The organism is Vreelandella zhanjiangensis DSM 21076 (genome assembly GCF_000377665.1).
GTDB classification, from domain to species: domain Bacteria; phylum Pseudomonadota; class Gammaproteobacteria; order Pseudomonadales; family Halomonadaceae; genus Vreelandella; species Vreelandella zhanjiangensis.
On record NZ_KB898656.1, the window covers coordinates 1 to 98,442 of the forward strand.

At 53.3% G+C, this 98,442-nt stretch carries 85 protein-coding genes; 14 read left to right on the forward strand and 71 right to left on the reverse strand.

What is annotated here, in order from left to right:
• The coding region (locus tag D467_RS20025; protein ID WP_040460649.1) for a hypothetical protein at positions 1-322 on the forward strand (322 nt) is incomplete at its 5' end.
• A gap of 7 nt (positions 323-329) precedes the next feature.
• On the opposite strand, the gene pssA is transcribed toward D467_RS20025, so the two are convergent.
• Positions 330-1,187: a CDP-diacylglycerol--serine O-phosphatidyltransferase gene (gene pssA, locus D467_RS0117945; RefSeq protein WP_018918922.1), complete on the reverse strand. Its 858-nt coding sequence runs from the start codon at positions 1,185-1,187 to the stop codon at positions 330-332.
• A 340-nt stretch (positions 1,188-1,527) separates the two neighbouring features.
• Here pssA and ilvY point away from each other — a divergent pair, with 340 nt between their 5' ends.
• Entirely contained in the window at positions 1,528-2,412 is an 885-nt protein-coding gene (gene ilvY, locus D467_RS0117950) for an HTH-type transcriptional activator IlvY (RefSeq protein ID WP_026285837.1), read from the forward strand.
• A 71-nt stretch (positions 2,413-2,483) separates the two neighbouring features.
• Here the strand turns inward: ilvY and ilvN are convergent, their stop codons facing one another.
• The 5 genes from ilvN to rluD form a co-directional block, all read right to left on the reverse strand.
• Entirely contained in the window at positions 2,484-2,975 is a 492-nt protein-coding gene (ilvN, locus tag D467_RS0117955) for an acetolactate synthase small subunit (RefSeq protein ID WP_018918924.1), read from the reverse strand.
• Positions 2,975-4,699: an acetolactate synthase 3 large subunit gene (locus D467_RS0117960; RefSeq protein WP_018918925.1), complete on the reverse strand. Its 1,725-nt coding sequence runs from the start codon at positions 4,697-4,699 to the stop codon at positions 2,975-2,977. Before D467_RS0117960 ends, ilvN begins: the two co-directional genes overlap by 1 nt.
• Before the next feature lie 454 nt (positions 4,700-5,153).
• Positions 5,154-7,751: an ATP-dependent chaperone ClpB gene (clpB, locus tag D467_RS0117970; protein ID WP_018918927.1), complete on the reverse strand. Its 2,598-nt coding sequence runs from the start codon at positions 7,749-7,751 to the stop codon at positions 5,154-5,156.
• A 142-nt stretch (positions 7,752-7,893) separates the two neighbouring features.
• Complete coding sequence (gene pgeF, locus D467_RS0117975) at positions 7,894-8,652, reverse strand: peptidoglycan editing factor PgeF (protein WP_018918928.1); 759 nt, start codon at positions 8,650-8,652, stop codon at positions 7,894-7,896.
• Positions 8,649-9,608: a 23S rRNA pseudouridine(1911/1915/1917) synthase RluD gene (gene rluD, locus D467_RS0117980; protein WP_018918929.1), complete on the reverse strand. Its 960-nt coding sequence runs from the start codon at positions 9,606-9,608 to the stop codon at positions 8,649-8,651. Before rluD ends, pgeF begins: the two co-directional genes overlap by 4 nt.
• A 148-nt stretch (positions 9,609-9,756) precedes the next feature.
• Here rluD and D467_RS0117985 point away from each other — a divergent pair, with 148 nt between their 5' ends.
• Positions 9,757-10,566 carry an outer membrane protein assembly factor BamD gene (locus D467_RS0117985; RefSeq protein WP_018918930.1) on the forward strand — a complete coding sequence of 270 codons (810 nt, stop codon included), beginning with the start codon at positions 9,757-9,759 and terminating at the stop codon, positions 10,564-10,566.
• A gap of 204 nt (positions 10,567-10,770) precedes the next feature.
• Positions 10,771-12,474, forward strand: a complete 1,704-nt coding sequence (locus tag D467_RS0117990) for a methyl-accepting chemotaxis protein (protein WP_018918931.1) — start codon at positions 10,771-10,773, stop codon at positions 12,472-12,474.
• 79 nt (positions 12,475-12,553) lie between these two features.
• Here the strand turns inward: D467_RS0117990 and D467_RS0117995 are convergent, their stop codons facing one another.
• Positions 12,554-14,188: an NAD+ synthase gene (locus D467_RS0117995; protein WP_018918932.1), complete on the reverse strand. Its 1,635-nt coding sequence runs from the start codon at positions 14,186-14,188 to the stop codon at positions 12,554-12,556.
• Positions 14,189-14,316: 128 nt separating this feature from the next.
• Between D467_RS0117995 and D467_RS0118000 the strand changes: the two genes are divergently transcribed.
• Positions 14,317-14,589, forward strand: coding sequence for a PP0621 family protein (locus tag D467_RS0118000; protein ID WP_018918933.1), 273 nt, complete (start codon positions 14,317-14,319; stop codon positions 14,587-14,589).
• Here the strand turns inward: D467_RS0118000 and thiO are convergent.
• On the reverse strand, positions 14,586-15,686 hold the full coding sequence (thiO, locus tag D467_RS0118005; RefSeq protein WP_018918934.1) for a glycine oxidase ThiO: 1,101 nt from the start codon (positions 15,684-15,686) through the stop codon (positions 14,586-14,588). The genes D467_RS0118000 and thiO overlap by 4 nt on opposite strands.
• A gap of 101 nt (positions 15,687-15,787) precedes the next feature.
• Between thiO and D467_RS0118010 the strand changes: the two genes are divergently transcribed.
• Positions 15,788-16,318, forward strand: coding sequence for a GspH/FimT family pseudopilin (locus D467_RS0118010; RefSeq protein ID WP_018918935.1), 531 nt, complete (start codon positions 15,788-15,790; stop codon positions 16,316-16,318).
• 6 nt (positions 16,319-16,324) lie between these two features.
• On the opposite strand, the gene trxB is transcribed toward D467_RS0118010, so the two are convergent.
• Complete coding sequence (gene trxB, locus D467_RS0118015; RefSeq protein WP_018918936.1) at positions 16,325-17,275, reverse strand: thioredoxin-disulfide reductase; 951 nt, start codon at positions 17,273-17,275, stop codon at positions 16,325-16,327.
• A 224-nt stretch (positions 17,276-17,499) separates the two neighbouring features.
• Between trxB and acnA the strand changes: the two genes are divergently transcribed.
• Positions 17,500-20,247 (forward strand): aconitate hydratase AcnA, encoded by a 2,748-nt coding sequence (gene acnA / locus D467_RS0118020; RefSeq protein WP_018918937.1) that lies wholly within the window; start codon positions 17,500-17,502, stop codon positions 20,245-20,247.
• Positions 20,248-20,307: 60 nt separating this feature from the next.
• On the opposite strand, the gene D467_RS0118025 is transcribed toward acnA, so the two are convergent.
• From D467_RS0118025 to tssB, 21 genes are all read right to left on the reverse strand, one after another.
• A complete protein-coding gene (locus tag D467_RS0118025) occupies positions 20,308-21,987 on the reverse strand; it encodes an NAD-dependent malic enzyme (RefSeq protein WP_018918938.1) in 1,680 nt (559 codons plus the stop codon).
• A 235-nt stretch (positions 21,988-22,222) separates the two neighbouring features.
• Positions 22,223-23,434, reverse strand: coding sequence for a YeeE/YedE family protein (locus D467_RS0118030; protein ID WP_018918939.1), 1,212 nt, complete (start codon positions 23,432-23,434; stop codon positions 22,223-22,225).
• Positions 23,435-23,538: 104 nt separating this feature from the next.
• Complete coding sequence (locus D467_RS0118035) at positions 23,539-24,537, reverse strand: phosphotransferase enzyme family protein (RefSeq protein ID WP_018918940.1); 999 nt, start codon at positions 24,535-24,537, stop codon at positions 23,539-23,541.
• A gap of 54 nt (positions 24,538-24,591) precedes the next feature.
• Complete coding sequence (locus tag D467_RS0118040; RefSeq protein ID WP_018918941.1) at positions 24,592-25,605, reverse strand: AI-2E family transporter; 1,014 nt, start codon at positions 25,603-25,605, stop codon at positions 24,592-24,594.
• Between the two features lie 373 nt (positions 25,606-25,978).
• Positions 25,979-26,125 (reverse strand): PAAR domain-containing protein, encoded by a 147-nt coding sequence (locus tag D467_RS20125; protein ID WP_340139697.1) that lies wholly within the window; start codon positions 26,123-26,125, stop codon positions 25,979-25,981.
• A 6-nt stretch (positions 26,126-26,131) separates the two neighbouring features.
• Positions 26,132-26,266, reverse strand: a complete 135-nt coding sequence (locus tag D467_RS20165) for a PAAR domain-containing protein (RefSeq protein ID WP_279614497.1) — start codon at positions 26,264-26,266, stop codon at positions 26,132-26,134.
• 45 nt (positions 26,267-26,311) lie between these two features.
• Entirely contained in the window at positions 26,312-26,896 is a 585-nt protein-coding gene (locus D467_RS0118055) for a hypothetical protein (RefSeq protein ID WP_018918943.1), read from the reverse strand.
• Complete coding sequence (gene tssM / locus D467_RS0118060; RefSeq protein WP_026285838.1) at positions 26,880-30,530, reverse strand: type VI secretion system membrane subunit TssM; 3,651 nt, start codon at positions 30,528-30,530, stop codon at positions 26,880-26,882. Before tssM ends, D467_RS0118055 begins: the two co-directional genes overlap by 17 nt.
• Before the next feature lie 41 nt (positions 30,531-30,571).
• A complete protein-coding gene (gene tssA, locus D467_RS0118065; protein ID WP_244147850.1) occupies positions 30,572-32,041 on the reverse strand; it encodes a type VI secretion system protein TssA in 1,470 nt (489 codons plus the stop codon).
• On the reverse strand, positions 32,022-32,675 hold the full coding sequence (gene vasI / locus D467_RS0118070; RefSeq protein ID WP_018918946.1) for a type VI secretion system-associated protein VasI: 654 nt from the start codon (positions 32,673-32,675) through the stop codon (positions 32,022-32,024). The genes tssA and vasI overlap by 20 nt, the downstream gene beginning before the upstream one ends.
• Positions 32,672-34,273, reverse strand: a complete 1,602-nt coding sequence (locus tag D467_RS0118075) for a sigma-54 interaction domain-containing protein (protein ID WP_018918947.1) — start codon at positions 34,271-34,273, stop codon at positions 32,672-32,674. Before D467_RS0118075 ends, vasI begins: the two co-directional genes overlap by 4 nt.
• Before the next feature lie 4 nt (positions 34,274-34,277).
• Positions 34,278-36,926: a type VI secretion system ATPase TssH gene (gene tssH, locus D467_RS0118080; protein WP_018918948.1), complete on the reverse strand. Its 2,649-nt coding sequence runs from the start codon at positions 36,924-36,926 to the stop codon at positions 34,278-34,280.
• Between the two features lie 8 nt (positions 36,927-36,934).
• Complete coding sequence (gene icmH, locus D467_RS0118085; RefSeq protein WP_018918949.1) at positions 36,935-37,789, reverse strand: type IVB secretion system protein IcmH/DotU; 855 nt, start codon at positions 37,787-37,789, stop codon at positions 36,935-36,937.
• 3 nt (positions 37,790-37,792) lie between these two features.
• Positions 37,793-39,127 carry a type VI secretion system baseplate subunit TssK gene (gene tssK, locus D467_RS0118090; protein ID WP_018918950.1) on the reverse strand — a complete coding sequence of 445 codons (1,335 nt, stop codon included), beginning with the start codon at positions 39,125-39,127 and terminating at the stop codon, positions 37,793-37,795.
• The gene (gene tssJ / locus D467_RS0118095; protein WP_018918951.1) at positions 39,127-39,666 is read right to left on the reverse strand and encodes a type VI secretion system lipoprotein TssJ; all 540 of its coding nucleotides are present in this window, start codon (positions 39,664-39,666) and stop codon (positions 39,127-39,129) included. Before tssJ ends, tssK begins: the two co-directional genes overlap by 1 nt.
• Positions 39,663-41,054, reverse strand: a complete 1,392-nt coding sequence (tagH, locus tag D467_RS0118100) for a type VI secretion system-associated FHA domain protein TagH (RefSeq protein ID WP_018918952.1) — start codon at positions 41,052-41,054, stop codon at positions 39,663-39,665. Before tagH ends, tssJ begins: the two co-directional genes overlap by 4 nt.
• A 4-nt stretch (positions 41,055-41,058) precedes the next feature.
• Positions 41,059-42,081 (reverse strand): type VI secretion system baseplate subunit TssG, encoded by a 1,023-nt coding sequence (tssG, locus tag D467_RS0118105; RefSeq protein ID WP_018918953.1) that lies wholly within the window; start codon positions 42,079-42,081, stop codon positions 41,059-41,061.
• Complete coding sequence (tssF, locus tag D467_RS0118110) at positions 42,045-43,808, reverse strand: type VI secretion system baseplate subunit TssF (RefSeq protein WP_018918954.1); 1,764 nt, start codon at positions 43,806-43,808, stop codon at positions 42,045-42,047. The genes tssG and tssF overlap by 37 nt, the downstream gene beginning before the upstream one ends.
• A gap of 18 nt (positions 43,809-43,826) precedes the next feature.
• The gene (gene tssE, locus D467_RS0118115) at positions 43,827-44,258 is read right to left on the reverse strand and encodes a type VI secretion system baseplate subunit TssE (RefSeq protein ID WP_018918955.1); all 432 of its coding nucleotides are present in this window, start codon (positions 44,256-44,258) and stop codon (positions 43,827-43,829) included.
• A 15-nt stretch (positions 44,259-44,273) separates the two neighbouring features.
• Complete coding sequence (gene tssC / locus D467_RS0118120) at positions 44,274-45,755, reverse strand: type VI secretion system contractile sheath large subunit (RefSeq protein ID WP_018918956.1); 1,482 nt, start codon at positions 45,753-45,755, stop codon at positions 44,274-44,276.
• 58 nt (positions 45,756-45,813) lie between these two features.
• Positions 45,814-46,320 (reverse strand): type VI secretion system contractile sheath small subunit, encoded by a 507-nt coding sequence (gene tssB / locus D467_RS0118125; RefSeq protein WP_018918957.1) that lies wholly within the window; start codon positions 46,318-46,320, stop codon positions 45,814-45,816.
• A 641-nt stretch (positions 46,321-46,961) separates the two neighbouring features.
• On the opposite strand from tssB, the gene D467_RS0118130 reads away from it, so the two are divergent.
• Positions 46,962-47,480, forward strand: a complete 519-nt coding sequence (locus D467_RS0118130; protein WP_018918958.1) for an Hcp family type VI secretion system effector — start codon at positions 46,962-46,964, stop codon at positions 47,478-47,480.
• 76 nt (positions 47,481-47,556) lie between these two features.
• On the opposite strand, the gene D467_RS0118135 is transcribed toward D467_RS0118130, so the two are convergent.
• The 16 genes from D467_RS0118135 to D467_RS19610 form a co-directional block, all read right to left on the reverse strand.
• Positions 47,557-48,579 carry a tryptophan--tRNA ligase gene (locus tag D467_RS0118135; protein WP_018918959.1) on the reverse strand — a complete coding sequence of 341 codons (1,023 nt, stop codon included), beginning with the start codon at positions 48,577-48,579 and terminating at the stop codon, positions 47,557-47,559.
• Positions 48,580-48,643: 64 nt separating this feature from the next.
• The gene (locus tag D467_RS19450; protein ID WP_018918960.1) at positions 48,644-49,165 is read right to left on the reverse strand and encodes a PilX N-terminal domain-containing pilus assembly protein; all 522 of its coding nucleotides are present in this window, start codon (positions 49,163-49,165) and stop codon (positions 48,644-48,646) included.
• Positions 49,162-49,620, reverse strand: a complete 459-nt coding sequence (locus tag D467_RS19455) for a PilW family protein (RefSeq protein ID WP_018918961.1) — start codon at positions 49,618-49,620, stop codon at positions 49,162-49,164. Before D467_RS19455 ends, D467_RS19450 begins: the two co-directional genes overlap by 4 nt.
• The gene (locus tag D467_RS0118150) at positions 49,620-50,039 is read right to left on the reverse strand and encodes a type IV pilus modification PilV family protein (RefSeq protein WP_018918962.1); all 420 of its coding nucleotides are present in this window, start codon (positions 50,037-50,039) and stop codon (positions 49,620-49,622) included. Before D467_RS0118150 ends, D467_RS19455 begins: the two co-directional genes overlap by 1 nt.
• A complete protein-coding gene (locus D467_RS0118155) occupies positions 50,040-50,438 on the reverse strand; it encodes a type IV pilin protein (RefSeq protein ID WP_018918963.1) in 399 nt (132 codons plus the stop codon).
• 63 nt (positions 50,439-50,501) lie between these two features.
• Positions 50,502-51,479: a 4-hydroxy-3-methylbut-2-enyl diphosphate reductase gene (gene ispH / locus D467_RS0118160; RefSeq protein WP_018918964.1), complete on the reverse strand. Its 978-nt coding sequence runs from the start codon at positions 51,477-51,479 to the stop codon at positions 50,502-50,504.
• 43 nt (positions 51,480-51,522) lie between these two features.
• Complete coding sequence (fkpB, locus tag D467_RS0118165; protein WP_018918965.1) at positions 51,523-51,969, reverse strand: FKBP-type peptidyl-prolyl cis-trans isomerase; 447 nt, start codon at positions 51,967-51,969, stop codon at positions 51,523-51,525.
• Positions 51,970-52,047: 78 nt separating this feature from the next.
• Positions 52,048-52,590: a signal peptidase II gene (lspA, locus tag D467_RS0118170; protein ID WP_018918966.1), complete on the reverse strand. Its 543-nt coding sequence runs from the start codon at positions 52,588-52,590 to the stop codon at positions 52,048-52,050.
• Complete coding sequence (ileS, locus tag D467_RS0118175; RefSeq protein ID WP_018918967.1) at positions 52,583-55,414, reverse strand: isoleucine--tRNA ligase; 2,832 nt, start codon at positions 55,412-55,414, stop codon at positions 52,583-52,585. The genes lspA and ileS overlap by 8 nt, the downstream gene beginning before the upstream one ends.
• 7 nt (positions 55,415-55,421) lie before the next feature.
• A complete protein-coding gene (ribF, locus tag D467_RS0118180) occupies positions 55,422-56,504 on the reverse strand; it encodes a bifunctional riboflavin kinase/FAD synthetase (RefSeq protein WP_018918968.1) in 1,083 nt (360 codons plus the stop codon).
• 126 nt (positions 56,505-56,630) lie between these two features.
• Entirely contained in the window at positions 56,631-58,220 is a 1,590-nt protein-coding gene (gene murJ / locus D467_RS0118185; protein WP_018918969.1) for a murein biosynthesis integral membrane protein MurJ, read from the reverse strand.
• A gap of 107 nt (positions 58,221-58,327) precedes the next feature.
• Positions 58,328-58,594 carry a 30S ribosomal protein S20 gene (gene rpsT / locus D467_RS0118190; RefSeq protein ID WP_018918970.1) on the reverse strand — a complete coding sequence of 89 codons (267 nt, stop codon included), beginning with the start codon at positions 58,592-58,594 and terminating at the stop codon, positions 58,328-58,330.
• 265 nt (positions 58,595-58,859) lie between these two features.
• Positions 58,860-59,615 (reverse strand): amino acid ABC transporter ATP-binding protein, encoded by a 756-nt coding sequence (locus D467_RS0118195; RefSeq protein ID WP_018918971.1) that lies wholly within the window; start codon positions 59,613-59,615, stop codon positions 58,860-58,862.
• Complete coding sequence (locus D467_RS0118200) at positions 59,612-60,280, reverse strand: amino acid ABC transporter permease (RefSeq protein WP_018918972.1); 669 nt, start codon at positions 60,278-60,280, stop codon at positions 59,612-59,614. The genes D467_RS0118195 and D467_RS0118200 overlap by 4 nt, the downstream gene beginning before the upstream one ends.
• Positions 60,281-60,345: 65 nt before the next feature.
• Complete coding sequence (locus D467_RS0118205; protein WP_018918973.1) at positions 60,346-61,122, reverse strand: amino acid ABC transporter substrate-binding protein; 777 nt, start codon at positions 61,120-61,122, stop codon at positions 60,346-60,348.
• Between the two features lie 256 nt (positions 61,123-61,378).
• Positions 61,379-62,068, reverse strand: a complete 690-nt coding sequence (locus D467_RS19610) for a hypothetical protein (protein ID WP_018918974.1) — start codon at positions 62,066-62,068, stop codon at positions 61,379-61,381.
• 276 nt (positions 62,069-62,344) lie between these two features.
• Here D467_RS19610 and D467_RS0118215 point away from each other — a divergent pair, with 276 nt between their 5' ends.
• Positions 62,345-62,899, forward strand: coding sequence for a TFIIB-type zinc ribbon-containing protein (locus D467_RS0118215; protein ID WP_018918975.1), 555 nt, complete (start codon positions 62,345-62,347; stop codon positions 62,897-62,899).
• A gap of 162 nt (positions 62,900-63,061) precedes the next feature.
• Here D467_RS0118215 and D467_RS19465 read toward each other — a convergent pair whose 3' ends face one another.
• From D467_RS19465 to D467_RS0118260, 9 genes are all read right to left on the reverse strand, one after another.
• Entirely contained in the window at positions 63,062-64,150 is a 1,089-nt protein-coding gene (locus D467_RS19465; protein WP_051081757.1) for a type VI immunity family protein, read from the reverse strand.
• Positions 64,150-64,428 (reverse strand): PAAR domain-containing protein, encoded by a 279-nt coding sequence (locus D467_RS19470; RefSeq protein ID WP_018918977.1) that lies wholly within the window; start codon positions 64,426-64,428, stop codon positions 64,150-64,152. Before D467_RS19470 ends, D467_RS19465 begins: the two co-directional genes overlap by 1 nt.
• A 62-nt stretch (positions 64,429-64,490) precedes the next feature.
• Positions 64,491-69,425 (reverse strand): DNA repair ATPase, encoded by a 4,935-nt coding sequence (locus D467_RS19475; protein ID WP_244147851.1) that lies wholly within the window; start codon positions 69,423-69,425, stop codon positions 64,491-64,493.
• Positions 69,426-69,562: 137 nt separating this feature from the next.
• A complete protein-coding gene (locus tag D467_RS0118235) occupies positions 69,563-71,494 on the reverse strand; it encodes an SPFH domain-containing protein (RefSeq protein ID WP_018918980.1) in 1,932 nt (643 codons plus the stop codon).
• A 23-nt stretch (positions 71,495-71,517) separates the two neighbouring features.
• Positions 71,518-72,150, reverse strand: a complete 633-nt coding sequence (locus D467_RS0118240; RefSeq protein ID WP_018918981.1) for a hypothetical protein — start codon at positions 72,148-72,150, stop codon at positions 71,518-71,520.
• Positions 72,151-72,459: 309 nt separating this feature from the next.
• Positions 72,460-72,708: a hypothetical protein gene (locus tag D467_RS19480; protein ID WP_018918982.1), complete on the reverse strand. Its 249-nt coding sequence runs from the start codon at positions 72,706-72,708 to the stop codon at positions 72,460-72,462.
• A 174-nt stretch (positions 72,709-72,882) separates the two neighbouring features.
• The gene (locus D467_RS0118250; protein WP_018918983.1) at positions 72,883-73,455 is read right to left on the reverse strand and encodes a PIN domain-containing protein; all 573 of its coding nucleotides are present in this window, start codon (positions 73,453-73,455) and stop codon (positions 72,883-72,885) included.
• Positions 73,455-73,910 carry a helix-turn-helix domain-containing protein gene (locus D467_RS0118255; RefSeq protein WP_018918984.1) on the reverse strand — a complete coding sequence of 152 codons (456 nt, stop codon included), beginning with the start codon at positions 73,908-73,910 and terminating at the stop codon, positions 73,455-73,457. Before D467_RS0118255 ends, D467_RS0118250 begins: the two co-directional genes overlap by 1 nt.
• 369 nt (positions 73,911-74,279) lie before the next feature.
• Positions 74,280-74,993 carry a hypothetical protein gene (locus tag D467_RS0118260; RefSeq protein WP_018918985.1) on the reverse strand — a complete coding sequence of 238 codons (714 nt, stop codon included), beginning with the start codon at positions 74,991-74,993 and terminating at the stop codon, positions 74,280-74,282.
• Positions 74,994-75,402: 409 nt separating this feature from the next.
• Here D467_RS0118260 and D467_RS0118270 point away from each other — a divergent pair, with 409 nt between their 5' ends.
• Together D467_RS0118270 and D467_RS0118275 are read left to right on the forward strand one after the other, a co-directional pair.
• Positions 75,403-75,618, forward strand: a complete 216-nt coding sequence (locus D467_RS0118270; protein WP_018918987.1) for a hypothetical protein — start codon at positions 75,403-75,405, stop codon at positions 75,616-75,618.
• On the forward strand, positions 75,618-76,370 hold the full coding sequence (locus D467_RS0118275) for an ATPase (protein ID WP_018918988.1): 753 nt from the start codon (positions 75,618-75,620) through the stop codon (positions 76,368-76,370). The genes D467_RS0118270 and D467_RS0118275 overlap by 1 nt, the downstream gene beginning before the upstream one ends.
• Positions 76,371-76,678: 308 nt before the next feature.
• Here the strand turns inward: D467_RS0118275 and D467_RS19485 are convergent, their stop codons facing one another.
• Both D467_RS19485 and D467_RS0118285 read right to left on the reverse strand, forming a co-directional pair.
• Positions 76,679-80,989: an O-linked N-acetylglucosamine transferase family protein gene (locus tag D467_RS19485; protein WP_018918989.1), complete on the reverse strand. Its 4,311-nt coding sequence runs from the start codon at positions 80,987-80,989 to the stop codon at positions 76,679-76,681.
• A 116-nt stretch (positions 80,990-81,105) separates the two neighbouring features.
• Positions 81,106-81,999, reverse strand: coding sequence for a flagellin N-terminal helical domain-containing protein (locus tag D467_RS0118285; RefSeq protein WP_018918990.1), 894 nt, complete (start codon positions 81,997-81,999; stop codon positions 81,106-81,108).
• A 224-nt stretch (positions 82,000-82,223) separates the two neighbouring features.
• Here D467_RS0118285 and D467_RS0118290 point away from each other — a divergent pair, with 224 nt between their 5' ends.
• Positions 82,224-83,699, forward strand: coding sequence for a flagellin N-terminal helical domain-containing protein (locus D467_RS0118290; RefSeq protein WP_018918991.1), 1,476 nt, complete (start codon positions 82,224-82,226; stop codon positions 83,697-83,699).
• Between the two features lie 87 nt (positions 83,700-83,786).
• Here the strand turns inward: D467_RS0118290 and fliD are convergent, their stop codons facing one another.
• Positions 83,787-85,190, reverse strand: a complete 1,404-nt coding sequence (gene fliD, locus D467_RS0118295) for a flagellar filament capping protein FliD (RefSeq protein WP_018918992.1) — start codon at positions 85,188-85,190, stop codon at positions 83,787-83,789.
• Between the two features lie 148 nt (positions 85,191-85,338).
• Positions 85,339-85,608 carry a hypothetical protein gene (locus D467_RS0118300; protein ID WP_018918993.1) on the reverse strand — a complete coding sequence of 90 codons (270 nt, stop codon included), beginning with the start codon at positions 85,606-85,608 and terminating at the stop codon, positions 85,339-85,341.
• A gap of 1,044 nt (positions 85,609-86,652) precedes the next feature.
• Between D467_RS0118300 and D467_RS0118305 the strand changes: the two genes are divergently transcribed.
• A complete protein-coding gene (locus D467_RS0118305) occupies positions 86,653-86,976 on the forward strand; it encodes a hypothetical protein (protein WP_018918994.1) in 324 nt (107 codons plus the stop codon).
• A 325-nt stretch (positions 86,977-87,301) separates the two neighbouring features.
• Here the strand turns inward: D467_RS0118305 and D467_RS0118310 are convergent, their stop codons facing one another.
• Together D467_RS0118310 and D467_RS0118315 are read right to left on the reverse strand one after the other, a co-directional pair.
• Positions 87,302-88,540: a type II toxin-antitoxin system HipA family toxin gene (locus D467_RS0118310; protein ID WP_018918995.1), complete on the reverse strand. Its 1,239-nt coding sequence runs from the start codon at positions 88,538-88,540 to the stop codon at positions 87,302-87,304.
• Positions 88,537-88,833 carry a helix-turn-helix domain-containing protein gene (locus tag D467_RS0118315; protein ID WP_018918996.1) on the reverse strand — a complete coding sequence of 99 codons (297 nt, stop codon included), beginning with the start codon at positions 88,831-88,833 and terminating at the stop codon, positions 88,537-88,539. The genes D467_RS0118310 and D467_RS0118315 overlap by 4 nt, the downstream gene beginning before the upstream one ends.
• Positions 88,834-89,029: 196 nt before the next feature.
• Between D467_RS0118315 and D467_RS0118320 the strand changes: the two genes are divergently transcribed.
• Positions 89,030-90,040 carry a serine hydrolase domain-containing protein gene (locus tag D467_RS0118320; RefSeq protein ID WP_018918997.1) on the forward strand — a complete coding sequence of 337 codons (1,011 nt, stop codon included), beginning with the start codon at positions 89,030-89,032 and terminating at the stop codon, positions 90,038-90,040.
• Positions 90,041-90,043: 3 nt separating this feature from the next.
• Here D467_RS0118320 and D467_RS0118325 read toward each other — a convergent pair whose 3' ends face one another.
• From D467_RS0118325 to D467_RS0118370, 10 genes are all read right to left on the reverse strand, one after another.
• A complete protein-coding gene (locus D467_RS0118325) occupies positions 90,044-90,637 on the reverse strand; it encodes an exopolysaccharide biosynthesis protein (protein WP_018918998.1) in 594 nt (197 codons plus the stop codon).
• Positions 90,630-91,094 (reverse strand): tellurite resistance TerB family protein, encoded by a 465-nt coding sequence (locus D467_RS0118330; protein ID WP_018918999.1) that lies wholly within the window; start codon positions 91,092-91,094, stop codon positions 90,630-90,632. The genes D467_RS0118325 and D467_RS0118330 overlap by 8 nt, the downstream gene beginning before the upstream one ends.
• Positions 91,095-91,212: 118 nt before the next feature.
• Positions 91,213-92,220: a nucleoid-associated protein YejK gene (yejK, locus tag D467_RS0118335; RefSeq protein WP_018919000.1), complete on the reverse strand. Its 1,008-nt coding sequence runs from the start codon at positions 92,218-92,220 to the stop codon at positions 91,213-91,215.
• Between the two features lie 47 nt (positions 92,221-92,267).
• Positions 92,268-93,029 carry an ABC transporter permease gene (locus D467_RS0118340; RefSeq protein WP_018919001.1) on the reverse strand — a complete coding sequence of 254 codons (762 nt, stop codon included), beginning with the start codon at positions 93,027-93,029 and terminating at the stop codon, positions 92,268-92,270.
• Complete coding sequence (locus tag D467_RS0118345) at positions 93,026-93,961, reverse strand: ABC transporter ATP-binding protein (protein ID WP_018919002.1); 936 nt, start codon at positions 93,959-93,961, stop codon at positions 93,026-93,028. Before D467_RS0118345 ends, D467_RS0118340 begins: the two co-directional genes overlap by 4 nt.
• 135 nt (positions 93,962-94,096) lie before the next feature.
• A complete protein-coding gene (locus tag D467_RS0118350) occupies positions 94,097-94,375 on the reverse strand; it encodes a peptidylprolyl isomerase (RefSeq protein ID WP_018919003.1) in 279 nt (92 codons plus the stop codon).
• 78 nt (positions 94,376-94,453) lie between these two features.
• Positions 94,454-95,563, reverse strand: coding sequence for a serine hydrolase (locus D467_RS0118355; protein WP_018919004.1), 1,110 nt, complete (start codon positions 95,561-95,563; stop codon positions 94,454-94,456).
• Positions 95,564-95,576: 13 nt separating this feature from the next.
• Positions 95,577-96,683, reverse strand: coding sequence for a heparan-alpha-glucosaminide N-acetyltransferase domain-containing protein (locus D467_RS0118360; RefSeq protein WP_018919005.1), 1,107 nt, complete (start codon positions 96,681-96,683; stop codon positions 95,577-95,579).
• Between the two features lie 179 nt (positions 96,684-96,862).
• Positions 96,863-97,147, reverse strand: coding sequence for a hypothetical protein (locus tag D467_RS0118365; protein ID WP_018919006.1), 285 nt, complete (start codon positions 97,145-97,147; stop codon positions 96,863-96,865).
• Between the two features lie 449 nt (positions 97,148-97,596).
• Positions 97,597-98,442, reverse strand: an 846-nt coding sequence (locus D467_RS0118370) for a dihydroxy-acid dehydratase domain-containing protein (protein ID WP_018919007.1), incomplete at its 5' end; no start/stop codon positions are given.

Genomic DNA, 98,442 nt, shown 5'->3' on the forward strand with positions numbered 1-98,442 from the left:
CACCCTCATCGGCAAACGCCCACATGAATTACCTGATCAAATTGTTAAAGAGCTGTTTCGCTTGAGGTTAATGTTGCCAACAATTGACTCGATGACCGGAGTCGCTTGCCTCAGCGAGGAAGGCGTATTCTACGCATTTCCTGGTGTTTGTCAACCGCTGTTTTCAGCGGGTGAAGTGAGCGATGTAAATCTCGCTAACCTCCTGACAAACCGAAGGTTTTCACCTTCATTCACCGCTGGTAACGCTTGGCGTCCCCGGCAGCGGATGCGTACTTTACGGATTCACTGCCGGATTGGCAAGGGCTTTTTTAAAGAAGTGTGAAAAACTTTCAGCTTTTCGGTTTGGCCTTGCGCATTACCGCATAAACCGGGCCTGAGAGCACATAGGCACCAAACAGTAGAAGCAACATGACAGAAGGTTCAACCGAGATCATGACAAACCCGAGCACAACGGCCAGCAGTACCACGAAGGGCACAGGCTTTTTAAAGTCGAGATCCTTGAAGCTGTAGTAGCGAATATTGCTGACCATCAGAATGCCAGCGGCGGCCACTACTACCAACATCAGCAGTTTGAAACCAAACGCATCGGCGTCAAAGCTATGGAAGGTCCAAACGCTCGCGGCTACTAGCGCTGCCGCTGATGGACTGGGCAGGCCGATGAACCACTTCTTATCGACACTGCCAATTTGCACATTAAAGCGCGCCAAGCGAAGTGCCGCACAAGCCACATACAAAAACGCGACTACCCAGCCAGTTTTACCGATATCCTGCAAAATCCAGGTGAAGGCTACTAATGCTGGTGCCATACCAAACGAAATCATATCGGCAAGGCTGTCGTATTCGGCGCCAAAAGCACTTTGGGTGTTGGTCATGCGCGCAACGCGCCCATCCAGCCCATCCAGCACCATGGCGATAAAAATAGCGACGGCGGCAGACGTAAATTCACCGTTAATCCCGGCCACAACGGCAAAAAAACCTGAAAATAGCGCCGAGGTGGTAAACAGATTAGGCAGCAGGTAAATCCCTTTACGCCGAATCTTCTTCCCATCTTCCAGGGCCTCTTCGACGACTTCTGTATCACGTAAGAAAGCGGCAGCAAGATCCTCATTACCGACCGTATGATGATCGTCGTGGGTTTCCGGCAAGGAAGTCGAAGCTTGCTCTTGATCGCGAGCGTCCTGAGTCATAGATGTCATCCGTTTAATATAGAGTCACAAATAGTGAACACTTTCATTCTACACGGTGAGTATTGCTCAGCCAGTCAATTGCATCAGGAAGCGTAAATTGAATAACGCTTACAGCGCACAAACAAAACGGGGCGCGCCAAAGCGCACCCCGTCAAGCTACAAAGATGGTTTTATCATTATCGAGTTGAATCGTTGTCAAAGCGTGTCAGCGCTGATGGCCACCTGCACCGTCTTGTGCAGCGCTAGGTAAGGCGTAAAATCACTTTACGCCAGTCGCCACTTTGCGTAAAACGCCATATTTGCAATACACTATTTCATCACTTGAAACGACGGCGCTTGTATGGATTTCCGACTACTTAGACATTTTGTAGTGCTTTCCGACACGCTGCACTTTGGCCGCGCCAGCGAGCTTTGCCACGTCAGCCCTTCGACCCTAAGTCGTTCGATTCAGCAACTGGAAAGTGAACTTTCCACGCTGTTGTTCGAACGCGACAACCGTCACGTCACGCTGACTGCACATGGCCTGGACTTTCAGCATTATGCCCGTGAGACGCTGGAACAGTGGGAGATGACTAAACGCCGCCTGGCTAATACCGCGCAGCTTAGCGGCGAGATCAGTATCTACTGCTCGGTAACGGCAAGCTATAGCTTCCTTTACGAGCTGTTAAGCGATGTGCGTACTCGCCACCCCGGTATCGAACTGAAACTGCATACGGGCGACCCAGCCGACGCCATGCAAAGAGTGATGGAGGGCGACGATGACATGGCCATCACGCCGCGCCCACGCATTCCTCCCAACACCCTGGCGTTCAAATCGCTCACCCGCTCGCCGCTGGTGTTCATCGCCCCCACGGCGCCCTGCGAATGGCTACCTGCCGCTCCCGAAAGCTCGACCGCCGAACAGTGGCAACAGGTGCCCATGATTCTTTCTGAAGCAGGGCTATCGCGGGAACATGCCAACACCTGGTTCAAGGCGATGGGCGTAAGCCCACGCATCTACGCCCAGGTGGCAGGGCATGAGGCTATTGTAAGCATGGTGGGGTTGAGCTTTGGCGTGGGCGTAGTACCCAAAATCGTGTTGGATAACAGCCCGCTCGCCAATCGGGTCAGAGTATTGAGCGTGAAGCCCGAACTCCCTCACTACGATGTCGGTCTGTGCGTTCTCAACCGGCGTTTGAAAAACCCGATTATCGACGCGCTGTGGGCCGCGATTAGTGAGCGTTGATAACTAAAAAAGCACCGTCTTTAATAAGACGGTGCCTTAAGGTCTAACCAGCAGTAACGCTACTCAATGCTTTAAAGCGAAAGCACCTTGTCGCCGCGTGCAATACCGGAAACCCCGGTACGCGCGACTTCAAGAATACCCACGGGCGCCATGGCCTGCAGGAAAGCATCCAGCTTGGCAGCGTCGCCGGTAATCTGAACGGTATAAAGGCTCGGCGTCACGTCGACGATCTGCGCGCGGAAGATATCCACGGTGCGTTTTACTTCATCGCGGGCAGCGCCCAGTGCCTTGACCTTTACCAGCATCAGCTCACGCTCGATGTGGTTGCCTTCAGTCAGATCGACAAGCTTCACTACATCGATCAGCTTATTAAGATGCTTGGTGATCTGTTCGATCACTCGGTCATCCCCTACCGTGGTTACCGTCAAGCGCGAAAGAGACGGGTCTTCGGTCGGCGCTACGTTAAGCGTTTCAATGTTGAAATTGCGCTGAGAAAACAGGCCGACCACACGTGACAGCGCACCCGGTTCGTTTTCCAACAGAATCGAGATGATATGTCGCATCAGGTACGCTCCGTTTTAGACAGCAGCATGTCGCGCATGGAGCCTAACGGCACCTGCATCGGATAGACGTGCTCAAAAGGGTCCACCTTCACGTCAAGAAATACCAGTTCGTGCTTGTTGGCAAACGCACGCTCAAGCGCCGGCTCAAGCTCGTCTTGGGTAGTGACGGTAATCGCGGTAAACCCATAAGCCTCAATCAACATATGAAAGTCAGGCAGCGACTCCATATAAGAGTGCGCATGGCGTGACTTGTAGTTCAAGTCCTGCCATTGGCGCACCATGCCTAGCGAGGCATTGTTCAAATTGAGGATTTTGACGCCCACGCCGTACTGCTTACAGGTGGAGAGTTCCTGCATCATCATCTGGAAGCTGCCTTCACCGGTAACGCAGACTACATCATCATCCGGGAAGTTTTGTTTGATACCCATCGCCGCCGGGAAGCCAAAGCCCATGGTGCCAAGCCCGCCCGAGGTGATAAGCCGGTTAGGCTTCTCAAACTTGTAATACTGAGCTGCGAACATCTGATGCTGGCCCACATCGGTCGTCACGTAAGCCTCACCACGCGTCACGCGGCATAAGGCCTCAACCACTTCTTGAGACTTCAACATCTCGCCCGGCTTGGACGGCTCATAAAGCTTGCCGTGACGATCAGCGCGCCAGCCATCAATCTTCTCCCACCATTCCGCAAGCGCTTCGGGATGCGCAATAGGATGGCCCTGAACCAGGCTAATCATCTCACTGATAACGCTGTCGGCAGGCCCTACGATCGGCACATCGGCACGCACGGTTTTGGAGATCGAGCTGGGATCAACGTCGACATGAATAATTTTCGCCGTGGGGCAAAACTTAGACGTGTTGTTGGTGACCCGGTCATCAAAGCGGGCGCCAATGGCAATAATCAAATCAGCGTGGTGCATGGCCATGTTGGACTCATAAGAGCCATGCATGCCTAGCCAGCCAAGGCTTTGACGATCGCTTTGCGGATACGCGCCAATGCCCATCAGCGTGGTGGTAATCGGGAAGCCCAGCCGCTTAACCAGATCCGTTAAACCTTCGCTGGCCTTGCCGGTCACCACACCACCACCGGTATAAAATACCGGGCGCTTGGCTTTGAGCATTAACTCAACAGCCTTTTTGATCTGCCCGGTATGGCCACGTGTCACCGGGTTATACGAGCGAAGCTTGACCTTTTTCGGATAGACGTACTCGTAGCGCTCAGTGGGCGCGGTCATATCCTTGGGAATATCCACCACCACCGGACCAGGGCGCCCCGTCGAGGCAAGGTAAAACGCCTTTTTAAGCACTTCCGGGATTTCAGACGGGTGGCGAATCGAGAAGCTATGCTTCACGATCGGGCGAGTAACGCCCACGATATCAGTTTCCTGGAAGGCGTCTTCACCGATCAGATGGCTCGCTACCTGGCCACACAACACCACCATGGGAATCGAATCCATGTACGCGGTGGCAATACCGGTAACGGCATTCGTAGCGCCGGGTCCGGAGGTAACCAGCACCACGCCGGGCTTACCCGAAGCACGGGCGTAACCATCGGCTGCGTGAGTGGCAGCCTGCTCGTGACGCACAAGAATGTGCTTCACGCTGTCTTGGCGGAACAGCGCATCATAAATATGCAGCGCCGCACCGCCGGGATAACCATAAATGTACTCAACGCCCTCATCTTTCAAGAAGCGGGCGATCATATCTGCGCCGGAAAGCAGTTCCACTGTATTTCTCCCCTAGAGGTCTCGAGTGCGATCCGCAGGACATCCTGCGGTGTCGAGTGCGGCGGTATGCCGCTGCCGGCCCATGCCGGCACCTGATGCCAAACCCTGGCATACGGCCCGGTTAGGGCCTGCACTCTCTGAGAGCACCGATTTATGACGATATAAATCAGCCACTCCCTTATCACGGCGGATTGCCGCGTCGGGGCGTTGGCCAGGTCGAGCGGTTGGCTCAAACCCGGAAGTCCTTCGGCGGGTAAAGGCATTTGCCTACCCTTCGCGCGGGAAAAAGGGGTTACCCGTCAGGTCCGCGCCCGCAAATCAGGAACTGATAAGATTCCATTAGCCTCCTAGCATGTCAACCATCAATGCCCGATGAATGTGCAAAGGGGCGATTTGAGACAAAAAAGCCCCGCTGGCAAGGCCGAACGGGGCATATGGTTATAACCAGGGCTGTTTAGATATTGAACGCAAGCTTACCCTCGACAGCACTCACCCGAATGGTATCTCCCGGTGAGAACTTGCCGGCCAGCAGGTCTTGCGCCAGCGGGTTTTCAAGACGGCTTTGAATGGCGCGTTTAAGTGGCCGCGCGCCATAAACGGGGTCAAACCCCACCACGGCCAGCTGTGCCATGGCGTCATCGCTTACCTCAAGGCCTAAATCGTGCTCAGCCAAACGGGCTCGCAAGCGTTCCAGCTGAATACCAGCAATTGCCTGGATTTGCTCTTGGCCCAAGGCATGGAAGACCACCACTTCGTCAATGCGGTTGATCAGCTCCGGGCGGAAGTGATTACCCACCACCTCCATGACCATGTTTTTCATGTTTTCATAGTCACGGTCTTTATCAGCACTGACGTCACCACCCATGCGCTGAATGATGTCCGAGCCCATGTTGGAGGTCATCACGATTACGGTGTTGCGGAAATCCACCGTGCGCCCCTGGCCATCGGTTAACCGGCCATCTTCCAATACCTGAAGCAGGATATTGAACACATCCGGATGAGCCTTTTCCACCTCATCCAGCAAAAGCACCGAGTAAGGCTTACGGCGCACCGCTTCAGTCAGGTAACCGCCCTCTTCGTAACCTACATAGCCCGGAGGCGCACCGATCAAACGGGCCACGGAGTGCTTCTCCATGAACTCCGACATATCGATACGCACCATGGCCTCCTCGGTGTCGAACAGGAAATTGGCCAATGACTTACACAGCTCGGTTTTACCGACCCCGGTGGGCCCCAAGAACAGGAACGACCCGTTAGGCCGGTTGGGATCCGACAAGCCCGCCCGAGAACGGCGCACGGCGTTAGCCACCGCTTCAACCGCTTCGTTTTGGCCGATCACCCGCTCATGCAGGGCGTCTTCCATGCGCAGTAGCTTATCGCGCTCGCCTTCCAGCATTTTGGAAACCGGAATGCCGGTCCAGCGTGAAACCACCTCGGCGATTTCCTCTTCAGTGACGTTGGAGCGCAGCAGCTGGTGGCTTGCGGTATCCGCTTCGCCTTCACCACTTTCGGCAATTTTCTTTTCCAGTTCCGGAATCTTGCCGTACTGGATTTCCGACATACGCCCTAAATCGCCCTGCCGACGGGCCTGCTCCAGGTCAAGACGCGCCTGTTCCAAATCAGCTTTGAACTGCGCCGAGCCTTGGATGCTGGCTTTTTCAGCCTTCCAAATTTCATCCAGGTCAGCGTATTCACGCTCGAACTCATGAATCTGGTTGTTGAGGGCTTCCAGACGCTTCTTGGTGGCTTCGTCGGTTTCCTTCTTAAGCGCCTCGCGCTCCATCTTGAGCTGGATTAAACGCCGATCCAGGCGGTCCATCGCTTCAGGCTTGGAATCAAGCTCCATACGAATCCGCGAGGCGGCCTCATCGATCAGGTCGATGGCCTTATCGGGCAACTGCCGGTCAGTGATATAGCGGGTAGACAGCTTCGCCGCGGCAATAATCGCCGAGTCAGTGATATCCACGCCGTGATGCACTTCATAGCGCTCTTTTAAGCCACGCAGAATTGCCACGGTATCTTCTTCTGTCGGTTCATCGACCAACACTTTCTGGAAGCGACGCTCAAGAGCCGCATCTTTTTCGATATATTTGCGATACTCATCCAGCGTAGTGGCGCCGACGCAGTGCAGCTCGCCGCGGGCAAGCGCAGGTTTGAGCATATTGCCCGCGTCCATGGCGCCTTCCGCCTTACCGGCCCCCACCATGGTGTGCAGCTCATCGATAAACAGAATGACCCGGCCTTCTTCCTGAGAAAGCTCTTTAAGCACCGCTTTCAGGCGCTCCTCGAACTCACCGCGGAACTTGGCGCCCGCCAATAGCGAACCCATATCCAGCGACAGCACCCGCTTGTCTTTTAAGCCTTCGGGCACTTCGCCGTTGACGATACGCTGCGCCAAACCCTCAACAATAGCGGTTTTACCCACCCCAGGTTCGCCAATCAAGACAGGGTTATTCTTGGTGCGCCGCTGAAGCACCTGGATAGTGCGGCGAATCTCTTCGTCACGACCAATCACCGGATCGAGTTTGCCGTCCAAAGCGCGCTGGGTAAGATCAAGGGTGTACTTATTGAGCGCCTCACGCTGATCTTCCGCATTGGGGTCATCGACACTGGCACCGCCGCGCAAGCTATTGATCGCCGCTTCAAGTGACTTACGGTTAAGCCCCGCGTCTTTCATCAGCTTGGTAAGCGGGCCGTTCATTTCTAACCCAGCCAGCAGCACCAATTCACTGGCAATGAACTGATCGCCACGCTTTTGCGCTTCACGGTCGGTTAGATTGAATAGCTTGATAAAGTCTCGCGAAGGCTGCACTTCACCATCGAACTGACCCACCTTGGGCAAGTTATCCAACTGCTGCACTAGCCCGTCGCGCAGGCGGGAGCTTGAGCCCTCGGCCTTTTCGATCAGAGCTTTAATGCCCGTGTCTTTGGTATCCAGCAGAGCGAGGAGAAGATGAGAGGGATCTAGTTGATTATGACCGCGACCCACGGCCAGTGATTGCGCTTCGGCAATGGCAGCCTGAAGCTTGGCAGTAAACTTATCAAAACGCATAGCGAGCCTCCTGGGGTAGCCCTGCGTTCGGACGCACGGCGTGGCCCAATAACGTGTCAGTTAACGTGCTAATCACGATTAGCTTGACAAGTTAAATGGCGTCATTTCTGGCGTTTTCAAGAGCAGATAATACTCAGCAAGCTTATTTGTTGATCCAGATCACGCTCGCCATACGCCCCGTGGTACCGCCATCGCGCCGGTAGGAGTAAAAGCGCGACTCGCACGCCGTGCAGAAGTGCCCGCCGCTGATATGCTCGATCCCGAGCGCTTCCAGGCGAAACCGCGCCAGCCGGTACAAATCGGCCATATAGTGGCCCATCCGGTAAGGACTATGGTCAAACGCCTCGGCGGTGTCAGGGTGAACAGCCACAAACGCGCCGTATACTTCAGGCCCCACTTCAAACTGGGCATTGGAAATCGCCGGCCCCAGCCAGACGAGGATATCGTCGGGCTCGGTGTTCATGGCCGCGACCGTGGCTTCCAAAACGCCTCCCGCCAAGCCCCGCCAACCGGCGTGGGCCACCGCCACCTGGGTTCCAGCACGATTGCAGAACATGACCGGCAGGCAGTCTGCTGTGAGTACCACGCAAGCATACTCATCGGAGGTGGCAACGGCCGCATCCGCCTCTGGCGTATCGGCCTGATAACCCTGCTGCACACGTGCGCCGTGGGTTTGATTCAGCCATAACAGCGGGCGCTCATCGCCAATCTCTTTTTGCATCAGCCGTCGGCAAAGGGTGACATGCTCAGCATTATCGCCAACGTGGGCGGCCGGATTAAACGCCGCAAAATCATTCTGGCTGGGGCCTGTTTCCCGCGTGGTAACAAAGGCCCGCACGCTTGCGGGCGCAGGCCAGTCAGGAATCAGCAATGTGGGTCGTAAATCGATGGCATCACTCATCGCATGGTCTCACTGTCTTCGCGCAGGTAGTCCAACAACATTAGTAGATCATCGGGCAGGTCGGCATGAAAAGTGAGCGTTTCACCACTGACCGGATGCACAAAGCTTAACTTGCGGGCATGCAGCGCCTGGCGAGGGAATTCCCGCAGGATTTCCTTGAGCGGCCCGGCCGCACCTGGCGGCAGTCTGGCGCGGCCACTGTAAAGCGGGTCGCCAATCAACGGGTAACGGGCGTGGGCCATATGCACGCGAATCTGGTGCGTACGCCCGGTTTCCAGCTGGCAGCGCACATGAGTATGGGCGCGAAACCGCTCGACCACGCGAAAGTGAGTCATGGCGGGCTTGCCCGATTTGGTGACTGCCTGACGTTTGCGATCTTTCGGATGCCGACCAATAGGTGCATTGATGGTGCTGCCCGCCACGGGCTTACCAATCACCACCGCGTCGTACTGGCGCGATACGCTGCGCGCCTGAAGCTGTTCGACCAGCACGGTTTGCGCCTGAATGGTTTTAGCCACCATCATCAAGCCAGTGGTGTCTTTATCCAGACGGTGAACAATCCCGGCGCGCGGCACCTCGGCAAGCGTAGAGTGATGGTAAAGCAGCGCGTTGAGCAAGGTGCCGTCCGGGTTACCGGCCGCGGGATGCACAACCATATTGGCAGGCTTGTTGATAACCATCACCGCATCATCTTCATAAACGATATCCAGCGGGATATCCTGCGCTTCAAAGCGCCGATCTTCTTCGATGGTCGCTTTCAACAACAGCACTTCATGGCCGTGCAGCTTCGCTTTCGGTTTGGTTTGTACGCCGTCCACGGTCAGCTCACCCGCGTTGATCCATGCTTTTAATCGCTCGCGAGAGTAATCACTGAACAACTCCGACGCCGCTTGGTCAAAACGTGTACCTGCGAGCGTCGCAGGTACACGTTGCATGGCTTCAACTATCCGGGGCATGACGTTACTTCCTTTAACAACACCCGACAATACGCTGCTAAGCCTGCGTTTTGCGTCGAGGTGATTTATAGTGGGCTTACTGTGACCTATTCTATCATGGCCATCGTCGCTTTTCGGTGATTGAGGCTTGTTTGCAACGAGGATGATGATGCGCGTTTTTTCTGCTGCCAACCGCTTTGGTGCCCTAGCTTTAAGCCTTGCCCTTCTGGCAGGCTGCGCCAGTAACGATACGACACCTGATGAAGAGCAAGATGAATTTGCCGGGGTGCAAGAGCGCGAGCTTTACGAGCTGGCGCGCACGGCGCTGGATAGCAACCGTTACCCAATTGCGATCGAGCGGCTGGAAGCACTGGATACCCGCTATCCTTTCGGCCCTCATGCCGAGCAGGCTCAGCTAGAGCTGGTCTACGCCTACTATGAAAACAGCGACTGGGAAGAAGCCCGGGCGGCGGCAAGCCGTTTCATTCGCCTGCATCCTGATCACCCCCAAGCGGATTATGCCTACTACCTGCGCGGGCTTTCTGCCTGGCAGGCAGGTCGTTTCAGCCTGGAACGCTTACGCCTGATCGATATTTCCAAGCGTGATCTGGGCGCCTCACGTGATGCGTACAACGATTTCCGCGAGCTGATCCAGCGCTTCCCGCAAAGCGAATACGCGCCGGATGCTCAGCAGCGCATCGTCTATTTGCGCGAGCTACTAGCCAACCATGAGCTGCATGTGGCTGACTACTACCTGCGGCGTGGCGCCTATCTGGCGGCGGTTGAACGTGGCCGCTGGGTGGTCGAGCATTACCCTGAGTCCAACGCCACCCGCGATGCACTGGCCACCATGGTTGAAGGCTACCAAGGCCTCGGCATGAACGACCGAGCCGGTGAAGTACTTGCCGTACTACGCGAAAACGCGCCAGACCACGAGCAGCTTCAGGGCGGCCGCTTTGTACCCAAACATCTTGACTGACACCTTCAGCGCGGCTTGAGAGCAACGCTCAGCCCTGTCCAATAGCCCTGTCATTCTGAATAAAACCACGCTTCGGCGTGGTTTTTTTGTTTATAGCCAGTTCCGAACCAATAATTAATCAATAGTTGTACAAAAGACAAATAGCGTACTAGTATCATCGCGCCCCGAATAAAAAGCGTCCTCCCAGCATTCAAGGAACTGATCATGCTCACGTCAAACGCCCGTTTTGCAGGCGCTAAGATAAGTACGCGCCTAATACTGGCCTTTTCCACCATACTGGCACTGCTGATAGCACTGACGGCTACCGGTATCTATCAGGTCAATCAGATCAATCACGGGCTTACCGCCATCAACGATATCAATGGCACCAAGCAGCGATTTGCCGTGGACATGCGCGGCAGCGTGCATGATCGCGCCATTGCTCTGCGCGATATTGTCATGACGACGGACAATGGCCGCCAAAGCGCCCTACGCGCCGAGCTTCAAAGCCTGCAAAATGATTACCGAACCGCCACGGCTGGCATGCAGCAGATCATCAACCAATACTCGACCACGCCCGAGCAGGTGAATCTGCTTGATATGATTGAACGCCAGGCCGTGATTACCCGCGGCCTGACCCAGCAGGTCATTGACGTCCACGATGCAGGCACTGATGAGGCCGAACGAACGCTAATGCTTGACCAGGCAGGACCTGCCTATAGCGAGTGGTTAAACCGTATCAATCAGTTTATCGACATGCAGACCCGGATCAACGATGTCAGCACGTCAGAGGCACGTGCAACCGCGTCGGGCTTTCAAATGCTGATGCTGGGTTTGACGCTGTTTGCGCTGCTGGTGGGTGGCTTGATTGCAATGTTTCTCTCCCGTCAATTGCTGCGCGAGCTGGGCGCCGAGCCGCATGAAGTCAAAGCCTTTGCCGAAGCTATCGGACGGGGTGAGCTAACCACCAAAGGGCAGCTCAAAAAAGGCGACACGCGCAGTATCATGGCTTCTCAGGTGGCCATGGCCCAGCAGCTACAAACCATTGTTACCCAGGTGCGCGCCTCGGCGGAAGCAGTGGCATCCAACAGCGAACAGATCGCGGAAGGCAACAACGACCTGTCATCACGCACCGAGCAGCAGGCTAGCGCCCTGGCCGAAACGGCTTCCGCCATGGAGCAGCTCAACAGCACGGTAAAACTCAACGCAGAAAATTCCGAACAGGCAAGCCAGGAAGCGCAAAGCGCTTCACAGCTCGCTACCAAAGGCGGTGATGCGGTACATCAGGTAGTGGATACCATGAACGAGCTGAACCAGAGCTCTCAGGAAATCGCCGGTATTACCTCGACCATTGATTCCATCGCCTTCCAGACCAACATACTGGCGCTCAATGCCTCCGTTGAGGCGGCCCGCGCCGGCGAGCATGGCCGAGGCTTCGCCGTGGTGGCTGAAGAGGTGCGCAATCTTGCCCAGCGCAGCGCGGAAGCCGCTCGCGAAATCAATCAACTGATCGCCAGCAATCTAGACCGCGTCAAGCACGGCAACCAGCGCGCCGAAGAAGCAAGCAAATCTACAGAAGAGATCGTGGCGGCGATTGATCGCGTGACCACCATCATGCAGGAGATCAGTAACGCAAGCGCCGAACAGAGCGCCGGCGTACAGGAAGTCGGCCAGGCCGTTACCGAGATGGATCAAGTGACTCAGCAGAACGCAGCACTGGTGGATCAAAGCGCCAAGTCCGCCTCCAACCTGCGCCAGAATGCCCGCCAGCTGCTGCAAATGATGGAAGCTTTCAAACTTCCTCAAGCTGCCCCAAAAACTACTCAACCGGCTGGTCAACATCTAGCGCCGGCTACCTCACCGGTGGTGCGCCAGCCGGCCCTGAGCCCTGCCCAGCGGCAGCCAGAACCTGAGTGGGAAAGCTTCTAACCCGTGACCGCGACAATAAAAAAGGTCCCTGCTATAAAGCATTACGCAGGAGCCTTTTGCGTTGGGTCTGGCGCTATGCTTAGTCGCCCGGCTGCCAGCCGTTAACAATCGGGTAGCGGCGGTCGCGTCCAAAGCCGCGCGATGTTACCCGCACGCCAACCGGGGCCTGCCGACGCTTGTACTCGCAACGGTCTACCAGTTTGACCACCTGATAAACGTCTTCAGCGTCAAAACCGGCGGCAATAATCGCTTCAGCGCTCATATCGCCTTCGATATAGCTCAACAGGATGGCGTCGAGCACGTCGTAATCAGGCAATGAGTCGCTATCCTGCTGACCGGGCGCCAATTCTGCGCTGGGTGGCCGCTCAATAACGCGCTCAGGGATCGCCGGAGACTGGGTGTTACGCCAGCTCGCCAAACGGTAGACCCAGGTTTTATAGACATCCTTGAGCGCATTGTAGCCACCCACCATATCGCCGTAGAGCGTAGCGTAGCCCACCGCCATTTCGCTCTTGTTGCCGGTGGTCAGTACCATCAGGCCCTTCTTGTTGGACAGCGCCATCAGCAATACACCCCGGCAACGCGACTGAAGGTTCTCTTCCGTGGTATCGCGCTCGGTGCCGGCGAAGCTTTCCGAAAGCGTCGCCATAAAGGCATCGACCATGGGCTCGATGGGCATCACCTCGTAATGCACGCCAAGTATTTCCGCCTGTTGGGCGGCGTCCTGCTTCGAGATATCTGCGGTGTAGTGATACGGCATCATCACCGCCTGCACCCGCTGCGGCCCTAAAGCATCTACAGCAATTGCCAAAGACAGCGCTGAGTCGATACCACCGGAAAGTCCCAACACCACGCCTTCAAAGCCACTTTTATTGACGTAATCGCGAAGCCCGGTTACCAGCGCGCAGTAAAGGCTCTCTTCCGGCTCTACATCCGGCTCGATTTCACCGGGCTGTGGCTCCCAGGTAGACGCGCTGGTCTGCAGCAGTTGCACCGGCATCAGGCCTGCCTGCCAATACGGGGCGAGAACCTTTAGCTCGCCATTGGCATCCACGCACTTGGAGCCGCCGTCAAATACCAGCTCATCCTGGCCGCCAATCGTGTTGACATAAATAATTGGCCGGTTGACGTCCTGGGCACGCAGCTCCAGCAGGCGTAGGCGCTCACCCGGCTTGTCCTGGTGGTAAGGGGAAGCGTTCAGGCTGATAAGTACTTCCGCCCCCGCGGCCGTTGCGGAGCGTACCGGCTCGCTTTCCCACAGGTCTTCGCAAATCAGCAGCCCGAGCTTGACGCCTTTATGCTCATACACCAGCGGCTCAGTGCCCGGCGTAAAATAGCGCTGCTCATCGAATACCTGATAGTTGGGCAGCGCCTGCTTGGCATATTCGGCTTCCCACTGGCCGTTATACAGCACGCCCGCCAGGTTATAGCGTTTGCCTTCACGCACGCCGGGATAGCCAATGATGACCAATACGTCGCGAGCGACTTTTTCAGCCATTTTAGCCCGCGCTTCGCGCAGCCGGGTCTCCATGGAGGGGCGTAGTAGTAAATCTTCCGGCGGGTAGCCAGATAAAAAAAGCTCAGGGAAGATAACGATATCCGCCCCATGCTCAATGCGCGCTTCGCGCACAGCTTCAATAGCACGCGCCGCATTGCCGGGAATATCCCCGACAAGCGGATCGAGTTGGGCCATTACCAGCGTTAAGTCTTGCATGGGCGTTAAAATCTCTTGAGAATCTTTGAAACATTGTCAGGTCAATGCATTGTCCCGCAAGGACCGCCTGCTGGCAAAGCCCGCACCGGCATTGATCACTTCATCTCCGCTTAGGAGGGCCTATAAGGATGAACCTTTTGATCATTCGCTTAATTATTTTCGCCGTACTGTTCTATGTCGGCCTGAAGCTTTACGGCATGTATCGCCAGCATAAGCTTGCCCGTGATGAGCAGCATGGCGCTTTAAAACGTCACGAGGGCGGCCAGATGGTGCGCTGCCGCTGGTGTGATGTTCATGTACCGGAAACCGAGGCGCTGCGCGACCACGAGCAGTGGTTCTGCTCAAGCGCCCATCGCGACCGCTACCTTCAGGAGCAGCAGGATAAAGACGGCGGCGCTTAGCCTCCCAAGTGCGCCCGGGTCGGTAGGAAAGGCGTCGGGTCAATTAACGGCTCCCGGCCAAGCAGTTGATCGGCCAGCAAATGGGTAGAGGCTGGCGCCAGCACTAGCCCATTACGGTAATGCCCGGCGTTAACAAACACATTGGGCTGCTCTGGGATTGCGCCGATAAATGGAACGCCGTCAGGTGAGCCGGGGCGCAGGCCTGCCCAGTGGTAGGCAACCGGGCAGTTTGCCAGAGCCGGCACGATACGCTCGGCGCTTTGCTTTAATGAAGCCAGCGCCTCTGCGTCGGTAGTTTTATCAAACCCCGCCTCTTCCAGCGTAGAGCCGACCAACAGCAGGCCATCGTTACGCGGGATCACATAGCGGCCGTCTTTCAGCACCACACGCTGCACAAGCCCTGGGGGCGCCTGGTAGGCAATCATCTGACCTTTCACTGGGCGTACCGGCAGGTGCACGTCAAGCGTTGCCAGTAGCTTCGCGCTCCACGCGCCACCGCATACCACCAGCCGCGCGGCTTCAAAGGCTCCTTGCGAGGTGTTAACGCCGACCACTACTCCATCACGGCGTAGAAAGTCGTGCATCTCGCAGTGTTCCTGTAGCGTTACCCTCGGCATGCCGAGTAATTTGGCGCGTAGCGCCTGGCCAAGCCTTGGGTTCCGCACGCTGCCCAAGGTGGGCATCCACAGCGCATTTTCATGAGTAATGGCAACGTCAGGCTCTTTTTGATGCACAAAATCGGCATCTACCTGCACCAGTGGTTTACCCAGCTGGCGCGCCCAGCCTAGCGCGCGCTCCTCATCATCGACATTTAAATAGAGCAAACCTTTTTGGCGGTACTCAGGGTCAATGCCGGTCTCTTCAAGTAAACGCAGTGCCAGGGTCGGGTAGGCTCCTTCTGACCAGCGTGAAAGCTGCGAGATGGGCGGCGCATAACGCCACGGATAGAGCGGTGATACAATCCCGCCACCCGCCCAGGAGGCTTCTTTGCCACAGGTGCCACGCTCAATAATCGTGACGTGCTGCCCGGCATCGGCTAACTGCAGCGCGGTCAGCATGCCGATAACACCGCCGCCAATAATTAGAAAATCGCTCACTCACGTTGCCTGCTTTGGCTTGCTTAATGGCCGACACACAGGCCGGATAGGACGATGAGCATAGCGAGGAGATTGGACAGGTCAAGCGACAGGGAGAGTACATGACGCATCGCCATACCCAATATTCACTCAGAGCGAGCGGATTTACCCTTATCGAGCTGCTGGTTGTGCTGGTATTGGTAGGTGCAGTGGCAGTTTGGGGTGTGCCACGTTTTCAGTCATTAGGCGAGCGCACGGCGGTCACGAGTGAAGTAAACCGGCTGCAAAGCGCGCTTTCACTGGCCCGCAGTACGGCAATTACTCAGCAAGGCGATATAACGCTGTGCCCGGCCAGTACCAATTACAACACTTGTCTAAGCGACTGGAGCGGCGAGCTGATGATCGTCAATGGCGATAAGACGCGAGATATCAGTCAGGACGAGATCGTGCGACTGTTTCCGCCCACCAGCGGTGTGGATGTGAGCAAAAACGGCCATGCGCGGATTAAATACACGTCGCTTGGGCATGCCACGGGATTTAACAGTACGTTTTCGATCTGCCCCCGGCACGCAGCCGGGCGCACGCAAGGGGCAGATTTGGTACTCAGCGTATTAGGCCGGGCCAGGGTGGTCGAAGCGCCTATCGACTGCTAAGACAGCCTAGGCAATGCCATCCAGATAACGCTCGGCATCCAGCGCAGCCATACAGCCGCTACCCGCAGAGGTAATCGCTTGGCGATAGATATGATCCATGACATCGCCACAGGCAAACACGCCGGGCACGCTGGTTGCAGTGGCATTACCTTCAAGCCCTGAATTCACCTTGATATAGCCACCGTTCATTACCAGCTGGCCTTCGAAAATACCGGTATTGGGATGGTGACCAATGGCGATAAAGAGCCCTGGGGCCTGAATTTCTTTGAGCGTGCCGTCCAGCGTTGATTTCAGGCGTACGCCGGTAACGCCTGTGTTATCGCCCAGCACCTCATCAATCTCCTGGAACCACTCAAGCGCAATGGTGCCCGCTTCGACTTTTTCGAACAGCTTATCCTGCAGGATCTTTTCGGCACGCAGCGAATCGCGACGGTGTACCAGAGTAACTTTCGAGGCGATATTGGAAAGATACAGCGCCTCTTCCACCGCCGTATTGCCGCCGCCAACCACAATGACTTCCTGGTTACGGTAGAAAAAACCGTCGCAAGTAGCACACGCCGAAACGCCCTGGCCCATGAACTGCTGTTCAGACGGCAGGCCGATATAACGCGCGCTGGCGCCGGTTGCCACAATCAACGCGTCACAGGTGTAGATGCCGCTGTCGCCCTTGAGGGTAAACGGCTTCTCATCCAGGCTGACTTCATTGATATGATCGAACAGCACTTCGGTATTAAAGCGCTCGGCGTGCGCTTTCATCCGCTCCATTAGCTCAGGGCCTTGTACCCCTTGGTCATCGCCTGGCCAATTATCAACGTCTGTCGTGGTGGTTAACTGGCCACCCGCCTGCATTCCGGTAATCAGCAGCGGCTTTAAATTAGCTCGTGCTGCATACACGGCCGCTGTGTATCCCGCCGGGCCGGAACCAAGAATAATCAAACGTTCATGACGCGTTTCCATGACACCACCTTGTAAAATCTAGCTGATAAAGTCGCAGAGAGTTTGCCTGAAATGGCGCCAAGTACAAGCGATTGCAAGGTTAAGCGTTGGCTATTAGGCGAAGACACCTTGAATCAGCCTTTATAAACACCCATGTCCTACTACTATGTAAGCCATACTAAAAAGGAAGACAGTGACCGTCGCGCTAAGCGAAATGCCGCGCAACGCAATAAGAGGAGAAAGGCATGAGTAATACACCCGATACACTGCAAACGCTGGATGTGGGTAGCCAGCAGTACCGCTACTATAGCCTTCCCAAAGCCGCCGACGCGCTTGGCAACATTGACCGGCTCCCCAAAACACTAAAAATTCTACTCGAAAACCAGCTGCGTTTTGCCGATGATGAAAGCGTTGACCAGGAAGATATGCAGGCGCTGGTCGACTGGCAGAAAGAGGGTAAATCCAGCCGTGAAATCGGCTACCGCCCGGCTCGCGTATTAATGCAGGATTTTACCGGCGTACCTGGCGTGGTCGACTTAGCCTCCATGCGCGCAGCGGTAGAAAAGCTCGGCGAAGACCCCGCTCGCATCAATCCTCTTTCTCCGGTTGATCTGGTAATCGACCACTCTGTCATGGTCGACAAGTTTGGCAATGCCACGGCGTTTGAAGAGAACGTCGAAATTGAGATGCAGCGCAACCGTGAACGCTACGAGTTTTTGCGCTGGGGTCAGCAGGCCTTCAATAACTTCAGCGTAGTGCCGCCCGGCACCGGTATCTGCCACCAGGTCAACCTTGAGTATCTTGGCCGCAGCGTGTGGACCAAAGAAGAAGATGGCACCACCTTTGCCTACCCGGATACCCTGGTAGGCACCGACTCTCATACCACCATGATCAACGGCCTTGGCGTACTCGGCTGGGGTGTAGGCGGTATCGAAGCCGAAGCGGCGATGCTTGGTCAGCCGGTATCCATGCTGATTCCGGAAGTGATCGGCTTCAAACTGACCGGCAAGCTGCGTGAAGGCATTACCGCGACGGACTTAGTCCTCACCGTTACCGAAATGCTGCGCAAAAAAGGCGTTGTGGGTAAGTTTGTCGAATTCTACGGCGATGGTCTGAAAGACCTGCCCCTTGCCGACCGCGCAACGATTGCCAACATGGCACCCGAATACGGCGCCACCTGTGGCTTCTTCCCGGTCGATGACGAAACGCTGAACTATATGCGCTTAACCGGGCGCGAAGATGAGCAGGTTGCGCTGGTAGAAGCCTATAGCAAAACCCAGGGGCTGTGGCGTGAGCCTGGCGACGAGCCGGTGTTCACCGATACCCTGCACCTGGATATGACCGAAGTTGAAGCAAGCCTTGCAGGGCCCAAGCGTCCGCAGGACCGCGTTGCCCTAAAAGATATGGCCGCGGCTTTTGATAAAATCATGCAGGAAGATGCCAAGGCACAGCCCACTACGGAAAAAGGCAAGTTCGACTCTGAAGGTGGACAAGCGGCCGTAGGCATTGAGCGCAGCCTTGAAGGCGAGTTCAAGCATGCCAGTAGCCAGGACGTCACGATTGGCGATCAGGCCTTTAGCCTTGACCCAGGCGCTGTGGTCATTGCCGCCATCACCTCGTGCACCAATACGTCTAACCCTAGCGTCATGATGGCCGCTGGCCTTCTGGCCCGCAAAGCGCGCGAGAAAGGCCTGGCTACCAAGCCCTGGGTGAAAACCTCGCTGGCTCCAGGCTCCAAGGTGGTCACCGATTATCTGGCGGCGGCCAACTTGAACGACGATCTAGACGCTTTAGGCTTTAACCTGGTCGGTTATGGTTGCACAACGTGTATCGGTAACTCAGGCCCACTGCCTGAGGCGATTGAGAAAGCCGTCAACCAGGGTGATTTAACCGTGGCCTCGGTACTTTCGGGTAACCGTAACTTTGAAGGCCGTGTTCACCCGCTGGTCAAAACCAACTGGCTCGCCTCGCCCCCCCTGGTGGTTGCCTATGCACTAGCGGGTAACGTTCAGCGCGATTTAACGCAAGAACCGCTAGGCGAGGACAGCAACGGCAACCCGGTTTATCTGAAAGATATCTGGCCATCTCAAGCCGAAATTGCCGAGGCCGTTGAAAAAGTAAATACCGAGATGTTCCGTAAAGAGTACGGCGAGGTATTTGAAGGTGATGAAACGTGGCAGGCGATTAATGTTTCTGAAAGCCAGGTTTATCAGTGGCCTGAATCCACCTACATTCAGCACCCGCCCTTCTTTGAAGGTATGGGCCGCGAACCCGACCCCATCGAAGATGTGAGCAATGCCCGCGTTCTCGCCATGCTGGGCGATTCGGTAACCACCGACCATATTTCACCCGCCGGCGCTATCAAACCGGATAGCCCTGCAGGCCGCTACCTGCAAGAGCATGGCGTTAAACCGGTCGACTTCAACTCCTACGGCTCACGCCGGGGTAACCATGAAGTCATGATGCGCGGTACCTTCGCCAACGTGCGTATCAAAAACGAAATGCTGGATGGCGTGGTCGGGGGTGAAACCCGCTATGTGCCTAGCGGCGAGCAGATGTCGATTTACGATGCTGCCATGAAATACCAGGAAGCAGGTACGCCGCTTGTCGTGATTGCCGGTAAAGAGTACGGCACCGGCTCTTCGCGTGACTGGGCCGCCAAAGGAACACGCTTGTTGGGCGTGCGCGCCGTCATTGCCGAGTCGTTCGAGCGTATCCACCGCTCCAACCTCATCGGCATGGGCGTGGTACCGCTGCAATTTCCGGAAGGTGAGACCCGTGAAACGCTGGGATTGACCGGCGATGAGGAAGTATCGATTGCGGGATTAAGTGATTTAAGCCCCGGCAAAACGGTGCAGGTCGTGATCAAAACCGCCGATAACGAACGTACCGTTGATGCCAAGTGCCGAATTGATACGGTCAATGAGCTGGCTTACTACCGCCACGGTGGTATCCTTCACTACGTGCTGCGCAAAATGATCGGCGCAGCCTAAGTAATACCTACCAATGCTTGCATGCCCCCACCTCGGTGGGGGCTTTTTTTTGCCTATTCCTTAAACGGCACGGCGACGATAAGTACGATACTCAGGCGACCAGCTCGCTTTCTCTATATCTTCGCGCAGTTTGGTGCCGCTGGTCGTCAACGCAACGCCGTTATGCTGGGCGGTGGCGGCGACTTCGAAGGCAATCGATTGGCTGATTTCACGAATACGCGAAAGCGGCGGCAACAGCGCGCCTTTCCCCTCTTTAACGATCGGCGCTTCACGCGCCAGCGCCCGCGAGGCGCTCATCAGCATCTCGTCGGTAATCCGGTTCGCGTTGGCGGCAATCACGCCTAACCCAATACCCGGGAAGATATACGCATTGTTGCACTGAGCAATCGGGTACGTACGGCCGTTATAAACCACCGGCGCAAAGGGGCTGCCGGTAGCGACCAGCGCCTGACCATCGGTCCAGCGGATAACGTCTTCGGGCACCGCTTCCGCCTGAGAGGTCGGGTTGGAAAGCGGCATGATGACCGGGTGCTCGCAGCCCGCGTGCATGGTTTTCACTACCTGCTCGGTAAAGATACCGCGCTGGCCACACACACCAATCAATACCGTCGGCTTCATCTGGGCGATGGTTTCTTCCAGGCCCTGGCCATTCCAATCGGCGACCAACGACGGGTCATGCGCCAGACGGCGCTGGAAATCACGCTGCCACTCCTGATCTGAAGTCATCAAGCCTTCGCGGTCGACAACGAACACTCGCGCCCGCGCTTCGCTTTCCGTCAGGCCTTCAGCTTCCATTGCGACCACAACCTGCTCGGCAATCCCACAGCCGGCAGAGCCGCCGCCAACGAATACCACACGCTGCTGAGCGATGCTTTCTTCACGCGCCTGACAGGCCGCCATGAGCGTTCCCACGACAACGGATGCCGTGCCCTGAACATCATCGTTAAAACAGCACAGCTCGTTGCGATAGCGCTCAAGCAGCGGCACCGCGTTAGCCTGAGCAAAATCCTCAAACTGCAGCAGCGCATTGGGCCAGCGGCGTTTTAGTGCTGAAATGAACTCCGCCATAAAGGCATCGTACTCTTCCTGGCCTACCCGCTTATGGCGCCAGCCCATGTACATGGGGTCGTCCAGCAGCGCCTGATTATTGGTGCCCACGTCGATCATGATCGGCAGGGTATGCGCGGGGCTGATGCCACCACAAGCGGTATAAAGCGCCAGCTTACCAATTGGGATACCCATGCCGCCGATGCCCTGATCGCCCAGACCCAGGATACGCTCGCCGTCGGTTACCACGATCACTTTAACGTTATCTTTAGTGGCGCTGCGCAGCATGTCATCCATATGCTCGCGATCCTGGTAGCCGATAAACAGGCCCCGGTGATTGCGATAAATATTGGAGAACTCCTGACACGCCTGACCAACGGTCGGCGTATAGATAATCGGCAGCATCTCTTCCAGATGCTCGGATACCAATCGGAAGTAGAGCGTTTCGTTGTCGTCCTGAATGGCACGCAGATAAATGTGGCGTTCAAGATCGCTATTGCACTGCTGGTACTGGCGATAAGCGCGCTCTAACTGATCGTCAATGGTTTCGACATTTTGCGGCAGTAGGCCAATCAGGTTAAACGCCAATCGCTCCTCTTGAGTAAACGCGCTGCCTTTGTTCAATAGTGGCATTTCAAGTAAAGAAGGACCGGCGTAAGGAATATATAAGGGGCGTTTACTCGTCGTGGACATAGGCGCTCTCATTCGGGTCAAATTCTATTGCAATGCAGCAACGCTGGGCGTTGGCGGCGTTTGCCAATAATGTAACATGCTAGTACGACAAAGGTGGAAGTGACACACCGATTACGATAAAAAACGCCCCGGTTTTGGACCAGGGCGCAGGGCTTAAAGCAGCTTTTAAATGGTTTTAAAACCGTTCTTACAACAGTTCTTAAAACAGAACTTAAGACAGTAATTGAAAAAGCGGTTAGCTCGTCTTGGCAACCGGCTTACGGCCTTCCACTCCGTCGAAAAAGAACGGGCGCAGCTTAACGCCGAACATATTGCCCGCAAACGCCGCGACCAGCCATACCCAGCCGTGCAGGCTACCGGAGGCGATACCGCCAAAGTAAGCGCCAATATTGCAGCCAAACGCCAGGCGCGCCCCATAGCCCAGCATTAGCCCACCGATGACTGCCGCCAATAACGAACGCAGCGGAATTTTAAAGTTAGGCGCAAAACGACCGGCCAAATGCGCAGCGGCCAACGCCCCCAGCATAATGCCAACGTTCATCACCGTGGTGATATCGCTCCATACGCTGGCTTCAAGTGCTGCAGCGTTACCTTGGGACTGCCAATAACCCCATTGGCTAACATCACCTCCCACCAGTTCAAACCCTTTGGCGCCCCACAATGCAAAGGCCGAGGTAATGCCCCACGGGCGGCCAGCCAGTGCCAAGGTGGCAAAATTCAAAAGCGCCAAGGCAACCGCCCCGGCTAACAGTGGCCAGGGCCCGATTAGCCAGCGTTCAACACCCGGTTTTTCAACCACCGGTGTACTTTCCAACTGACCATGACGACGCTTTTCCATCACCAGTGTAAAGGCAGCGATGGCGGCAAACAGCACCAGGCTGATCGCTATTCCACCACCCGTACCGGCAATATCAATCAACGAGACCGGCTGAAAAGCAGGTAAGCTCTGCCACCACGCGAAGTGCGCCGTACCAATGACCGAGCCCACGATAAAGAACACCAGCGTAATCAACATACGCGCATTACCGCCACCCGCCGTAAATAGCGTGCCCGAGGCACACCCACCCCCTAGCTGCATGCCTATGCCAAACAGAAAGGCACCAAACAGTACGGAGATACCAATAGGCGATACAAACCCCTGTACCTCAGTGCCAAATAGGGTACCGGCGCCCAGCGCAGGAAAGAACAACACAACGGCAATCGCCAGCATGACCATTTGTGCGCGCAGGCCACGCCCACGCCGCTCGGTAATAAATACCCGCCAGGCAGCGGTAAACCCAAAGGCTGCGTGATACAGCACCATGCCCAATAAACCGCCCACAATCATCAGTAGGCCAGTATTAGCGCCAAACACCACGCCTATCACTAATGCGCCGAGTACGATTGCTGCCGTGGCAATCAGCGGCACCCGATAGCTGGTGGTCGCCGCGGGCGTTATCGTTGACATACAGTCACCTTCACCTTTTCAATGCCAAAAGCGCCTGCAATCAAGCAGGCGCTATGGTCAACGTGGATAATGGCGCTAAGCTTAACGCCGCACTCACATAGAAGCTAATACATCACGCAAGATCTAGCGTGTAGATACTGGCGGGCTAAATGGGCAGTACCCTGAATATACCCTTCGCCCAACTCTTGGGCGGTAGGGCTTTCTGAATGCGATGCCAACCAGGCGCTGAGCATAATGCGGCGAAGCATAATAAACGTATCCAGCGCTGCTACGTCTTCCTCCTCGAACGTAGCCACGCTTCGATAGCCCCGGACCCACGCATCGCGCAATTCGGGCACCATGGGATTGAGCTCGTGAAAACTGATCGCGGCGGCAAAGTCGTAGGCGTACCAGCAAAAGCCACTGTCGTCGAAGTCGATCACCGTGAGCCGGTCGTCACTGACTAATAAATTCGCTAGCCGCAAATCCCCATGCACCAGCCCATAACGGTCTCCACGATCACCATATTCTGCGATAAAGCTATAAATATGCTCAATGGCCTGGTGGATTACGCTTTTATCAACGCGGCCAATACCGGGCGCTTCTCGCCAATCCCCCCACAACCCATCAGGCGCAATCATGGTGTCGAGATGCCAGCGCTTACGCGTAAATCCTTTGGGTGGCTGCCACGCTTTACTGTGCTTATGTAACGAGGCCGTGACGGCGCCCAGCGTTGCAAACCAGTTAGGCAGCTCTTGCCCAACATGGGGTTCATGGCCGCTCACATACTCAAACGCTACCGCGTGAAACTCGCGATTACCCGTATGGATGCTTACGACAGGGTTTTCGCTAGTGGTGCTAATCGGTCGTGGCGTGTGAATATTACTGGAGGCACGCAGAGCATTAATCCAGGCAATTTCGGACTCGATTTCCCGTCGCTCATGATACCCAGGGCGATGAACGCGAATTACCCTCTTGTCACCGGTGTGGGGATTCTGAGCAACGAAAGTGGCATTTTCCGAAGTGGTCAGCAATTCAATTTGGGTGTCATGAGGCATCTTCCAAACATCGAGCGATTGGTAAATTCCCGACTTGAATCCATCGATCAATGCTTGTGTATACACCTGAGTCTCCCTTCACCCGCTTTGTTAATGTGCGGCACACATCGATATGCATGACTACGACGCCTCTTCTTCTCGCGTGACGTAAAGGCGGTTAACCATCACAAACACCACGACGGTTAGCGGAGCCGCCAATAACAGGCCCGCGATGCCAAACAGCGTACTGGCAGCAAACAGCGAAAACAGCAGCATTGCAGGGGGGAGGTTCACAGCGCGCTGCTGAACCAGCGGCTGTAAAATATTGCCTTCAATCTGCTGAATAATCGTATAGGCAATCAATACAAACAGCGCCGTTTGAGGGCTGACCGTATAGGCAAGCAAGAGCGCAGGAATCGCCGCGACAAGCGGCCCTACCAGCGGCACAAAATCCAGAAGCCCAGCAATAAGCCCCAGCCCCAGCGGCGCCGGAACATCTAGCAACCACATGCTGATGCCCACCAGCAGCCCGGTGACCACCATGGCCACTAACTGCCCGCCCAGCCAGAAACGCAGCGCCTTACCGCTATCGTCAAGCGCCTCACCCAAGCGTGGACGGCTTTTAATCGGGGCAAGCAACAGTAAACCACGGCGGTAAACGTCCGGCTGCGCCGCAAAATAAACCATCCCCACGATAAGCGCGAAGAAGTTGACCACACTCCCTCCCATCGAGACGACGACCATGCCAATTTGAGAAATGCCGTTCCCAAACATGCTGCCTGCTCGCTCAGCGGCGTTATCCAACAGCGGCGCCAGCGATGTTCCCTCAATACGCTCCTGCAGCTGCGCCCAAGCATCGGGTAACAAAGAGGTCAAGGCTTCCAGTTCGGAAGATACCTGCGCCCCAAACCCCCAACTGATCAGCCCCAAGACCACTATCAAGCCAATAATAACGGTTAACAGCGCAAGCCAGCGGGGGGCGCCCAACCGCAGCAGCGGCGCCATGCAGGTTTGCAGCACACACGCCCCCACCACCGCGCCAAAAATCAAGATAAGCAAACCAACAAGCTTCCAAAGTACTAATGCCACGACCCCCAGCATTAATACAATCAGCGCGTATTCCGTAAACGTCCGTTGTCGATCAGTGGTGTGCATTCACTATTCCCTTTGTTGATGCGTTGCCATCGCCAAGCCCTAGGCACGCTTGATGACGCGCCTAGCTGGTGTGAGAAGCACTATAGATCATTAGACGCTCTAGATATTTATATTCTGTTCTGCGCTTGGCGTGCTTTAAAGGGGTATGGAGGGTAAATGCCAAGTGAAGGAAGCACCGTTACACCAAAGCGCTTTTCAAGGTTGTCCATTTCGATAAATGTATCGCCGCGCTGATAGGCCACTAAGTTCAGGCAAGATGCGCTTCGTTAGGCATTAGGTATTCGGTGTATCAGCAGGTACGGTAGAAACGCACCTGCTGCATCATTAGAGCCGGGTAATCTAAGGGTAAAAAAAAACGGCCCGATTCACTATCTTAAGTACCCTCGCCGCTACCTCTGCCGATGACGACACCTCCACAGTCCACCGAATGCCCTGTTAATGCAACGGGCTTACCGTCCACGAAAATTGTGGAGGAACCTTCAGCAATGGCGCGCGGATGAGGCGAACTGCTGGGACGTATATGGGGCTAAAGGGGGCCTCCAACACGGGCCACTGGCTTGTTATCCATTATGACGCTGGGGCTGCCTGCAATGGCAGGTGAGGGAGCATAGCCATGGTGCTCAGTACCAATGTCCTCTACCAATACAAATTTCTTGCCCATTTTGAATACTCCTTATTCAAGCCAGGGTGTGTAGTTAACGCCCTTTTATTCATCCCACTGGGCGGGCGCCTCAAAGCTTGCAACGTTATCGGCATCTACGTGCATGCGCTGAAAGCCTGCCGCTTCAAGGCTTGAGACGGCTGATGTGCACTCAAGCGGTAAACGCACCTGTATGGGTACGCCATACAGTGTGCGTCTTGCCGCCTGGAGTAACCGCGTGCCATGGCGACTGCCCTTCCAATCACTATCGATAAAGAAAAAACGCAGTTGCCAGGCGGCCTCGTCATCCGGGCGGCACGCCAGCAGCATGCCTAGCGGAGGTCCTTCGCCATGGCGTAGCGCCAGCAGCCTGCCTTGCCAATGGGCAACCTGCTGCTGCTCACGCTGTAGCCAGACCTGGCGATGAACAGTGAATTCCAGTGCACGCCTGAGCGTATCCAGATATGCCTTGTCACGAATGACCCAAGGTGAATGTCCACGCGCATCGGCTTGGTATACGGCTTCAATAAAGCAGTCTATGTCTTCACTCTGCGCTTCCACCAAGTGCTGAACCGCGGACTGCAGCACCGAGCGATGGGAGCGCTCGGTACGTGATGGAAGCGAAAAACCGCGCTTAAGTATCGTTAGCATACGTTTCCTGCTCCGCATAGAGGGCCGATGGCAGTTGGAAGCCCGCTACCAACGAACGGCTGAAGGGATTTTGGGCGCCGTTCGTGCCTAGGCGGTAACGCATGCTGCCCCCGTCCACCGTAAAGCGAACCTCAAGGTTGCGTTCGTCCTCACGGCTTAGTTCAGCTTCATCCAGCAAACGGAACCATGCCCAAGCGCCATCACGAGATATGCTGCGTGGCGAGCGATTGATTTGGCTAGGCACCAACGTGATACGGCTATCGGTTCCGCCGCGCAGCGCATTGGGCCAGATCATCGAGACACGACTCGCCGCGCTGTGCGTGTATTCGATCAGTTGCCCATCAACGCTGATAACGCTGCGTCGCTTGTCCGGGCTCAAGCTGACAGGCTCTAGCGCAAACTCAACGTCCAGTGCGCCATCCCGGTCAAAATAGGCGCGCTGAATTTTTTCAGCGCGCTCAACCGCTACTAGAACGCTTTCACGCAGCAAGGAGTTTCCCTGAGCATCCACCAGATACTCGGGGGCGCCTTCAATGAAGGGTTTGAGATTGTCTTGATAGAAAGTATCCAGAATGCCCGAGGGTGCGAAAAAATCCTCGAAATCATTCAGTGCCACATCACTGGATGCGTTGGGCACCAAGGGATAACGGCCTGCCAGTTGGTTCTGGTAAGGTGCTACCACTGCGTCCAGCCATAAGGTTTCTAGGTGGCTGATCGCACGTGCCATGATGAGCTGCCAGCTCTGGTCAGCAAGGCTTTGCAGCATTCTGGCCACTGGCTCTGGCGAATTTTCAGCGATACGCTGCAAGTTATGGATGGGGTCACCACCGCGCAGGGAAAGCCGATCACGTGCCTGGAGGAAGGCAGCCTGGCCTGAGTCCCCCGCCTCTTCAATATCCATCAGATAGTCACGCAGTTCTGCAATCGCCTGCTTGATTTCGGTGAGTTCTACTGCGCTGCTGCCGTTCTCCTGGGCAAGCTGGTTTACCGCCTTGAAGGGCTGCTCGATAGCATGTGCCATCTGGTAGCGTTGTGAGCTTTCCAGCGCCTCACGCGCCGCTTCGTCATCCGCAGGAAGCTCAGGGTAGAGGCTGGTATTGCTTTCCACCTCAGCCAACAGACGATCAAGCGGCCGCTGAGAGCCTGCCAACGCATCGGCCACCACAATCGCCTGACGAATATCGGGCAGCGGAACCAGGAATGTGTTCCTAAGGGCATCACGCCAGCTTACGTGGTAATCGCTGGTATAGTGCTCGCGTAAATCATCCTGCAGCTGACGCTGGTCAGCGCTGCTGAAATTGATATTGTCACGCTGGCCTAATACCCACAAATCTATCAAGGCAAGCTCTGTGGCCTGGTCCAACTGCTTGAGGAAATCGTTTTCAAAGCCGCTCTGGGTGACAAAATGAGGCAGCTGCAAATAGGCGGGTTCATCGTTTCGCGCCATGAACACCGTGTTGAACATGCTGCCGACACCATGACGTAGATCCAATGCATCGTTCTGACGCTGACTGGTCGTCTTCATCGTGGCGTACACACGTTCATCCATCGGCTGGCGTGACAGCTCTTCCTGCGCAGCGTCCAAGCTGCCGCGTAACGGAGTCATCGCAATTTCAGCCTGTCGATCACCCTGTGCAACTCGCCCTTCTAAATCACCATAGCGTAGCGCGTAGTCCAGGTGCGCCAGCAAGTCATCCTGAACGGCACCCTGCTGTGGGAACAGCAGCTGCCAGCGGCGCTCCATGAAGTCGTGTACGCGCTCAGGTTGACGGCCACTGGCATCGGACATCATGCGCACAATCCTCAAGAGCGCCAATTTGCCGTTGCTGCCTTCGGCCTCACGGTTCATATCGTCAACAATGCCCAGCATAATGGCGGGCAGGAATTGATATTCCAGCATGGCCAGATAGGCATTCTCGATTTCTCCACCGACAAAATGGCCCTGATAAAGCCCCATGTCCGCCAGAAAGGGGGAATGTGTCCGAAAATCGCCAAAGGTCTGCAGCGCATCGCGCAGACGATTCAATGGCTCGAGCATTTCATAGCCCGTCGGGTCGTCGTTCTGGAAGGTATCTGGCTGCGCGGCAATAAAGGATTCCATGCGCTGCTCAACGCTTGCCAATGCAGCAGAGTTCTTCTGGTAGAAGTAGCTCCACCCGCCGATAAGCAAGACGCTGCCGGCGATGCAGGTAAACACGCACGCCTGACGTACTTTCTGGCGTTGACGCATCACCTTGGCGTTGTCACCGGCAAGCCCTGCCTCCGGATAAATGACCTTTTCAAACAGCTCTTCGGTAAAGTAAAGCGCATTGCGCGCCGCGCGGTGGGCCGGCTGCACGCTGTCTGACATGCCATATCGGCGTGCTGCAGCGTCAACAAAGGGGTCTTCAGGTACGCCCTGCTGGTACACCGATGTAAAGTACGTACCGCGCACAATCGCGGCGGTTGAGAACTGGTCACTTGAAAGGATGTCGTTCAGAAAACCAAAAAGCACATCGCGCAGGCCAGCTAACTGACGCACAAAGCGGAATATGGATTCACGCTCCTCACGGTCCCGGCATTCGGAAAGCATGTTGGGCATAAGGCTGTTCAAGCGCTCGAGCATGCCGTCATAAGCACTCAAGAACTCTTTTTCCCACTGCCCGGCTGAATCTATCGATTCAGGGGAGAAGGTAAACCCGAGCGGCGCCTTACGCTCTGCGCGCGAATAGCGGCGGAAAAAGTCATCAAAGCCATGCAGCAGGTCCATTTTGCTGAAGGTGACATAAACCGGTAGCCTCGAGCCATGGCGCTCCATCAGCTCACGCAGACGGCTACGCAGCAAGGCAGCATAAGCCTTGCGGATAGTGACCTGGGCATGACTCAAGCGTGCCAAGTCCAGTACCAGTACCACACCATCCAAGGGGCGCTGCGTGCGATTACGATCCAACCATTCAACGAAATGATCCCATAGCCGGCTCTGCAGTGCCTGAGGCTCCCCTTCTTCCAGAGCGCCCTGGGTCAACAGCTCTCCATCGGGGTCAATCAAGATGGCCTTATCGCCAATCCACCAGTCAAACCCGAAGAGCTGCTTTTTCGTCTGACGACCAGAAGCTTTCATCACGTGAGTGAGCGTGAAGTTTTGCCCTGAACGGTTGATCAGGCTGGTCTTGCCCGCATTCTCGACCCCCATCACCAAATACCAGGGCAACCGATAACGTCCTCGTGAGCCAGCCCCGAGGCTATCAATGATCTCACTTAGCACCTGATTCAAGGACGCTTCCTGACGCTCTACTTCGGCAAGAATAGGATCCTCGCTGCGTGCCGCTTCGTTTTGATGCTGCGCATCCACTTCCTTCAGACGGCGCGCAAGGCGAATACCCCATATCACGGCAACGACCGCCACAAGCGCCACGGTTGCCAGCCAGCGATTGGTCAAAGAGGCTAACGGGTAGTGCTCACGAAACGACCACCCAGGACCAAACCACCAGATGGCAATGAGCAGTAACGCTGCCAGTAACAGCCATATCACTGAGGATGCTTTAGTTAGCCCCTTTACCCGGTTACCGCGTGCCTTCGCTTGATTATGAGCACTCTGCGCCCGCGAAAAACCGGGCACCCAGCGGCTTAACCTGGATTTTATCGTTGTCCACATGCGCCTTTAATCCTCGTCCCTAGTGGTCAAATTGGTTGACGTTATACGTTTAGCGATGATTGCAGCCGAGATACCAAGCCTGGCTCCCATTGCTCAAGCGCCAGCGTGGTGACAGTGTCGTATAACGTTTGATAGTGCTGGTGTGCCAAGCTATTCAAACCGGCCTTTAGTAAAAGATCCGCACTGGCAAGCCGCCAATACACCGCTTCACGGGGTGAGCCGGCGCTAGCAAGCCCTTGGTCCAGCTGCTTCAGCGCGGCAGCCAATCCTTCGTTATCAAGTGCCTCTAGCGCCGCCTGATAGCTCTCCTGCCAGACGTCGCCCTGACCTGCGTGGGCGGCTGCGGGTGTAGCTGACTGGTGTAACCAACGCTGCGTTTCTTCTTCCACAAACGGCGTGCCGTCGTTAAACGCCAGCGCTTCAATACCGGGTAAGCGGGAGACAAAACGGCGTGTCTCTTCACAGATGGCATCCGCACAGCGCGAATGCCCCAGATGCTGGGCAAGCTCAGCACTCAAACGATGCCCTTCAAGCCAGTAAGGGCTCACCGCCAGGCTGTTCTCTATTCTTTGCCATAGAGCCAGATCCCCACCCCGCGACAAGCTATCGCGATACTCCGCGACACGATCAGCCGATACGGGTGCAAGCTCCGTACGCCCACCGTTACGCGACATGGGCAGCGCCTGGATGATTCCCCAGACGGCATAGCGACGGAGTCGGTAAACCAAAGGCTCGCCAGGTGACTGCTCGGCCAAAAAGTCTGCCATTTTAAGAATCGCCTGCCGGTTAGCGCGCTCATTACCCGACTCCATGCGCACTTCGGGTAGTTTTGCTGTGGGGGCAGACGCTTCTTGCGATGCCTGCTCCGCTGCAAGTACCGCGGGTGTATCGCCGGTACTGGGTGATACATTCGTGGCGGACGTGTTTTTAGCCGGTTGCAGGCTTTCAATTTGTCGTTGCAACTCATCAAGCGCCTGATCGGGTAACGCTTTCTCCGTCACGGTAGCGCGCAACACCGTCAGCGCATTGATGCAGTGCTGGTACGCTTCTTCATCACCAATACGCACACTGCTTGCCTGCTTGGCCGTACGCTGAGCAATTTGCTGAAATAGGCGGGGACGCATCTTGGCGCCACGCGGGCCTGTAAATGGGTAGGCAACGTCCCACCATGCGGTCAAGCACTGGCTGAGCAATTGCAGCGATAGCGTAAACCGCCGGGCATTGCCATCCTGCTGCAAGCAGTGCAATAGATGACTTAACACCTTAGCGTCCTTGCCTTGCTGGCTTAGCATATCGATAGCCAGCGTTTCCGCAGCCATCCAATCAACCTCACCATGCTGAAGCGAGCCGATTTTCATCATCTCCGCTTCGAGCTTTAAAAAGCTGCTGCTCTCTTCAACCGGCACTCCTACCGCATGGCCCTCGGCATTTTTTTCTAGAGGAGCCAATAAGGGCGCAAACTGTTCTGCATCGGTAATACGCATCGTCACCTCACCAGCCGCAGTTTTCACGTAAGGGATCGATCATGTCGCTCAGCCCGGTGACATCAAAACGCAGTCCATCCAGCGCGGCGACTTCGCTTTGCAAACGCAGATCACTTGCATTCAGAAGCTGCCTCAACGTTTCGATGGCGGGCAAACCCCGCCCACCGCTAATCACATGGCCATCGTTTCTTACCCGCCATTGCTGGTTGATAGAGCGGTTGCTGGAGGAAAGCTGCACCTCTACACGGGTACCATCGATAGGCTCAGGCAGATGTAGTTGAAAGCGCGTAATCCACTTTTCACAGGCGATGACCAAGGTCGGCCGAGGTGGTGTGGTGCCGAGCGCTGGCGCACTCATCAATACATCTTCACCCTGCTCACTGAACAGCAGGCCAGTATTCTCCTCCGTTCGCTGCGCCTCTTGACGTGCAATGGCATCCCATAAGGCAGGCAAAGCGGTCCCATCGGTATCAGGCTGCTCTGGGGTAAGAAAAATCTGGTCATAACAACTCAGCCGGTCCAGCCGTGAGTTCTCCTGTGCACAGCTATGGGCGGCATCAATCAATGTCTGGTCATTAGCCATTACTGACATACTGGCGACAGAGCCTGCGCACAGCGCTGTCAGCATGGCCAAGCCATGTTTTCGCAATATCATGTTCATTTGGTGTCCAATTGCAGCAGCCGGCATTTATGCGCGAGCGTCCGTTTGGGTAGCCCCAAACTTTTGGCGACCTGGGTTCGATTACCATCAAAATGTGCCAATCGTTGGCGAATAATGGCCGCTTCCACATCACGCAATGCTTCTTTTAAATCATCGACATTGTCTAGAAAGGAGAGTTTTTCCTGGGGTGCAAGAGGCATGGATGGCGATAGGTCTGGGGCCTCGGTTTGAATGGCAGGCAACATATCAACATCGATATCCGCGCCGTCGGGCGTCATTGCACAGGCATAATCAACCAGGTTTTTGAGTTCACGCACATTGCCTGGATAGTCCCGGGTGTTGAGTACGCGTAATGCGCTTGGGGTGATCCCCATCTCATGGCGCCCCTCTCTTGCGCAAAAGTCTGCGATAAAGCACTCGACAAGCATGACAATATCGCCCTGTCTTTCGGAAAGTGGCGGCAACGTCAAAGGGAATTGCCCCAAGCGATAGTAAAGATCCGCCCTAAAGCGCTTTTCACTAATATGCTCACGTAGTGGCTGGTGGGTGGCCGCCACTAGCCTTAGATCAGCGTAACGCTCATCACTCGCGCCTAGCGGGCGATAGCACCCGCTTTCCAGCACGCGTAGCAGCTTGGCTTGCAGGGCTAACGGCATATCGCCTATTTCATCCAGAAACAGCGTGCCACCATCTGCCTGGCTGATAAGCCCTTCGCGAGCATGATCCGCGCCAGAAAATGCCCCTTTTTCATGGCCAAACAGCTCAGATTCCAGCAGCGCCTCAGGAATGGCGGCACAATTAATCGCCATAAAAGGGCCTTTGGAACGCGCCGATAATTGATGCAGCGCCCGCGCCACGCAGTCTTTTCCAGTGCCTGTTTCGCCTTGTAGCAACACCGCCAAGCTGGTTTCTGCTGCGCGAACCACTTTCCGGCGCAGCGCCTGCATGGCGGAGGACTGCCCCAATAGATCTTTACCAAGCTGGTCTGCAAGCGTTTGTCGGCGCGCGCCATCATTAAGCTTGGCGAGAGACTCCTTAAGCACTTGAGAGCGCTGCCGCTCACCCTGCTCTTGAGATAATCGCTGCCATAGCTGGCACACCAGTGTTTCGAGCGCGCCCATTCCTGAATCATTCACGAGCGCTTCAAGCATGCAGGAGTCCCCTGCCATCACTAATGCGCCTAACCATGTCTTGCGTCCGTCCTCTCCGCGTAACGGCCTTATCAGCAGGTGAAGTTTAGGGTCCAGTCGGGCGATCTGTGCCTGAAAATCCGGATGGTCTAACCGCGTCCGCGCATCCCGTACGCTAAGCAGTAATGGCTTACCACTGCGCACCACGTGCGCATAGGGATGCCGAAAATCACTACAATCGAACTGGGCGTCACTGTTATCCAGGCCTAGCCAGCGGCCGCTGCCCTCAAGATATAGACATGCCGCCCATGCCAGGCCTACCTCGTGGCGCAATAATTCTGAAACCCGCTCACGCAGCACAATGGGGGCAGGACTTTCTGCCAAGCGTAGTGCCAGTGGCATCGCCGCTAACTCACGCTGCCACAGGTGTTCGCTGGGCGCCTTGGGAACAGTTGCAATGGCCGTCATAGGTTTATGCCACGCTGGCTGTAAAAGTGCCGTACTCGCCGTCTACACCCAGCTCGACGCGCGTTACCGCTTCTCGACGTGCCATACGTTCCAGCAGCGCGCGTGAAAGTGGTGGCAGCAACTCACCGTCAATGACCGATTCAAGCATCCGTGCACCATTTTCGCTGCGCGTTGCTCGGCGGCATATGGCGTCCGTCAGTGCGTCATCCATCACCACGTGCGCCTGACGATGCTGTACTTCAATACGCTTCACCAGCGTCGCCAGCTTGGCACCCACAATGTCGCGCAAGGTATCTTCTGCCAAGGGTAAATAGGGCACTACTTCCATGCGTGCCAACAGCGCGGGTTTGAAAAAATCAGCAAGAACGGGATAAAGCGCGTCGTCCAGTGCCGGTGCGTTATCGGCGTGCGCCACGATCGCCTCGTACCCAAGGTTGGAGGTAAGGAAAAACAGCACATTCTTGCAATCGATAATTCGCCCTTCTCCATCGGCCAGCTCGCCTTTATCAAACGCCTGATAGAAGAGGTTCAAGACATCGGGGTGGGCTTTTTCCACTTCATCCAGCAGCACCACCGAGTAAGGGCGCTGGCGCATGGCTTCGGTCAGCAAGCCGCCCTCACCAAACCCGACATAGCCTGGTGGAGAACCAATTAGTCGGGAAACCGTGTGCTTCTCCTGATACTCGGACATGTTGATCGTGGTCAGGAACTGGCGCCCACCGTACAGCTGCTCGGCGATCTGCACCACGGTTTCTGTCTTGCCCACGCCGCTTGGGCCAACCAGCAGGAAAGCACCTAACGGGCGCCCCGGGCGGCGCAGATCCGCACGTGCTGTCAGCAGATGGCGATGCACCCGCTCGATCGCAATATCCTGACCTTTGATCAGTCCTCCCAAGTGGCTCGGCAGCTCCGTGAGTCGGGTCAGCTCGTCACTGGTCATGCGCTCCACCGGCACGCCCGTCCAATCACCAATGACCTGGGCAATTTGCGCCTCTTCAACGCTCGGGTTTACCAGTGAATGCGCCTGTTGAAGATGCATCAACTGCCGCTCACGCTCGGCAAGCTCTGCGTGTAGCTGTTCTGGCGAGCGCGGTTCAGCGGCATGGTCATCACCCTGGGTACTTTCGCCAGCGCCATTGGTATCCAAAAGCTGGCGGTGTAGCGTGACTATGGCGTCAACGCATTCACGCTGTTCCTGCCAGGCGGCCTCAAGCGTTGTGAGTTCATCTTCAAGCGTGGCCAGACGCTCACTGAGAGCATGGCCCATCGCGGCATCAGGTTCCCGACCAAGCAGCTTTTCGCGGGCAAGCTGGTCGCGTTCACGTAGGGCGGCGGTGTGTTCGCTTTGCAGGTGGCTTAGCTTGCGCGGCGGCGTATCCAGCGCTTGCGCCAGCCGCGTACACGCCGTATCAAGCACGTCGATCGCTTTATCGGGCAGTTGACGCCCGGCCAGGTAGCGGGCAGAAAGAGACGCCGCGGCGCGCAGGCCGCTATCACCAATTAACACGCCGTGGGCGCGCTCATAGACATCGCGCAGCCCACGCAGGATTACCAGGGCCTGCTCAACGCTGGGTTCAGAAAGTGCCACGGGCTGGAAGCGCCGCGAAAGCGCCGGATCCTTTTCAAAATACTTCTTGTACTCGCGCCAGGTAGTCGCGGCAATGGTGCGCAGTTCGCCGCGCGCTAGCGCCGGTTTCAGCAAATTGGCGGCGTCGCCTCCGCCCTCCTGATTGCCCGCGCCAATTAGCGTATGCGCTTCATCAATAAACAGCAGCGTGGGCCGAGACGCGTTCTTGACTTCATCGATCACCGCTTTAAGACGCTTTTCAAACTCGCCCTTCACCGCAGCGCCCGCCTGCAGCGCGCCAAGGTCCAGCGTTAAAAGTTCGACACCCTTGAGCGCGGCTGGCACCTGGCCCGCCACAATTCGGGATGCCAGCCCTTCAACCACTGCGCTTTTACCCACACCGGCATCACCAATCACGATAGGGTTGTTCTTGCGCCGGCGGCCCAAAATATCAAGCATCTGGTCAATTTCTGGATCACGCCCTAGCACCGGGTCCAGTTCGCCGCTACGCGCCTGCTCCGTCAGCGAGGTAGCAAAGCGCGCCAGCGCGCTGTCGCTTTCACGCGACAGGTTCTGGGTCGCTCCTGATTTTTCACTTTGCTCATGCACCGCTTCAGCGGAATCTGCCGTCAGGCTTTCAAAACGCCGGCGTAAATCTTCGCGATTGATATCGGCCAGCAATCGGCGGGTAGCGGTGCTCAAATAGCGCTCCACGTTGTGCAGGAGCGCGATAAAAATCACTCCGCTGCGCAGCTCAGCGTGCTGGTATTCGGTGGAAGCCAGAAGCCAAGCGTCCTGCAGCAACTCAACCAAAAGCGGTGAAAAACTGGGCGTTACCACATCGAAGTCGCGCGGAGGCCGGGTCTCTTCGCCAAGCTGGGCGCGCAGATTGGCAACATCAATATCGAAGTGATGACACAGGCTGCGTACATCGCAAAGTGGCTGGTCGCTTAACGCCTGCAGCAGGTGGGCTGCCGTCACTTCAGGCGCCTGTTGCTGGGCACACAGAACGGCCGCCTGTTCTAATCCTTGACGGGCGATAACACTGAGACGACCAATCAATGCCGAGAGCTCTACCCTGAGCATAATGCCTCCTAACGATGAAGTTGATTAAGTAGGGATGTTACGTGCTCGGCCTGCTGATCGAGAGCCCAGGAAAAGCCTAGATAAATCAGCACCATGCTTACTATGAAAACAGCAAAAATGGTCCAGTTGGGCATCCCTTGGCTAACACGCTGGCGGTGCGTATGGACGACATTGCTCAGCGGTGCTGTGAGCATTTCATCTGGCTGAGGGCTCAAGCCAGCAAGCTGGTCACCCAGCGCGCGGACGATTCTTTCGTACTCCTCGCGGCCATCGGACATGACCCGGTAGCGACCCTCGAACCCCAGGCACAGGCAGAGATAGATAAACGCCAACATGTCGAGATAGCGCTCGGGTTCCTGCTGCAAGCGGGCAAGAATCGAGAACACTTTTTCACCGCCCCACGTCTCGTTGTGAAAACGTGTCAGCAACGAATGCTCGGCCCACTTGCTTTGCCGCCCCCAGGACATTCCCATCACGGCTTCATCAACAAACGAGCAGAGCACATAGCGGTAGGCCAGCAGGGTGGGCCGGTCATACCCCTGCTCGGTCAGCTCGATTTCAATGGAGGTGACTTCGTCGACCACCTGTCGATACAGACGGTCTATGTCACCGGCGCTGTCCAGCTGTCTTACCCGCACCACCATACCCAGTAGGCTGCTCGCGGCATCAATCATCGGGTTGATATTGTGGCCACGCAGGCGGAACCAGTAATCCTCATCGGCATTCAAGTGATCGGCGTGCTTGTGTATCAACACATCCAGACTGCTGTCCTGTATGAGATCCTCGTGACGCACAGGTTCTTTACGACCAGCAACACCCACGGCACCACCATTACCTGCCGAATCTGTTGTCAAGTGCTGCATGTATTAGCTCCTAATGGCCCAAAATTGCATTTCCAGGCCAGGAAATTCGCCTGCCACATGGAAGGCAAAACCACTGGCACCGACCAGCATCGACCACGCTTCGCTTTGGCGGTCCAACTTGAAGTAGGTGTAACCGGCGTGATACGGCAGCTCGCGTGGCGCCACCGGCAGCGGTTCAAGAGGAACACCCGGCAGTTGCAGGCTGATCAGATCACGGATGCGCTCGACGCTGGCAATCTTGGTCTGCTGTAAGAAGAGCTTACGCAGACGCTCATTGGGCATATCGGCACGTACCGCCAGAATGAACTCAGCGCTTTCGATCAGCGTGGTATCGTTAAGTGATGCCACCAACAGGCCAAACCGGCGCGTCTGAAGCTGGATAGCAATTGCGCGTGGCTCAAGCACGGTCGACAGCGCCTGTCGTAGCATCGTCATCAAGGGGCGAAATGCGCGATCTGGATGATCATGATCGTAAGCGGGGCACTCCGGCGGCAGGCGAGATTCGTCAGTAAAGGTTACCAATTCGCAGGCAACCTCATGCATGGTGTCGTAAAGTCGCTCAGGATGTAGATGCCCCAAGCGAGCAAGATGCTGGAAGCGGGGCTGGGCTCTATTCAGCAGCTGCAACAGCATGAAGTCGGAGACATCGGCAACGCCCGCCTGCTGCGGCGTCGATAGGCGCTGCGCGATATTACGCGCTCGCTCACGCATCAAACCGGCCATTTCGCCCACAAAGCGCAGCAGCCCAGGTGCCGACTGAACGCTCATTAGTGTGGGCAAAAAATGCTCATCCAGTACTAAACTGCCATCAGGGCGGCGCTCGATAATGCGGGCAACGGCCAGGCAGGCGTAACCACTTCGATCATCGTTCTCCAGCATCAGGCGAGGCGCCACCTTGGCGACCTCCAGATCGGCTATAACACCTTCCTGCGAATGCAGATCCCGAACGCTTTGCGGCGCCAACCGGTAACGAGCTGGCAGCTCATCGCCCGGCCAGCGAACTTCGCCCACCCCATCAGTTGACAGCGGAATGCCCAAGTAGACTACTTGGTTGGCAAGGCCCGCCTCGTGGATTTCCAAAGGCGTAGGCTCAAGGTCGTCCTCGGGAAAGCGGAAAGCCACACCATCCGGCGTAACGCCACTGGCCCGGCCGATGGCGACTCTGCCAAAACTTAAAAACTCACGATTAAGCTCAAGCGATAAAAATCCATAGAGGTAGTTACTGACGCCTTTTAGCCGAGCATCAATCAATCCTTCCATACTGCGCTGCTGCTGCTGGAAGTGCTGAGGCTTGATAAACAGCCCCTCGCTCCATACCACACGGTTACGGCTGGCCATCACTCCTCCTTCCTTAATTCCACTTCGCTATCGCGTAAATGCACCAGCAAGTGATAGTGCTCGCCACTGCTGGTTATTTTGACCACCTTTTTCCATTCAGCTTCATTAGGTGATGCATAAAAGGCGATCAAACCGATATAGCGTGTCTCTTCGTCAACTTCGAAAGGCTCATAGAACTTCCACTGGCCAGGCAGCAGGGTAAAGTCGTCATGGGTCAGATAATTGGTACCTAAGGCTGTTTCCAGGTCTTCGCTGAGCTGGGTCAAGTCTGCGGCCATCAGCATTGAATCATCTTTTAATTGAAGTACTTGAAAGCGCAGCGGTGTCCCTTCGCCCTCCACGTTAGGATTGACATTGGGTTCAGCCACCATACTGAGATCGACTAGTGTCGGGCGCTCTTCTGGGTAGCCGACAGGCGTAGAGGGATCCTTTATTATCTCCCAGGTCTTACCCGCCGCCTCGCGTGTTGAGGCGCATCCGCCAAGCGTCATCAATATGGCCAACAGGGCCGCTATGCGAAGCGCGTTGGCTGCGTTCATGCCTCCTCCCGCTGCTGGCGCCGCACAGACTGGTCATAGGCTTGTTCGAATACTTCCCAGAACAGCTTCTGAAAGCCTTGCTGACGCCCGGAGTTAAGTTCGCGGTAATAGTGCTGATACATTTCCCACGCCCAGCTTCCCTCATCATCGATGCGGCTGGAGGCACCGCGGTAAGCGTGAAAACGGCGAGTCAAGGCGTCAGGCGAGAAAGCATCCAGAATAGCGCCCAGCGCACTACCAATGGCCTCCTCGACAGCCGCTTGGTGCTGACCTTGATGCCGCAAGCTTTCCGCCACGGCTTCGGGGGCTGAAAGATGCACAGGGCTTCTTTCGGCAGCAAACAGGGTGCCGGCTGTATCGTCGTAGCTCTGACCAAGGCGCAGCGGGTTATCTTCAATAGGCTGCAATCGACGATCACGCAGCGGGTACTTACTATCGTTTTGCGTTTCCTGAAGCTTACACAGCCCTTCGATAGTGGCCCGCAGTGTGCGCCCGGCCTCTTCCAGAAAGGCATGCTGCTCCTCGGTATTACGGAAATTCAGCGTTAAGCGCATTCCTCGTAACAAGGGATCCACACTGAGATGGTCGAAAGAGCCTACAGTGGGTGATGTCCAGCGATCCTCCAACTGCTCGCCAACTGAACGTTCCAAATCGTCTAGCTGTTGCTCGTCCATCACATGGCTCCTTAACTGCGTTGTACCTATATGGGCTTTAATATCCGGCATCTGCGTTGCGCTATCGCGCGAGTATTGGTCTTCGCGAGGGGCAGATGAATAGTGGTGTTTCTGAGCGGGGTGTGACGTCGGCATGTCCTCAAGAGACTCAAGCTCGGCAGCACCTCCCGAATGTCGAGAAAGCGCGGTGACGGGATCACGACTAGCCAGTGACGACTCGTCTCCACCCAGTGCTTGCAACGGGTCATCCTTCACGCTTTCCTGCGGAGATATATCTCCTTCCATGCCTGATAAAGGCCGCCCACCCGCATCAACGGTTTCGTTATCTTCATCGACCACATCCGAAAGCGACTTTCCACGGGCCTGAAAGGCATTGACACCGTCTAGATGCACCTTGACCTTGTACTCACCTACCAGAATCTGGTCACCGTTACGCAGCGCCACCTTACGGTTACGTCCAATCGGTAACGTGGCCTGGTTAATAAAGGTGTGTCCGCTGCGATCAATCAGGCAAAACTGACCATCACGCTTCAAGACCTCGGCATGGCAGGGATGAACCCGGCGAGCGTGATCCTGTAACAACCAGTCGTCGTCGCTGGCGCTGCCTAACGTTCCCCCTTCCGGTAGAAAAACGTGGCTGCTTGTCGAACGCCCTTCTAGCAACTCGCTATTGGTAATAACCATCGTTAGTTCTGACTGCTGATTAGTGCTCATATCATCATTCCGTCATCTGGATGCGCACTCGACGACGCTGGTGAGCCTTCGAGTTATCGGGATCAACAAAAGTAGTCCAGCCCAGCTGACTAGAACTCTCCTGGCCTAGCCGCATGGGCTTCACTTCACTTTCGAGTAGTTCAAGTTCCAAATCGCAGGCGAGCGGCGAGCGCAAGACGAAGTTGACCAGCGTTTTCAGCGCAGGAAAATCCTGCCCATCCGGCAAAAAGTCGCGAAACCGCGCAAGGCTTAACCCTTTCAGACATAACGCAAACTTTCCGTTAACGTCGCGAACGCGCTCACCGGCCACGACATCCTGCCCTAGCGTCATGTTGAGCGTGCCGCTTTGGCTGCGCTGGTCTAGCGGTATTTCCACCCAGCGCGAAACCCACTCTTCAATTTCCACGTCATCAAGGTCAAAGCAGTGCCCAACGATATTGCAAACCACATCAGGAGAGCGTGAACGGCCAGCCAACAGCCCCGCATACGCGAGCATCTTGCTCCAGTTGATGGGCGTATCGCCCCGCAAGTCACTATCCGCCAACCCCACCAGTGCAAACACGATGGCGGAAAAGCCATCCTTGGCATCGTCCTGATAACGTACGTAGTGACGATACTTGCGCCAGCTGTGGTGTAGGAGGCTCAACAGACGGTGATTGAAAAAATCCAGAAAATCACCGGCCGAACCTTCTTTATGCGCCGCATTGTGGGCCAGCGCTTCCAGGTAATAGCTTGGCAATGGAGACTGCGCGCCTTGTAGCCCCATAAAGCTGACTTCCATTTCGTACTGGCCAGACTCGTTAGCCGTTAGCGCCAGCACATCACTGCTTGGAAAACCCAGCGATGCCGAGGCCTTGTAACGCACGCGTTGAAACATCGGCAGGCTGTCACCATGCCGCCGCTCAAGGTCATCACCATGATGGCGATGCAGCAGTTCAAGTAGTTGATAAAACTCATAGCGGCGCGCCCCCTGAAAAAGAGGCGCCAGCGCTACATCAGAGGCTGCTGCCCCGGTTGATACGTCCATGTATAGCGCTCTTGGTTATGGCGGTTGATAACATGCAACTCATGAAACGAGTTGATACTGGCGTATAGGGAGAAAAAACGTGCCAGCACGCTACCAAAAAGATAAAGGCTCCCCTCGTCACCAAAGGCTTCCTGGTCCAGGGTGACCACCGAGCGCAATCCCCGCACAGGCAGTCCTTTTCTCAAGCGATCAATATGCTGGGTTTCAATTGCCAAGATGCCCGCCAATCTTTTCTGCGCGACGCGCTCGGCTTGGCGGTCCACTTTGGCTCTGAAATCGTAAGCACGCAGAACGGAGCACAACGCATCTCGCTCAAGCAACGAAAGATAGTTAAGAGAAAGATTTGAAATCAGCATCCATAATAATTGGTCGTCCAGCGCGGGACGTAACACTGGTGTAGGGCGCGTAATATTCCGAAATGAGGCATGGGCAGGGCTATCCTGCGTTTCTGTGCAGATATCGCCTACCGTCAGCCGCTCAGGCAGCTCACGGTTGCAGCACGTCAACCGCAGTGAAACGGTCTCACGCTGGCCGATCAGCTGGCGCTCATCATCACGAATAAACGCGATATCGTGGTCAAAGCCATCGCTGCGCAAACTATCCCGAACGCGAACCCGATAATAAGAAGCATCTCGGCCCCGGTCGCGTTCAAGCTGATGCTCAAAACTTTCAAAAGAGACAAAGCGCCTGGGTTTGCCCTGCCCGCCCGGCTGGCTTCCCTCACGCCAGCCTTGTACATCATCAATACTGAAGACTTCGTAATGGGAGGGCTGACGGCTGCTGGGCCGGATGCGGTACTCGCTGCGCTCTCCGCTCAGGTCAATCGGCTCAGCATCATGCTCAAATAAATTGATGGCCGGCGTACAATAGAGCGCAAGATGCTCATCTTGAACGCGTGCATCCGCAGGCAGCGCGCGTGAAAAAACAAACCGTAACGTAACGTTTTCGGCCGTTTCATCCGGTAGGTAGCGCTTTAGATTCTGCACATCAAAGAAATGGAATGCTTCAGGAAAACACAGGTATTCCTGCAAGATACGATAGCCTTGATGAACGTTTCGCGGATAAGGCAGCAGCGCCTGGTCGCGCGCAAAGCCAACCGACTGAATCGAACCCGCGGGCAGCTTATGACTTTGCCCATCCACTTCAAGCTCTATGTGCGTGAGATAGTGGCTCATCCATAGATAGAGTGTTCGCGCCGTATATCCATCACCGCCCAGGTGAAGACGCAGTGTTTCCAGGCCAATCTGGCTTAGCGGCTGGTCACTACGTACTTCCATACGCAGCTCTACAATGGACGATTCCCGCATATGCCGGGCATCGACACCGACATGGGCCAGTGGGAAAAGATCGACATCATGGCAGGTACGAAAAATACATGCCGTTCCCTCGACCGGCTCGCTTGAAAGCTCCGCACCTCTTGAGATTTGCTGGTGTTGGCTTAGTGCATACCAGGTTGGCGTAAACTGTATGACCGTCATGCTGGGCACTGGGCGCAAGTAGTTGGGCCATAGCATGCTGATCAATGAGTGGGTAAGCTCAGGAAACTCATCTTCCACTTTTTCCCGCATACGTCCGGTCAAAAAAGCAAAGCCTTCCAACAGACGCTCTACGTCAGGATCCGTGCTGCGCTCAGACAAAAACCGGCTAAGGCCAGGATTTGCTTGTGCAAACTCACGCCCCTGGCGCTTTAAGAAATTGAGTTCGTCCCGGTAATAGCGGTTAAGCATGGATGCCTCACGAGCCTATCAATTGGTGCATTGATAGCGCTTGTTATTGAGCAATAGATCAATGGTGGTTTGAGCGTTATCCCGACCGAGAGCAATCGTCACATGTACTTGAAAGCGTAACTGTAAAGGGTCGCCCTCGTTTGAAAGCGACTCTACTTCCACCCGCTGAACTCGCGGCTCATAGCGTTCAATACACTGGCGAATGGCATGCTGGATATTCAGTTCTAAATCAAGCACGCCAATCGTGGCATCGTTAAAGTCTAAAAGCCCCAAGTCAGGTGCACAGGCACAGTTACCAGGATGGCTGTTAAGCAGCTCGACAAGATGTCGTTTAATGGACTCAACAGCTTCAGCTAACTGCCATCCTTCTTCACGTGGCGTTGGCTTATCTGGCATGGCTAAACGCTCAAACAACCGACCACTTAACAAACTACTGCTGCCAAATGCCATGTTGCTGCTCGCTGTTTATTCCTTATCAAGACGACCAACCAGCGATAGCTCAAAGTTAGCGCCCATGTATTTGAAGTGCGGGCGTACCGCCATTGATACTTGGTACCAGCCTGGATCACCCTCTACGTCTGAAACCTGAATGGAGGCAGCGCGCAGGGGACGACGGCTACGCACATCAGACGGCGGGTTTTCCTGATCAGCCACGTACTGACGAATCCAGGTATTGAGCTCGCGCTCAAGATCCTGACGCTCTTTCCAGGAACCGATCTGCTCGCGTTGAAGCACTTTGATGTAGTGTGCCAAGCGGTTAATAATGAACATATAAGGCAGCTGGGTGCCGAGCTTGAAGTTGGTCTCGGCTTCTTTGCCTTCCGGCGTGTTGGGGAAGACTTTTGGTTTCTGTACGGAATTGGCGGAGAAGAAGGCAGCGTTGTCGCTTCCCTTACGCATGGTCAGCGAGATAAAGCCCTCTTCGGCCATTTCAAACTCGCGACGATCCGTAATCAGTACTTCCGTGGGAATCTTGGCCTGTAACTGGCCTAACGCTTCGTAAGTATGTACCGGTAAGTTCTCAACCGACCCGCCGCTTTGCGGCCCAATGATATTAGGACACCACCGGTACTTGGCGAAACTTTCCGTCAAACGCTCAGCCAGCAAGTACGCTGTATTACCCCATAGGTAATGGCTGTGATCCGCGCTTACATCTTCACGATAATTGAATGTCTTGATTGGATTTTCAACGGGATCGTAGGGCATCCGCAGCAAGAAGCGTGGCGCGGTTAAACCAAGATAACGTGAGTCTTCTGATTCACGCAGGCTGCGCCAGCGAGCATATTTAGGCCCTTCGAAAATCGCTTTAAAGTCTTTGATATTGGGCAGCTCTTCGAAGCTGTCGATACCAAAGAAGGTGGGATCTACCGAGGAGAGGAACGGTGCGTGCGCCATGGCGCCAACGGCTGCGGTATATTGCAGCAGCTTCATGTCTGGCGTTGAAGGGGCAAAGTCATAGTGCCCAATAATACCCGCCACGGGTTCTCCACCAAACTGCCCATAACCCGAGTTATATACATGGTGATAAAGGCCACTTTGGGTTATTTCAGGCGCGAACTCAAAATCATCAAGCAGCTCTTCTTTGGTTGCATGAAGAAGGTCAAGTTTGATGTTTTCGCGAAAATCCGTGCGATCAACCAGCAATTTCAAACCACGCCAAGCAGACTCCATTTTCTGAAAGCTGTCTTCATGGAGTATCTCGTCAACCTGGTGGCTGATTTTACGATCCAGCTCGACAATCATGCTGTCGACCAAGCCCTTGTTGACGTTAGGCGTCGCATCTTTGCTGTTTAACAATTCAGCAATAAATGCAGCGACCCCCTGCTTTGCCACATCGTAACCTTCATCGGCGGGCGCCATACGTGTTTGCGCCATCACTTGATCAAGTAGTGATACTTCCGCTTCTGTTTCGACTGCTGCTGCTGTTTGCTTGGCCGTTTTACTCATTGCGTTGTCCCACGTTCGTTATCCAGGCATGAAAAAAGCGCTTCAATAATCAGTGATATCAGTCACTTTTATTATCAGCTTCAATCAGCTCCAACTCATTGAGCAGTTGTTGGCGCGCTTCATCACTTTCTAAAAGCTTCTGTAGCCGGTCACGGAACGCCGGGACATTGCCTAACGGTCCTTTCAGCGCGACCAGTGCCTCGCGCAGTTCCACTAGCTGGCGCAACTCAGGCACCTGCTTTGCAATTGCATCTGGCGAGAAGTCAGAAAGCGATTTAAATTCCAGATTAACGGCCATATCATTTGGCTCATCGCTTTCTTCTAAGCGATTAGGTACAGAAGCCTGAAGCCCTAAATTCGCTTCACGCATTACCGATTGGAAATTGTTCTTGTCGACCGAGACCGCTTGGCGCTCCTCAATTGGCGCATCTTCTTCGCCGCCTTTAAAATCGCCCACAACTAATAGCTTAAGAGGAAGCTCTGTTTCGGCCTGTTGATCTCCTGTAGCGGGCACATACTTAATATTAATGCGCTCTTTTGGCGCGACTGTCCCTTGTTTTGCCATAGTGTCACCTTTTATAAATGGAGTAATTCAGTTAGAAATGGTTATCAAAATCGAAAGGAAGAAAACTAATGGAGAGGAAGGGACATGGCTAATTGAAATAAACTGAGCAAAAAGTAAGCTACTCAGCGGCTCCTTGTTAAAATTATTCATTTTGCGAACATTTATAAGCACTTTTAACGACATTCGACGAATACTTAGCAAATTAAAAATGTTAATTTTAATTTGTAAGAGATTTCTTACAAAAACTATAGTCAATGTCTTAAGAAAAAAGACCGAAATCACGCACAAAGCTAAACGCTAAATTAAAGGATTCACTCGCTTTAAAAAGAGAGTAACTTAGTTTTAGGTAGTTATTAATCAGCCATTAATCGCATAATTAAGTTACTTTCGTAAAACATTGAACACAAAAAATTACATTAAAGAAAAAAATCAACGTTTACCGGTATGGGCTAGCAAGTAATTGCCAAGCTAGCAATTACTTGCCCAGTATCTAGCAAATCATTGCCTAATTATATTCAATTAAATGCCCGGCATTTCTATAACTGACTGAAATTAAAAAACAAAATATTAAGTGGCATATTAGCTGCTCTTTACTTGACGTCTTATCGACATTTATCACTATTAACGTCAAGGAGCAGACCATGCCAACACCATGTTATATCAGCATCGAAGGCCAAACTCAGGGCAACATCACCTCAGGTGCCTTCACTCCTGATTCTGTCGGCAATATTTACGTCGAAGGTCATGAAGATGAGATGCTGGTTCAGGAATTCAAACACGTCGTAACCGTACCGACTGATCCGCAGTCCGGCCAGCCGTCTGGTCAACGTGCGCACAAGCCATTTGTGTTTACGGTTGCACTGAATAAATCCGTTCCGCTGATGTACAACGCACTCGCGTCAGGCGAAATGCTGCCGCACGTTGCATTGAAGTGGTACCGCACCTCTGTCGAAGGTAAACAAGAGCACTTCTTTACCACGACACTGACGGATGCCACGATTGTGGATATCAACTTGCGCATGCCACACGCCCAGGATATCAACAAGTCAGAGTTCACCCAGCTAATGGATGTTTCTCTGGCCTACCGTAAGATTGATTGGGAACACACCGTCGCGGGCACCTCTGGCTCTGACGATTGGCGCGCACCGATCGAAGGCTAAGCATGTTCGCGATGCCTGCATTAAAAAAACCCCTTCCAACTGGAAGGGGTTTTTAGTAGGTGGCGCCTTTTACTATTTAAATAAAGCGGCCGAGTCCAACCGCTGAACGAAGCTGATCCATAGTTTTGGCTGCCTCTTCACGCGCCCGCTGCGCACCTTTTTGCAATACGGCTTCAATATGGGCGGGATCTTCCATTAGCCTGTAATAACGTTCTCGGGGTTCGCTCAGATGCGCATTGAGATACTCAAACACCTGGTTTTTGGCATCTCCCCAGCCGATACCCGCGGCATATTGTTCGCGCATGGCGGCCGTTTCGCTTTCATTGGCAAACGCTGAATAAATCTGGAACAGCGTGCAGGTATCCGGATCTTTAGGTTCGCCGGGCTCAAGCGAGTTGGTTTTGATTTTACGCACCAGCTTTTGAAGCTTTTTTTCAGGCGAAAACAGCGGGATCGTATTGTTATAGCTTTTGGACATCTTGCGCCCATCCAGGCCTTTCAATACCTCGCCCGTTTCACTTACTACGGCTTCGGGTAGCGTAAAGTACTGCCCTTTATAAAGGTGGTTGAATCGACCAGCCATGTCGCGCGCCATTTCGATATGCTGAATCTGGTCGCGCCCTACCGGCACCTTGTTGGCGTTGAACATCAAAATATCGGCAGCCATCAATACCGGGTAGCCAAACAGGCCCATGGTGACGCCTTTATCAGCATCCTGGTCGCCCGCCTCCTCGTTCTCAGCCACGGCTGCCTTATAGGCATGGGCACGGTTCATGAGCCCCTTGGCGCACACACAGGAAAGCATCCAGGAGAGCTCTTGAACTTCAATCAAGTCAGACTGGCGGTAAAAGATTGCGTTGTCGGTATCCAGCCCAAGCGCCAGCCAGGTAGCGGCAATTTCCAGGCGTGACTCTTGTACGCGCTTCGGGTCCTGGCATTTGATCAGGGCGTGATAATCCGCCAGAAAATAGAACGATTGTACGTTGGGGTCCTGGCTTGCTTCTATGGCCGGTTTAATCGCACCAACGTAGTTGCCTAAGTGCGGTGTACCGGAGGTTGTAATACCGGTTAGGACGCGGGTTTTGGCAGTTTGACTCATTGTGTTTAGGCTCTTGGGCAAATAGGCCTATCATAACGCGCTGATTTACGCGTGGCGAATAGCATTAGCGTAAGCCTGCCAGCTGCCATTGTGGCTCGGCGTCAGTCTTGAAAAATTCAAGCTGCGTGACCAATGCGTCATCGGGAACTTGCCCATGGCGGCTGGCGGTAATCGCCACTCGATCATTGCTGAGTTTCTTGATATCGATGGCGATACCTTCTGCTAGAGAATCCTGTTGAGCGGTATCACGGCCCACCGCTAAACGGCTGAGAAATGACTCAAACGCGCCTACATCCAATAACGCATCGAGTTCTTCTGGCTGAAGGCGGTAATGATCCCCAGTGCTCAGCGCCTGGGGCGCTTTAGTTACTTGGTTTAAAAAAGCGTCCCGCTGGGCTGAACGATGGCTATCCGCCAACGCAGCCAGCAGGCTTTCATCGATCATCTGCGCTTGCACCGAGGAACGGAAATTCCCTGCCAAACGCTCATCAACGAGTGCTGACTGCATGCCAGCGACACCGAGTAACAGCGCCGCGGCAAGCATCGCCATTACAACGACTAATGCAGCTCCTTGCTGATGCTTCATAAGCTAACGCCTGTGGGAGTAACTACTTGGCTTCGCTGCATCACGTGCCATATAAAGGGCGCTTGTTCTGAATCTGCAAAACGCAAGGTTATACGGTACAACCCTGCTACGCCCTGAACATCTTGTTCAAAAAGATTAACGGTATGGCAATCACGGCTGCCTTTATAAAGCCCCTCAATCAATGGCTGGCCATTTCGGCGTAGCGCGCAGGTATTATCGTTAACTAACGATTGGCTAATCTCATAGCGGCTTCCTGCACCGTGGCGAACGTCTCGCGTTAATGCCTCGGCAGCAAAGATAACGGCTTCCTGCTGACGACTGATCGTCTCCACACGAGTAAAGGTGGTCACCGTGGTTAATAAAAGCTGCCCAGCGCCTAGAATAATAACCGCCCCGATGACCATGGCGACCATGACTTCAACTAGCGTAAAACCCGCTTGGCGTGTATTGACCACTACGCCCCCTCGCTTAACGGCAGTGTAAATACGTAATCAAGGAGCTCATGCGCCTCTTGTGAAGGCCAGGCGTTAACCGTAATGGAGACGGTAAAGTGACAGCGTCCATCAACCACGGTGCGCTCAACCTCACCCGCGGAGCCTTCAAGCGGCGCATCAAGACCTTCAAACCACTGAGCCCGCCAAGCGCTTCTCAGGCTAGCAAGATCAATGCGGCGGCAATTCTGTGTTGTTGCAAGCTGCCCCCAGGCGCTCTCCTGCATATCGACAGCCGCCAAGCTCGCGGCCGAGTATTGATAGCCGGTCGAGGCACTTTGCAGCGAGGTTAATTGCATTGCCGCAACTCCCATAAGCCCAAACGCTAAAAGCGCCAAGGCAATCAGTGCCTCAACCAGCGTGAACCCGCGTTCGCGCTGCATTTACCAGCAATCCTTGGGGAAGCGTTCTCCTCGACTATTAAGCGTAATAGCCGTTTCGCAACCATCGTCTTGAAGCGTAGAAGCGCTTAGTAGATAGCCATCCTCCGCCTCTTTTGAAAGCGTAAGGGTGTAGCGCTTGCCGGGAGATTGAGAGGGAATGTCACACTCATGATAGGTATACGTGCGGGAGTTGCAGCGCTCCAGCTCGGCAGCTGCCTGCATCAACCCCGCATGCGCATCGGTACGCAGGGAGGCTTGAAGGTGACGGGTATAGATAGGATAGGCCATGGCCGCAATGAGGCTGATAATGCCCATTACCACCACAAGCTCAATAAGCGTAAAACCGCGCTGGCACTTTGGCTTGCCACCAGCGCATAAAGCGTAGAGATAAAACGTCAAATAATGCTCCTGCTCAGGTCACCGCATACACTTTCAGTATGTCGGAAACCGATGCGCAGTGCATTAGCTGCTGACGATTACCTGCTCACGAAGCTCTTTGGGCATGGAGAACGTAATGTTCTCTTCCCGGCCGAGCAGCTCTTCAGGCATGGAAGCGCCGAAAGATTGCAGCTTGGCAATAACCCCTTTAACCAGTACTTCCGGAGCGCTTGCGCCAGCCGTAACACCGATACGGCCAACGTTCTCAAGCCAGGCAGCGTCAATCTGATCGGCATTATCGATCAGGTAAGCCGGCGTGCCCATGCGCTCGGAAAGCTCACGCAGGCGGTTGGAGTTTGAGCTATTGGGGCTCCCAACAACGAGCACCAAGTCACTGTCGGCGGCAAGCTCGCGTACTGCGTCCTGGCGGTTTTGCGTGGCGTAGCAAATATCGTCCTTGCGCGGACCGCTGATCTCTGGAAACTTGTCGCGCAAAGCGTCGATTACCTTGGCCGTATCGTCCATCGAAAGCGTCGTTTGCGTCACAAAGGCCAGTTTGGAAGGGTCGTTGACAACCAGATTGTCAACGTCCTGCTCATCTTCCACCAGATAGATATGCCCGCCGTGAGCCGTATCGTAACGCCCCATGGTGCCTTCTACTTCGGGATGGCCAGCATGCCCGATCAGCACGCATTCATGGCCGCGCTTGGCGTAACGCAGCACTTCCAGATGCACCTTTGTGACCAGCGGGCAGGTCGCATCAAATACTTTCAGCCCACGCCGGTCGGCATCGGCTTGAACAGCCTGAGAAACACCGTGAGCCGAGAAAATCACGATCACGTCATCCGGCACTTCGTCGAGCTCTTCCACGAAGACAGCCCCACGCTCGCGCAGCGTTTCCACCACGAAGCGGTTATGCACCACTTCATGACGGACATAAATGGGCGGGCCGAACACGTCGAGGGCTCGATTGACGATATCGATAGCGCGATCCACGCCGGCACAAAAACCACGCGGATTGGCCAACTTGATCTGTATGGGCTGTGCTTGCGTCGATTGCATAATAGCGCCTTGATGCGTAAACGCATCGCTAGTGAATAATAAACTAGTGCGTAGTGACGGGCTTAACGTCAAGAATCTCAACTTCAAACGTTAATGTACGCCCTGCCAGCGGATGGTTAAAGTCCACCTCTACACGATCACCTTCAATGGTTTTGACCACACCAGGCAATTCCGTTCCCGCTTTATCGGCAAACGACATGACCATCCCCAGCTCAGGCTCTTCGTCACCGAAGTCGGCCCGTTTGAGCGTCTGAATATTCTGCGGGTTGTGCTGACCAAACGCATGCTCAGGGGTTATTTGAAACGTCCCGCTTTGGCCCGCGGCCATGCCTTTAATGGGATGCTCAAAGCCTGGCGGCAGATTGCCATCGCCGAACTGGCAGACAGCCGGTGCCTTCTCTTTGGTTGAATCCACCACCGTGCCATCTTCAAGCTTCAAGGTGAAGTGCAGCGTCACTTCCATCCCGTCGTCAATTAGGTAATCGCTCATTACTCTGCTCGCTATTGGGTGACACCGCAGCCGTAAACCTCTTGGGCGAGGCCGCGGGTTGATTAAACCACTCTTCGATCAGGTCACAGTCCGGTGAGCTTTCTTACGACGTCGCTCACCCATGACTGATTCCCAGATTAATCCGATGGCGCCTAGGGTAATCCCGATATCCGCCACGTTAAAAGCGGGGTAGTACCAACCGGCGACGTGAAACGATAGAAAGTCGACCACATAACCGTGCACTAACCGGTCATACAGATTACCCAGCGCCCCACCGATAATCAGCGGCAGCGAAATGGCCAACAGCTTTTCATCGTCTCTGACGCGAGAAAGCCAGATCGTTAGGCCCACGCTCGCGCCAATCGCGATCAGCGCAAAAAACCAGCGCTGCCAACCAGGGTGAGTCGCCAAAAAGCTAAACGCGGCACCGGTATTGTGCATTAACGTCAGATTGAAAAACGGCAGCACTTCCACCGGCTGCAGATACCCCAGCTGACTGCTGGCAATCGCCTTGGTGGCCAGGTCCAGCACAATCACAGCCACCGCCAGCCACAGCCAGCGCAACGGCTGCCGCATGGGCGGCCGAGTGCTAGTGGAGGCGACGGGTTCAGACTTAGGCATAGCGACGCACCTCACCCGGGCCATCCGGCAGGTTAAGAATCGAGCGCTCACAGAGCGTTGGGTGTTCAGGATGCGTACCCACGTCCGGGCGACGCTCCCAGCTGCGTTCACACTTATCAAACGTGCTGGCCACAACTGCTACCTTGAGTCCATTAAGCTCGCTATAGGCGGATGCCTCGGCATCCGCAAGCGGCTTGAGGGTCGCTTCCGAAGTAATCAGCACAAAGCGCAGCTCATCGCCCAGGCGTGACAGCAATGCATTGAGTTCATCGCTGACATACAGGGTAACTTCGCTATCCAGCGAGCCTTTGATGGCACCTTCGCTGCGCGCTTCTTCCAGTCGCTTATTCACCGCCTGCTTGACCTCAAGCACAGCTTCCCAGTACTCGCGGCCCATCTCGGCGTCGGTATCAAGGGGTTTCAGGCCGGTATAGTAGGTTTCCAGCAGCACGCTATCGCCACGCTTGCCTGGGATATGCTCGTAGATCTCTTCTGCAGTGAAGGAGAGGATCGGTGCAACCCAGCGCGAAAGTGCCTCGATGACGTGATAGAGCGCACTCTGGCAGCTGCGGCGTGCCAGCGAATCGGGCTGAGTGGTGTACTGACGATCCTTGATGATATCCAGGTAGAAACCGCCCAGATCGCGCGAACAGAAAGTGTGAACCTGCTGGTAAACGTCCAGGAAGCGGTACTCTTCATACGCTTTCTGAATGCGCTCCTGCAGCTGCAGTGCACGATCGACTACCCAACGATCCAGAGCGATCATATCGTCGAAAGCCACCATATCGCGCGCCGGATCAAAGCCGGTCAGGTTACCCAGCAGAAAGCGCGACGTGTTGCGAATACGCCGATATACGTCCGCTGTACGCTTGAGGATCTCATCCGACACGGCCATTTCATTGGAGTAATCGGTCGAGGCCACCCAGAGGCGCAGAATATCCGCGCCCAGCTTGTCCATCACCGACTGCGGCGCGACGACGTTGCCCAGCGACTTGGACTGCTTACGGCCTTGCGAATCAACGGTAAAGCCGTGGGTCAGCAGCTGACGGTATGGCGCATGGCCGTCGATTGCCGAGCCGGTCAGTAGCGACGAGTGGAACCAGCCGCGGTGCTGATCAGAGCCTTCCAGATACAAATCAGCCCGCGGGCCGCTTTCATGGCCATGCGGATGTGAGCCGCGCAGCACATGGCGGTGCGTAGTGCCTGAGTCAAACCAGACGTCCAGCGTATCGGTAATCTTGTCGTACTCGGCCGCTTCAGCACCCAGCAGCTCGGCGGCATCCAGGCTGAACCAGGCATCGATGCCCTGCTCCTGCACGCGTTTGGCGACTTCTTCCATCAGCTCAACGGTGCGCGGATGCAGCTCGCCGGTTTGCTTGTGCAGGAAGAACGGAATCGGCACGCCCCAGTTACGCTGGCGCGAGATGCACCAGTCCGGGCGGTTGGCGATCATGCTGTGCAGACGCGCCTGGCCCCAGGCGGGGGTGAACTGAGTCGCTTCGATACCTTCCAGCGCACGCTCACGCAGGGTTTTACCGTCTTTACCCTGGATATCCATGCCCACGAACCACTGGGCCGTCGCGCGGTAGATGACCGGCGTCTTGTGGCGCCAGCAGTGCATGTAGCTGTGCACGATGGGCTTGTGGGCCATCAGCGCGCCCACTTCTTCAAGCTTGGCGACGATGTTGGGGTTGGCTTTCCAGATCATCTGGCCGCCAAAGAACGGCAGATCATCAACGTAGACGCCGTTGCCCTGTACCGGGTTCAGCATGTCGTCAAAGCTCATACCGTGGGCACGGCAGGTATTGAAGTCATCCAGGCCGTAAGAAGGCGCAGAGTGCACGATACCGGTACTGCCCACTTCCGACTCGACGTAATCGGCCAGGTAAACCGGCGATAGGCGATCGTAGAACGGATGGCGGAAGTTGATCAGATCAAGCTTCTCACCTTGAGTGGTGGCAATGACCTCGCCTTGTAAACCAAAGCGCTCAAGGCAGCTTTCCACCAGCTCTTCGGCAAGCAGCAACAGGCGCTCGCCGGTATCGACCAGCGCGTAGGTAAATTCGGGGTGAACGTTGAGCGCCTGGTTGGCAGGAATCGTCCAGGGCGTGGTGGTCCAGATCACGACTGCCGCCGGCTTGGGCAGCTCGCTCAGGCCAAACGCGGCGGCAAGCTTGTCGGCATCTTCTACCGGGAAGGCCACATCAATCGCATCGGACTTCTTGTCCTGATACTCGACTTCCGCCTCCGCCAGGGCCGAGCCGCAGTCAAAGCACCAGTTGACCGGCTTCAGGCCTTTGAAGACGTAGCCCGCTTCAACCATGTCGGCCAGCGCGCGAATCTCGCCCGCTTCATTGGCGTAGTCCATGGTGCGGTAAGGATGATTCCAGTCGCCGATGATCCCCAGGCGCACGAAATCAGCCAGCTGTGTTTCGACCTGAGCACCGGCGTATTCACGGCATAGCTCACGGGCTTTTTCAGGCGCCAGGTGCTTGCCGTGTGTAGTTTCCACCTTGTGCTCGATCGGCAGGCCATGGCAGTCCCAGCCCGGCACGTAAGGGGCGTCAAAGCCCGCCAGGTTTTTCGACTTAACGATAATATCTTTTAAAATCTTATTAACGGCATGACCAATATGGATACTGCCGTTGGCGTAGGGAGGGCCATCGTGCAGTACAAACAGCGGTGCACCTGCACGCGCTTCGCGCAGGCGCTGGTACAGGTTCATATCCTGCCAACGTGAAACACGTCCCGGCTCCTGCTTGGGCAGCATGCCACGCATGGGAAAGTCGGTTTCAGGCAAGTTTAGCGTGTGCTTATAGTCCATGGTTCGGTCAGCCGTTGTTAGTATCGGCAGCGTCATCCGCCGAAGAAGGATCAGAAGAATTTGTCTTGGAAGCCGTTGTCTTGGAAACCACTGTATTTGAAATCATGGCCTCACGCCCAAGCGGGGCCGAGGCCAGCGGTAGCGCGGTATTACGGTCAGTGACTGCCGTCGCAAAGTAGCGATGCGCTTGACCCTGATCGCGCTCAATTTGCGCTTTTAGCGCATCAAAGTTGTCGAATTTCACTTCCCCACGAAGCCGCGCACAGGGAAATACCGTCATGCGCTTGTCGTAGAGATCACCATCAAAATCAAATAGGTGCACTTCCAGGGTGGGCCGTTTGGAACCCACCGTGGGTCGAAAACCTACGTTGGCGACCCCGTGATGGCGCTGGCCGTTTTCAAGCGTCACCCCAACGGCATACACACCTCGCAGGGTTAATGGCTGAGGTAACAAGGGCAGATTCGCCGTGGGTACGCCGATAGTGCGGCCCAGCTGCTGGTCACGCACCACACGCCCTTCAAGCGAGTAAGCCCGGCCCAGCAGGCTTGCCGCCACGGCGAAGTTACCGCTGGCAAGCAAGGTACGCACCCGGGAGCTTGAAACACGCTCATTCTCGACCGTAAAGGTGCGGGTATGCTCCACTCCAAAGCCGCGTTCTTCGCCCACCGCCGCCAACAGCGCAAAATCGCCCTGCCGGTCGCAGCCAAAACGAAAGTCATCGCCGACCACCAGATGCTTAACATTCAGCCCTTTGATCAACACCTGATCAATAAATTCGCGCCCGGTCAGACTTCTAAGCGCGTTATTGAAAGGCAGGCACAATACCTGCTCAGCACCGTACTGGCCTAATAGACGCACCTTTTCGCGCAGACGCGTCAAACGTGGCGGGGCCTGGTCGCCGGCAAAATACTCACGCGGCTGGGGCTCAAACACGACCACCGTTAACGGCACGTTCAGGCGTGCGGCATGTTCGCGGCACTGCTGCAAAATCGCCTGATGGCCACGATGCACGCCGTCAAAATTACCAATGGTAGCGACGCAGCCACGTTGTGCCGCCGCCAGATTGTGCAGTCCTCGAATGACGCGCATGGCACCTCAGCCGTTAATAATTTGCCGCTCCCAGGCCTTATCAGGCTTAGGCGAGGCATAAAAACCTCTGATTATAGCGAACCTACGCTAATATATGTCTAACTCTCTACGTTTCAACGTATCGATTTAGCTTTGCATCTTAAAATGCCGGGGCCGCAAACCAAACGCCGCTAGCCAAACAAAGTAAAGCGAACCGCCCAACCCGACCAGGCCACTCACCCAGGCAACGCGCTGCCACAGGCTAAACCCAAGCCACTCCTGCCACCCAGGCGACACCCCATAGAGGGCGACCGCCATTAATGCACTGCCGCCTAATAGCTGCACCGCATAACGCCCCCAGCCCGGCTGAAACACCAACACACCCTGCTTGTGCAACAAGTACCCCAGCAGGCCAGCATTCAAAAATGCCGAAAGCGCGGTGGCTAACGCCAGACCAGCATGGGCCAGCGGCCAGATCAAGATAAGGTTGAACACCATATTAGCAACCATGGCGATGATACCCACCTTCACCGGGGTTCTGGTGTCCTGGCGGGCAAAAAACCCGGGAGCCAATACCTTGATCAACATAAAGGCCACCAGGCCAAAGGCATAGGCGCGCAGGCTCATCGCCGCCATTTGGATATCGTTATCGGTCATTGCGCCATAGTGGAATAGCGTAATCAACAGAGGTTCCGCCAATACGGCCAGCGCCAGCGCAGCGGGCAGGCCTAACAGCAGCACCACACGAATCGCCCAGTCGAGCATGGCGGCAAAATGTTCCTTGGACTGCGAGGCATGGCGCTTGGAAAGCGCAGGCAAAATGACCGTTCCAATCGCCACGCCAAACACACCCAACGGCAGCTCGACCAGACGATCAGAGTAATAAAGCCAGGAGACGCTACCCGCGGTAAGCAGCGAGGCTAATACCGTATCCAGCAATAAATTGATTTGCGATACCGATACCCCGAACAGCGCGGGGGCCATCAGCTTTAAAATACGCTTAACGCCGTCGTGGGCAAAATTTGGCCAGGGCGTGGGCATGAGTCCTAATCGCATTAAAAACGGCACCTGGAAAACCAACTGGGCAGCCCCGGCAATCAGCACGCCCCACGCTAGTGCCATGGCGGGTTCTTCCATTAGCGGCATTAAAAACAGCGCCGCCCCAATCAGTGAAAGATTGAGCAAAACCGGGGTAAACGCAGGCACCGCAAAGCGGTTCCAGGTATTGAGTACGCTACCTGAAAATGCCGTGAGCGAAATAAGCAGCAAATACGGGAACGTCAGCCGCAGCATATCGGCCGTCAGCGCGTGTTTGTCAGGGTCGCTACCAAAACCTGGGGCAAATACCCAGATCAGCCAAGGCGCGCACAGCATTGCAATGGCAGTGATCAGGGCCAGCAACGCCGTTAAACTACCCGCCACCGCGTTTAAAAGCTCGCGGATTTCCTGCTTACTGCGCTGGGTCGAGTATTCGGAAAGCACCGGCACAAAGGCCTGGTTAAAGGCGCCTTCGGCAAACAGGCGGCGCAGAAAGTTAGGAATCTTGAAAGCTACAAAAAACGCGTCCGCGCCATCGCCCGCCCCGAGCAGGGTCGCGACCACCACATCGCGCACCAATCCCAATACGCGCGAAAGCATGGTCATGGCACTCACCACCAGCCCTGAGCGCATTAGCCCACGGCGTGGCGGCACATCAAGCGTAGTAGAGGTTTCGTTAGGGGGCGTGCTTTGGGTCATTTCTTGATCCATGGGCGCTGGCAACCAATACCCATCAAGGGGCGCTAGATAAAACCATCAGACACAAAAAAACCGGCCGTAGCCGGTTTTTTATGGCGCCTGCCGGCTTACGCCGCCAGAGCCTTAATACGCTTGTTCAAACGGCTTTTCAGGCGCGCTGCTTTCTTCTTGGAAAGCACGTCCTTATCAGCGATACGGTCAACGACCGGCTGCATTGCCTTGAACTCTTCCATCGCCTTGGCGTGGTCGCCAGTGCCAATCGCTTTGATCACACGCTTGATATAGGTGCGGACCATGCTGCGCTGGCTGGCTTTCAGGACGCGACGAGTCTCGGCCTGGCGGGCGCGCTTGCGTGCTTGCTTGCTGTTCGCCACAGGTATCTCCTTGGAGAATAAAGGTTGCCGCTAATTCGGCAACGGATTAACTATGTATGCGCCGCTGATGTGCTCACTCTTAAAGGTGCCCACCACACGACTTCCGTAACAACCAATTGATTTGACGAGCAATTAAGCTAAGTCAAAGTGTGTGACCGGCAGTCAATTAGGCTGCCCGCCCACGGGTCTTGTCTGAGAGGATGGCGTAGTCTATCACGCGTAAAGCGCCCTTGCTAGCGCATTATAAAACGCCCTTCAAGCCCTTTTAAGGCAGCGGCTGGCCCGTCGGGGCAAGTATTTTACGCAAAAAGTGCTGCGTACGCGGGTCTTTAGGCGCGGTGAACAACTCCTCGGGCGGGGCTTGCTCGATGATCTGCCCTTCATCCATAAAAATCACCCTATCCGCCACGTCTCGGGCAAACTGCATTTCGTGGGTCACGATAATCATGGTTTGCTGTTCAGTGGCAAGCTGCTTCATCAAACTCAGCACTTCATCCACCCATTGCGGGTCTAATGAAGAGGTGGGTTCATCAAACAAAATCACATCAGCGTTGGCGGCCATCGCCCGGCCAATGCCAACGCGCTGCTGCTGGCCGCCGGAAAGTGCCGCCGGGTAAGCATCGGCTTTATCGGCCAGGCCAATACGCTTAAGAATCTCTCTTGCCCGCGCATGGGCTTTTTCCTTGGGCATTTTATCCACGACGATCATGCCCTCACTGATGTTCTGAAGCGCCGTTTTATTGGCGAACAGGCCATAGTTCTGAAACACAAACGCCGTCCGTCTACGCAGCTTTAAAATATCGGCGCGGCTGGCCTTCTGCACATCCACCCGCAGATCACCAACGGTGATGCGCCCCGAGTCCGGACGCTCCAAAAAATTGATGCAGCGTAAAAGGGTTGATTTGCCTGTGCCTGAAGGGCCGATAATCACAATGATCTCACCCCGTTCAAGGGTTAAATCAATATCGGCAAACACGCTCTGCTTACCAAAACGCTTGGTGACGGCTTCAAGCGAAATCATCGTTGATATGCCCTATTCAGATAAATTTCCAAGCGGCGCTGGCCCCACGAGAGTATTTCCACCACCACCCAGTAAATAACCGCCACGAGCAAAAAGGCTTCCAAGTATAAGAAACTGCTGGCGGCCTCTTTTTGGGTTGCCCCCATTAGCTCTGTGACGCCCAGCGTAAAGGCCAGCGACGTCGCCTTAATGATATCAATGAAGTAGTTCATCAATGTTGGCGTGGCCACACGGGTAGCCTGAGGCAGAATAATACGCCGCATCAGCTGTGGCTGGGTCATGCCAATCGATAGCGCCGCTTCGGTTTGGCTACGGTCAATCCCCACGATAGCGGCACGAATCGACTCGGCCATGTAGGCAGAGAAGTGCAGCGTCAGCCCCATGACGGCAGCCGTTACACCGTTGATCGATACCAACGCTTCAACCAGCTGAGGCAAGCCGTAATAAAACAGGAACAGCTGCACCAACAGCGGCGTGCCCCGAAAAAACGAGATAAACAGCAGCGCAAAGCCGTTTAAAAGCGGCACGCGGGTAACGCGAATCACGGCTAGTAAAGAGGCGAGTACCAGCGCCAGCAGCATGGCGATAGTCGCCATTTGAAGGGTAAGCGGCAAGTAGCTTAGAAGGACCGGTAACAGCCCCCACATATATTCCAGATTTAGCATGTCAGCATCGCTTATAAGCAAACGGCCGTGGATTACCCACGGCCGACGTTACGACAAAGTAGCGTTTATTCCGACTGCTGGGTGATATCGGCATCAAACCACTTTTCCGATAGCTCGCGTAACGTGCCGTTATCACGCAGCTCGGTTAACGCTGCATCTACCCGATCACGCTGAGCATTACCTTGTTCATTGTTACGAAACGGCAGCGCATTCTCAATGATCGTAAAGGGCTTGCCCGCAAGCGCCAGGGGTAATCCGCGCTCTTTAATCACCTGGGTGGCGCTTACGCGGTCCATAATAAACGCGTTGATACGCCCCAGCGCTACATCCTGTTCGACGTTTGACTCGTAGGTGCGGATATCAATCTCGGCCGCATTGGGCAGCTCGCGCAGCAGCTGCTCGTAGTTAGAGCCGAGGTTAACCGCCACCGTTTTACCGGAAAGATCTTCTACGCCCTCAATGGACTCGTTACCCGCCCGAACCACCACCTGCGCGCCGTCATACACATAGGGCTCGGTAAATACGTATTTGGCTTCGCGCTCGGGGGTAATCGTAATCTGGTTGGCAATCGTATCGATGCGCCCGGAATCCAGCATGCCGGCTAACCCGGAGAAGCTCGCCGTCACGAACTCAACGTCGTCTCCAGTGATTTCGCCTACCGCATTCATTACATCAACCTCAAAGCCTTTGAGCTCGTCGCGCTCAACAAAGGTAAACGGAAAATAGCCGCCGGACATCCCCACCTTCAGCGTATCGGCCTGAGCTTGCACAGCAGCAAAACCGCTGGCCAGACTTAATGAAAGTACCGCGACTAATGCGTTTAAACGGCGTGTTCGAGTCATCTGTTGGCATCCTCATCGGCAAAGATCATTTGCCCTGGTGATAGGGTTAGGCTGGACAGGCTTTGATAAGCAGCGGATCAGCTATGCATGCATCATAAACACAAAAAAGAATATTAAAAATAGTTTTTATGCATCATGGTTATTAGAAATTACATAAGAGCATGCGCGCTATTGCTGACACACCAGGATACTGCCCTTGATAGCCAATTGTAGACACACATGAAGGACGCCGTTAGCGCAGGTAATAAACGGATTTTTAACCGCCGGTGATATTTTTGAAGGTTTTACGTGAGGCTGGCTGACGTTCTTCATCAAGTATCGACCCACCCAGAGCGGCAAATTCCTCACTTAATTCAACCAGCTTGCCCAGCTGTAGTTTATCGAAACCGCGCTTGCGCTTGGGCTTTTCAACAATCAGGCTTACTCCGCCCACTACGTTCGCTTCCTCTAAAAACACCTCTTCGGCGGGCATATCCCCCGGCGGGTAGGCGTTGGCTATGCGTATCGGGTTTTGCGGGGTCACACCAGAGGCTATATATAACTGAAGCGAAGCGTCATAACGCGCCTCCCACGTTTGCAACAGAGCGTGGATTTTTTGGTTAAGTGTTACGTTAGGCTGCTCAAAAATGACAAACAGAGAATACGAGGCACTAGGTGGCAGTGTGGAAGGAGGAGAGGGAGGAGCGTTATCTAGCTCTGTAGAGGGCGTAGGTTTAGCCACTGCCGCGCTTTCTTTTACTGGCACAGAGCTTGGCTTAGCGCGTGGCGAAACTGCTGACTGTCTAGCACGTTTACCCGCAACGGTTAGCCAAAAGCTATCCCGCCCGGCTACCAGCCCCAGCGCCTCTTTCTTACAGAAAAAGAAATAGCCGACGACCACTAGCGTATTAAAGCTTAACCAACCTGCCGCAATGGCCAGAGTTAACGCCAGCGTACGTGGATCCATATTAATTCCTGCTAGATGCGCCAATGGCGGCTACGAAAAGAGGCCGCTTAAAGTATTTAAAGAGGTGTTTATTATTGACTAGTCTTCAATAAGATCAACATCTGCTTGCTACGCCTTTAGTGGGGGTCTTCTTTGAGAACGAGCCCGCGCACGTTTGCATAAGCAATAATTAAATTAATATTTTGCGTTATTAATTATTCCTCGCCTTGCCCTTCATTAACGTTCGTGGCAACTTCATCGTTGACAGGAAAATCATCACGTTGAAGGAGCAAACGAATGAAATGCACCGCATGCCAGCAAGGTAATCTTGTTCCCAGTTTTATAGATGCACTTTTTAGATCTCACACGTGCGACAGCTGCAGTGGTAACTGGATATTGATAGAGGATTACATTAGCTGGAAAGAGCGCCATCCTGAACACGTGTTTGATGACGATCATATTGAAAACATTGATGCTGAAGATACGGTCGGCGCGATGCTCTGCCCGATGACGGGTAGCATCATGAGCAAGTTTCGAATCACTAAAGACCATGCCCACCGAATTGACTACAGCGCAAGAGTAGGCGGCGTTTGGCTTAATCAGGGCGAGTGGGAAATGCTGGTAGCTGAAGGGCTTGCCGGCAATTTAAATGCCATCTTGACCGACCAGTGGCAACAGCGTATTCGCCAGGAAAAAACCAGCGAAACATTTGAAAATTTATATCGCAGTAAATTTGGCGATGCAGAATATCAAAAAGCTCAGGAAGTTCGCGAGTGGCTACACAATCATTCTCTACGAGCCGATCTGCGCGCTTTTTTGATGGCCGAAAATCCCTACTCCGCTATTAATTAAGATTTTTCAGATAAGCAATATCCATCACAAGATGAGGAATACCTTAGTATTATTGAGGTATTCCTGCCCAATGGCTACTACATCACAGAACCGATGACCACGGACTTGTAGTAGATGCGCTTCTCATGATGGTTCAATATTCACCGGCCTGAGCGCCAAGAGCTACAAACGCCCCGGCAAGCTGTTGGTATCATCCAGGCGAGGCTCCTGATCCAGTAGCTTAGTGCGCCACGCTGGAATCTCTTGCTCGTCAACATCCAGGCGCTTCAACCACTGGTCGGCCGCCCAACCGGTCAAACGCAGCTCACCGTGACGCGAACCACCGTGTAAATCCCCGACCGTTTCGCAGCGGATACCTTTGAGTAGATGGTTCAACAACACGTAGGGGGTTGGTTTAGGGTCTTCAGCATCGCCAGCAATATAAGCGTAAGCCCCCGACTGAATAACCACACTAGCGCCTAAATCATACAAAGCAAAATGGCTGCTAGGCAGCTGCGCTTGCAGGGAATCCAGCCCCCCAACCAGTTGCAAACGCTCCTGGTTGAGTAGCGTCAGCCAACTGACGGTTTTGATCTTGGCTTGTTTGAACTCGGGTCGTTTAGCCAGTAAGCCCGCCGTCCCCGCATCCAAGCCGGGCATGCGGTCAGCCATAAAAGCCTCTGTCGGCTCGTTCTCGCTCCGATTTGTCACGGAAAGGTTAAAGGCATGCCCCGCATAACCCTGCTCTGGGTTTAGCAACCGCGCAAAATCCAAGAACAAACGCAGAAAGCTTAGCGGATGCTGCTCTTGATAGAGCAACGGAATGGAGAACTCCAATACGCTAAGGTCACGCCCAATTTTTGCTTCCCAAGCCGCTCGACCAAAAATATCGAAGTACCAAGCACTCGCATCATTGGATTGCTCGCCGCTGGTGTAGTAAAAGCTTAGCGGGTAATTCTCATCCATGCGGGAGAGCATATCGCGTAACGACCTGGCCTCCGTATAGGGAGTTAACGGACTGCCTTCTGGCGGCTCCTCGCGCCAGAGCCAGGTAAGGTGGGGCTCGGCCAGACGTTTGAACGCATCAAAGCATTGGCATAGCGCCTCGCGTACCGCAGGCGTATGCGCCCCTTTGAAATAGAGCGTGCCCCGTAAGCACAGCATGGCCCCAATATAGTCCTCGGGGCCGTCTCTCATCCAAAAATTGCCGGGGATTTCGGTCGGCTGAGTAATGTCCCCCCAACGGCGGGCTGGGGAGATATTTCTTATCATCAAACGTCGCCGATAATGACCGAGCCCGAGCCTTCGATCACGGTATTGCCGTGGGCGCCGACGCTACTGAGAACGGCGGCGGGCTTGCCATTGATGAATACCGTCGATGAAACGGTCCCGGTAATGGGGCTGCCACAGGCCGACTTGTCGCCGAGTCGTGACGCGGACAATCCGTCGTGAAACACGTCGGGGGAGCCCTCGACCAGCGGGTTGGTTCCGTGCCCGGGTATCGGGCACGCGGTGTCGTCGGTCACACGTGCTGCTGGCTTTCCACTCATGGTCAAACTCCTTGAAAAAGCGTATTTTCGGCTCTCACACCGGTACGTCATCGAAGGCCGCCTCAGTCTTCATTCTGGCGTGTCTTGCCCCATTGCCCAACCCCTTCGGCAATCAGGCTTAACTGACGCACCACCAACGCGCCGGTCTCTTCATCGCCGCCGGTGAGCTGGCGGCGCTTGAACTCGCGTTTGATATTTTCCCAACGCTTTCGCTCATCATCGTTTAACGTGTTACGCAGCTCCTTGAGCTTCAGAAGGTTCTCTTCAGCCCCCTGAGTGAGCAGCTGTGCCTCACCCACGTAATGGTCGTCGATGATATCTTCCAGCTCTTCATCGCTGAGAATAGGCGATATCTTTTCCGCCAGGCGATTCATGTTCCGGTAGCTGCCTTGAAGACGGAAAGGCGGCTCCGTACGGTACTCGTCCGCCTGAGCGCTGGAGGCGATGTACTGTTGATTGACGCGCAAGACCACTTCGCGCACCTTGAACATGTTCTTCAGCACGGCCACGATCTCTTCGCGCTCTGCCCCACTGTAGTCGTGTTCAAAATCGGTGCTGGGAACATTGCGCCCGGCGGCCACATCGGCAAAGCGATAGAAGTCGTCAAGCCCCCGCGTAGCCAACGGCGCCAGCACCGTATTGGCACTCATCGAGTTCTCGATATAGGAGAGCGCGAACACTTCCTCCATGCCACTCAGTACATCCCCCAGGTTATACACATCCGCCCGGTTGGAGAGCATGTCAGGCACCTTGAAGACATCCCCGCTTTCCGTATACGGGTTGCCCGCCATGGCAATACAGAACCGCTTGCCGCGCATGTCGTAGGTTTTGGTGCGGCCGTTCCAAATTCCGTCAATGCGCCGACTGCCATCACACAACGAGATAAATTTCTGTAGAAATTCAGGGTGCGTATGCTGAATATCATCAAGGTAGAGCATGACGTTATTGCCCATTTCAAACGCCAGGTTCAGCTTTACGAGCTCGGCACGGGCGGTGGAGTGTGTGGCGGACTCCGGGTCCAGTGACGTCACATCGTGCCCAAGGCTTGGGCAGTTGATCTTCATGAAGATCAGCCCCAGCCGGTTGGCGACATACTCCATCAAGGTGGTTTTACCGTAGCCCGGTGGCGAAATCATCATCAACAGGCCGCTGTTATCGGTGCGCCGGGAGTCACCCACCGTGCCCATCTGCTTGGCAAGGTTATCGCCAATGATCGGCAGGTAGCTCTGGGTAATCAGCTTGTTGCGCACGAATGAGTTCAGCGGCTTGGGCGCGTACTCTTCCAGCCTCAAGCGCTCGCGCTGCTCCTGCAGGATACGCTGACGCCGCTCTTGAAGCGCCGACCAGTCACGCACGACCACCTGTTGATGATGACGTAGACGCTCCTGAAAATCGTCCAGCTGCAGCGTAAGCTGCTGCTGTTCAAGGCGCTCGTGCTGCCCCAACAGCCCCTCGACACTAAAGGCCAGTTCGACACTATGCGGCGTGGTTTTCAACCGCTCGGCCGTATTGAGCATGGCGATGGCTTCCGGCAGGTAGTGAAGCAAACCCTCCTGCCCCGCCTGTTTGGCATGCGCCTGCAGCCAGTGTGACGTGATGGTCCAGCGCGCACCGGGCTGCCCCATGACAACGGCCAATGCCTCTTGAAAGTGCCCGTAGTGCCCTTGACGCTGCATGGTGGTGATAAAGCTCTCCACCAGATTGGCCGCGTATTGGGTCACAGGAAAGCTATCGCTCTCTTCGGCTAACTGGCGCACCAGAAACTCGGTAGCGCTGGCAAGCTGGCTAGGCGAGCTAGCAAGCTGATGCGTCTTCATGAAGGCTTCTAGTTGCGGCTCGACCTCCTGCATCAAGGCGCGGATCAGGTCTTCGTTATTCATGATCCGACAGAGAATGCCCGCAGACAGACAGCGCGCACGCAAATTGCGAGTAGCGTTCTCGTCGCTTGAGCGATCGGCCCAGAAAAGCATGCCAAGCGCCCTGGGCAATGGCCCGAACCCAAGCTGTCCTGCGCTTTGGAGCGCCGGCCACAGGGTGCGCACGATCAACGCCGCATCATGATCGTGAATCCCCTTCTCGTACCCTTCCCGATAGCGCGGAGAAGCGAAGTTGGCAATTTGACGCTGCAGCTCCGTGATATCTTCTACATTGACTGTCGCACCACCTGACGATGACATCTCCTGCATGAACAGGTAAGCGAGGTACTCGGCACGGTAGACGGCACGACTTTCCGAAGGCAGCGACATGCTCCAGTAGTCTTGCAGCTCGGTCAGACGCGAATCATCCAACGGTTCGTAATATTGGGTCCCCGTCAGATGAAGCATGATGCTCTCGTTACGGGGTACCAGCGTCAGGTCAAGGTTCTGCTGATTGACGCTGAAACGGTGACGAGGCCCCAGGCGGATCACATTGCCACCTGACTCATAGATGTCGGCGCGGTCGCGCACGCTGCGCATTGCCGCATCCTGAGAGGCACGCAGGCGGCCTGAAATATCGTCCGCTTCCAGGTTGGCTCCGAAGCTGCGCAGCTCATCCACCATGCTGCGCACCTTGGCAACCATGGCATCCGCGGCAAAGAAGCTGTGCAATTCTTCCAGCGTTTCGAAGCGTTCGGTGCGACGCGTAACGTTGGATAAAATCCGCTGGCTGGCATCGGTCAGAGTAGAAACGCGACGCTGACGCTCGTCTTGAAGCTGCTGACGGCGTCCTTCAATACTTTCATGAGCGCTTTCGCGCTGCTCAAGAATGGTGGTTAAAAACTCGTCAAACTCACCAAACTGGCTCTCCAGCTCCTGCAACTGATCCAGCATGCGGGTCATCAGTTGATCACAGTCGTCGGGCTCGCGCAGGGCGCCTACGCCGTTGGCAAGGCTCTGTTCGAACAGACGAATCTGTGCGGCAAACTGCGCCTGGGCCTCGGCACTGCCCTGTTCGCGCAGGCGGATCTCCGCCTCGGAACGCTGCTGATTGATGGAGGCATAAATGCTCGAAATATTTTCGGTAATGCGCGTCTGCTCAATGGCATCGCCGCCTGACATGGAAGACAGCAACCCCTGAATCATATCCAGCCCGGCGGTCAGCTCACGATAACGCGCGACATATTCCGCCAGCTGCTGGCGGGTTTCTGCCTCCCCCACCTGCGCCTTAAGCTCCGCCAGGGTTTCCCGATAGCCATCCAGCGCTTCAGGTTGCGCCAGAAAGGAGAAGGTCTGCTTCGTCAGCGACGCTTCCGCCGTATCAAGCGCCTGCTCGAGTGTCTTGAGACGCGCTTCATCGAGATAGCGGCGCTCGCGAAGCGCCATTAACCGCCCCCGATGATCACGCAACCGCTTCAGGTAGGTCACGAAAACATCGGGCGCTTTCCAGCTGCTGGGTTTCAGCTCACGCAGTAAGTCGGCCTGCTGTTTACCTACCTCATCAAGCGCTTGAGCGGTCTGAGCGCGGATAGCCTGTACTTTTTCGTATTCGTCGAGCATCAACTCAGCGGTATGCTTGAGTTGCTCGAGCGCTTTATGGATAGCGCTAAAGTCAGGTTCGCCAATCCAGTAAAACTGATTCAGCGTTCGGTCGACGCGGCGAATAATGGCGTTAAAGTGCCGCTCGGTCGCCTGCTGTTCGCTGGATAACTGAACGATGCTATTGAGCTCAGCGATACCGCGCACCAGTTCCGGATTACCGATTCGCCCAAGCGGCGTATCGTTACGCACCGCGTCTTGCGCATGGAATCGCTCCGACATAAACGGCGTGGCCCAGACCTGAATGGGATGCACCAGCGTCGGCTCATCTTCGGCATAAAAAATCGCCAGATGCCCATTTTCAAGCAGCGCCGCGCCGTGCCCGACCATGGGTGTGTCTACCTGTTTCTGGATCAGGTTATAGCGATAAAGCACCACCTGCCCGGTTTGCGGTGCATAGAAGACGTAAAGAACATCTTCCCCATTAGGCGAGCGCACCATGCGCTTGAAACGTAGATCATCTTCAGGCACTTCATAGGTGGTTAATTCGCCCGTATTCAGGTAGAACCCCGATGGGAAAATCAGGCCATGATTTTCCGGCAGCTCAATCACCGACCCTGCCATGGCATCGACACGCTTAACGTGTTGCTCAGCGCGGTTAAAAAGATAGTAACGCCACTGCTTTTCGTTAAAAGGCAGGATGCGGATAAGCAGTACCGCGCCCAGGTCGGCGTATTCAAAGGTGGCATCGTCCAGGGACTGGGAGTCGGAATCGACCGGATCGGTAAAGATACCTTCGCCGCTGCTGGTGTTATTTTCGATCTTGAAGGTAATATTGCCGCGCAGGTTATCGACAAATACCGTATCAAGAATATTCAGGTGAGGCGCGCGCCCCTGCTCCTGCAAGTCGCGCCCCGCCTCCTGCCAGGCAAAAGCGAACCGCTCTGGAAACACCAGATCGCGCTCTCCGCGATTATCGATATAGCGGCTTACCTCACCCTGAGCCGTCAGCTCCCACCGAAAAACCCGAACGTCACTGAGCTTTTCGCCAATCTGAAAAGCAATCAGCAGTTTGTTATTTAACGTTACCAGCTGCACCAGCGTGGCGTGACTGTAGTACTGCTGCAGTTCCCGGAAGTCCCGAGTGAACTGCTCATCGGTTAAGAAACTGTCCGTGAGAGGCGCTTCTGTCAGCTCTAATACGTCTTCATCGTCCTTGAGATGGTAAAGCGCGAAAATATCTTTAGCATCCAAGGCTTTACGCAGGCCCAGCTGCACATTGAACCCAAACAGAATTTGATCGCCAATGCGCACCATGTCGCGAGCGATAGCGTTGTTTTCAGTACGCACCCGGGCACGGCCTAACAGCGCCATGCTGCTGCTTCCAAAAACGCCTGCACGTGCTTCGTTCAACTGACCGACGGATGTATTCAGCTCACTGCCCTGAGTTCGCAGGCGGCGTTGAATGGTCTCGAATGCTGTGCTTTCTCTAACAATATTCTCGACCGACGACGGCTCCTTCGACATAGCGTCCTTCGACATAGTGTTCATCCTGAAAAAAGTGCTCAAGCGCAATAGCAAAGACCGCAGCGTGATGACACATGCGGTCTTGGGAAGGCGACGGAATATTCGGCTGTATCATGCCAAGCAAGGCGGCTCTTGATGAGCCGCCTCTTTTATCAGGCCGATTCCGAGGACTTGCTCGACCCCATGGCACGGCTGGCAAGGCCTGCCAGCGTGGCTTGAAGCGCCGGGGACTTGTCGAGCACCCCCTGCACCGTCTTGCCATAGCCAAGGCCGGTGGCAAATTTCTCGAAGATATCGCCGTCACCACCAATCAGTTCGAACTTGGCATTGTGCAGAGCCGCTGACATCACTTTGCCGTTCTCCAGCATGCCCGTACGCTGCGCCTCGATCTGTGCCATCACTTCTTTCTCGTGCACTTCGAGGTTCATGCGGAATTCTTCAAAGTGGCGCGCCTCTTCCGACATGTTGTCGTAAGCACGCAGTTTCTCGACCAGGCCATTCGCTTCGGCCTTTGCCATCGCTTCGCGGGCCTGGGCCTTGGCGGTACCCAGTTTCTCTTCGCCCATGGCCTCAGCTTCAAGGCGCTGCTCAAGCACTCGCACTTCCGCCATGCCGGTATCTTCGTCCGCCTTGGCTGTCGCCGTCTTCACTTCGGCCAGTGCCAGGCCTTCGCTACGCTGGGCATGAGCCCGCGCTTCAAGCACCTGCGCTTCGGCCAAGCCTTCAGCTGCCAGTAACGCCTGCTGACCACGCGCCTGCTTCTCTTCGGCTGCCGCACGTTTCTCGGCGGAATCCAGCTCCGCCTGGGCACGGATGATGGTCTCTTCGGCTTCAAGCTTGGAACGCTCGAATGCCGCTTCAGCCGCACGTACTTCCTTAAGCTTGCTCTCCTCGGCAACCGCCTGCGCCGCCGTCAAGCTGGTGACTTTCTTACGCTCAGCTTCAGCGCGGTTGCGCACATCGCTGATGTTCTCTTCTTCTTCAGCCACGTTGCGCTCAACGGCGATACGCTGGCTGGTGATATCGGCAATTTCCTTGCGCTCTTCTTCCAGCGCTTTTTCCATGCCGATACGCTCAATTTCTACTGCGCGCTCGCGGTTAACGTCTTCAAGCTCTCTGGCCTGACGGATCCGCACCTCCTCGATTTGCACCGCACGCTCGCGCGCCTTGGCCGCCATTTCAATCTGACGCTGCTTGTTCTCTTCGGCAATGGCCAGCTCTTCGTCAGTCTTGATACGCGCCGCTTCACTCTTGGAGCGCTCCTGGTGAAGTACCTGCTCGGCTTCCGATTCCTCACGCGAACGCAGGCTTTCAATTTCACGACGCTGGCGTGCTTCCGCATCGGCCTGGGTACGTTCAAGCTCTAACGCTGCCTCACGGGCCGAGACATTTTTGCGCTGAATTTCGAGTTCCTGATCACGCTCCAACCGGTTGGTTTCAACATTGTGCTTCGCCGTAATTTCGGTGATGCACTTGATACCTTCAGAATCCAGAATATTATGCGGGTCAAGCGAGCTTTTAGGCGTTTGTTCCAGATAGTCGATCGCGACATCTTCAAGCACATAGCCGTTCAGATCCTGACCGATGGTCTCGACGATGGCATCACGGAACTGCTGGCGCTCATCAAACAGCTGCATGAAGTCCATCTTCTTGCCGACGGTCTTTAACGCTTCGCTGAATTTGGCATTAAACAGCTCATTCACTGCATCGCGGTCAGATGCCCGGTTCACGCCCACCGACTTGGCTACACGCAGCACATCTTCGGCAGTGGCGTTCACCCGCAGATAAAACGCCACGCTGATATCGGCGCGCAGGTTATCGCGGCAAATCAAACCCTCTTTACCGGTACGATTTAGCTCAAGGGTAATCACGGAAATCTTCATGATCTCCGCGCGGTGGATAACCGGCAGCACCATCGCACCGGTGAAATACACCTTAGGTGTCGTCGAAAGATCGTTGACGATCAGCGTCTCGCCCTGATCAATCTTGCGATAGAACGTCTTGATCAGCGACAGGCCCGCTATGATGAGGATAACAATAGCGCCAATGCCAAATAACAGCGGCATAACCCACGATAAGTCCATTTTCTTCTCCTATACCCAGGCAGTTAATCGGCTAAGCCGGTTTTAAAGTCATTCTCAGGCATCACCCAGTAAGCGTCTTCATCGGCGAGATAGTGAATCAGAATGGCGCGATCTCCACGCGCTAAGGGCTTATCACTACGAATCTGTAATATCAGATGGTCGCCTTCGATATAGGTATCGGCTCGGCCCCGCGCTCTATCAACACTGCCAGAACGCACCGTACACAGCGTACCGGTTAAACGCTCTTCAGTAGGCAGATGCAGGGCAGGTTTAAATAGAGGGCGTAAAGGGCGAATCACAAAAGAGGTAACAAAAATACCCACGGCAAAACTAACTAACAGTAAGACAGCGTGAAACAGCCAGAGTAATAAGCCAGGGTTAAGACGCGTGCCAACCAGAAGCTCACCAAAATAACTAAATAACCAGCCGCCTAAAGCGACGAGCGTAATCACTAACGGCAGTGGTACACCCTGAAGGCCAAGCGTTGCCAGCAAACCGCCAACACCCATGGCGCCATCACCGCTTAGGTCTCCCTCTGGCACATCGCTATCGACCATACCGGATAGCGAAATAAGCCAATAAATAACGGCAACGCTTAACAGCACGGTAAAAATGACGGTTGGAAAACTGGTGATAATAGAAAAAAATAAAGGCATGTGCCTGAGATTCCTTAAACAGGGCGTAAGCGCCACCACTAAGCGATGCCGCTTGAATCAATCCTTTGTCGTCTCCGTAGGGGCAGTGCAAAACGGGAACGATATCGCACTGTTCAACAAGGTAATCAACCAGGCAACAAGCGCGAGGCGCCCCTAGAATCGACCAGATGAAACTACAGGAATGCTTCTCAAAATCAACAAACCAGGAGGCATTTGAGATATTGCTTACAAACGCTATAGCGAATGTCTTACAAAAAGATGGGCTTAACTAAAAGCGATGGACTCTTTATTCGGCTAACCGCCTGAGCGCTACCGAGTAAATAAATAAACAGCTGAACTAATCAAAACAAGCAGGCCAATACAACTCGTCCATATTTCTTCCTGAAAAGGGTCCCTTCTTGAATAGCGTTGGCGCTTACTTGGGTAATAACCCAGCGTTATGCATTTTACAAAAGGCCAGCCGACCCAGTAGCCAGCCTTAAATAAAAGATGGCCGACAACATGGCCAAAAAACCAACCTAGGCTTCGGGAAAATCCTTCAAAAAAATCGTCAAGCATTATTAGCTTCCAGAAAAGGTCTTGCCTATTTGGGAAGACGACTTTAAACGCAACATCCGCATACACTAGCGAAAAGCGGATAAAACGTACTCAGCCATAAATATTACTAACCGCTAGCGAGTAATCACTAAAAATTAGTGGTTGCAATGATCTCACTATAAGAATTCTCCCCTCTTATAGTAGAATCTGGAAAGACCTGAGTTGGCTCACCGCCTCAGGGAGCCTTTGATTTAGTAGCAAATCAAGATACTCATCGGCGGTAAAAGGCGGATTCTTCAAGCTCCTGCGGTGCCGCTGTACGGCCTGAATAACACTCCCTGGGCTTAAAGCCAACATATCTGTTAAAAACTCATCAGGATGTATGGCTCTGATGTCATGCTGGGCAAGCATATCGTTTGGAAAATCTTTAAGATTAAAAGTAATAATCGCTTCAGCACCCGTATGAATAGCACAAGCAAGCACATGCCGGTCATCTGGATCAGGTAACGCTAAACCATCAATTAAGGATTCAAACCCTTCCACCACTGCATCACGCGTGTGGATATCCATCAGTTCACGCACACGCTCAAGCTTCTCCCATGTCAAGTCATTACGCTGAGCTAATAAGCTGCGCATCCACTCATCATGTATTTGACGCGACCAACGTGCACGGTACAAATCAGTCATCGCCAAATGAATAAGCAAGCTTCTTAGTGGTGCAGGATAAAGCACGCAGGCATCGTACACGACGGTATAATAAGAGCTCATCAGTAACCCAGATTTAATGATTGATCGAGCGCTGACAGATCATCTAATGCCTGAAGCCGTTTTTGGTCGATCGCTTGTTTATACGCCATAAGATCTGAGTACTTTACCTTGCGCCTGTTTCCAACACGATGGAACGGGAGTTTGTTTTCATCCAACAGTTTAATAAAAGAGGGACGAGACATATTCATGGCATCAGCCGCTTCTTGCGTCGTCATTTCGGCATGTACTGGAATTAGTTTGACCATATTGCCATCGCCTAACTCGGTCAATATATCGACCAGCAGGCGGAGCGCACTAACAGGCACTTCAACCTGATGTGCTTTCCCGTCTTTACCAGTAAGCGACACTTTCTGGGTAGAAGCCTGGGTTTCAACATAGGCTGCAAGCTCTCTACTCGATAGCTTGGCAAGGATGGCTTCTTCTTGAGTGGGCAATGGGTTAGAAAGCGCGGACATCGCCTTTACTCCTTGGGTATTTTATAGAGTACATCATTGCTACAGCCTAGCATTATTCGAATTATTCGAAAAACAAAAAGTGCTAAGAAAAAAAATTTCAGCGCGCATGCGTTGCTAGGCCAAGCGAAAATGCGCCATCAGGCATTCATTAAACGGGTATTGCATCCGGAATTAGAGACCATACTTTTTCTTGCAAAAGCTCCCTTCTTGAACAGCGTTGATGCCGACCAGGGTAGTAACCCAGCGTTATGCACTTTACAAAAGGCCAGCCGACCCAGTAGCCAGCCTTAAATAAAAAGATGGCCAACAACATGGCCAAAAAACCACCCTAGACTGCGGGAAAATCCTTCAAAAAATCGTCCAGCATTATTAGCACTCCCCATGGGCGCTCTGGCTTTGCGAATCGTCACTAAGGGCGGCGGCAGAAAATACGATTTCACGATAGAGAATGGCCATGGCAATTGCTGAAAAGATAGATATGAAAAAGTTTACAACCACTCTGAGAGGAAAAAGATAAAGCTCGCCCAGAAGTAACTCGACAATACTCCAGCCAATGCTGGGAAGCAGTGCGAGCAGTACGAAAGCGCTTATTTGGTGCTGCCTAGAGAGCTGCCAGGCAAGTTTAAAGGTTATTTTTTGATCAAGGGCGATGCCCGGCAATACCAGCGCAAAGCGGCTATAAAAATAGCCAGCAGCCAGCATCATTAACCACGGCCCGCCAACGGGCACAAAGGCTAATAGCGACACCGGGATTAACAGCGCATAAAGCCCCAGTATATGAAGAAAAAAGCGTGTTTCTCTTCGCCCCCAAAAGAACCCCCAGCCAAAACGAATCGCCTGCTCCCGTAATACGGTGTGGCAAATAATAGTGACCAATATCGTATAGCTAACTATCGCCACCCCCTCTGCCAACCACTCCAATGTGAGATAAAGCATCAGCGGCCGAGGCTGTAGAACGCCTACTCCAAGCAGAGCAAGCTCCGCGATAAGCGCGAGTAAAAAGGCAGCGGCCAGAGCAATAAACGTAGAATGCTTGATGTTAAGCAACGCAGAAAAAGATTCATTCAAAATACGGATGATCATTACATTTTATCGCTTTGTGGGCGTTAATAGTGCGCTCTTAACTTCTGAGCGTCAGTAAGATAGAGCCTATATCAAAAAAGTGGTAAATAAGGCGGCTAACCGCAGCATGAGCCTACTGATTTATTACTACAATGCTAATTGGTATCTTTGCTAGTTGATAACCATTAGCCAATTATTTCTAATATATTGTTAAGCTGGCTGTAATCTTCTGGCATCAATTGATCAACCCCGTGTGCTTGCGCTTGGTCAATCGTAACATGGGTTTCGCAGATGATATTTTTTAATGCCAACGCCTTACGTTAAATAGGCGTTTTTTGCAAATGGATCTTGGTTGAGCCGAACGACTAGCGCTTGCCCCTAGGCACTTGTACTATGCTCTATAGAAAACCCGCAAGATGAAGGAGTCTTCATGACCATCATGCAAGATGCAGAACAGCGATTTGCAGCACAGGCATCGCTTTATACACGACGCGCTTACCAGGCAGCACTGAATAGTGGCCAAACCGTGGTGGAAATCGTCGATGGTAATCTTGTTGAAACCTTCCCTGATGGCAGTGCTCGTGTTTTAAAAGAGGCACCGCCTAAGCACAAGGTATCGATAGGCACACACCTCAAGGTGACCTGATGATTGAGACGCCACGGCTGCGGATGTTTGCTGGGCCGAACGGTTCAGGGAAAAGTACGATCAAGGATGTCATCCCGACGCATCAGAAAGGGGTTTATATCAACCCTGATGATATAGAAAGTAATGCCAAAGAAGCAGGCGCCATCTATTTTGAAGACTACTCGGTTTATTTAACGGGTACAGATATCGAACGTTACTTCTACCAATCGCCGTTAACCTTAAAAGCATCATTAGCACCACAGCTTAAGGCGTTAGCCTTTGAAGACAACTGCATTAAATTCCCTCTCTCGTTACCACCTAATTCTTATATTGCATCTATTGCCTCTGCGCTTATTCGAGAGCAGCTCACTGCTTCTAAAATTAGCTTCACCTTTGAAACAGTGATGTCATCAGAAGACAAGATTGAAGTGCTCAAGGCATCCCGTGCCGCTGGTTTTAAAAACTATCTTTACTATATTGCGACCGATGACCCCGCTATCAATGTTCAGCGAGTGCACAACCGGGTCAAAACGGGTGGCCACCCCGTACCCGAAGAAAAAATCCGCCAGCGCTATGACCGCTCCATCGATTTACTCTTGGAGGCCATCAAACTTGCTGATCGTGCTTTTATATTCGATAACTCCGGTAGTAAAGACATATGGTTAGCGGAAGTAACTCCTGGCGGCGAAATTCAAACAAAAGTGGAGGAGCTACCTAACTGGTTTTACAGCAGTGTTATTGAGAAGCTTTGTCCTCCCTCTCAGACAACATAGCCCATGTGTGTTCACGCTGCTGTTTGACGGTCTGCGGAATAACGCGGCATAAGGACTCCGTCTTGCTCTCTGGATGGGTTTTAGGCGATATCGCCAACCGGGCAACTAGGCTGACAGAGGGGGCTATCACACTAAGGAGTTAAAATTACTATCATGGGTGTAGAGAATTTACAAAGCGCCATGCTTGGCTCTACTTATATAGGCAAAGCACAGCGACAGCATAGATTAACTTCAACCACATCTTTTATCTTATAATTTTATAACAACATTTATTGCACCATCTTATTCTTAGGATTATTTTTTTATACTTACATCTGCTTTTCAAAGATATAAAAATCAGCGAATGAAGTGTTAGTCGGATCGCTATCGCTTTTCATAGGATAATCATTGGGAATAAATCGTAATAACTTCCACTGCGGGGTATACTGACTAACCCAGTCAGTGAATTTTCTTTTTCTGACGTGTAAATCTACCATTTTCTCATCGATGTTCGCTGAATAAATAATACAGTATTTATTAGCACTCATAAACAGCCGCAACATATAGCCATGATAAATATCGTCATCAATAAGATGGTAAATAACATCTAAAGAAAGTGTTATCTCTGCACTAAAAGGATTGTTTTTAAAATCGTCTAATGTCAAAAAACGCTTATACTTGTCCTCACTAAATTTTTTGCTGCACAATTCTATAGCGGATATAGAAACATCCACCCCCACGTAATCAATTGATTTCATTAGTGACAATTGATTTCCATCACCACAACCAAACTCTAAAGCGCTGACAATCTCTTTTTCTTCAATAAAACCATTTATCACTTTAGCTTTAAACTTCGCAAGTCTTCCATAAGAACCTGCGCCAGAGGTGCCCCCCTGCTGATAGCGAGCTTCCCAGTAACGAGGTACTGAAAATACCTCCGCACCTTCTTTTTTTATTTTTCCCTCTTTCCAAGGTGCACCATATTTACTCATAAGTAGAGATACACACCTATCGTTGCCGCCTTGATGAATATTATTATGCCACAAGGGAGTAGTATTATTATTGGAAAGCTCGACTAAATGAAAATCTAGATCAGACCGTTTTATTTTTGCTCCATTTAACGATGCCATCCAGTACAACCAGATGTCATCTGCGTCTGGGCAAAATTTCATAAAGTGCTTTTTGCTTGCTATATCATTATAAAAAACATGTGGAGGCCATAAGGCGCCTGCCCCACTTGTTGGAAAAATCAATTCATCAGCAGGCTCATTTGGGCCTACCTGCCATTTCCACTTTTTGTATGGGATTGGTTCTTCATCAACGTTTAAAATAATTTTATGTGCTCGATGTGCCACAACCGTCTTATAGTCACCATCCCAACTTTCCACCAAGCCCTTTAACCAATTTGGCTCATAATAGAGATCATCATCAGCCGTAACTATAAAACTCTCTGGATAATCTTTTAACGTTGGAATAATTTTCTTGTAAGAGCGTATATCTTCACAGAAGCGAATATTCAAACCATATTGCACTAACTCCCACACTGCGCCTGGAAGCTCTTCTTTTTCTGTTTCTGAAATCCATAGAACCAGAATATCTGGTGCGAACTCCTGCAGCAATAGGCTACGCAACGTGAGGTGCAAACAGTCAAATCTAGGCTTATAAGAGGTTAGTGATACTACTAAATGTGCTGGCAGCTGATGTTTCGCAACCTGCTCTTTTAGAGAAGCATTTTCTAAATAACTAATGATATCTTGAACGCTTGAGAGTCTCGCGTTTTGCTGAACTTGCTGAAATTTATTTACTATAGAACTACCCTTTAGGTATAACTCAGCATAATCACTTGAGATCATACTTAGTATGAAATATGACATATCTCGAATTTCGCACACAGAATCCAAAAGAAACGCAAGCTTGATAGCGTCTAGGCGAGTTAACTCACCTAGACGCTGATCGCTTGGTAAAAATAAAACATGTGCACTTACTAACTCGTTGGCCTGATACTTTTCATCAGGCACATTTTTTGGAAAGTGACTATGAGATTGTAAATTTTGTAACGTATAAAATCTGAACCCGTTACGGCTAGCCCAGTGCTGTAACTCAGCCAAATTCGGCTGGCGCTCATGAGTGGCCTGAAAAGCCACTTTCACCTGAATAAGAAGCGTGTCCTTTAGGTACTTGCTACCATTCTCTAGCACCTTCATAGCGTCATGTAGATCATCAAGCACTAGCATATCGACGCTTGATAGCCCCTCTATACTATCCAAGGCAACCGTATTTATAGGTAATTCCGCTAGTACTTTAAACTTATCTCGCTGGTACTCAGGCAGTTGGCCTTCTGCCAAAGGCTTTAGCGTGCTGCCTTGCTCTGCATTCAAAGTGGCGTAGAGCGTTGTAGGCTGGCCATCACCTAAAAGCGCATGGGGGTAGTAATGTAGCTCACCAAACTCCTTGAGCTCTTCTACTTTATTATTAAGTAAGCTTGACGGGTCGAAGCTTATGACTGCCAAGTGACCACTTGCCATCCATTTGTGGTAGTCGGGGTGTCCCGGCATTATGGCAGCATTATCTACAATAATGATTGGCTCATCGAATTCCCATTCAAACGTTTCCTCTTCATTTACTTCTTCACTTAGCGCCTCGGGCAACTCAACCAGCTTATCCTCATCCGCAAACCACATTTCACCTTCTTTGTTGAAGGTAAGGGCTTCTGGCGCTTTATCTTCACAGTAACGCACCCAAATGGCACGTAGTGCATTATTGAAGTGATTAGCAAAACGCGGCGCATCGCATACTGGGGAGTAGTGCAAAATTGTACGTAGGCCTGCGCGAATAACGGCCAGATTAGGCAGGTCATTAGCCAGTTCAAGTACACGCTGGCGATATTCATCCCAGCTATTGGTGACAAGCTCTGGCAACCCAGCATTAATCAAGTGGGTAGCACTGTGGCGGCCTGCGAACGTAGGGCCAGGCAAGGTGACTACCGGCACCCCCATTAACATGGCCTCACAAGTGGTTAAACCACCGGAATAGGGCCAAGTATCTAACGCGATATCGATACGCTGATAGGTTTCCAAAAACTCTTGATGCTTCGCTGGGCCTTCGAGCAAAATACGTTCTTGCTCAATACCATGCTCTACCATTTCATCCCATATACGTTGACAAAAATCCTGACTTTCATACTGAGCTCCCCGCAGAAGTAAGCGGCTTTGCGGCAGTTGATGCATTAATAAAGCCCACTGAGCCAAAAGCTGAGAACTAATTTTAGCAGCGTTATTCAAGCAGCCAAGCGTAATGTAGCGGTTCTTAAGGGCAGGTAGCGAGGTCGTTTTCGGCGCATAGGAACAGGGTACGTAACAAATATAGTCATTCGGCAGGCGAATCAACTTTTCGGTATATTGATCATCAACGCCTTTAGGAGTTTCAATACTATCGGATAATAAATAGTCAATTGACTCTAGCCCCATGGTATTAACCAAGCCACCTACCCACTTAATACATAAGGGCGCCGGACGCATGGAGATTGCTTGTAAGCAGCTACCATCACCATGGCCTGAAAGATCAATCAAAATATCTATTTGATCATGTCGAATCAACTCAGCTGTCGCTTCTTGATTTAAATGACGTACTTGCTGCCACTGTTTACAAGCATTACGAATTTGCTTTGTAATATGATCATTAACGTCATTCGTCGAATATGCGTAAAAGTGAATATCAGGCCTACTATTCTCTAACGCCGTGGCTATCATTTGTCCAACAGGGTGAATTCTAAATCCTGATGATATTAAACCTACGCGCAATGTCTTTTCTTTAGTTTTTTTAGCCGATACGCTTTGCATTGAGGGCAATGCAAAGCGTTTTTCCCACCCCTTGGCAAAGTTAATAATTTCAGCCTGGGTGGTTGCAGGATTATAGTGCTTTGCAAAGAAAATATTCGAGTATGCCATGACAAACTCAGGACTTTTCTTCAAGGCCTTTTGATAATAAAGCTCGGCCTTTTCATACTCACCAATATCCTTGTATAAGTTACCTAAATTATTAAATACTGTGGGATGATTTGGGAATTTTCGTTCCAAAAGATGATAATTTTTTAAAGCCTCGCTGAAATACTTAGTTTGATATTGTAGAGCCCCAACCATTAAGCGCGAACGTAGCTCATCGTAGCCAAGTCCCAAGGCTTTCTGCGCATGCTCAAGAGCTACAAAATGCTGTCCAGCATTTTGTAACATTTCTGCCAGGCGATACTGCGCAGGTCCATATTTAGGCTGAAGAATAACCGCCTGTGCCTGGTATTCAATAGCTTGCTGCTCATCGCCTTGTCGATAATATGCCGCAGCCAAGCTCGTAAGTGTGAGGACGTCCTCTGTATTCAAACCATAAGACTTGGTCAAGGGCTCTAATGCAGAGGCGGCATCACCTGCCTCTAAAAAAGCGGTGCCTAGAGCCTTCCATGCAAAGGCACTCTCAGAGTAATTGTCTACCATGAGCTGTGCTGCCTGTTGCGCCTTAGTTAGTTTTTTAGCGTTATAGAGCGCCATGAACGCCTCTGCATCAACTCGAGGCACCCCAAAAGTTTCTCCATGGCCTATGTTGTTCTGGGCAACCAATGTTTTCTGCTTATGTGTTTTTTTCTTAGCCATGGTCTCTACTTTATGCGGGTCTATAAAAAATTTTCGCTACTATACCGATTAAACGCATTCTACAAACGATAAAAAACCCGGGCCTAGGGCCCGGGTTCTTTAGGTTTAAAACAGACTTATTGAAGCAGAGAAAGAACGCTCTGCGGAGTCTGGTTAGCCTGGGCCAGCATGGAAGTACCGGCCTGCTGGAGAATATTGGCACGCGTCATATTGGATACCTCTACAGCGTAGTCGGCATCTTCGATACGCGATCGAGCTGCCTGCAAGTTAGTAGAAGTAGTTGAAATGTTATCCAGCGCCGTTTCAAAACGGTTTTGCATGGCACCCAAGTTACTACGCTCTTTATCAACAGTCGACAGGCGTGCATCCAAGATCGCCAATGCATTATCCGTTTCTAAAACATCGAAGCCATTCGCTTCTACATTACGATCAACGCCGTCAACAGCATCTACAGTGTTACTGCCTGTAGAGGTATACATATTCCAGCCAGCTGCAGAAGTATCGGCACCCTCGCCAGTCGCTGCGCCAATTGAGATAGAAATGGTTTCACCATCTTTAGCACCAACCTGAATAGAGAAGGAAGTGCTTGAGTCGGCAGCAAATAGGCTACGTCCGTTGAACTGAGTTTGCTCAGTTACACGATCAATTTCAGCAAGACGCTCGTTGACTTCTTCCTGAATGGAGTCAATGTCCTGAGCAGTGTTAGTATCGTTCTGCGCCTGAACGGTCAGCTCACGAATGCGCTGCAAGTTGTCGTTGATTTGGTCCAGTGCACCTTCAGCAGTCTGGGCCAGAGAAATACCGTCGTTAGCGTTACGTGCCGCCTGGTTCAGGCCAGTCACGGTGCTGGTCATACGGTTAGCAATGGCCTGGCCAGCAGCGTCATCTTTGGCGCTGTTGATACGCATACCAGAAGACAGACGCTCTTGTGCTTGTTGCAGCGAGCTTTGCGCGCCTTTCAGGTTGTTTTGGCCGATCAGCGCTGTGATGTTGCTATTGATAACAGACATGTAAATCTCCTACGTATAGTTACTGGCCTGGTCGGCCTGCCTTACGGCTCACTGCCGTTATATTAATTAACGGCACGCTGATAATTTTCTTTAGGAGAAACCTGATCTTTTTTTGTAACTGAACGTATCAACCTAAAACACTGCGCGCTTTTTATTTTGTAAAGTCATAAAATTGACCCCTTCTTCACTAAACCTAGACAAATTACTTTTCAGAAGGCTTTTTCATGGCGGTGATCAACACCAATCTAATGGCGCTTACAGGCCAGAATAATCGCCTAAAAACAATCAATAACATTGAAGCTGCCATGCAACGTCTATCCTCTGGGTTACGTGTGAACGGCGCAAAAGATGACGCTGCTGGCCAAGCCATTGCTAATCGCATGGAAAGTAACGTGCGCGCTAATCATCAAACCATCAAGGGCTTGAACAATGGTATTAGTCTGATGCAAACGGCGGAAGGCGGCCTTGATAACATAAATTCACTGCTGCACCGGGCTAATGCTTTAGCCGTACAGGCTGCAAGCGAAACGCTCTCCGACAACGACCGGGCAGCCATTAACGGTGAGTATCTAGAGCTTCGTAGTGAAATTGATCGCATTGCGTTAAGTACGGAAGCGTTTGGTAAAACACCGCTAGCCCCAGTCACGCCTGATCCTAGTCCGGCAAAACTTGGTAATACTGAGCATATTGCGGTCAAACTTGATGGCGTGTCACAAAGTTTTACATCGGGAATCGTACCTGTTGCCTATATTCCTGCCGGTGCCACCAATGTGCGTATCGAAATGGATTCGTTAAGTGCTGACGACGATATGCAGCTTTTCACACTGGATGGAAGGCACCTGGTAGGTACGCCTATTATTGAAACCGATGATAGTCCAACGGATCACGTATGGGCATCGCGAGGTATTAGCGATGTAGAAACGGCAAATAAATTTTTAACCGAAGAGAACGGTTTTCAACCGGGTGCGAGCTATGATGCCTCGTCCTTTGCGGATGCCACAGGCAAATATGATGTAGCGATGCCCCCCGTTGATCAAGAATATGCAGGAATGCAGATCACCTATAGCGGCGACCGAGACCGCGCTTTCAATTCAGATGAAGAAAACACCAGCTTTAATGATGGTAATTTGGGCGCCGTTGATTCTGCAGAATGGGTAGAGGTCATTACCATTGACGCAACTACAGAGCCCTTGATGTTGCTTATTGTAGGCCAGGGCGCTTTTTATGCTAAAGCAACCTGGGACGAAATGCCTATTGAGCTTATTGAGCCTGCGCCTTCCAGCACGCCGACCAGCCAAGCAACCAAGATTGTAACGGGCGCTGCCTTTGGTCAGGCAGTCAGTAAATTGACGATTGCCCCCACACCTGCCGACTATCGTTCACTAGGCCTTGAGGGAGTTGAATTAGATCCTGTAGAACGTGCGCGTGAAGCTTTAGCGCACTTACATGATGCATTCAGCCAAATTGATACTTATCGCAGCCATTATGGTGCCATGCAGAATAGATTTGAAGGGGCTGTTGCAGGGTACGAACAGAGCAGCATTGCTTTGCAGGCGGCGCAATCACGTATTATGGATGCCGACTATGCTGAGGAAAGTGCCCGCTTGTTAAAAGTTAAAATTTTACAAGAGGCAGGCGATAGCATGCTTGCGCAAGCGAATCAGTCTTCTCAAAGTGTTCTTGATTTGCTATCGCTCTAGCAAGTAGCTGTTATACAGCGGCAATTAACCAAACGTAACCCTCTGACATGCCATAGCAGCAGGGGGTTACGCTTATTTTAAGCCATGTTATTTACGGCTGGACATTTGTGAATTGATCATGTCGAACTGCTGGGTTAGATAATCACTCATGCTACTCATTTGTGACATCATCACGTCCAGCTGCGAAAACTGCTTTCGGTAGCGCTCAATAGTACGGTCAATAGAGGCTTCGGTTCGCTCAAAACGGACATCTAGAGCGGCGATACTCGCTTTTGCACTGCGGTTGGCACTGCCCAAGGTGCCATTATCACTTAGCAGTCTATTCACTACTTCGTTTACCTGACCGCCCATGCCTGCTTCTTCGCTATCACTTGCGAAAAATGCGGCTACGGCATCTTGGTTTTCCGCTACCGCTTTACTCATTTTACTTGAGTCCAGCTCAAGCTTGCCCTCTTTATTCAGCTCAATGCCCATATCGGAAAGACGGTTAATGTCACCACCGGGGACACTGCCTACCAGCGCTGAGCGCAATTGGGATTCAATAGTGCGCACAGCACGGTCACCAATCAAATCTCCAGCTGCATCGCCGCCGCCGTTAAACGCGGTTAGTTCGCCAATTTTCGTTTTAAGGTCATTATAACCTTTTACAAAACCTTCAACAGCTTCGCGTACCGCCAATGTGTTACGTGCAACGATGACAGTGTTGGGGCTACCCTCTTCAGTAACTTTTTCAACTTCAAGCGTCACGCCTGCTATCGCGCCTTCTACACGGTTGGTTGCACTGGTGATGCCAATGCCGTTGACTTTTAATTCAGCATCACGGCCTTGATAGGCAGTACTACTATCAGCGGCTAGCTCCGTTGAAACTCCTGAAAAAGACATATCATTAATAGATGCATCTTTGCCGCTAGCCGTAGAATTAAGCGCTAACCTATAACCTGTTCCATCGTTAACGATAGAGGCGCTAACCGCTGGTCCATCTTCAAAATCAAAAGCGTTAATCTGATCGCGGATTGATTCAAGAGAACTCCCTTCGGTTAGTGGAATATTCTGAGTAGCAGTAGGGCTGCCTTCAGCGTCTCTACCGAAGGAAAGGGAGAGATTCGCCCCAGCTCCAGCAAGCGATTTAGTAAGCGCTTCATCCCCTTGGATGCTGGTGGCGGCCAAGCTACCCGCACGTGCCAACTGAGTTACTTCAACGTCATAGCGGCCTGCCGTCGCTTCACCACTCGCGGTTGCTTTGACCGCACTGCCCCCGCGAATCTCAGTCGAAAGGCTTTGATAAAGCTTAGGATCATTAAGTTTGTTGACCGACGTCTGAAACTGCTCCAACGCGTTTTTAAGCTGGCCATATCCAGAAATTTTGGCATTCTGGTCGGCTTTTTGTTTCGTAATAGGTACCAGCTTCTGATTTTCAGCCGCACGCAAATCAGTTAACAGTTGTGTTACGTTAAGCCCTGATCCAATACCAGGAGAAGATATACCTGCCATTACGAAATCCTTAGAAGCTGAATATGTTCATTATTTGTACTATCGGCTGAAAATCATTTAACTTTAGCGCTGTATACCTATGACGTAGTAGCTACTTTTCAGCTACGTAGCAATCATAAATATAAAAAAGCAGAAGCTTTTGTATTTTTTAAAATTTTTGACATATAAGATACTGCTGATGAAGGTAACGGCTCACATCACGCATTTGCTCCTCCAAGATTTTCAACTGTGACAATTCTGTATGCTGTAGAGCTGAATCGTCCCTTGCTCCGGCCGCTGTGCTTATTTTTTTCATAATACTTTCCTCGCTTTCAAAGGGAAATTTAGCTAAATCTAATAAAGCGGCATGCCCGTAAATGGCACTAGCTGAAAATGACCCTTTAGCGTTTTCTTTACTTAGCGCGTCTATAAATGTCATGGCCCTTTCATTTTCTTCTGATGATGTTTTTCGACTTCGACTGCCCACTTACTCTTTGGCTATATCGTTATGGGAAATTTAGTCGCCTTCAATATTCTTTTTCTGTTTTACAAACGCTTCAGCAAGCACTCCTAATAAATAACTTAATATCAGGAATACCAAGACTAAACCTTTATGAAAAAACAAATTCAGAAAAATAAAATTACTATTTGATTACACTATGCAAAGCTTTTAATTATCTTTTCACCATTTATTCATAGGATTACAACTCTTCATAACAATTATTATACTGTTTTAAATCTTTCATTTTCATGAACTTATAAATTTATATTTATAAAATACCACATATTAGACCTTAGTCTACAGCCCTTTTAATTCACTGTGTTTCATTATGCCCATTGATGTGTTGTTAGCTGAATTCAGCACCAGGTTTTTAAGATTTTTTGTCTACCAACAAAGCGCTTCCCTTGCATTCAAATATAGCTTCCACCACAGCTCTGCTGGGTTCAAGCTTGTTTCGTTTGTTATTGCATCTCATTCAGTAGCCAATTAATTAAAACCACATCCTATGCTGAGCTTTGAAATAAGGATGAGTTACCGTATTTAGTTAACTTGCTATCTAAGACGTATAAAGATCGCCTATGTTCGCTTGCAGGAAGGTATAAACAAGTCTTATATCAATTTTTTATTCTATTAAAATACCCTCTACTAAAACTATTTGTTAACCCTAGTTGGTTACAAAATGTTATTTTAAGAAATGAGAACACTCTCATCTTAATAACCTATTTATAAATTAAGTATTTCCGCCCGTTTCAATGTAACAATTTGTATGAAATGCATAAGATTGGCTGGTATAACACTGTTTATTACTTTCCCGCCTTTAGATGGCTTTATGGCCATACCTGCTATGTAAATGCCCGCATTTTTACGATTAAACAGCCGCTCATAACACAATCAGAACACTATAGACCTTGGTCTAACCCCCTCCCTGCTTTACAATGCACCGCAACATATTCATTCGTGCCTTTCGCAGGACACCGCATCATGCATGCACAGTACGTTTACGATTCCAGTCACACGCCTGCTACCAATGCTCAGCGTAGCCTACGTCACTGCCTCTCAGCGGTAGCAGAAATGCTTTATGACCATGGGTATGTGCTTGAGAGCATTACGCTCTCGCAACGCGGCCTGACCGAGCGTGAACTTAGCGCCTTGCGCGCGCAGGCAACTGAGTGGGCAGCCTGCCAAGAGATTTTGGAAATCAGTGGGGCTGCTACCTTCAATGGATATGGCCGCTTTGTTTTGACGCCGATGGGCCGTGAGCTGATGTTCGATATGTTTGGCCAAGGGGCCGCTGACTGCGCTTAAGGCGCGATGACGCAAGGTACTCGCGTAAAAAATACAAACAGACACGCACAAAAAAGCCCACAGGTGAAACCTGTGGGCTTTTTATTGGCGCGATTAACGCAGGCCGAGCATCGAAAGGATGAACAGTACAACAACAATCAGACCTACGATATAAATGATATTACGCATGTCGGCGCTCCTTGCTAGTTTGCGTTTTGGGTGAAATCAAAGGGTTGCTTACTTCGAAGTAACGCCTTCAGCCTAGCAGGCTTTTCAAATCTTTGCGTAATATTCCTGCATTTCCCTATTAGAAAGTGGCTGAGCTTGCGTGGCAATATAGCTCGCGTTACTCAAGACGTTGGCGTTTTTTGTCGAATGCCCGCTGGATCATTTTCTGCTGCTGGGTATCGATTTCTAGTTCATGGCAAAGGGACGGCCACGCGGATAGGGCATCAAGGGTTTGCTCAATATAGAGGTCTGGTTTTAAGTACCTGAAGGGAGCACAAACCTGTTTAAGCTTTTTACGGGTAGCCAGGCCTGCCCCACTGAACGACGTTGTATGCTCATCTGCGTAGCCCCGAACAGGGGCGTAAGTCAGGTCATAAGCGGGCGCCAGTGTCCATCGCCCCTGATCATGCAAAAAGGCGAAGTTCTTAGCGTGGTCATCGTGATTGTGGGTCAGGGCGTTGAACACCATCAACCTCGCCATGCGCTCAACGTCTTCTGCGTGGCGGGTGAACGCGCTGGTAGCTTTGAGTAGATCTGAATAGTCCAACGATGGTGCGCTGTAATCGGCATAAAGAATACCGCTAGCAGTCATCATGTGAATTTTACGATTACCGTTACGATCAAAACGCTGTGTAGAAAAGAAACGTTCGGTTCCCATTGAGGAAACGACCTCAATGAGATTGCTCGCGGCCATTTTCACACCTGCATGCTCTGCCAACATCGAGTAGGCGTACTCAATGGCTCCCGTATCCCTGTGCTCGGCTGGTGCACGGAATTTCACTAACCAATGCTGATAGCCCTCAGGAAGCGCCTGAAAAGATGTACTACACTGTTTTCCATCAGAAGATAACGCAACGATCACCTTAGGCCGGGCTCCTGCTGGGGAGCCACCGGCTAGTCGTAAAGCATCTAGAGTGGCCGCGGTTTCACCTTCGTAGACCGCATTAGCTGCCTGATAGAGTTGGATTAGGTCAATATTCTCTTGGTCAGGGGTACGCTCAATAATGGGGCGATATTCCAATGCCCCCATTCCCTTGTCGGCCATATAGGCCAGCCTATCAAGAGGGGAAATATCTCTCCGGTCTTTTCCATGCTCGGCAAGAAAGTAGCGGTCCATGAGCAACATTCCCCAGCCGTCTGGCAGTGAGTCAGCAAATGCGCCGGGTAGACCAGTAAAAAGAAGTGAGTCGGGTGCCTTCTGTGGTTGGCTAGTAAAATCCATATTCAGAGGCGATAAATTGAAGCCTTCCGCCATCCACTTCGGGTGATAGGCAAAATAGATACCCTGTCGGCTAGCGACGAGCTCCCCCACAGGGTTACCTGCCAACAGCACCTCTACGGTGTTGATACGCTTCATTTTCGCCCCCGGGCACGCCCTGCCTGCTTGATCTCGTCAAGTGATATGGGGTGCTCATGCTTGAATAGCACGGCAATTTGGCGTGTGGTGCCCAGCGCCGTGGCAATGAGGACTAGGCTATCGAGGGTTATTTGCCCACTGGATTCGAATCGTTTGATGGTGGACTCTGAAATACCCGTCATCTGCGCCAAGGTTTTACGAGAAAGGTTTTTTGCCAGTCGTGCTTCTCGTGCGTTGGCACCAACCTGCTGAGACAGCTCGCCAGGAGCAAGCAAGGAGTGAGTGAGCGCCATAGAAAACCTATAAATAATGGTCTATTTATAAACCATTATACACTTAAAATGACTATAGAATGTCAAATATGGCCTTTAATAATGAAGCGCTCCATTTCAGTTCCAGAAAGTACTATTTCGTCTAGTAGCTATCTGCGGTGGAACCTCTCTTACTTCTAGACCTCGAATCTTTGCCACTTATATCGAAGGTGTTGTGATGCGCGCGTCTGCTTGGCTTGTTCCGTTAGCTGTTATTTCTTTGTTACCCACCGCCTATGCAGCCGCTGATGAACCTTCAGCGAATGCACTGCAGACGCTAGACCAGCAAACCAGCCAGCTAAATCGCGTACACAACGTGATAGTGGCCTACGATGGAGAGATTATTCACGAGTTTCACCAAGGTGGCCCCGGCACTGCGCAGCCAGCCAATATCAAGTCGCTTTCCAAAACCGTGCTGGCGGCCGTTACCGGCGCGGCCATTGAAGAAGGCATTATTGAATCCGTCGAGCAGCCCATGGTGGCGCTATTCGGCGACCGCCTGCCTTCAGGGTTAGACCCACGTGTTAGCGATATTACGGTTGAGCACCTATTGGCCCAGCAGGCGGGGTTAGAGCGCACCTCAGGCGGCAACTACAGTGCCTGGGTGGCAAGCTCTAATTGGATTAACGACGCGCTGAGCCGCCCATTCGTCGATGAGCCCGGCGGGCGGATGCTGTATTCCACCGGCACCAGCCATCTGCTTTCGGCCGCGCTTACCTATGCAAGCGGTGAAACCACCCATGCGCTTGCAAAACGGCTGCTGGGAGATCCACTCAATATCTCAATCCCGCCCTGGCCGCGCGACCCTCAGGACATTTATTTTGGCGGCAACGACATGCAGCTTTCGCCACGCGCGTTGATTGAAGTGGGCGAGCTTTATCGCAATGACGGCATGATTGAAGGCAAGCGTGTATTGCCTGAAGGCTGGGTGGATGATTCATGGACACCGCGCGGCACCTCCCAATGGACAGGCGACGGCTACGGGTTTGGCTGGTTTGTTACCCAACTGGCAGAAACGCCTACCTACTACGGGCGCGGATACGGTGGCCAGGCGCTTTATGTGATCCCCGAGCGGGCCATGACGGTAGTAATCACCTCAGACCCCACGCCGCCATCACCTGGCGGGCAGTTTCAGCAACAGCTGAATCAGTTGGTAGAGGAGCTTCTTGCAGCGTCCGATGATGAGTAAGCGCTATAGAAAATACATCAGCATGGCCACAAACGTGGCGGCGGTAACCAGAAAGGCTAGCGAGAGAACCAGCCCGTCGTGGGCGACAAGCCCCAGGCCAAATAACAGCAGCGCAAAACCGGCCCCGTTGACGGAAAACGGAATAAACTCCAGTGGCGGCATGGCAAGGGCTATCAACAAGCAGGCCACCGCCGTGGCGCGGATGCCCATGCGGCCCGTCATCCACCGCAAGCGCACGCCTAACAGGCCATCGACCCATTTGGCGGGCTTTTCCATCAGGTGAATGGCTTTATCAAAGTTCTTGCGCGATACCGAACGATTCAATAGCCACTTGGGTAGCCAGAATGTTTTGCGGCCAATTAACAGCTGAGTGGAAACCAGCAAGACCAATACGGCCATGAAGGTGGGAATACCGGGCACCGTGCTGATCACCGGTGCCAGCGTAATGAGGCCGGCGATCAATAAAAGAGGCGCAAAGGAGCGGCGGCCGACAGCATCGACAATATCATTGACGCTAACCTGGGACATACCATCCGCCTTCTCCTCCATCGCCTGAATCAGCTCGGTGAGATTGGTCGCTTCAGGTGATTCACTCATGCGCGTCGTGGCGCTCCTTTACCTGTAGTTTGGTACGAATAAAATCACTGTGGCTTACATGAAGCAGATCCGCCAAGCGCCGGATACGGTGCTCCTCAAGGGGGTCCACGCGACCATCAGCCCACGCCAACTGCCACATCAATGCGACCAGTTCACAGCGCTGCGCATAGCCATAGTGCTCTCTTACCAGGCTGACGAACTGGTAATGATCGACCGCCTCTTCTACCTCGGCTTCGGCAAGCGCCATAAGCTCGGCGACTTCGTGCTCGCCTAGCCGGTAACGGGTCGTGAGCATTTGCTGTAACGCTGCACGTTCGGCATCGCTGGCATTATAGTCAGCGCGCATTACTTCACACAGCAACGCCGCAGTGGCGAGCTCAAGGGTTAAGGTCTGGTTGTCGCGCCGCTCGGGTTCGGCCAGGGCACGTTGAAAGAAGTGGGTAATGGCATCCAGCATAGGGCACTCTCCTGATAATACGTGTATCTCAACATTGGACGTCAAACAACAAGCAAAGTGCCCAACCACCGCCCTCTCCACTCCCACGATTTACCACTCACCACTCACAGCTCACCACTCACGATTTCCGCTTGGTAAGCTGCTCTTTGAGCTGCTTGGGCACCTGCTTGATGATTAGCCGATCCTGGCCCTCGTCATACTCGATGCTAGACCCCAGTAGATGCGAGTCAAAGCTGATGGACACCCCGCCTGCGCGCCCGGTAAAACGCCGAAACTGGCTAATCGTGCGTTTATCCGGCGGAATCTCTGCGGCAAGCCCGTAGTCGGCATTACGGATATGCTCAAAAAATGCTTTGGGCTGCTGCTCGTCCACGAGCTCAGAGAGCGCTTCCAGGGTCATGGGTTCGCCGCGGCGCAGCTGCTCATTGGCGTAATCCACCAGGGTATCGGTTTTGTCGCGGCTGGCGTCTTCGTCGAAGTCTTCTTTTTCAACGTAGTCGCTGAAGGCTTTTAACAGCGTTCGGGTTTCCGCCGGGGCATCGATGCCCTCCTCCATGCCCAGCAAAGTCACCATGCCTTCGGCGAGCTTTTTGCCGCCGCGGTCTTTTAAAAACGATACGTACTGGGCATTGGGCGCATCGCTTTGCCACTGGGTTAAATTGACCCGAGCGGCCAAGGTTAGTTGGCTGGTATTTAGCTGCGCTGCGGGTACCGCTTGATGTGCCTCGTTAATGCCGATGCCTTCGCGCTGGTGAACTAACGCTATAAACAGGGTTTCCGTATCGCCCTGACGTAAATGCGCGAGCAGTAAATAGCCACTTACCGAGAGCTGCTCCTGCAGCTCGCGCGCCAGGCGCTCGGCAATCGCTGTTGAGAGCTGCGTGAAGTCCTGCTCGCCGGCCATGTAGTCGCGCAGCCAGGCAACCATTGGCCCTGCCTGTTCGCCTTGCTCAGCAAAACGGCCCCAGCCTTTGGCTTTGGTGTTATAGGTGTCGTTAAGCCCGTTCACCAGGCTTGCCATTACCGGGTCATCGCTTTCAGCGGGGGCTGGCGCCGCCGTTAAGGTTAAGCGTTCGCCATCAAGCGACGGATCCAAGCGGTGAACAATACTTTGCAGCAGCGGCATAAGGTGGCATCAGCTCCAGACAATAAACAGAAATACGGCGGCGTGGGTTATGGCTTAAGGCGATAACCGGTGCGGAATATCCAGGCAATAGCGCCAAGGCTTGCGACCAAAAACAGCGTAATCATGGCCACGCTTGCCGCCACGCTGACATCGCTAATACCGTAGAAACTCCAGCGAAAACCGCTCACCAGATAGACCACCGGATTAGCCAGCGTCACGGTCTGCCAGAAGGGAGGCAGCATATCAATCGAGTAGAAGCTGCCACCCAGGAAGGTCAGCGGCGTAATAATCAGCAGCGGCACAAGCTGCAGCTTGTCAAAGCCATCCGCCCAGATACCGATAATGAACCCAAGCAGGCTAAAGGTGACGGCGGTTAACACCAAAAACGTCAGCATCCAGAAAGGATGTGCGATCTCCAGCGGTACAAAAAAGCTCGATGTGCCCAGGATAATCAGCCCCAGCAGAATCGACTTTGACGCCGCAGCACCCACATAGCCAATCACAATTTCCAGATACGAAATCGGCGCCGATAAAATCTCGTAGATGCTGCCTGAGAACTTGGGAAAGAAAATCCCAAATGAGGCGTTGGAAACGCTTTGGGTCAGCAGCATCAGCATGATCAGCCCCGGAACGATAAAGGCGCCGTAACTGACGCCGCCAATCTCACTGATACGCGAGCCGATGGCCGCGCCGAACACCACAAAGTAGAGCGAGGTTGAGATGACCGGCGACACGATACTCTGTAGTAGAGTGCGCCGCGTGCGCGCCATTTCCGCCATATAAATGGCGCGAACAGGGTGAAGATTCATGCGCGCTCCTTAACTAAATCGACAAAAATATCTTCAAGCGAGCTCTGCCGCGTATGCAGGTCTTTAAAGGTAATGCCTTCACGGGCAAGCGTTGCCAGCAGCGCCGAGATGCCGTGCCCCTCTTCGTCCTGATGGCCGTCATAGGTGTAAACCAGCTCGTATCCATTGGCGGTAAGGCTTAGCGCTTCCTGCTGCAGCGTAGTGGGCAGCTCATTAAGCGGTGTCTGTAGGTGCAGGGTGAGCTGCTTGCGACCCAGCTTCTGCATCAGGGCGGCTTTCTCTTCCACCAGTACGATTTCTCCGCGATTAATCACCCCGATGCGATCAGCCATCTCTTCGGCTTCTTCAATATAGTGGGTGGTGAGAATAATCGTCACTCCACTTTCACGCAGCCCACGCACGACTTCCCACATATCCCGGCGCAACTCGACATCCACACCGGCCGTGGGCTCATCCAGAAACAGGATGCGTGGTTCATGAGAGAGCGCTTTGGCAATCAGCACCCGGCGCTTCATGCCGCCGGAAAGCGTCATTAAGCGGTTATCGCGCTTATCCCATAGCGCCAGTGATTTAAGCACCTTTTCGATATGCGCAGGGTCAGGCGCTTTGCCAAACAGGCCGCGGCTAAAGCTGACCGTATTCCATACCGTTTCAAAGGCTTCGTTGGTTAGTTCCTGAGGGACCAGGCCAATACGCTCGCGCGCCTGGCGGTAGTGAGTCACGCTATCAAAGCCATCAATCACTACTTGGCCTTCGGTAGGATTCACCAGCCCACACACCACGCTGATCAGCGTGGTTTTGCCTGCCCCGTTGGGCCCAAGCAGAGCAAAAATCTCGCCGCGTTGAATGGATAAATCCACACGCGTAAGTGCCTGAAAGCCGCCTTCGTAGGTTTTATTCAGGCCATTAATCGAAATAATCGGGTCGTTCAAGGCGTGCTCCTCCCACCACAGCGTAAAAGCCGCGACGTCTGAGGCAGTTTTTACGCAATATCACGCATTACGTTAATGCGAAAAATAAGCCGTGCACGCCTGATGGCGTTGCACGGCTATAGAAACACTGGCGGCTTAGCTGCGGTCAGTGATTTCGAGCAGGTGGTAACCAAACTGCGTTTTTACCGGACCGTGTACCTGACCCAGCTCACCGCTGAAAACGACCTTGTCGAACTCAGGCACCATTTGGCCGGGCCCAAAGCTACCTAAATCGCCGCCTTGACGACCAGAAGGGCAGCTTGAATGCTGCTTGGCCACTTCCGCAAAATCGCGGCCGTTTTCAATTTCCTGCTTAAGCGCTAAACACTGTTCTTCACTGCTCACCAAAATGTGACGGGCGCTGGCACGTGCCATAACAAGCTCCTTCATTTAATCAATATAGTGGGCGGCTAGTTTATCACGCCCACGCATGGGTTGTGGGTACCTGAACTATCAAGGCGCACCCAGCGCACCACTGTAGCGTAGCGCATCACCAACCTGCGCCAGAGCATGCTCATGGTCACTCAGGGCAAGCGGGCCGCGGCTACAGGTAACGATGGCCCAAGGGCCAACACGGGTACTTTCATCCACTCGCGTGGCAACGCCTGCATCACAACTGCGCCGATGCTGGGTGCCGGTTTTATGCGCAAAGCTGATCGCATCGCCCATGCCTGCCGTTAAGCGCTTGTCACCTGAGCGAGTACGCTGCATGACCTCCAGCAACGCCTGACGCTGATCGGCGTCCAAGTCGCTCGCTGCCCCGTTATATAAACTGGCCAGCAGGTCGCCGTAAGCGCGCAGCGTGCCTACGTTTTCACCGGTGGCTTCATAGGCATCAAAAGCATGGTCATAATCAGGCTGCAGTAACGCCGCCTGATTAACGCCTAAAAGCCGAGCCAGCGCGATACCTCGCTGACTTAACCGGTGCTGACGCAGCGCGATAAAGTCCATACCGGCCAAGGTTTTGGCGTCTGGATGAAACTGCCCGTATACGCCCTGACGAACACCCACTAGCTTGGTAATAGGGCCAATGTCCTCAGGATTTCCCCCACTGGCGGCAATCATGGCCCTGGCACGCGCATTAACCTCAACAAGCCCGACACGCTCAATCAACATATCGGACGCCGTGTTATCGCTGACGGTAATCATCTGCTCCAGCAGGTAGCGAACCGAAATCGGCGTCCCCGGGTCATGCCAAATTACCGGGCCGGCGCCATCAACAAAGTCACTGCGCGCAAGCGTTAAGCGCTCATCAAGAGACAACGTGCCCGCCTGGCGCTCGACAAGCACTTGCGCGGCAATAGGTACTTTGACCAGCGAAGCCAGATACCAGGGCCGGTCGGCCTGCCATGAATACGCCTCGCCGGTCGTCAGATTTTGTACATAAACCCCGAGCGCCCCTCCAAACACCTCTTCAATGGCAGCTATTCGGGCATCTAAATCGCCCTGCCATGTGCTCTGTTTATCAACCTCGTAGTACCAGTTAGTTTCGTACCCATCGGCGTAAACGGGCAGCGCAATCAAAAATGCAATACCTAGCAGCCAGCGTTGAATCCGTCGCAAATCATTACCTCTTTTAGCGGTGGGTGGCCATCCAGCGGGTTAGCCAAATCCAGGCGGCCGCGCCGAGTATTAACACGCCACCAATACCCAGTGCCTGTGGATAGGTAAACATGCCCTCGCCTTGTAGCAGAAAGCGCAGCACCAGAAAAATCATCACAATATGAAAAATGAAGGCTTTTAACGCATCGCTACCGACCACGGTTAAAGGCAAAAGTGCCTTAGCGGCGATCGCGCCGCCAGCCAGCGCCAACGCGAGTAAGACAAGCGCACCGCCTAAGCTAAACAGCGTGAACTGTAGGCCAGGCGGATGTTTGCCAGCATTATTGGCAACGGCCATCATCGCCGCATAAGCATCGCCTTCAGCAAAAGCGAAGCCGTAAAACGCCACCACCATTAACGCACCCACACCCAGCAACGTAAATACCAGACGGCGACGCAGCTCGGCGGTAAAGTAACAGCGCAGTAACGCTTCGCCGATCAATAATCCGATAAAAATTAGCGGCGCTCGACTAATCTGCCCCCAGGCGTAATGGTCTTGATGATCCACCAGGAAAGCCTTCAAAATGTCATTCCCGCCAAAGGTAAACCCTTGTAGCCAAGCGGAAAGCCCGGCCAAGCCGATAATAGTGGCAATACGACTCCAGAGAGGCGCGCGCGCCCAGAGCGGCAGGATTAACGGTACCCAAAGTAGCGCGATGGCATAGAACCCGAGAATTTCCACCCAAATAGCAAAGCGGCCGTAAAGCAGCGTATCGACAATATCGGCGGGGGCACTAAAGGGCAGCATTTCGATAATGACAAGCGCCTTGTACCAGAACCAGACTTCCAACGCACGAAGCCATAGCTTGAGGCGCCGCCTGGGCCAATCTTCCGTTTGCGTATGAGAAAGAAAAGCCACCGCCAGCGCGATGCCGAACACTAAAATAAACAGCGATGAGGAAAATTTAGTTAAAAAATGGATCGGCACCATGCCCCAGTCGGGCACGTTGCGAATGCCCACCAACCCGCTTATCGCATGACTCACAATCATCAGGCCAATAGCGATACCACGCGCCAGATCAATAGCCTCGATACGTCCTTCGGCTTTGGGTAGCTGCGGCGTTTCCTTCCAGTTCACCACGATAAAGGCGTCCTTGTTGTCGTTACGGATTAGGGATTAGATAATTAATCTCGTTCAACAATAGCCTATAAATTGGTTGCCTCTAAGCGATGCTTTAAACGCAAAGATGCCCCGCAATTGGCGGGGCATCCTGTGGCTCATCCGTGAGCCAGAACAAGAGTCAATCCTTTAGGGGAGTATTACCACTGTGAGTCATCGTCTGAATCAGTGGTTTCGTTTTCCTGCTCCTCTTCCTCTTCTTCGTAAGTGAATTCTTGCTCTTCCTCTTCATACTCTGTGGTTACGTCCTGATCGTTCTCAGTATCGTAGGAGTTGAAGCTGCCTTGCTCATCCTGCATCGGCTCTTCTTGCGGCATAGGTTCTTGCTCGGTGCCGCTTTCCATTTCAGCGAAAGCCAGCGGACTTGCCATCAGACCAAAAGATACGCCTAAAATACCTAGTTTTTTCAGAGCTTCCATTTTCATGTCGTGCCTCCTAAGTAATACGCTTTCTGTTACTTGGTAAATTTAAATAAGAAACATCTAGCCAAGAACCAATCATCTTCCTGATGTTGCGTTCTTGTATTCGGTATTGCACTCGCCATACCAAGTTTACGAATAAAATAAGAAACACTTTTAAAGTCAAAAGCTTAAAAACAAAAAGAGCATACCAACTTATTGATTTTTAAAATATATTTAGGAATTAATTGGTTATCTCTGACACATGGGCCCCGTTGTCCATGCCAAATGAGATTAATCTGCAATTAATTGCCTTTCTCAGCCATAGAGATACGTGTCTTGAGCTAGGCGCATATCATCCCGCCGCCTCGTGCGCGTAATGCCTAGCGTCAGGTGAGTGTGTTAAACACCCACCTGACATACGTACCGAACACCCCCACTCTCACTCTTGGATAAAAGCTAGTGGAGCAATGTGACTAGTGTGAGTGCCGGGGCACTTCCGAACCCCGACAGCCCACCAGAAAGTCAAAGTCGCAGCCTTCATCCGCTTGTAGCACATGCTCGATATAGAGCTGGCGGTAGCCGCCCTGGCTTGCGATTAGCGTCGAGGCTTCTGTCGGGTCACTTTCGGCCAGGCGTGCGGTAAGTTCGGCGTCGCTAATATCCAGGTGCAGGCGACCGTTGGCACAATCGAGTTCGATCATATCGCCGTTGCGTACCGCGGCTAACGGGCCACCCGCTGCCGCTTCCGGGGCCACATGCAGCACCACGGTACCGTAGGCGGTGCCGCTCATCCGGGCGTCGGAGATACGCACCATATCGGTCACCCCCTGGGCAAGGATCTTGGGCGGCAGGCCCATATTGCCGACTTCCGCCATGCCGTGATAGCCGCGTGGCCCGCAGTGCTTCATAACCAGAATATCGTTGGCTTCAACGTCCAGGTCCGGGTCGTTGATGCGTGCCTTGTAATCGTCGAAGTCTTCAAATACGACGGCACGTCCACGATGCTGCATCAGCGCGGCCGTTGCCGCCGAGGGCTTTAATACCGCGCCATTCGGTGCCAGGTTGCCACGCAGTACGCAAATGCCGCCATCTGCGGTGAGTGGGTTATCCAGCGGGCGGATGACCTCGTCGTTATACAGCGGGGCGTCTTTGACGTTTTCCCACAGGGTTTTGCCGTTGACGGTTAATGCATCCTTAAAGGGCAAGCGATCCGCCTCACCCAGGCGTTTGAGCACAGCGGGCAGACCGCCGGCGTAGTAGAACTCTTCCATCAAGAAGCGCCCTGAAGGCTGCAGATCGACCACCGTGGGCGTACCGCG

Excerpts from the sequence above, each read along its gene's own strand:
- acnA (WP_018918937.1), top strand. The coding sequence starts at position 17,500 with ATGAGTAATACACCCGATACACTGCAAACGCTGGATGTGGGTAGCCAG.
- murJ (WP_018918969.1), bottom strand. The coding sequence starts at position 58,220 with ATGACCCAAAGCACGCCCCCTAACGAAACCTCTACTACGCTTGATGTG.
- D467_RS0117985 (WP_018918930.1), top strand. The coding sequence starts at position 9,757 with ATGCGCGTTTTTTCTGCTGCCAACCGCTTTGGTGCCCTAGCTTTAAGC.
- D467_RS0118275 (WP_018918988.1), top strand. The coding sequence starts at position 75,618 with ATGATTGAGACGCCACGGCTGCGGATGTTTGCTGGGCCGAACGGTTCA.
- D467_RS0118340 (WP_018919001.1), bottom strand. The coding sequence starts at position 93,029 with ATGAATCTTCACCCTGTTCGCGCCATTTATATGGCGGAAATGGCGCGC.
- D467_RS0118310 (WP_018918995.1), bottom strand. The coding sequence starts at position 88,540 with ATGAAGCGTATCAACACCGTAGAGGTGCTGTTGGCAGGTAACCCTGTG.
- pssA (WP_018918922.1), bottom strand. The coding sequence starts at position 1,187 with ATGACTCAGGACGCTCGCGATCAAGAGCAAGCTTCGACTTCCTTGCCG.
- D467_RS0118025 (WP_018918938.1), bottom strand. The coding sequence starts at position 21,987 with ATGTCCACGACGAGTAAACGCCCCTTATATATTCCTTACGCCGGTCCT.
- D467_RS0118305 (WP_018918994.1), top strand. The coding sequence starts at position 86,653 with ATGCATGCACAGTACGTTTACGATTCCAGTCACACGCCTGCTACCAAT.
- icmH (WP_018918949.1), bottom strand. The coding sequence starts at position 37,789 with ATGCAGCACTTGACAACAGATTCGGCAGGTAATGGTGGTGCCGTGGGT.
- lspA (WP_018918966.1), bottom strand. The coding sequence starts at position 52,590 with ATGCCTAAGTCTGAACCCGTCGCCTCCACTAGCACTCGGCCGCCCATG.
- D467_RS0117995 (WP_018918932.1), bottom strand. The coding sequence starts at position 14,188 with ATGCAAGACTTAACGCTGGTAATGGCCCAACTCGATCCGCTTGTCGGG.
- rluD (WP_018918929.1), bottom strand. The coding sequence starts at position 9,608 with ATGCCCCGGATAGTTGAAGCCATGCAACGTGTACCTGCGACGCTCGCA.
- D467_RS19485 (WP_018918989.1), bottom strand. The coding sequence starts at position 80,989 with ATGGCTAAGAAAAAAACACATAAGCAGAAAACATTGGTTGCCCAGAAC.
- clpB (WP_018918927.1), bottom strand. The coding sequence starts at position 7,751 with ATGCGTTTTGATAAGTTTACTGCCAAGCTTCAGGCTGCCATTGCCGAA.
- D467_RS0118320 (WP_018918997.1), top strand. The coding sequence starts at position 89,030 with ATGCGCGCGTCTGCTTGGCTTGTTCCGTTAGCTGTTATTTCTTTGTTA.
- tssK (WP_018918950.1), bottom strand. The coding sequence starts at position 39,127 with ATGGCCAGCCGTAACCGTGTGGTATGGAGCGAGGGGCTGTTTATCAAG.
- D467_RS0118200 (WP_018918972.1), bottom strand. The coding sequence starts at position 60,280 with ATGCTAAATCTGGAATATATGTGGGGGCTGTTACCGGTCCTTCTAAGC.
- D467_RS0118255 (WP_018918984.1), bottom strand. The coding sequence starts at position 73,910 with ATGTCCGCGCTTTCTAACCCATTGCCCACTCAAGAAGAAGCCATCCTT.
- vasI (WP_018918946.1), bottom strand. The coding sequence starts at position 32,675 with ATGAACATGATATTGCGAAAACATGGCTTGGCCATGCTGACAGCGCTG.
- tagH (WP_018918952.1), bottom strand. The coding sequence starts at position 41,054 with ATGAGCACTAATCAGCAGTCAGAACTAACGATGGTTATTACCAATAGC.
- D467_RS0118290 (WP_018918991.1), top strand. The coding sequence starts at position 82,224 with ATGGCGGTGATCAACACCAATCTAATGGCGCTTACAGGCCAGAATAAT.
- fliD (WP_018918992.1), bottom strand. The coding sequence starts at position 85,190 with ATGGCAGGTATATCTTCTCCTGGTATTGGATCAGGGCTTAACGTAACA.
- D467_RS0118215 (WP_018918975.1), top strand. The coding sequence starts at position 62,345 with ATGAAATGCACCGCATGCCAGCAAGGTAATCTTGTTCCCAGTTTTATA.
- D467_RS0118010 (WP_018918935.1), top strand. The coding sequence starts at position 15,788 with ATGACGCATCGCCATACCCAATATTCACTCAGAGCGAGCGGATTTACC.
- D467_RS0118205 (WP_018918973.1), bottom strand. The coding sequence starts at position 61,122 with ATGACTCGAACACGCCGTTTAAACGCATTAGTCGCGGTACTTTCATTA.
- D467_RS0118130 (WP_018918958.1), top strand. The coding sequence starts at position 46,962 with ATGCCAACACCATGTTATATCAGCATCGAAGGCCAAACTCAGGGCAAC.
- D467_RS0118270 (WP_018918987.1), top strand. The coding sequence starts at position 75,403 with ATGACCATCATGCAAGATGCAGAACAGCGATTTGCAGCACAGGCATCG.
- ilvY (WP_026285837.1), top strand. The coding sequence starts at position 1,528 with ATGGATTTCCGACTACTTAGACATTTTGTAGTGCTTTCCGACACGCTG.
- tssE (WP_018918955.1), bottom strand. The coding sequence starts at position 44,258 with ATGGCATTTGGCAGCAGTAGTTTGTTAAGTGGTCGGTTGTTTGAGCGT.
- D467_RS0118285 (WP_018918990.1), bottom strand. The coding sequence starts at position 81,999 with ATGTCTGTTATCAATAGCAACATCACAGCGCTGATCGGCCAAAACAAC.
- D467_RS0118240 (WP_018918981.1), bottom strand. The coding sequence starts at position 72,150 with ATGCCTTTATTTTTTTCTATTATCACCAGTTTTCCAACCGTCATTTTT.
- D467_RS0118365 (WP_018919006.1), bottom strand. The coding sequence starts at position 97,147 with ATGAAAATGGAAGCTCTGAAAAAACTAGGTATTTTAGGCGTATCTTTT.
- D467_RS19470 (WP_018918977.1), bottom strand. The coding sequence starts at position 64,428 with ATGAGTGGAAAGCCAGCAGCACGTGTGACCGACGACACCGCGTGCCCG.
- D467_RS0118330 (WP_018918999.1), bottom strand. The coding sequence starts at position 91,094 with ATGCTGGATGCCATTACCCACTTCTTTCAACGTGCCCTGGCCGAACCC.
- tssB (WP_018918957.1), bottom strand. The coding sequence starts at position 46,320 with ATGGCAAAACAAGGGACAGTCGCGCCAAAAGAGCGCATTAATATTAAG.
- ileS (WP_018918967.1), bottom strand. The coding sequence starts at position 55,414 with ATGGACTATAAGCACACGCTAAACTTGCCTGAAACCGACTTTCCCATG.
- D467_RS0118260 (WP_018918985.1), bottom strand. The coding sequence starts at position 74,993 with ATGATCATCCGTATTTTGAATGAATCTTTTTCTGCGTTGCTTAACATC.
- D467_RS19475 (WP_244147851.1), bottom strand. The coding sequence starts at position 69,425 with ATGTCGAAGGACGCTATGTCGAAGGAGCCGTCGTCGGTCGAGAATATT.
- D467_RS0118040 (WP_018918941.1), bottom strand. The coding sequence starts at position 25,605 with ATGCACACCACTGATCGACAACGGACGTTTACGGAATACGCGCTGATT.
- D467_RS0118250 (WP_018918983.1), bottom strand. The coding sequence starts at position 73,455 with ATGAGCTCTTATTATACCGTCGTGTACGATGCCTGCGTGCTTTATCCT.
- D467_RS19610 (WP_018918974.1), bottom strand. The coding sequence starts at position 62,068 with ATGGATCCACGTACGCTGGCGTTAACTCTGGCCATTGCGGCAGGTTGG.
- D467_RS0118055 (WP_018918943.1), bottom strand. The coding sequence starts at position 26,896 with ATGCTAACGATACTTAAGCGCGGTTTTTCGCTTCCATCACGTACCGAG.
- D467_RS20165 (WP_279614497.1), bottom strand. The coding sequence starts at position 26,266 with ATGGGCAAGAAATTTGTATTGGTAGAGGACATTGGTACTGAGCACCAT.
- D467_RS0118075 (WP_018918947.1), bottom strand. The coding sequence starts at position 34,273 with ATGACGGCCATTGCAACTGTTCCCAAGGCGCCCAGCGAACACCTGTGG.
- ribF (WP_018918968.1), bottom strand. The coding sequence starts at position 56,504 with ATGCGCGTCATTCGAGGACTGCACAATCTGGCGGCGGCACAACGTGGC.
- tssC (WP_018918956.1), bottom strand. The coding sequence starts at position 45,755 with ATGAGTAAAACGGCCAAGCAAACAGCAGCAGCAGTCGAAACAGAAGCG.
- tssJ (WP_018918951.1), bottom strand. The coding sequence starts at position 39,666 with ATGAACGCAGCCAACGCGCTTCGCATAGCGGCCCTGTTGGCCATATTG.
- tssF (WP_018918954.1), bottom strand. The coding sequence starts at position 43,808 with ATGCTTAACCGCTATTACCGGGACGAACTCAATTTCTTAAAGCGCCAG.
- pgeF (WP_018918928.1), bottom strand. The coding sequence starts at position 8,652 with ATGAGTGATGCCATCGATTTACGACCCACATTGCTGATTCCTGACTGG.
- D467_RS0118350 (WP_018919003.1), bottom strand. The coding sequence starts at position 94,375 with ATGGCACGTGCCAGCGCCCGTCACATTTTGGTGAGCAGTGAAGAACAG.
- ispH (WP_018918964.1), bottom strand. The coding sequence starts at position 51,479 with ATGCAATCGACGCAAGCACAGCCCATACAGATCAAGTTGGCCAATCCG.
- D467_RS0118235 (WP_018918980.1), bottom strand. The coding sequence starts at position 71,494 with ATGGACTTATCGTGGGTTATGCCGCTGTTATTTGGCATTGGCGCTATT.
- D467_RS0118135 (WP_018918959.1), bottom strand. The coding sequence starts at position 48,579 with ATGAGTCAAACTGCCAAAACCCGCGTCCTAACCGGTATTACAACCTCC.
- D467_RS0118030 (WP_018918939.1), bottom strand. The coding sequence starts at position 23,434 with ATGTCAACGATAACGCCCGCGGCGACCACCAGCTATCGGGTGCCGCTG.
- yejK (WP_018919000.1), bottom strand. The coding sequence starts at position 92,220 with ATGCCGCTGCTGCAAAGTATTGTTCACCGCTTGGATCCGTCGCTTGAT.
- ilvN (WP_018918924.1), bottom strand. The coding sequence starts at position 2,975 with ATGCGACATATCATCTCGATTCTGTTGGAAAACGAACCGGGTGCGCTG.
- fkpB (WP_018918965.1), bottom strand. The coding sequence starts at position 51,969 with ATGAGCGATTACCTAATTGACGACGGGATGGAAGTGACGCTGCACTTC.
- trxB (WP_018918936.1), bottom strand. The coding sequence starts at position 17,275 with ATGGAAACGCGTCATGAACGTTTGATTATTCTTGGTTCCGGCCCGGCG.
- D467_RS0118195 (WP_018918971.1), bottom strand. The coding sequence starts at position 59,615 with ATGATTTCGCTTGAAGCCGTCACCAAGCGTTTTGGTAAGCAGAGCGTG.
- tssH (WP_018918948.1), bottom strand. The coding sequence starts at position 36,926 with ATGCTCAGGGTAGAGCTCTCGGCATTGATTGGTCGTCTCAGTGTTATC.
- D467_RS0118300 (WP_018918993.1), bottom strand. The coding sequence starts at position 85,608 with ATGACATTTATAGACGCGCTAAGTAAAGAAAACGCTAAAGGGTCATTT.
- tssG (WP_018918953.1), bottom strand. The coding sequence starts at position 42,081 with ATGGACGTATCAACCGGGGCAGCAGCCTCTGATGTAGCGCTGGCGCCT.
- D467_RS19480 (WP_018918982.1), bottom strand. The coding sequence starts at position 72,708 with ATGCTTGACGATTTTTTTGAAGGATTTTCCCGAAGCCTAGGTTGGTTT.
- tssM (WP_026285838.1), bottom strand. The coding sequence starts at position 30,530 with ATGTGGACAACGATAAAATCCAGGTTAAGCCGCTGGGTGCCCGGTTTT.
- D467_RS0118315 (WP_018918996.1), bottom strand. The coding sequence starts at position 88,833 with ATGGCGCTCACTCACTCCTTGCTTGCTCCTGGCGAGCTGTCTCAGCAG.
- D467_RS19450 (WP_018918960.1), bottom strand. The coding sequence starts at position 49,165 with ATGAAGCATCAGCAAGGAGCTGCATTAGTCGTTGTAATGGCGATGCTT.
- D467_RS0118325 (WP_018918998.1), bottom strand. The coding sequence starts at position 90,637 with ATGAGTGAATCACCTGAAGCGACCAATCTCACCGAGCTGATTCAGGCG.
- D467_RS0117990 (WP_018918931.1), top strand. The coding sequence starts at position 10,771 with ATGCTCACGTCAAACGCCCGTTTTGCAGGCGCTAAGATAAGTACGCGC.
- D467_RS0118150 (WP_018918962.1), bottom strand. The coding sequence starts at position 50,039 with ATGCAGCGCGAACGCGGGTTCACGCTGGTTGAGGCACTGATTGCCTTG.
- D467_RS0118000 (WP_018918933.1), top strand. The coding sequence starts at position 14,317 with ATGAACCTTTTGATCATTCGCTTAATTATTTTCGCCGTACTGTTCTAT.
- D467_RS19465 (WP_051081757.1), bottom strand. The coding sequence starts at position 64,150 with ATGATAAGAAATATCTCCCCAGCCCGCCGTTGGGGGGACATTACTCAG.